Here is a 114,277-nt window from a genome sequence, read left to right as displayed (position 1 = left end):
CGCCCCGATGCGGGGTTCGCGATCACGCCGACGGTCACGGGCGTCGTCACGGGCTTGTCTCCATCCAGTGGACCGGCGCTCGCGCCGGCCCTGCATGTGTCGTCCGCCGTCATCGAGGGCAGCGGATCATCGCACCCGACGCGACCGCGCCGGGCTTGCCCATGACATCTGCAAGCGGCGTGCCACCGTGTGTGCGACGACCACGGAACCCGCGTGCGGACTGGCTCTGCGGGCATGCCGATCAGCGACATCTGCCGCCTTGACAGCCCGACGCTCCGCGAAACCGCCCGTGCGTCTCACGCGGTCGATGTCCCGGCGCACCGGTTTCTGCACCTTCATCCGGATTGCGCGTCGGCCGGCAAGCCACGCGTATCGCGGCGCGGCGCGCGACACCATGACGTGGGCCACCATCGCGCGCGGCATGCCCGCGCGTCTCAATCGCGCGAGACCGGCTGAGATGCCGCTGAGACGAACGTCTCACGCCGCGCGCGTGCTGCGATGCAATGTGATCCGCGCCGGCGGATGTGCTACAAGAACATCGAATTCCCCGTCGTACGGAACCGGAGCCGACCATGCCCTACGCCGTCCCCCAGGCCCAGCACGCCGACCGTGTGCTCGGCGCGCTCGCCGGACGCCTGCCCGCGCCTGCCGATTCCGCGCGTCTCGTGTCGTCGTGGCAGCGCTCGCTCGAGCGCTACGCGCTCGACCCCGCGTCGTCGATCGGCCCGCGCGTGCTGACCGCGGCCGAGCTGCGCGAGGTGCGCGACAAGGAGGAAGCCTTCCTGCGCGCGTCGGGCCAGTGCCTGACGCGCCTGCACGACATGATTCGCGTCGCCGATTACTGCGTGATGCTGACCGACGCGCACGGCGTGACGATCGATTACCGGATCGACCGCGAACGCCGCAACGACTTCCGTCATGCGGGGCTGCACATCGGTTCGTGCTGGTCGGAAAGCGAGGAAGGGACCTGCGGGGTCGCGAGCGTGCTGACCGATCTCGCGCCGATCACCGTGCACAAGACCGACCACTTCCGCGCGGCGTTCACCACCCTCACCTGCAGCGCGGCCCCGATCTTCGCGCCGGGCGGCGAACTGATCGGCGTGCTCGACGCGTCGGCCGTCCAGTCGCCGGACGGCCGCGACAGCCAGCGTCTCGTGTACCAGCTCGTGCGGCAGAGCGCGGCGCTGATCGAGGACGGCTATTTCGTGCACAGCACCGCGCAACACTGGATATTGTTCGGGCATCCGAATCGTCACTACGTCGAGGCGCAGCCCGAATGGCTGATCGCGTTCGACGAGTGCGGCAACATCGTCGCCGCGAACCGGCAGGCGCGCGACGCGCTGCCGGCGCTGCGCGAACCGCGCCATATCGACGAGATCTTCGACGCAACCGAGATGCCGCTGCGCGACGCCGCGCGGCTCGACACGATCGTCGCGCTGCGGCTGCGCGCGACGGGTGCCCCGCTCTATGCGCGGCTGCGCGCGCCGCTACGGCGCGCCGGCCGGGAAACCGGCACGGCATCGCGCCGCCCCGGCACCGCGCAGCGCCACGTCGGCGCCCTGACGCCGTTCCTGCACAGCAGCGACGCGCGCGTCGCGCAGCAGGCCGAACTCGCGCTGCGTGTCGCGAGCAAGCGGCTGCCGATTCTCGTACTCGGCGAAACCGGCGCAGGCAAGGAAGTATTCGCCCGCGCGATCCACGACGCCGGTGCGCGACGCGCACGGCCGTTCGTCGCGGTCAACTGCGGCGCGCTGCCCGAGGCGCTGATCGAAAGCGAGCTGTTCGGCTATGCGGCGGGTGCGTTCACCGGTGCGCGCAAGCACGGCGCGCGCGGCAAGATCGCGCTCGCCGACGGCGGCACGCTGTTCCTCGACGAAATCGGCGACATGCCGCTCACGCTGCAGACGCGCCTGCTGCGCGTGCTCGCCGACGGCGAGGTCGTGCCGCTCGGCAGCGATACGCCCGTGCGCGTCGATCTCGACGTGATCTGCGCGACGCACCGCGATCTCGCGCGCATGGTGGCCGACGGCACGTTCCGCGAGGATCTGTATTACCGGCTGAGCGGCGCGACGTTCGAACTGCCGCCGCTGCGCGAGCGCGCGGACGTGCGCGACGTGATCGCCGCGGTATTCGCCGAGGAAGCGCAGGCGACCGGCCACGTGCTCACGCTCGACACGTCGCTCGCCGAGCAACTCGCCGCGTATCCGTGGCCGGGCAACGTGCGGCAACTGCGCAACGTGCTGCGCTATGCCTGCGCGGTGTGCGATGCCGCACGCGTGACGCGGCGCGACCTGCCGGCCGATCTCGCCGCGCAGCTCGGCGCCGGCCCGTCCGGCGGCGCGCTGCCGGACGACGAACGCGGCCGCATCGTCGCGGCGCTCACCGCGCATCGCTGGCGGCCCGACGCAGCCGCGCAGGCGCTCGGCATCTCGCGCGCGACGCTTTACCGGCGGATCGCGAAACACCGGATCGTCGCGCCGCACCGCGCGTGACGAGCCGGCGCGACCGCCATCACGCGGCCTGCGCGGCCACTTCGCCTGCTTTCCCGCCCTCACACGCCGCTTCGTCGCGCCGCGCGAACACCTCGTGCGCGGCGAACAGCGCGTTCAGCGCGGCCGGGAAACCTGCGTAGACGGCCATCTGCATGAACACCTCGACGATCTCGTCGCGCGTGCAGCCCACGTTCAGTGCCGCCTCGACATGCACCTTCAGTTGCGGCTGCGCGTTGCCGAGCGCGGCCAGCGCCGCGATCGTCGCGATCTCGCGCGCCCTCAGGTCGAGCTGCGGCCGGCTGTAGATGTCGCCGAAGCCGAACTCGACGAGCAGCCGCCCGAAGTCCGGCGCGATCGGCGCAAGCGCCGCGATCACGCGTTCGCCCACTTCGCCGTCGATTTCCTTCAGCTTGTTCCAGCCGCGCGTGTAGCGATCTTCAACGAGTCGATCCATGGTGTCCGTCCTGTTCCAAGAGTGAATGAGTAGCGTTCGCCCGTCGTTCCGTCTCGCGCTCCTTGGCCTCGTAGTACGCGATCTTGTCGCCGATCGCGTCGAGGCTCGCCTGCAGTTCCGCGATATGCGCGCGCACCGCGTCCCGATGCGCGGCCAGCAAGCTGCGCCGCGCACCGAACGTCGACTCGCCTTGCGCACGCAGCGCCGCGAACTGCTGCATCTGCGCAATCGGCATGCCGGTCGCCTTCAGGCGCATCACGAAGGCAAGCCAGTCAAGGTCGGCCGGCGCATAGAGCCGGTGCCCCGCCGCCGTGCGTGAAATCGCGCGCAGCAGGCCGGCCTGCTCGTAATACCGCAGCGTATGCGTCGACACCCCGGTCAGTTCGGCGACTTGCCCGATCGTCAGTGGACCGGCGGCGGAAGGTCTGGATACGGTTTTCGACATGGCAGGATCAAGGTTAGGAGTTAGAGTTCACTCTAAGTCAAGCGTTGTCGAATGGCCAGCCACGACAATCCGAAATCACCGCCGCGAACACCGTAAAGAATGGTCAAAACCGCCGCCCGACGCGGCTTTCTGTCTTTACAGCGACGCAAGCCTTCAGCAAGATTCGGTCAGCCTGTCTTAAAAAGGGCACGCATTTGTCCTATGCTTAACGGCGACGCCCGGCCAGATCTCGCCCCGCCGTCCGTTGCAACAGCCATTCATCCGTCAGAACCAGGGAGCCTTTGCCATGCTGAAAAAGCTGCTGATGCTGTTCGTCGCGCTGTCGCTGTCGCTCGCCGCCGGCATCGCCGCGGCCGTCGAAGTCAACACGGCCGACCAGGCCGCGCTCGAATCGGTGAAGGGCCTCGGGCCCGTGAAGTCGAAGGCGATCATCGACGAACGCGCCAAGAACGGCCCGTTCAAGGACGCGGACGATCTCGCGAACCGCGTGAAGGGTCTCGGCACGAAGTCGGTCGGGCATCTCGAGGAAAACGGCCTGACGATCGGCGGCTCGTCGACGCCGCCTAAGGGCGTGAAGCTGTCGAAGCCGGCCGCGACGACGTCGGCGACCACGTCGGCCACGACGTCGACTACTGCAACGGCCGGCACGACGGCGACGGCCCCGGCCGCGAGCGCCCCCGAAGCAGCGACCAAGCCGGCCAAGAGCAAGCGCATGTCGAAGAAGGAAAAGGCAGCCGCAGCCGCAGCGGCATCCGCCGATGCGGGAGCGAGCGCGCCGGCCGCAGCGTCGTCCACGAAGGCGACGAAGGGCTCGAAGAAGAAGAGCAAGAAGGACAAGGCAGCCTCCGCCGCCGCGGCGTCGGGCGCCTGATATGCGCCACGCGCGCGATCGCGTGCGCGCGGCATTCGATCAACGGGCGCCGTCGTTGCGGCGCCCTTTTCAGTAAAGGTGAAGAACCATGGGTCTCCTCGACATCGTTGGCGGTCTGATCGGCGGCCAGGCCGGCGGCAACTCGCAAAGCGCACTCATCACGACGGCGCTCGAATTCATCAACAACCAGCCGGGCGGCCTGAACGGGCTGATCGAGAAGTTCAAGGCCGGCGGCGCCGGCGACATCATCGGCTCGTGGGTCGGTAACGGCGAAAACCAGCCGATCTCGGCCGACACGCTGCAGAACGTGCTCGGTTCCGACGTCGTCGGCTCGCTGGCGAGCAAGGTCGGCATCGATCCGTCTCAGGCATCGTCGATCCTCGCGCAGGTGCTGCCGCACGTCGTCAACGGCGCGACGCCGAACGGCGAAGTGCCGGCCGGCGGCCAGGTCGATACGTCGAACGTGCTCGGCACGCTCACGCAGCTCGCCGGCATGTTCGGCGGCAGCAAGCAGGCCTGAAGCCCGCAGCGCGCCGGCTGACCGCCTCGACGGCGGTTTCGGCCGCCCCATATGCAAACACCCCGCCTGAGCGGGGTGTTTGTTTTTGCGCGCCCGGCGCGAACCGGGCGCGCGGCCGATCACCGGCGATCAGTGCACGACGCGGTCGAACACGAACGTGCCGTCGCTGACGTCGACCGGGATCACGTCCTTCGGACCAAAGCGGCCCGCGAGGATCAGCTTCGCGACCGGGTTCTCGATCTCCTGCTGGATCGCGCGCTTCAGCGGCCGCGCGCCGAACAGCGGATCGTAGCCGACCTTCGCGATCTGTTCGAGCGCGGCGGGCGACACGTCGAGCGCCATGTCGAGCTTCGCGAGCCGGTCGTGCAGGCGCGCGAGCTGGATCTTCGCGATCGATTCGATGTTGCTGCGATCGAGCGCGTGGAACACGACGACGTCGTCGATCCGGTTCAGGAACTCGGGGCGGAAGTGCTGCTTCACTTCGAGCCACACGGCGTCCTTGATCTCTTCCTGCGGTGACCCCGTCATGGCCTGGATCACCTGCGAGCCGAGGTTCGACGTCATCACGATCACCGTGTTCTTGAAGTCGACCGTGCGCCCCTGCCCGTCGGTCATGCGGCCGTCGTCGAGCACCTGCAGCAGCACGTTGAACACGTCCGGGTGGGCCTTCTCGATCTCGTCGAGCAGGATCACGCTGTACGGCTTGCGGCGCACGGCTTCCGTCAGGTAGCCGCCTTCCTCGTAGCCGACATAGCCCGGCGGCGCGCCGATCAGCCGCGCGACGCTGTGCTTCTCCATGAACTCGCTCATGTCGATGCGGATCAGGTGCTCTTCCGAATCGAACAGGAACGACGCCAGCGCCTTGCACAGCTCGGTCTTGCCGACCCCCGTCGGGCCGAGGAACAGGAACGAGCCGTACGGGCGGTTCGGATCGGCGAGACCCGCGCGCGAACGACGGATCGCGTCCGCCACCGCGCTGATCGCCTCGTCCTGGCCGACCACGCGTTCGTGCAGCTTTTCCTCGATGTGCAGCAGCTTCTCGCGTTCGCCCTGCATCATCCGCGACACCGGAATCCCGGTTGCACGCGACACGACTTCCGCGATTTCTTCCGCGCCGACCTGCGTGCGCAGCAGACGCGGACGCGTCGGGTTGTGCTGCTCCTGCTCTTCGGCCTGCGTGACCTGCTTCAGTTGCGACTCGAGTTGCGGCAGCTTGCCGTACTGCAGCTCGGCGACCTTCTCGAGCTTGCCTTCACGCTGCAGGCGCGCGATGTCCGCCCGCACCTTCTCGATCTCTTCCTTGAGCTGCGCGCTGCCCTGCACCGCAGCCTTCTCGGCAGTCCAGATCTCTTCCAGGTCCGCATATTCGCGGCCGAGGCGTTCGATCTCTTCCTCGATCAGCTGCAAGCGCTTCTGCGACGCCTCGTCCTGCTCCTTCTTCACGGCCTCGCGCTCGATCTTCAGCTGGATCAGACGACGATCGAGCTTGTCCATCTCTTCGGGCTTCGAATCGATTTCCATCTTGATCTTCGACGCGGCCTCGTCGATCAGGTCGATCGCCTTGTCCGGCAGGAAGCGGTCGGTGATGTAGCGGTGCGACAGCTCGGCCGCGGCGACGATCGCCGGGTCGGTGATGTCGACACCGTGGTGCAGTTCGTACTTCTCCTGCAGCCCGCGCAGGATCGCAATCGTCGCCTCGACGCTCGGCTCGTCGACGAGCACCTTCTGGAAGCGGCGTTCGAGCGCGGCGTCCTTCTCGATGTACTTGCGGTATTCGTCGAGCGTGGTCGCGCCGATGCAGTGCAGTTCGCCGCGCGACAGCGCCGGCTTCAGCATGTTGCCTGCGTCCATCGCGCCTTCGGCCTTGCCGGCACCGACCATCGTATGGATCTCGTCGATGAACACGATCGTCCGGCCTTCGTCCTTGGCGATGTCGTTGAGCACGGCCTTCAGGCGCTCCTCGAACTCGCCGCGATACTTCGCGCCGGCGAGCAGCGCGGCCATGTCGAGCGACAGCACGCGCTTGCCCTTCAGCGTCTCGGGCACTTCGCCGTTGACGATGCGCTGCGCGAGCCCTTCGACGATCGCCGTCTTGCCGACACCCGGCTCGCCGATCAGCACCGGGTTGTTCTTGGTCCGGCGCTGCAGGATCTGGATCGAACGGCGGATTTCATCGTCGCGGCCGATCACCGGATCGAGCTTGCCCGCGCGGGCGCGCTCGGTCAGGTCGACCGTGTATTTCTTCAGCGCCTCGCGCTGGCTTTCGGCGTCCTGGCTGTGCACCTGCGAGCCGCCGCGCACCGCGGCGATCGCGGCTTCGAGCGCCTTGCGCGTGAGGCCGTGCTGGCGCGCGAGCTTGCCGGCTTCGCCCTTGTCGTCGGACACGGCGAGCAGGAACATCTCGCTCGCGATGAACGTGTCGTTGAGTTTCTGCGCCTCCCTGTCGGCCTGGTTCAGCAGCCCGGCCAACTCACGGCCGATCTGGATGTCGCCGCCCGTGCCCGTTACTTGCGGCAGGCGCGAGATGGCTTCGTTCAGCGCGCCTTGCAGCGCCTGCACGTGCACGCCCGCACGCGACATCAGCGAGCGGGCGGAGCCGTCCTGCTGAGCGACCAGCGCCGCCAGCACGTGAACGGGTTCGATGTATTGATTGTCGCGGCCTGCCGCGAGGCTTTGCGCGTCCGCGAGTGCTTCCTGGAACTTGGTGGTGAGCTTGTCGATTCTCATTTGGCGAGACCTCCAATTTTCGATTAACACCAAGATGAGGATGGTTATACGGGTTTCAAGCGAAATTCGGGTTGATTCAGCGCAAAAATCGCCGGGTGGCGATGGTACCGGCGTGTCAGCCGACCTTCGACGGCGATTCGGCGGACGCCGATGCGTCATCCCCGGACGGCTCGGCACGCACCAGCGCGATCGGACGAATGCCCAGCAGCGCGACGAGCGGCGACGCGGGCACGGTCAGCTCGCCGAGCGTGTGACGGTCGAGTTCGGCGAAGAATGCGTCGCGCGCGGCCGCCAGCACGCCCTTCAGGCGGCAATGCGGCTCGATCACGCAGTCGCGCGACGCGTCGCCGTCGGCCGCAAAGCAGCCGACCAGCGCGAAATCGTTCTCGGTCGCCCGCACCACCTGGCCGACCGTCAGCTTCAGCGATTCGGGGAACAGCCGCAGCCCGCCGTTGCGGCCGCGCACGGTATCGACCCAGCCGAGCTCGCCGAGCTGCTGCACGACCTTCATCAGATGGTTCTTCGAGATGCCGTAGGCGTCCGAGATCTCCTGGATCGTCGCGAGCCCCTCGCCGCGCACGGCGAGGTACAGCATGACGCGCAGCGAATAGTCGGTGTAGTCAGTGAGTCTCATGAGCGAATACGGAAAATGATCGATCGCGCCCCGATCAAGCGGGACGGATCAATCGGAACGCGCGCCGGGACGGTTCTCGAGGACGCTTGACGGCGCCGGGTTGCCGGGACGGCCTGCGCGCAATAATATTCATGAAATCTACGCATTTTTCAGGCATTGATGGACGCTATTTTGCGTCAAAATTCTGTCGGCGTCCTGCGCGTTGCCCACGCTGCCGTTCCGCGGGCACGACACCGACGCCCTGATTTTCCCGGCCCTTTTTTCCATGACCGCCCTGCCCGCCTCGCCCGATACCGCCCCGGCCCGCCCTCGCGACGCCGAGCCAACAGAAGACAATATCCGCGACCTCGTGTATGCGTTCTACGACCGCGTGCGCGCCGATCCGCTGCTCGGCCCCGTGTTTGACGCGAAGCTGGATGGTCGCTGGGACGACCATCTGCCGAAGATGGTGAGCTTCTGGTCGAGCCTCGTGCTCGGCACCAAGGGCTATCGCGGCAACGTGCAGCAGGCGCACCAGCCACTCGACGGGATCGAGCCCGCGCATTTCAGCCGCTGGCTGTCGCTGTTCCTGAAGACCGTCGAGGGGCGCTACACGCCGCCCGCGGCCATCCGCTTCATGGAGCCCGCGCTGCGCATCGCGCAGAGCCTGCAGTTGAGCCGCTTCGGCTGGGATTATCAGATTCCACCCGAGCAGCAGGCGCTGCTCGACGCGATCGCGCCACGCCGCCGCGACACGGGCGACGATCCGCATGCGCTGCCGTCACGCGCCCGCGGCGAGCCGTTTCCGACGAAGATCATCGGGCGCGGCACGGATCCGGACGCCTGACACCTCGATTCGCAGCGCCGTAGCGCTCGAGTGCCTGCGGCACATCGCCGCACGACACGAACGCCGCGCTCAACGCGGCGTGTTGCCCGATTCGACGCCCCAGCGCGCGAGCGCCGCATCGTCGGTGCTGCGAGCATCGACCCAGCGCTCGCCGTCGGGCGTCGTTTCCTTCTTCCAGAACGGCGCCTCGGTCTTCAGGTAGTCCATCACGAACTCGCACGACGCGAACGCATCGCCGCGATGCGATGCGACCGTCGCGACCATCACGATCTGGTCGAGCGGCAGCAGCCGGCCGACGCGATGCACGATCGCGACGTCGATCCCGGGCCAGCGCCGGCCAGCCTCGGCGGCGATCTTCTCGAGCGCCTTCTCGGTCATCCCCGGATAATGCTCGAGCTCCATCGCCGCGACCGAATCGCCTTCGTTCAGGTCGCGCACGGTGCCAACGAAGCAGGCGACCGCGCCGATCTTCGGGTTGCGCGCGCGTAGCGCCGCCACTTCGGCGTTCAGGTCGAAATCGTTGGCCTGCACTCGTACCGTAGCCATCGCCCGCCTCTCAACCGCCCGTCACAGGCGGAAAAAACGCGACCTCGCAACCGTCGGTGAGCCGCGTATCGGGGTCGGTCATCTCGTGATTGCATGCCATGCGCAACGCGCGCCCTTCGGCGAGCGTCTCGGCCCACGCGCCGCCGCGCAGGCGCAGCCATGCGCGCACGTCGCCAACGGTCGTCACGCCGTCCGGCACGTCGGCCTGCTCGTCGGACACGCCCAGTGCCTCGCGCACGCTTGCAAAGAATTTCAGTTGAATCTTCATGGGTCAGGAAGCCGTCGCGTTACGACAGTAGTTCGGAAAACGGAATGAAACGCACGGTCTCGCCTGCGCTGATCGCGTGCTGCGGCGGATTGTCGATCAGGCCGTCGCCCCAGACCGTCGACGTCAGCACCGCCGAGCTCTGGTTCGGGAACAGGTCGAGGCCGCCGGCCGCGTTGACGCGCGCGCGCAGGAATTCGTTGCGCCGGTCGCCCTTGCTTTGCGAGAAGTCCGCGCGCAGCGACAGCGCGCGCGGCGCGACGTCGCGCACGCCGGACAAGCGCAGCAGGAACGGCCGCACGAACAGCAGGAACGTGACGAAGCTCGACACGGGATTGCCCGGCAGCCCGATGAAGTGCGCGTCGGGATGCGCGTCGCCGCGGCGCACCGCGCCGAACGCGAGCGGCTTGCCCGGCTTCATCGCGATCTGCCACAGCGCGAGCCGACCTTCGGCTTCGACGGCCGGCTTCACGTGATCCTCGTCACCGACCGATACGCCGCCGCTCGTCAGGATCACGTCGTGATCGCGCGCGGCCTCACGCAGCGTGTCGCGCGTCGCGGCGAGCGAGTCGGGCACGATCCCGTAGTCGGTCACGTGGCAGCCGAGCCGCTCAAGCAGTCCGCGTAGCGTGAAGCGGTTCGAATTGTAGATCGCGCCGGGCTTCAGCGGCTCGCCCGGCATCGTCAGTTCGTCGCCGGTGAAGAACACCGCGACGCGAATCCGCCGCGCGACCGACAGCTGCGCGCAGCCGACCGACGCGGCCAGCCCGAGCGCCTGTGGCGTAAGCCGCGTACCGGCCGGCAGGATCACCGAACCCTGGTGGATGTCCGCGCCCTGAGCGGTGATCCATTCACCGGCCTTCGGCGTGTGGAGGATTTCGACCGCATCGCCGTCGGCCGACGCCTGCTCCTGCATCACGACGGCATCGGCGCCGGGCGGCACCGTGGCGCCGGTGAAGATCCGCGCGGCCGTGCCCGCCGCGAGCGGCGCGGCCGGATGACCCGCCGGAATCCGCTGCGACACCGGCAAGCGCCGCTCGCCGTGCAGCAGGTCGGCGACGCGCACCGCATAGCCGTCCATCGCGCTCGTATGCATCGGCGGCACGTCGAGCGGCGAGCTCACGTCGGCCGCCAGCACGCGGCCGAGCCCGTCGAGCGTGGCGACGGTTTCAGCGCCGGGCAGCGGCTTCGCGGCTTCGAGCAGCGCGGCGAGCGCTTCGGCGGTCGACAGCATCGGCGCGCGCGGCGCCGCGGGATTCGGGTTCGACATCGATGGAATCGGGGATCGTTGGAATCAATACGTCATTGTAGCGACGCCGTCGTGCCCACGTGCGATATGCCGGACATGCGACAACCGTGATCGGCGCGAACGCGCGGCACTGGCACTTGATTCGCGCGCCATCTGACAACGCCCCTGCGCGCGGCCGCCACCAAGCGAAACGGCCGGAACCCCGATCCGTGTGACGAATCGGCATTCCGGCCGTCCTGCGCCGCCGGGCTCGCGACCCCGCGGCCCGAGGCTACCCCGGTGCTACGTTACGCGCCCGTATGCGCGGCAATGAAGTCCTTCACCTGCTGCGCATCGGCCTTCACGACCTCGAAACGCTGCGGCAGCGCCTCGAGCCCGTCGAATGCCGCCGGCCGCTCGGCCTCGCGATCGAGCGCTTCGCGGATCGTCTCGCCGAACTTGATCGGCTGGGCCGTCTCGAGCACGACCATCGGCACGCCCGCGTCGAGGTGCTCGCGCGCGACCTTCACGCCGTCGGCCGTGTGCGTATCGATCATCGTGTCGTAGCGCGAGAACACGTCGCGGATCGTCGCGATGCGGTCCGCGTGGCTGCTACGACCCGACACGAAGCCGAACTCGGCCACGCGCGCGAAATCGCCGCTCGCCGCGAGATCGAAACCGCCCTTCTCCTCGACGTCGCGGAACAACTGCATCACGCGTGCCGGATCGCGGCCGAGCAGGTCGAACACGAAGCGTTCGAAGTTCGACGCCTTCGAGATATCCATGCTCGGGCTGCTCGTGTGGTACGTGTTTTCCGCGCTGCGCACGCGATATGCGCCGGTGCGGAAGAACTCGTCGAGCACGTCGTTCTCGTTGGTCGCGACCACGAGCTTGGCGATCGGCAGGCCCATCATCCGCGCGATGTGACCCGCGCAGACGTTGCCGAAGTTGCCCGACGGCACCGTGAACGACACGCGCTCGTCGTTGGACGTCGTCGCCGCGAAATAGCCCTTGAAGTAGTACACGACCTGCGCGACGACGCGCGCCCAGTTGATCGAGTTGACCGTGCCGATCTTGTGCCGTGCCTTGAACGTGTGATCGTTCGACACTGCCTTCACGATGTCCTGGCAGTCGTCGAATACGCCTTCGACCGCGAGGTTGAAGATGTTCGGATCCTGCAGGCTGAACATCTGGGCGGTCTGGAACGCACTCATCTTCTTGTGCGGCGACAGCATGAACACGCGCACGCCGGCCTTGCCGCGCATCGCGTATTCGGCCGCGCTGCCCGTGTCGCCGGACGTCGCGCCGAGGATGTTCAGCGCTTCGCCGTGCTTCGCGAGCGTGTACTCGAACAGGTTGCCGAGCAGCTGCATCGCCATGTCCTTGAACGCGAGCGTCGGGCCGTTCGACAGTTCGAGCAGCGAGATCGGCGCGCCGTTCTCGGTGCCGAGCGTCTTCAGCGGCGTGATGTCGGACGCGTTCTCGCCGTGGCGCGTGTTGCTGTACACGGCGGCCGTATACGTGCGGCGCGTGATCGCGCGCAGGTCGTCGGCCGGCACGTCGTCGCAGAACTTCGACAGGATCTCGAACGCGAGATCCGCATACGGCAGCGTGCGCCAGCGCGCCAGTTCGTCGGCCGACACCTTCGGGTACTCGGCCGGCAGGTATAGCCCGCCGTCCTTCGCGAGACCGCCGAGCAGGATGTCGGAGAACGTGTGGCGCTCGCCGATGCCGGCGCCGCGCGTGGAGATGTAGTTCATGTCGTTCCTGGTCCTCAGTTCAGCGCTTCCATGCGCAGCTTCGTCACCTTCGAGACCACCGTCGCGAGGCCTTCGATCTGCGCGATCGCCGCGTTCACGTGCTTCTCGAGCGTCTCGTGCGTGATCAGGATGATGTCGGTTTCGCCCTTCGCGTCGTCGACCTGCTCCGATTCCTTCTGCAGCAGCGCGTCGATCGAGATGCCCGATTCGGCGAGGATGCGCGTGATGTTGGCGAGCACGCCCGTCTGGTCGGCCACCCGCAGGCGCAGGTAGTAGCCGCTCGTGACTTCCTCGATCGGCAGGATCGGCGTGTTCGACAGGCTGTCCGGCTGGAACGCGAGGTGCGGCACGCGATGCTCGGGGTCGGCCGTGTGCAGGCGCGTGACGTCGACGAGATCCGCGACGACCGCCGATGCGGTCGGCTCAGCGCCCGCGCCCTTGCCGTAGTACAGCGTCGTGCCGACCGCGTCGCCGTGCACGACGACCGCGTTCATCGCGCCCTCGACGTTCGCGAGCAGGCGCTTCTCGGGAATCAGCGTCGGATGCACGCGCAACTCGATGCCGTTTTCGGCGCGGCGCGTGATGCCGAGCAGCTTGATCCGGTAGCCGAGCTCTTCCGCGTAGCGGATGTCGGTCGCGTCGAGCTTGCTGATCCCTTCGACGTACGCGCGGTCGAACTGGACCGGCACGCCGAACGCGATCGCGCTCATGATCGTCGCCTTGTGCGCGGCGTCGACGCCTTCGATGTCGAAGGTCGGATCGGCTTCCGCGTAGCCGAGTTCCTGTGCGGCCTTCAGCGCGGTCGCGAAGTCGAGGCCGCGGTCGCGCATTTCCGACAGGATGTAGTTCGTCGTGCCGTTGATGATGCCCGCGATGTACTGGATGCGGTTCGCGGTCAGGCCTTCGCGCAGCGCCTTGATGATCGGGATGCCGCCGGCGACGGCCGCCTCGAACGCGACCATCACGCCCTTTTCGCGCGCGGCCTCGAAGATCTCGGTGCCGTGCACCGCGAGCAGCGCCTTGTTCGCCGTCACGACGTGCTTGCCGTTCGCGATCGCGCGCAGCACGAGCTCGCGCGCGATGCCCGTGCCGCCGATCATCTCGGCAATGATCGAAATCGACGGATCGTCGACGACCGCGTTGAAATCGTCGGTGATCTGCGCGGCGCCGGCGTTACCGCCGAGCGCGGCCTGCGCCTTGGCCGGGTTGCGCACCGCGATGCGCGCGACCTCGATGCCGCGCCCCGCGCGTCGCTTGATTTCTTCCTGGTTGCGGTGCAGCACCGTGAAGGTGCCGCTGCCGACGGTGCCGAAGCCCAACAGGCCAACTTTGATCGGTTCCATGCTGCGTGTGATCGATGAGTAAGAGTGAATGAATGCCGGGGACGATGTCCGCTCAGACCGAATGGCGCTTGCGGTAGCCGTCGAGGAAGCGCGCGATCCGGTTGATCGAATCGGTCAGGTCGTCGAGGTTCGGCAGGAAGACCACGCGGAAGTGATCCGGCGCCGCCCAGTTGAAGCCCGTGCCCTGCACGAGCAGCACGCGTTCCTCGAGCAACAGGTCGAGGATGAACTGCTGGTCGTTCTGGATCGGATAGAGCTTCGGATCGAGGCGCGGGAACATGTACAGCGCGGCCTGCGGCTTCACGCAGGTCACGCCGGGAATCGACGTGAGCATGTCATACGCCAGTTCGCGCTGCTTGTACAGGCGCCCGCTCGGCACGATCAGCTCGTTGATGCTCTGGTAGCCGCCGAGCGCGGTCTGGATCGCGAACTGGCCGGGCACGTTGGCGCACAGGCGCATCGACGACAGGATCCCGAGCCCCTCGAGGTAATCCTTCGCGCGCCGGCGGTTGTCGCCGCCGAGGCCCGACACGGCCATCCAGCCCGCGCGGTAGCCGCATGAGCGATAGCTCTTCGACAGGCTGTTGAACGTGACGGTGATCACGTCTTCCGACAGCGAGCCCAGCGCCGTGTGCTCGAGCCCGTCGTAGACGATCTTGTCGTAGACCTCGTCGGCAAACACGATCAGCCCGTGCTGGCGCGCGATCTCGAGCAGATCGCGCAGCAATTCGTCGGAATAAAGCGCGCCGGTCGGGTTGTTCGGGTTGATCACGACGATCGCCTTGGTGTTCGGCGTGATCTTGCGGCGGATGTCGTCGAGGTCGGGCATCCACGCGTTCTGCTCGTCGCACACGTAATGCACGGGCGTGCCGCCCGACAGGCTCACGGCGGCCGTCCACAGCGGGTAGTCGGGCGCCGGCAGCAGCACTTCGTCGCCGTCGTTCAGGAGCGCCTGGGTCGCCATCACGATCAGCTCGGACGCGCCGTTGCCGATGTAGATGTCGTCGAGGCCGACGCCGACGACGCCCTTTTGCTGCGTGTAGTGCATCACGGCCTTGCGGGCCGAGAACACGCCCTTCGAATCCGAATAGCCGGACGACGCAGGCAGGTTGCGGATCATGTCCTGGATGATTTCGTCCGGCGCGTCGAAACCGAACGGCGCGAGGTTGCCAATGTTCAGCTTGATGATGCGGTGGCCTTCTTCCTCGAGGCGCTTCGCGTGCTCGAGCACCGGGCCACGGATGTCGTAGCAGACGTTGAGCAGCTTGTTCGACTTCTGAATCGGTTTCACGACGACACGGTTCCTGGGTTGGCCTTGCGGCCGGGGGACGGGATCAAAACTGGAGAGCGGCCGGTCTGTGCGCGCTGTCTAGACTGGGGAAAATGCGGGCGGTCGGACGCGGCTTGTGGCGACGCACGATGCAACTGGCGCCCGGGGGCAACCAAAAAGTTATAATTTAGCGGATTTTGGCCGACTTTCGCAATGCACCATGGCCGCTCCGGGCCCGCGCCGTCAGGCGTCCCGCGCGCGGCGGTCGCGAAACCGGCCGCCCGGGCCCGTGCGGCCCTTGCCAGACAATCCCTCCACGGAACCGCGGAATACCGATTTGAAACTGCACCAGGACGCGAGCGGCGCGCTCAACACCGTCACCGGCTACGGCCCCGATTATGTCGACGTCAACCTCCAACGCCACGAAGGAAGCGTCATCGTGCTGCCCGGCGCACCGGTGCGGGACTGGCCCGTGTCGTCGTTCGACGCGCTCGCGCCCGAGCATTTCGCGATGCTGCTCGACCCGGCACCCGAGCTCGTGATCTTCGGCAGCGGCGCGCGGCTGCGCTTCCCACACCCGCGCCTCGTGGCCATGCTCACGGCCAAGCGCATCGGCGTCGAGACGATGGATTTCCAGGCTGCCTGCCGTACCTACAACATCCTGATGGCCGAGGGCCGCAAGGTCGCCGCCGCGCTCTTAATTGAACGTTAATCACCGTTGCGGTAAAACTCGGGCCGGCACACCGGGTCGATCCCCGGATCGTCCTCCGGGTCGATGACCGGCACGCCGACCGCCCCCGGCGCAACCCGCCGGCGGCTCTTACAACAACCAACAGGCTGAAAATCCATGAACGATACGCCGCCGAGGCTACCGCTCAATCGCATCACGCTCGTCCTCCTGCTCGTCGCACTCGCGATCGTCTGGTTCGCGCCGCTCGGGCTGCGCCACCTGATCCCGAGCGACGAAGGCCGCTACGCCGAAATGGCGCGGGAAATGTTCGTCACCGGCGACTGGATCACACCGCGCTACAACGGCTACAAGTACTTCGAGAAGCCGCCGCTGCAGACCTGGCTGAACGCGCTGACGTTCGCGTGGTTCGGCATTGGCGAATGGCAGGCGCGCCTCTACACGGGCCTCGCCAGCTTCGCCGGCGTGCTGCTGGTCGGCTTCACGGGCGCGCGCCTGTTCAACCCGCTGTCCGGCTTCCTCGCGGCCGTCGTGCTCGCGTGCTCGCCGTACTGGAACCTGATGGGCCACTTCAACGCGCTCGACATGGGGCTCGCGTTCTGGATGACGCTGTCGCTCTGCTCGCTGCTGCTCGCGCAGCGGCCCGGGCTGCAGGCGGGCGCGGCGCGCGGCTGGATGTGGACGTGCTGGGGCGCAATGGCGTTCGCCGTGCTGTCCAAGGGCCTCGTCGGCCTGATCCTGCCCGGCGCCGTGCTGGTGCTCTATACGCTGATCGCCCGCGACTGGGCACTGTGGAAGCGGCTGTACCTGGTCAGCGGCCTCGTGATCTTCTTCGCGATCGTCACGCCGTGGTTCGTGCTCGTCCAGCAGCGCAACCCCGAGTTCTTCAACTTCTTCTTCATCGTCCAGCAGTTCCGCCGGTATCTGACCCCGGAACAGAACCGCCCGGGCCCGCTCTACTATTTCGTGCCGGTGCTGCTGGTCGGCTTCCTGCCGTGGCTGTCCGTCGCATGGCAGAGCATCCGCCATGCACTACGCATGCCGCGCCAGCCGAACGGTTTCTCTCCGATGCTCGTGCTGCTGATCTGGAGCGCGTTCATCTTCCTGTTCTTCAGCGCATCGCATTCGAAGCTGATCTCTTACGTGCTGCCGGTCGCGCCAGCGCTCGCGCTGATGATCGGCGCGTACCTGCCGCTGATGAGCGCCGACCGGTTCCGCCGTCACCTGCTCGGCTACCTCGTATTCTTAGTCGTCGCGGCGTTCGGGATCATCTTCCTCGCGTATCAGGGCGACGCCCGCACGCCGAACGCGCTGTACCGCGCGTTCCAGCTATGGCTGTACGCGGGCCTCGCGGTCGCGGGTGCGCTGACGCTCGCGGCCGCATGGCTGAACCGTCGCGTGGGTGTCGCGGCCGCGATCACCGCGTTCGGCGCCGCGTGGCTCGCGTTCGGCACGATCGGCGGCACCGGTCACGATGAATTCGGCCGCTACAGCTCGGGCGCGCTGCTCGCGCCCGCCGTGCGCGCCGAACTGGCGAAGCTGCCACCCGACACACCGTTCTATTCGATCGAGATGCTCGATCACACGTTCCCGTTCTATATGGGCCACACGACGATCATGGTCCAGCGCCAGGACGAACTCGCATTCGGGATCTCGGTCGAGCCGAACAAATGGATCCCGACCGTCGACCAATGGATCGAACGCTGGAAGCAGGACACCCATGCGCTCGCGATCATGCCGCCCGGCCAGTACGACACGCTGGTCAAGCAAGGCGTGGCGATGCGCGTGATCGCGCGCGACAACCGCCGCGTGATCGTCGAGAAACCGCAATCGTAAGGACGCCCGCCGCATGAATCCCGTTTCGTTCGTCTGCATCATCACCGGCGTGATGCTCAACGCCTGTGCGCAACTCCTGCTGAAAGCCGGTGTCAACGCCGTTGGACACTTCGAATTCAGCCGTGCGAACATCATCCCGGTCGGCCTGAAGATCGCGACCCAGCTGCCGATCATCGGCGGCCTCGGCTGCTACGTGCTGAGCGTGGTCGTCTGGATTCTCGGGCTGTCGCGAGTCGACGTATCGATCGCGTACCCGATGTTGTCGCTCGGCTACGTGGTCAACGCATTTGCCGCCTGGTACCTGTTCGGCGAGGTGCTGTCGGTCCAGCGGCTCGTCGGCATCGGCATCATCCTGATCGGCGTGCTCGTGCTCGCGCGCAGTTGAGCGCGCCCGGCCCGGCGGCATTAAGCGTCCGCCTACAAAAAATCACGGTACGAATCCGGCAACCGGTGTTTAATGCCGGTTTCGGGCCGGATCGCCCGACCCCTTTATTACCAGCCATTACAGGCCACAAGCGTTCATGAGCCAGACTACCGCTCCGTTCCTGCCGTTCACCCGCCCCGAGATCGACGAGGAAACCATCCAGGGCGTCGTCGAAGTGCTGCGCTCGGGCTGGATCACCACCGGCCCGCAAAGCCAGAAATTCGAGGCAGCGCTGTCCGAGTACTGCGGTGGCCGTCCGGTCCGCGCGTTCAATTCGGGCACCTGCACGCTCGAGATCGGCCTGCGCATCGCGGGCGTCGGCCCCGGCGACGAGGTGATCACGACGCCGGCGTCGTGGGTGTCGACCAGCAACGTGATCCTCGAGACGGGCGCGACGCCCGTATTCGCAGACATCGACCCCGTCACGCGCAACATCGACCTCGACAAGCTCGAGCAGGCGATCACGCCGCGCACGAAGGCGATCATCCCGGTCTACCTGGCCGGCCTGCCGGTCGACATGGACCGCCTCTACGCAATCGCGCGCGCGCACAACCTGCGCGTGATCGAGGACGCCGCGCAGGCGCTCGGCTCGACCTGGAAAGGCAAGCGCATCGGCGCGATCGGCGACATCGTTTCGTTCAGCTTCCACGCGAACAAGAACCTGACGACGATCGAAGGCGGTGCGCTCGTGCTGAACAACGAGGACGAGGCGACGCTCGCGCAGAAGTACCGGCTGCAGGGCATCACGCGCACCGGCTTCGACGGGATGGACTGCGACGTGCTCGGCGGCAAGTACAACCTGACCGACGTCGCCGCGCGCGTCGGCCTCGGCCAGCTGCCGCACCTCGAGCGCTTCACCGCGCAGCGCCGCGCTCTCGTGCGCGCGTACTTCGCCGCGCTCGACGGCGGCCCGGCCGTGAAGCTCGGGCTCGGGTTGCCCGTCGCCGATTTCGAGAACAGCAACTGGCACATGTTCCAGGTCACGCTGCCGCTCGACCGGCTGTCGATCTCGCGCGCCGATTTCATGGCGCAGATGAAGGAACGCGGGATCGGCACCGGCGTCCACTACCCGGCCATCCATCTTTTCACGCTGTATCGTGCACGCGGCTTCAAGGAGGGCATGTTCCCCCACGCCGAACGATACGGCGCATCGACCGTCACGCTGCCGCTCTTCACGCAGATGACGGAAGACGACGTGCGTCGCGTGGCCGACGCCGTCAACCAGATTTGCGAACAATACGGAAAATAAGCGTACATGAATCACCTTGAAGCACGCGCCGGGCATCCGGGCGCCGCGAACCCGGAGGTATCGGTCATCATCCCCGTGTACAACGAGGAAGACGGCCTGGCCGCGCTGTTCGCGCGCCTGTACCCGGCACTCGACGCACTCGGCACGTCGTACGAAGTGATCCTGATCAACGACGGCAGCCGCGACCGCTCGGCCGCGATGCTGGCGGACCAGTTCCACGTGCGCCCCGACACGACGCGCGTCGTGCTGCTCAACGGCAACTACGGCCAGCACATGGCGATCCTCGCCGGCTTCGCGCAGTCGCGCGGCGATATCGTCATCACGCTCGACGCCGACCTGCAGAACCCGCCCGAGGAAATCGGCAAGCTCATCGCGAAGATGCACGAGGGCTACGACTACGTCGGTTCGATCCGCAAGCAGCGTCAGGACAGCCTGTGGCGGCGCAAGGCATCGCAGATGATGAACCGGCTGCGCGAGCGCATCACGCGGATCAAGATGACCGACCAGGGCTGCATGCTGCGCGCGTACAGCCGCCGCATCATCGACACGATCAACGTGTGCGGCGAAGTCAACACGTTCATCCCCGCGCTGGCCTATACCTTCGCGCAGAACCCGACCGAAATCGAGGTCGCGCACGAAGAACGCTTCGCGGGCGAGTCGAAATACTCGCTGTACAGCCTGATCCGGCTGAACTTCGACCTCGTGACGGGCTTCTCGGTCGTGCCGCTGCAGTGGCTGTCGTTCATCGGCGTGATCCTGTCGCTCGGCTCCGCCGCGCTGTTCGTGCTGCTGCTCGTGCGCCGTTTCATCGTCGGCGCGGAAGTGCAAGGCGTGTTCACGCTGTTCGCGATCACGTTCTTCCTGCTCGGCGTGATCATCTTCGCGCTCGGCCTGCTCGGCGAATACGTCGGCCGCATCTACCAGCAAGTGCGTGCACGGCCACGCTACCTGATCCAGGCCGTGCTCGAACAGCATGACGGCATGCCGGCGGTGCCGGTCGGCACGAACCGCACGGGGGTGTCGCAATGAAGCCGCGCGCCGTCGTCTTCGCCTATCACAACGTCGGCGTGCGGTGCCTGCAGGTGCTGCTCGCGCGCGGCGTCGACGTCGCGCTCGTCGTCACGCACGAGGACAACCCGAACGAGAACATCTGGTTCGGCAGCGTCGCATCCGTCGCCGCCGAGCACGGGATCCCGGTCGTCACGCCGGCCGACCCCGCCGATCCGGCATTGCGCCGCGCGGTAGCCGACGCGCAGCCGGACTTCATCTTCTCGTTCTACTACCGCCACATGCTGCCGGTGGATCTGCTCGCGATCGCGCCACGCGGCGCGTACAACATGCACGGTTCGCTGCTGCCGAAATACCGGGGTCGGGTACCGACCAACTGGGCCGTGCTGAACGGCGAAACGGAAACCGGTGCGACGCTGCACGAGATGGCCGCGAAGCCCGACGCCGGCGCGATCATCGGCCAGACGGCGGTGCCGATCCTGCCGGACGACACGGCCACGCAGGTGTTCGACAAGGTGACGGTGGCCGCCGAGCAGACGCTCTGGCGCGTGCTGCCCGCGCTGCTCGCGGGCGATGCGCCACATCTGCCGAACGATCTCGCGAACGGCAGCTACTTCGGCGGACGCAAGCCGGAGGACGGCCGCGTCGACTGGTCGAAGCCGGCCGCGCAGGTCTACAACCTGGTTCGCGCGGTCGCACCCCCGTATCCGGGCGCGTTCACCGACGTCGGCAGCACGCGGTTCGTGATCGCCCGCGCGCGCCTCGCGGCGCCCGGCAGCGCGGTCGCCGCGGCCGCGGCGGATTTGCCGCCCGGCCTGCACGTAAGCGATAATGCGCTATTCGGCGTCTGCGGCGACAGCCGCGCCCTATCCATTCTCGAGCTGTGGCAGCAGCGCGACGGCAGCGAAACCGTCGTGACGCCCGCGGAATTCGCGCAGTTCATTCATTCTTCCCGTCATTCATGAAAGCAAAAAAAGTCCTGATCCTGGGTGTGAACGGCTTCATCGGCCATCACCTGTCGAAGCGCATTCTTGAAACCACCGATTGGGAAGTGTTCGGCATGGACATGCAGACCGATCGGCTGGGCGACCTCGTCAACCACGAGCGGATGCACTTCTTCGAAGGCGACATCACGATCAACAAGGAGTGGGTCGAGTATCACGTGAAGAAGTGCGACGTGATCCTGCCGCTCGTGGCGATCGCGACGCCCGCGACCTACGTCCAGCAGCCGCTGCGCGTGTTCGAGCTCGACTTCGAGGCGAACCTGCCGATCGTGCGTTCGGCCGTCAAGTACGGCAAGCACCTCGTGTTCCCGTCGACCTCCGAGGTCTACGGCATGTGCTCGGACGAGCAGTTCGACCCGGATGCATCGGCGCTCACCTACGGCCCGATCAACAAGCCGCGCTGGATCTACGCCTGCTCGAAGCAGCTGATGGACCGCGTGATCTGGGGCTATGGAATGGAAGGCCTGAACTTCACGCTGTTCCGTCCGTTCAACTGGATCGGCCCGGGCCTCGACTCGATCTACACGCCGAAGGAAGGCAGCTCGCGCGTCGTCACGCAGTTCCTCGGCCACATCGTGCGCGGCGAGAACATCAGCCTCGTGGACGGCGGCTCGCAGAAGCGCGCGTTCACCGATATCGACGACGGCATCAGCGCGCTGATGAAGATCATCGAGAACAAGAACGGCATCGCGTCGGGCAAGATCTACAACATCGGCAATCCGGAGAACAACTTCTCGGTTCGCGAGCTCGCGCACAAGATGCTCGAACTGGCCGCCGAATACCCGGAATACGCCGGCTCCGCGAAGCAGGTGCAGCTCGTCGAAACGACGTCGGGCGCCTATTACGGCAACGGCTACCAGGACGTGCAGAACCGCGTGCCGAAGATCGACAACACGATGCAGGAGCTCGCATGGGCACCGCAATCGACGTTCGACGATGCGCTGCGCAAGATCTTCGAAGCGTATCGCGGCCATGTCGCCGACGCGCGCGCGCTGGTCGAGCAGCAGAACTGACGGGACGCTCGCTTGGCTCGTATCGTCCTCAAGATCGACGTCGACACGCTGCGCGGCACGCGCGAAGGCGTGCCGAACCTCGCGCGCATCTTCGACCGCTTCAGTGCGCGCGCGACCTTCCTCTTCAGCCTCGGGCCCGATCACACGGGCTGGGCGCTGCGGCGCGTGTTCCGCCCCGGCTTCCTGAAGAAGGTGTCGCGCACGTCGGTGGTCGAGCATTACGGCGTGAAGCAGCTGATGTACGGCGTGCTGCTGCCGGGCCCCGACATCGGCCGCCGCGCGATCGCGGACATGCGCGCGATCCACGAGGCCGGCTTCGAATGCGGGATCCACACGTGGGATCACGTGTACTGGCAAGACAACGTGCGCGTGCGCGATCGCGACTGGACCGCGCGTGAAATGCAGAAGAGCCACGCGCGCTTCGTCGACGTCTTCGGCGCGCCGCCCGTCACGCACGGCGCGGCCGGCTGGCAGATGAACGACGCGGCGTTCGAGCAGATCGACGCATGGGGGATGCGCTACGCATCGGACGGTCGCGGCCATTCGCCGTACCTTCCCGTCGTCGGCGGCCGCACGCTGTCGCACGTGCAGATGCCGACCACGCTGCCGACGCTCGACGAAGTGCTCGGCATCGACGGCATCGACACGCACAACGTCGCCGCGCATATCCTGAAGTTCACGGAGACCAATCCGCACGACCAGGTGTTCACGCTGCATGCGGAACTGGAAGGCCAGAAGCTCGCGCCGGTGTTCGAGCAGTTGCTCGCGGGGTGGCGCGCACAGGGCCATACGTTTGCGACGATGGGCGACTACCACGCGACGCTGGACCGCGACTCGCTGCCATCGTACCCTGTCACGTGGGGCGAGATTCCCGGCCGCTCCGGCGAACTGATCGTCCAGCCCGACTGAGTTCGCGCGCGCCGGCGCCGCCGGCCCTGCCCTCGCGGCGTGCCGCCGCGACGTCCCGCCGTACCGCGCCGCCCGAGCGGCGCCTTTCCATAACAACAGGAGAAACACGTGTCCGTCGAAGTTGACCGCCAAGTTCCCGATTTCACCGCACCGGCTACGGGCGGCGACATTTCGCTGTCCGACCTGAAGGGCAAGAAGCTCGTCCTGTATTTCTATCCGAAAGACAACACGCCGGGCTGCACGACCGAAGGCCTGCAGTTCCGCGATCTCTATCCGAAGTTCAAGAAGGCGGGCGCCGAAGTCATCGGCGTGTCGCGCGACAGCCTGCGCTCTCATGACAACTTCAAGGCAAAGCTCGAACTGCCGTTCCCGTTGATCTCCGATGCCGACGAAGCGCTGTGCACGCTGTTCGATGTCATCAAGATGAAGAAAATGTATGGCAAGGAAGTGCGCGGAATCGAGCGTTCGACGTTCCTGATCGACGCCGACGGCGTGCTTCGCCAGGCATGGCGCGGCATCAAGGTGCCCGGTCACGTGGACGACGTGCTAAGGGCTGTACAAGCGCTTTGAGCCGCGTTATATTGGGCCGCAATGAATGCCAGTTCGCCCCATATTTCTCGTAGCTGCACCGGTGCCCGATGCGATGCTTCCCGGCACCTGACGCGCATTACGACGGTATCAGCCGAGCCGCATGTCCCTGTCGACGGGGCAGCGGCTTTTTTTATGGACTGCGCGCCGGCCCTCGGTCCGGCCCTCACCCCGTCAAGGAGCTGATCGACACTTAGGCGAACCGGCTAGACGAAATTCCTGTGCGCCACCGCGCGCAAACTGCATGCGTGTACGTCACGCAGGATGCGATCAGCGGCGCACTTCATGCGACACGATTCCTCCCGAGGGACACCATGCCTTTGCCTACCCCCCCCAGCAAGCTCGGCAGCCTGCTGCCGCCCGACGAATACAAGGCGAAAGCGCGACCCGCGAAAGCCGCGAAGAAATCCGCCGAAGGGGACGCATCCACTGCCGGTGACTATGGCCCGGCCAGCGTGGCCCAACCGATGACCGAAGCCGCGAACACGGCCGCGCCGCTGCGCGCCGTCGCGTCGTCGGCGCAAGAATCCGCGAGCACACCTGCACGCGGCCGCAGGACCAAACAGACCGCGGCGCTGCTGCAGCCGATCCAGGCGCCGGTCGAAGCAGCACCCGCCGCGCCGGTCGAGGCACGCCACGACAAGCCCGCCGCCGCGAAACCGGCCGCGGCGCCCGCTCGCGATGCCGGCGCCGCGACGAAGTCGCGCAACCGCAAGGCCGCCGAAGCCGAACTGCAGAAGCTGTTCGTGCTCGACACCAACGTGCTGATGCACGATCCGAGCAGCCTCTTCCGCTTCGAGGAACACGACGTCTATCTGCCGATGATGACGCTCGAGGAACTCGACAACCACAAGAAGGGGATGTCGGAAGTCGCGCGCAACGCACGCCAGGTGAGCCGCACGCTCGACGCACTGGTCGCCGACGCGGGCCCGATCACGAACGGCATTCCGCTGTCGCGCCTCGGCAGCCGCGAGGCGCTCGGCCGCCTGTACTTCCAGACGACGCTCACCAACATTCCGCCCGTCGAAGGCCTACCGGCAGGCAAGGCCGACAACCAGATCCTCGGCGTCGTGCGCGCGCTGCAGCGCGACCGGCCGGACCGCCAGGTCGTGCTGGTGTCGAAAGACATCAACATGCGGATCAAGGCGCATGCGCTCGGCCTGCCCGCGGAAGACTACTTCAACGACCAGGTGCTCGAGGACTCGGATCTCCTGTACAACGGCGTGCGCGAACTGCCGCAGGATTTCTGGACCAGGCATGCGAAGGGCATGGAGAGCTGGCAGGACACGAAGACGGGCACCACGTACTACCGCGTGACGGGCCCGCTCGTCGCGTCGATGCTCGTCAACGAGTTCGTCTATCTCGAACCGCAGAACGGCGAACCGACGTTCCATGCGATCGTCCGTGAGCTGAACGGGAAGACGGCGCTGCTGCAGACGCTGCGCGACTACAGCCACCACAAGAACAACGTGTGGGGCATCACCGCGCGCAACCGCGAGCAGAACTTCGCGCTGAACCTGCTGATGAACCCCGAGATCGACTTCGTCACGCTGCTCGGCCAGGCCGGCACCGGCAAGACGCTCGTCGCGCTCGCGGCCGGCCTCGCGCAGGTGCTCGACGACAAGCGCTACAACGAGATCATCGTGACGCGCGCGACCGTGCCTGTCGGCGAGGACATCGGTTTCCTGCCCGGTACCGAGGAAGAGAAGATGCAGCCGTGGATGGGCGCATTCGACGACAACCTCGAAGTGCTGCAGAAGACCGACGACGCAGCCGGCGAATGGGGCCGCGCGGCGACGCAGGAGCTGATCCGTTCGCGCCTGAAGGTGAAGAGCATGAACTTCATGCGCGGCCGCACGTTCGTCGACAAATACCTGATCATCGACGAAGCGCAGAACCTCACGCCGAAACAGATGAAGACGCTCGTCACGCGCGCGGGCCCCGGCACGAAGATCGTGTGCCTCGGCAACATCGCACAGATCGACACGCCTTACCTGACCGAAGGCAGCTCGGGCCTGACCTACGTCGTCGACCGCTTCAAGGGTTGGGGGCACAGCGGCCACGTGACACTCGCGCGCGGCGAACGCTCGCGGCTCGCCGACTACGCGTCGGACATCCTGTAACGCGCGACCGGCTGCCCGCCGGCCGTCGACGCCATGCGGCGCTCCGTTTCCGGAGCGCCGTTTTTATTTTTGGGGTCGGAAACGTTGGGCATGATTCGTTACGAAACGGCCTCACTTACGCGCGAAACTTCAAGTAAATTCTCAGGAATGGTTGCCTAAGCCCCGCCGGAACGTCTACCATCGGGTCTGTCTGTTGTCATACGATTGGCGAGCGCCCTGCGCTCGTCCGCCATGTCATGCTTCGAATCTGGGTTCCCGTCGCCGTCGCTTCACTGCTCGCGGCCTGCTCCAGCGTGCCGCAGCAGTCGGCTTCGCGCGCCTCGGGCATGAGGATCACGACGCCGCGCGCGTTCCCGGCGCCTGCCAATTTCCCGAAATTCGTCGACCACAGCGTCGGCCAGGAAGAGATCTCGATCCAGGCGATGAGCCTCGTCGGCGTGCCGTACCGCTGGGGCGGCAACACGCCGACGAGCGGCTTCGACTGCAGCGGGCTCGTGCGGTACGTGATCGGCCGCGCGGCCGACGTGAACCTGCCGCGCACGACCGCCGACATGAGCAGCCGCGGCGTGTCGATCGACCCCGAACAGGTCGCGCCGGGCGACCTGATCTTCTTCAATACGACCGGACGCCCGCATTCGCACGTCGGCATCTACGTCGGCAAGCTGCGCTTTGTCAACGCGCCGTCGACCGGCGGCACCGTGCGGCTCGACTACCTGACGAACCCGTACTGGGCCAAGCGCTTCGACGGCATTCGCCGTGTCGCGCCGCCGCGCGGTACGCCAGCACCGTTCGATGCGCCGACCTACGAGGCACGGCGCGATGCGCCGACGGCCGCACCGGCCCCGGTCGTCGCAGCCGCCGCGCCGCGGCAGCCGACCTACGCTTCGTCACAAGCCGGCGCAACACCGTCGCCGGCTCCGGTCATGCTGGCGGCACCGGTCGTATCGACCGCAGCGGTCTCCCCGGCAGCCGCCCCGTCCGTCGATCCTTACGAACCGCCGCCGCCGCGCATGCCGGCAGCCCAGCAGCAGGCGGCATCCGCGAATGGCGACATGACCGCGATGACGGCGAACGCAGTCCCGACGGAGACCGGCACGCAGATTCCGACGACGGCACTGACGGCCGCCCAGGCTGCCGCGTTCGATACGGAGCCGCCGCCTGCGGCCGCCGCGCCGTCGCCGCGCGACATCGAGCCCGTGCAGGTGCTGCGTGCTTCGACGCAATCCGCGCCGCGCGGCCCGCGCACCGGCACCGCGGACGATCCGATCGCCCGCTTCGCGAACGGCAGTTACTGACCCGTCCCATCCCGGCGGCAACCCCGCCAGTCCCGCCCCTTTCCCGACCACCAAAGAAAATGCGCCGCAACCTTTCGGTTTGCGGCGCATGTCGCGTCGTCCGGCAGCGTCGGAATCAGAAGATCTGATGCCCGATCCACCATCCGCCCGCGGCGATCAGCGCAGACGCCGGAATCGTCAGCACCCAGGCCCACACGATGTTGCCGGCAACGCCCCAACGCACGGCCGACAGCTTCTGCGTCGCGCCGACGCCGACAATCGCACCGGTAATCGTGTGCGTGGTCGACACCGGAATGCCGAGGAACGACGCGATGAACAGCGTGATCGCCCCGCCGCTTTCGGCACAGAAACCGCCGACCGGCTTGAGCTTCGTGATCTTCTGGCCCATCGTGCGGACGATGCGCCAGCCGCCGAACAGCGTGCCGAGACCCATCGACAGGTAGCACGCGCCGATCACCCACGCGGGCGGTGCATCGGAGGTCGCCGACGCATAGCCCGACGCGATCAGCAGCATCCAGATGATGCCGATCGTCTTCTGCGCGTCGTTGCCGCCGTGGCCCAGGCTGTACAGACCGGCCGACAGCAGCTGGAGCCGGCGGAAGCGCCGGTCGACCTTGCTGGGCGCGGTGCGGAAGTACAGCCACGACACGCCGAGCATGAACAGCGAACCGAGGATGAAGCCGAGCAGCGGCGAGATGAAGATGAACGCGACGGTCTTCATCAGGCCGTCGATGTTCAGCGAGCTCCAGCCCGACTTCGCGAGCGCCGAGCCGACGAGGCCGCCGATCAGCGCGTGCGACGAGCTCGACGGAATCCCGTAATACCACGTGATCACGTTCCAGCCGATCGCACCGACCAGCGCACCGAACACGACATAGTGGTCGACGATCTCGGGGTCGATCGTGCCTTTACCGACCGTCTGCGCAACTTTCAGGTGGAAGATGAAATACGCGATGACGTTGAACGCGGCTGCGAACACCACGGCTTGCTGGGGTTTCAGCACCCCGGTCGACACGACGGTGGCGATCGAGTTCGCCGCGTCGTGGAAGCCATTCATGAAGTCGAATACGAGCGCGACGAGTACGAGCGTCGCGACCATCCATAGGGCGAGTTGTATCGAATGCATCGTGGTCCGCTCAGGCGTTTTCCAACACGATGCCTTCGATGATGTTCGCGACGTCCTCGCACTTGTCGGTGATCTCCTCGAGCAACTCGTAGATCGCCTTCAGCTTGATGAGCGTCTTCACGTCGTCTTCCTCGCGGAACAGCTTCGACATCGCCGCGCGCAGCACGCGATCGGCTTCCGACTCCCAGCGGTCGATCTCCTCGCACTGCTTGAGGATCTGCGCCGACTGCTTCATGTCCGACAGCAATCCGACGGCCTGCTGCACGTGCTGGGCCGATTGCGTGACGATGTGCGCGAGCTGGCTCGCCTCGGACGTGACGGACTGCACGTCGTACAGCGACACGGCCGTCGCGACGTCTTCCATCAGGTCGAGGATGTCGTCCATCGTCGTGATCAGCTTGTGGATCTCGTCGCGATCGAGCGGCGTGATGAAGGTCTTGTGCAGCAGATCGATCGCTTCATGCGTCAGCTTGTCAGCGGCCTTCTCGGCGGTCTGCACGTTTTGCTTGTGAATCTCGGCGTCGGCGAGATTGTCGATCAGCAGTTCGAGCTCGCGGCCACCGGAAACGATGTGCTTCGCGTGCGCGTTGAAGAGTTCAAAGAACTTGCCCTCGGTGGGCATGAATCGACCGAACATGGGATTCCTGAGAGATTGTCAAACGACTGTCACGAAAACGGGCGATATTGTACCGTTTTCGGTTGCGACGCGACGCGCGCATCTGCGCGCACCGGGATTGGATACAACGCTTGGTGAAATAACGGTTTACATCTGGCGAAGAAGTGTTACTCGCCGTAGAAGGTCTGCGCTCCCGCAAAGTTGTCGAACTTCGTGTATTGACCCAGGAACGTGAGCCGAACGGGCCCGATCGGACCGTTACGCTGCTTGCCGATGATGATTTCGGCCGTGCCCTTGTCCGGGCTGTCCGGGTTGTAGACCTCGTCACGATAGATGAACAGGATCACGTCCGCGTCTTGTTCGATTGCGCCCGATTCACGCAAATCGGACATCACCGGACGCTTGTTCGGACGCTGCTCCAGCCCGCGGTTCAGCTGCGACAGCGCGATCACCGGCACGTCCAGTTCCTTGGCCAGACTCTTCAGCGATCGCGAGATTTCCGAGATTTCGGTCGCGCGGTTCTCGCCCTGCGACGAGCCCGACATCAGCTGCAGGTAGTCGACGATGATCAGGCCGAGCTTGCCGCACTGGCGGGCCAGACGCCGCGCGCGCGAGCGCAATTCCATCGGGTTCAGGCCGCCTGTCTCGTCGATGAAGAGCTGCGCCTCGCTCATCTTCTGCACCGCGTGCGTCAGCTTCGGCCAGTCCTCGTCCGTCAGCCGGCCGGTACGCATCCGATGCTGGTCGAGGCGGCCGATCGAGCCGAGCATACGCATCACGAGCTGGGTGCCCGGCATTTCCATCGAAAACACCGCCACCGGCAGCCCGTACTCGACCGCGACGTATTCGCCGATGTTCATCGAAAATGCGGTCTTACCCATCGACGGCCGACCCGCGACGATGATCAGTTCGCCGCCATGCATCCCGGACGTCATCCGGTCGAGGTCGACGAAGCCCGTCGGCGTGCCCGTGACGTCGCTCGGGTTCGCGGTGTGATACAGCGTGTCGATGCGCTCGACGACCTGCGTGAGCAGCGGACCGATCTCGAGGAAGCCCTGGTTGCCGCGCGCGCCTTCTTCGGCGATCGAGAACACCTTCGACTCGGCCTCGTCGAGCAGCTGGCGAACTTCCTTGCCCTGCGGATTGAACGCGTCGGCCGAGATTTCGTCGGCGACCGACACGAGCCGGCGCAGCACCGCGCGGTCACGCACGATTTCCGCGTAGCGGCGGATGTTCGCGGCGCTCGGCGTATTCTGCGCGAGTGCGTTCAGGTAGGCGAGGCCGCCGACGTCGTCGGCCTTGCCGGACGTGGTCAGCGCTTCGTACACGGTCACGACGTCGGCCGGGCGCGTCGACGCGATCAGCCGGCCGATGTGCTCGTAGATGATCCGATGGTCGTAGCGATAAAAGTCGCCCTGCGACAGGAAGTCGGCAATCCGGTCCCATGCCGCGTTGTCGAGCAACAGGCCGCCGAGCACCGACTGCTCGGCTTCGACCGAATGTGGCGGGACTTTCAGCGATTCGATTTGAGGATCTTGCGGCGCGTTCATGGGTTGGGATTATCGCGAATTGATCGCGGCAGCGCTACCGCTCCGGCGATCGGACAATAAAAAAGGCAGGCCCCGGTTGCCCGGGCGCCTGCCCTTGTCCGGTCGACGGAAGCCGCCCGGAAAGCCTGCGTACGCTTACGCGTGGTCGCCGATCACGTTGATCGTGACGTCGACGATGACGTCCGTGTGCAGCGCGATCTGAACGACGTGCTCGCCGATCATCTTCAGCGGGCCTTCCGGCATGCGAACTTGCAGCTTCTCGACTTCGAAACCTGCCTTCTTCAGCAGTTCCGCGACGTCGCCGTTCGTGACCGAGCCGAACAGACGGCCGTCAACGCCCGACTTCTGCGTGATTTCGAACGACTGGCCGTTCAGCTTCTCGCCGACTGCCTGCGATGCCGCCAGCTTTTCAGCGGCGATCTTTTCGAGTTCAGCGCGGCGAACTTCGAATTCGGCGATCGCTTCCTTCGTTGCACGGCGAGCCTTGCGGTTCGGGATCAGGAAGTTGCGAGCGTAACCGTCCTTGACCTTGACGATATCGCCGAGGTTGCCCAGATTGGCGACTTTTTCCAACAGAATGATTTGCATTCGAATTCTCCTTATTGCGTCGCCTGATTACGCCTTGTGCTGATCGGTGTACGGCAGCAGCGCGAGGAAACGCGCACGCTTGATTGCCGTGTCCAGCTGACGCTGATAGTGCGCCTTCGTACCCGTCAGACGAGCCGGCGTGATCTTGCCGTTTTCGCCGATGAAGTCCTTCAGCGTTTCCGTGTCCTTGTAGTCGATCTGCTCGACGCCGGCAGCCGTGAAACGGCAGAACTTCTTGCGCTTGAAGAGCGGGTTTTGTTGCTGACGACGCTTGTCGAATTTCTTACCAGTCGGGCGGGCCATGATTTCAGTCCTTTCCTATGTCCTGCAATGCAGTGATGTGAAACACCAAGGTTCTCGCGTTGCGGCTTTTCTTTGCCAGGAAGCCCGTGAACAGCGTCTCGACGCCCATTTCACGGCTTTCCAGCTTGCCGCTCGCCTCACCGGCCGCCACCGCCTCGATCGTCATTTCGACCTGACGGGGAATGCCTGCTTCAACGACTTCCGTGCGGTGATGCAACGTGGCGCTTGCGATCGGAACACCTGCCGGCGTATATCGCACCGGTGCGCGTTCGACGACGCTCGCCGTCAATTGCAACCTGTTCACGTGAGTGGCGCGCTCCTTGATGGCTTAATGAGTGACGAACTTAAGCCTGCGCTTCGGTCGGCTGAGCTGCAGCCGCCTTCTTGGCTTCTTCGCGCTGAACTTCCTTCATCATCGGCGACGGGCCGGTCTCGGCCTTCTTCATCTTGACGATGAGGTGACGCAGCACGGCGTCGTTGAACTTGAACGCGTGTTCGAGTTCGTCGAGCGTCGTCTGGTCGCACTCGATGTTCATGCAGACGTAGTGAGCCTTCGCGAGTTTCTCGATCATGTAGGCCAGCTGGCGACGGCCCCAGTCTTCGACACGGTGGATTTGGCCGCCGTGCGTCGTGATCGTGGTCTTGTAACGCTCGATCATCGCGGGCACTTGCTCGCTCTGATCGGGGTGCACGATGAATACGATTTCGTAATGACGCATTACACACTCCTTGTGGATTGAAGCCACCCGGGCGTCTGAACCGGTGTGGCAAGTGAGAAGCCGAAGATTCTAACCCGGATACAGGGAGCATGCAACACCGATCGATGATTTCCGACCGGATTCGGCCATGTTTTCAAAGACTTGAACGGTGCCGACAATTCAAAAGGCTGTCGGTGCGCCAGCTCAGGAATCGGGGACGGAGCGTCGCGCGCAGGAAGACGGGCCGGTGGCGCGACCTGCCGTCACTCGCTGCGCGCCCCGCCCAGCCGCGCGTCGAGCGCCGTCCTGAACTCGGCCAGCGCCGACGGCTCGGCGTCCGTCACGGCCCACCACGTCATCCCGGCCGCATCCCAGCGGTCGAGCGCGTAACCCTGCGACACGGTCGCGTACGGCGCACCCTGCCGCCCAACGCCGACCGGCCACACGTACACGTCGATCACGTGCTGCCGGTACCGGTAGACGAGCACTGCGACGCGGCGCCGCCCGACGTAGTCGAGCCGGCCGCCGGCCAGCGGGAAACCGCTCGCCGACAGGTCCTCGACCGGCGGCGCAAAGTCGAGTCGGCCGTTGAACCACGGCTTGACCGTATGCCGGTCGGTCGAGATCACGTCGATGTCGCGCGCCGACAGGCCGGCTCGCACGTGGCTCGCGACCAGTTCGTCGACCGTCTGGCCGGTTTCGGCGTGGCGCGCGGACACCACCATTCCGGCGGCCGCGGCCAGCGCGATCACCAGCGCCACGCCCCACCCAAGCCCGGGCAGCGCCGGGACACGCGGCCCCGGCCCGGCAGGCACCGGGCGAGCCGGCTCGCCGCGCCCGGTCGGCCACGAGAACCAGCGGCGACCGTTCGGTCGAGGTCGCGGCCGCGCCGCTGCGTCAGGCTCCGATTCCGCGCGGGCTTGCCTGCGCGCCCCCGCGCCGCCCGCCGCCGGTAGCCCCGCGAGGATGCTCGCCCGCAGCGCGTCCGGCGCGCGATGATAGTCGGCCTGCCGCACGATCCGCCCCAGCGCGACGATTCGTTCGCGTTCGCGGCGGCACGCGTCGCACCCTTCGACATGCCGCTGGATGCGCAATGCATCGGGCGCCGACAGCTCGCGGTCGACGTCCGCGTCCAGCAACGCTCGCGCTTCGTTACAGTCCATCGATCGCCTCCGATGCGGTTCCGCTTGCCGACGCACGTCCCGGCGCGGGTTTGGACGTCGACGCCGGCGCCGCCGCGTCGCCCAGCAGCGCGACGAGCCTGCGCCGGCCGCGTGCAAGCCGCGACATCACGGTGCCGACGGGCACGTCGGCGATCGCCGCGATCTCGCGGTAACTCAAATCCTCCATCTCGCGCAATACCAGCACCTCGCGATATTCGGGCGGCAGCTTCGCGAGCGCCGCGTTCACCAGCCGCACGTTTTCGCCGCGCAGCAACTGCGCGAGCGGATCCTCGGTCGCCGGCTGCCAGTCGTCGGGCACTTCCGTGTCGTCGAGCGTGTCGGGCAATGCAACCTCGTGCGCGTGGGTGCGGCGGCGCCACTCGGTGTACCAGGTGTGGCGCACGATCGTCAGCAGCCAAGGTCGCGCGTTGTCGCCACGGCACGAGTCGACGAAGCGCAGCGCGCGCATGCACGCGTCCTGGACGACGTCGTCCGCGTCGCCCGCATTGCCGCTCAGCCAGCGCGCGAGGTTGTACGCAGCGTCGAGGTGCGGCAACACGAGCGCGCGAAACCGCTCGCCACGCGCGACCGCGTCGTCCTCCGTCCGTTCGTCGACCGCCTGTCCGGCTTGCCCCACATGGCCTCCCTGGTCCCGGCGGCGGAAGCCGCGCCCGTTCCGCGCCCGGTGCCCGGACAGACCGGCAGCGTGCGCACTCGATGACCTTACCGCCGCTGCGTCGAGTTTATTCCCGCATGAAGCCGATGATGCGCAAAAAAATGCCGGAACCTGCCGCGCCCGTTACGGCGTGCTGCTCCAGTAGCCGGGGCGCGCATACGCTTCGCGCAGGTAGTCGATGAAGTAGCGCACGCGCGCGGGCACGTAGCGCTGCTGCGGATAGACCGCGAGGATGTCGTAGTCGGGCAGCGCATATTCGTCGAGCACCGTCTCGAGTTCGCCCGTCTCGAGCTGTGCGGCGATTTCCCAGGTCGAGCGCCAGCCGAGCCCGAGGCTTTCCGCTACCCAGCGATGCAGCAGCTCGCCGTCGTTGCAGTCGAGATTGCCGGCCACCCGCATCGTCACGATCTTGCCGTGGCGCTGGAAATACCAGCCGCGGTTCTGCCCCCCCTGCAGGTTGAACGCGAGACAGTTGTGCCTGAGCAGGTCGTCGAGCGACTTCGGCCGGCCGTGGCGGCGGAAATAGTCAGGCGTGCCGCACACGACGCGCCGGTTCGACGCGAGCTTTACCGCGACGAAGTTCGGGTCGACCGAGCCACCGATCCGGATCGACAGGTCGTAGCCTTCGCGCACGAGATCGACGACACGATCGGTCAAGTTGAACGACAGCTGCATTTCCGGCTTGTCGGCGAGGAAACCGGGCGCGTGCGGCGCCACGTGCTTGCGGCCGAACGCGGCTGGCGCGGACACGATCAGGTGCCCGCTGACCGCGCGGCGGCCGGCGGCCAGTTCGTTCTCGGCCTGGTCCCATTCGGACAACAGCCCGCGGCAACGCTCGAGGAACGCGGCGCCCTCCTCGCTGACCACCAGCCGCCGCGTCGAGCGGTACATCAGCTTCACGCCGAGGCGCTTCTCCAGCGCGTCGATGCGCCGCCCCAGCACCACCGGCGACACGCCCTCCTCGAGCGCGGCCGCCGCGAGGCTGCCCGCGTCCGCGACTCGCACGAACGTCTCGATCTGCTTGAAACGATCCATCTCCCGTCTCCATCCCGGCGCCGACACCGGCGGGGAAACCCCGTCCGGCCGTCATTCCATACTTTTAGTTTCGAAATAAACGACTTCGGCTGATCTTATCAAACCTTTCTTGCATCCCTAAAGTGTTCCCAACAGACCGATTCGCAAGATCCGCACATTCAAGGAGACATTCATGGCCAAGATGAGAGCCGTCGACGCAGCCGTACTCGTGCTCGAAAAGGAAGGCATCCAGACCGCGTTCGGCGTGCCGGGCGCAGCAATCAACCCGTTCTATTCCGCGATGCGCAAGTCGGGCGGCATCAGCCATGTGCTGGCCCGCCACGTCGAAGGTGCGTCGCACATGGCCGAAGGCTTCACGCGCGCCGCGCCGGGCAACATCGGCGTGTGCATCGGCACGTCGGGCCCCGCCGGCACCGACATGATCACCGGCCTGTACTCCGCGTCGGCCGACTCGATTCCGATCCTCGCGATCACGGGCCAGGCACCGCGTGCGCGCCTGTACAAGGAAGACTTCCAGGCCGTCGACATCGAGTCGATCGCGAAGCCCGTCACCAAGTGGGCCGTCACGGTGCGCGAGCCGGCGCTGGTGCCGCGCGTGTTCCAGCAGGCGTTCCATCTGATGCGCTCGGGCCGCCCGGGCCCGGTGCTGGTCGATCTGCCGATCGACGTGCAGCTCGCCGAGATCGAATTCGACATCGACACGTATGAACCGCTGCCGGTCTACAAGCCCGCGGCAACCCGCACGCAGATCGAGAAGGCGCTCGCGATGCTCAACGACGCGGACAAGCCGCTGATCGTGTCGGGCGGCGGCGTGCTCAACGCGGCGGCCGAAGACCTGCTCGTCCAGTTCGCCGAAACGATCGGCGTGCCCGTGATCCCGACGCTGATGTCGTGGGGCGCGATTGCCGACGACCACCCGCTGATGGCCGGCATGGTCGGCCTGCAGACGTCGCACCGCTACGGCAACGCGACGATGCTCGCGTCCGACTTCGTGCTCGGCATCGGCAACCGCTGGGCGAACCGCCACACGGGCAGCGTCGAGGTCTATACGAAGGGCCGCAAGTTCGTGCACGTCGACATCGAGCCGACCCAGATCGGCCGCGTGTTCGGCCCGGATCTCGGCATCGTGTCGGACGCGAAGGCCGCGCTGGAACTGTTCGTCGCCGTCGCGCAGGAATGGAAGGCCGCCGGCAAGCTGAAGGATCGCAGCGCATGGGTGTCCGAGTGCCAGGAACGCAAGCGCACGCTGCAGCGCAAGACCCACTTCGACAACGTGCCGGTCAAGCCGCAACGCGTGTACGAAGAGATGAACAAGGTGTTCGGCCGCGACACGTGCTACGTCAGCACGATCGGCCTGTCGCAGATCGCCGCCGCGCAGTTCCTGCATGTGTTCAAGGCGCGCAACTGGATCAACTGCGGCCAGGCCGGCCCGCTCGGCTGGACGATCCCCGCCGCGCTCGGCGTGCGTGCGGCCGACCCGCGCCGTCCGATCGTCGCACTGTCCGGCGACTACGACTTCCAGTTCATGATCGAGGAACTGGCCGCCGGCGCGCAATTCAAGCTGCCGTACGTGCACGTCGTCGTGAACAACTCGTACCTCGGCCTGATCCGCCAGGCGCAGCGTGCGTTCGACATGGACTACTGCGTGCAGCTCGCGTTCGACAACGTCAACGCACCGGAGCTGAACGGCTACGGCGTCGACCACGTGGCGGTCGCGGAAGGCCTCGGCTGCAAGGCGCTGCGCGTGTTCAAGCCGGAAGAGATCGAGCCGGCGCTGCGTCAGGCGCAAACGCTCGCGGAAGAATTCAGCGTGCCGGTCGTCGTCGAAGTGATCCTCGAGCGCGTGACGAACATCTCGATGGGCACCGAAATCGACGCGATCAACGAGTTCGAGGAACTTGCCGAGAAGGCCGAACACGCGCCGACCGCGATCTCGATGCTCGACTGACCCGCACGACATTTTTTGACTGACCGACCGAAGAGGCTTAGCTCATGCCGAAGTTTGCTGCAAACCTGACCATGCTGTTCAACGAAGTGCCGTTCCTCGACCGCTTCAAGGCGGCCGCCGACGCAGGCTTCGACGCCGTCGAGTTCCTGTTCCCGTATCCGTACGCGAAAGAGGAACTCGCCGAGCGGCTCGAGACGCATCGCCTGCGCCTCGTGCTGCACAACCTGCCCGCGGGCAACTGGGATCAGGGCGAGCGCGGCATCGCGTGCCTGCCCGATCGCGTCGGCGAGTTCCAGGAAGGGGTCGGACGTGCCATCGAGTACGCGAAGGCGCTGAAGGTGCCGCAGCTGAACTGCCTCGTCGGCATCCCGTCGGCGAGCACGGCGCGCGACAAGACGTTCGTCACGATCGTCGACAACCTGCGCTTCGCCGCCGACGCGCTCAAGCGCGAAGGCATCCGCCTGCTCGTCGAGCCGTGCAACAGCTTCGATATCCCGGGCTTCGCGCTGAACCGCTCGTCCGAAGGGCTCGACGTGATCCGCGCGGTCGGCTCGGACAACCTGTTCCTGCAGTACGACATCTATCACATGCAACGCATGGAAGGCGAACTGGCCGCGACGATCGAACGCAACCTCGCATCGATCGGCCACGTCCAGCTCGCGGACAACCCGGGCCGCAACGAGCCGGGTACGGGCGAGATCAATTACGCGTTCCTGTTCGCGCTGCTTGACCGGCTCGGCTACGCCGGCTACGTCGGCTGCGAATACAAGCCCCGCACCACCACGACGGAAGGCCTCGGCTGGCTGCAAAGCGTCGCCGGCTGCGCATCGGGCTCGGCGCGTCGCGCAGCCTGAGGCCCGCCCTTCCAGCGGCATTCCCACATACGCCCCTATAGGAGACTTTCACATGGCAACCATCGGTTTCATCGGCCTCGGCATCATGGGCGCGCACATGGCGCGCAACCTGCTCAAGGGCGATCATCAGCTCGTCGTGAACGGTGCGTTCCCGGTTCCCGACGACCTGCGCGCCAGCGCGAAGGTCGTCGCAAACTCGACCGAAGTCGCGCAGAACGCCGACGTCATCATCTCGATGGTGCCGGACACGCCCGACGTGCGTAACGTGCTGTTCGCCGACGACGGCGTCGCGAAGGGCCTCTCGGCCGGCAAGCTCGTGATCGACATGAGCTCGATCTCGCCGCTCGATACGCAGGAATTCGCGAAACAGGTCAACGCGCTCGGCTGCGACTACCTCGACGCGCCGGTGTCCGGCGGCGAAGTCGGCGCCCGCGAAGCGACGCTGACGATCATGGTCGGCGGCCCGGAGAAGGCCTTCGAGCGCGCGAAGCCGCTGTTCGAGAAGATGGGCAAGAACATCACGCTCGTCGGCGACAACGGCGCGGGCCAGACCTGCAAGGTGGCAAACCAGATCATCGTCGCGCTGAACATCGAAGCGGTCGGCGAAGCGCTGCTGTTTGCCGCACGCTCGGGCGCCGATCCCGAGCGCGTGCGCCAGGCGCTGATGGGCGGCTTCGCCGCGTCGCGCATCCTCGAAGTGCACGGCGCGCGCATGACGAAGCGCACGTTCGATCCGGGCTTCCGCATCGAGCTGCATCAGAAGGACCTGAACCTCGCGCTCGACGGTGCACGCAAGCTCGGCCTCGCACTGCCGCACACGGCGAGCGCGCAGCAGCTGTTCAGCGTGTGTGCATCGCATGGCGGCAAGGCGTGGGATCACTCGGCACTCGTGCGTGCGCTCGAGATCATGTCGAACTTCGAGATCGGCCAGACGCCGGCCGCGTAACGCCGACGCAACGACGCGCGTTTCGCTGCAACGGCGAACGCGCGACGCACACACGCGACCCGGCCACGGCCGGTCGCATCGATGCATGCCTGCGCGTGCATCACGATGGGGCGCCCCGCCGCGTATTGCTGAAATGCGTGCGCGGCGGGGCGAAAAACGCCGCTCTGGGCTGAGAGCGGCGTGGTGGGGTCCGCAGCGGCACCCGGCGACGCCGGGGAAGCCTTGGTCGGTCAGACGTCGTCGTCGGGTGTCCGCCTGTCGGATTTCGCGTATTACATTTCTTTACGTTCGGGCGTGCGATTTTTCATGCAATCGTCGCGATGAACGCCTACACTTTCGCCACGCCTTTCGAGAAATCCGCCGCGCTTGCGCTCACGCCCGTGATCGCGCCCAGCGCGGTGTTTTTTTCGCCACTTCACGGCGCGTTTTCTTTTCAACCACCTAGGGAGTGCAACGATGGGTCTTCTTTCGTTTATCAAAGAGGCGGGTGAAAAACTGCTGGGTCACGCCGATGCGCAAGCAGCGGAAGATCCGAATGCCGCGAACCAGACCGCGGCCGATGCGATCAAGAACTACATCAACACGCAAGGTCTCGACACGTCGAACCTGACCGTGGCGTTCGACGGCGCATCGCGCACCGTCACGCTGTCGGGCAGCGTCGCCGACCTCGACACGAAGGCGAAGGTCAAGGTCGCGGCCGGCAACGTGCAAGGCGTCGCGGGCGTCAACGACGACGATCTGCAGCCGGACGATCCGGAAGTTCAGTACCACGATGTGAAGCCGGGCGACACGCTGTCGGCGATCGCCAAGGAAGTGTACGGCGACGCGAACAAGTACCCGGCGATCTTCGAGGCGAACAAGCCGATGCTGTCGAGCCCGGACCGCATCTATCCGGGTCAGAAGCTCGTGATTCCGCCGCAGTCCTGAGCATTCGCGCAGTACTGACGCAAAAAAGGCAGGCCGATGGCCTGCCTTTTCTTCATGCGCGCCGCCCGATCGGCGGACAGCGGTTACAGCGTGTCGAATGCGCGTTGCAGGGCGTCGCGTCCGTGCATGCCGTTCGCGAGCGCAAGCATCAGCAGCACGCGTGCCTTGAACGGGCTCAGCGACCCGGCGCTCACGAAACCAAGCACGTCGTCGTTCGCGGCGCCGTTGCGCATCACGTGCCCCGAGCCGACGCGCGACGCACGCACCACGGCGACACCCGCTTTCACCGCATCGGCGAGCGCCGCCTGCAGCGTCGCGTGGATCGACCCGTTGCCGGTGCCCGCCACGACGAGGCCGCGCACGCCGGCCGCCACGAGCGCGTCGACGGCCGTGCGCGTCACGCCCGCATAGCTCGCGACGACTTCGACCGGCGGCCACGTGGCAGCAATCGCCAGGTGCGCATCGCGCGAGCGCGTCACGCGGCGCGCGAATTCGACGCGGCCGTCCTGCACCCAGCCGAGCGCGCCCAGTTCCGGCGACTGGAATGCGTCGACCGCGTACGTGCTCGTCTTCACGACGTCGCGCGCGCCGTGGATCCGGTTGTTGAACGCAACGAGCACGCCCTGCCCGCGCGCGGCCGGGTGAGCGGCGACCGTCACCGCGTTCAGCAGGTTCAGCGGCCCGTCGGACGACAGCGCGGTGGCCGGCCGCATCGCGGCCGTCAGCACGACCGGCTTGTCGCCGGTCACGACCAGATGCAGCGCGTACGCGGTTTCCTCGAGCGTGTCGGTACCGTGGGTGATCACGATGCCGTCGATCGCCGGATCGGCCATCAGCGCGTCGATGCGCGCGGCGAGCGTATTCCAGAGCGGCAGCGCGAGATCCTTGCTGTCGATGCTGGCGACCTGCTCGGCATCGATGCGCGCGACCGACCCGAGCGCCGGCACCGCGTCGAGCAGGAAATTGACGCCGAGCGCGCCGGCCTGATAGCCGGCCGTGCTGGCGGCGTCCGGCGCGGCGCCGGCGATCGTGCCACCGGTGGCGAGTACTGCGATGCGCGGCAGCGCCGGCACGGACGAAGGAGTTGCGGTGTTCGGAATATTCATGGCCGCGATTGTAATCGCTCGCGGCCGGCATCCGGTAGGTCACGTGCGCGCGCCCGGAGCCGAACGCGTCGCATCATGGTTTGTCCCGATCGCCGGCATGCGCGCGCCGTCAACGGCCGCGTTGCCCGCCGCGTTATAGGTATGCCGTTTTGGTGTTTTCACATTGATTTGCCATAATCGGAGCGCGCGGCGCGATGTGACCCTGTTCCCGTTGCGCCGGGCTTCGTGACGGCGTCGATATAAAACGCAATTCACCCCATGGGAGTGTCGAAATGAAAATCCAATCGCTCGTAGCCGCAGTCCTTCTCGGCGGCATGCTGGCTTCCCCCGCTTTCGCGGCGAACAGCCAGCAGGACAAGATGAAGGCCTGTAACACCCAGGCCGCCGGCAAGACGGGCGACGAACGCAAGGCGTTCATGAAGGACTGCCTGTCGGCCAAGCCCGCGAAGAAGATGTCGCAGCAGGAAAAGATGAAGGCCTGCAACACCCAGGCCGCCGACAAGAAGGGCGACGACCGTAAGGCGTTCATGAAGAGTTGCCTGAGCAGCCAGCCGGCCGCCTGAGTTCCGGCGCTCCCGCGCGAATGCCGCGCACCGCTTCGGCGGGCGCGGCATTTTTGTTTTCGTTGCACGCGCATCGACGCGCGCGACGACGCCGGATGCGTCACCGCGCTGTCCGGCCAACGGCATCGTCGCCGTTGCGACATGCTCCACCACCCTCCCACCCCGCTTCCCTCCGCGCGCCGTACGAATGCCGCCACATGGTGCGGCAATTCGCCGCGATTTCTTCTATGATGGCTGCAACGCGGCCCATCCAAGTACAAGAAGCGCCATCGGGCCGCCCTCGAGACGGACGCGCACACCGCGTCAAACGGAGGCATGGATGGCATGGAGACAACACCGCTGGTTCCGCCGCTGGCTGATCGTGATCGTGTTCTGGGCCGTGCCCGTCGCGATCGTCGCCGTGCGCGAGATCCGCGAGGAAATGGCATACAACAAGGCTGACCTGCAGCTCGCGCTGACCACCTGGCAGCTCACCGATGCGCAGCAGGCGGCAGGCGCCGCCGCGAAGTGCTACGGCGATCCTGACGCGGCGCGCGCCGCCGGCTGCCCGGCCGACGTGCTGGCCGCCAACGCGGCACGTCAGCAGGCAGCCCGGGACGAATACGTGGTGCGCCGCAATACGCTCGCCGGTTATCTGTGGCATGCATTCGTCGGCTATTGGGTCGTGCCGGCCGCGTTCCTGTTCGCGTGCGGGGTTGTGATCGCGCTGATCCGCCGCGCGCTGCGCCGCCCGCCGATCAAACCGCCCGCCCCGCCGGCACCGCCCGTCACGCCGCACTGACGCGCAGCAACCGCTTCCCTTTCCCCTTTCCTGCCGGCCGCGCGACGTATGGCCGTACGCGCGCCGGACCGTCCGTTGGCGCGCCGCGACACCCCAAAACGATTTGACGCTTTTTCACGCACGAACGAAAAGGGATTGTAATCCGCTGTGATATAACTGCCGACGTGATCCGCTCCTTGAGCGAGACTCACTCCGAACGTCATCCGATGGAGAAGAACGATGCAAAAACGGAATCTTGTGCTGAAAGCCGCCGCTGCGCTTGTCGTCGGTAGCCTTGCGCTCACCGGTTGCACCACCACCCCCGACAAGCCCGACAATGCCGCGACCAACGCGTCGAAGCGTCAGGCGATCGATTCGAGCGTCGACGCAACGCTGTCGCGCATGTATTCCACGGTCAAGGGTTCGCGCGAACTCGTCGCGAAGTCGCGCGGCGTGCTCGTGTTCCCGGACGTGATCCAGGCAGGCTTCATCGTCGGCGGCCAGTCGGGCAACGGCGCACTGCGCGTCGGTGGCAGCACGGTCGGGTACTACAACACGTCGTCGCTGTCGGTCGGCCTGCAGGCCGGCGCGCAGTCGAAGGCGATTGTGTTCCTGTTCATGACGCAGGAAGCGCTCAACGAATTCCGCGGCTCGGACGGCTGGGCAGCCGGCGCCGGTGCATCGGTCGCGCTCGTGAAGATGGGCGCGAACGGCGCGGTCGACACGACCACGGCCACCGCGCCGGTCCAGGTCGTCGTGCTGACCAATGCCGGCCTGATGGGCGACGTGTCGATCAACGGCACGAAGGTCACGAAGCTGAAGATCTGACGCCGAGGCGTCCTCGCCCGTGCGCACCGCGCGCGGGCAACGTGCAAACGGCGATGTCCTTGCGGGCATCGCCGTTTTTTTATCCGCGCGCATGGCGCGTCAGGTCGTCGAATCGATCACCTTGAAGCGCGAACGCTTCTGCGCGCGAATCAGCGACTGGTACACGTCGACGTATTGCTGCGCCATCCGCCGCGCCGTGAAGCGCTCCTCGAAGCGCTGCCGCACGCGTGCGCGCGGCAGCAGGTGCAGCCGGTTCACGGCGGCCACCGCGCTGATCTCGTCCTCGACGATGAAGCCCGACACACCCTCGTCCAGCACCTCCGGCACCGCGCCGCGATTGAACGCGATCACCGGCGTGCCGCACGACATCGCCTCGATCATCACCAGCCCGAACGGTTCCGGCCAATCGATCGGAAACAGCAGCGCATGCGCGCCCGACAGGAATTCGGCCTTCTGGTGGTCGGCGATCTCGCCGATGTATTCGACGTGCGGGAGGGCGAACAGCGGCTTGATCTCGCGTTCGAAGTATTCCTGGTCCGCCGCGTCGATCTTCGCCGCGATCCGGATCGGCAGCCCGCACTGGCGTGCGATGCGGATCGCCGTGTCGACCCGCTTCTCCGGCGAGATGCGGCCGAGGAACGCGAGATAGCGCGGCTCGACCGGCTGCGGCAGGTACAGTGCGTCGGGCAGGCCGTGGTACACGGTCGTCAGCCATTTCGCCTGCGGCAGCGGCTGGCGCTGCGAATTCGAGATCGAGATCACCGGCGCGGTGTTGAACGTGTCGAACACCGGTTGCTGCTCGGGCAGATCCAGCCGGCCGTGCAGCGTCGTCACGTACGGCGTGTCCTGCCGGTTGAAAACCGAAAACGAGTAGTAGTCCATGTGAAAATGGAGCACGTCGAAATCCTTCGCGCGGCGCGCGACCGTCTCCATCAGCAGCATGTGCGGGGCGACGCGATCGCGGATCGACGAGTCGAGCCGCAACGCGCGTGGCCACACCGGTTCGAGCCTGGCCCGGGTCGTCGAATCGCCGCTGGCGAACAGCGTCACGTCATGGCCGAGGTCGACGAGCGCCTCGGTGATGTAGGACACGACGCGCTCCGTGCCGCCGTATAGCTTCGGCGGCACGGATTCGGTCAGCGGGGCGATCTGGGCAATTCTCATGGTCCACGTCTCCTGTGTCCTCGGTCAGCCGCCACGGGGGCTGGTGCACGCCGCGCTCCGTGCGGCATGCGGCCGGCATCGCGCCGGCCAAATATCTCATTATTATTCGCGATCCCGATGCCCGGAAGCACCGGACTTTCATTTTATGGGCGTTGTTACAGACAGGATACATTCGCCCGCGGGCCGCCCTTACCAGCTTCGAGGCGGCCGGACCGGCGCGACGGGCATCCGAGGGCGAGCGACCGACGGCCCGCCGCTGACGAGCCACGCGCGCACCGCCCCGCCCGTCAGCGCAACGGCCACTTCCACGGCGGCAGGTCGCGCGTATCCGCGTCGACGAGCACGGTCGCGCCGAGCTGCTTGTCGAGCACCAGCGACTCGCAGCCGGCCTCGCGTTCGAGCGTCGCGATGAGCCGCGCCGCGTGCGACACGACCAGCACCTGCGAACGCTGCGCGGCCTGTGCGATCAGGCGGCCGAGCGCCGGCAGCAGATCGGGATGCAGGCTCGTTTCCGGCTCGTTCAGCACCATCAGCGCGGGCGGCCGCGGCGTCAGCAACGCGGCCGCGAGCAGCAGATAGCGCAGCGTGCCGTCCGACAGCTCGGCGGCCGACAACGGCCGCAGCAGCCCCGGCTGGCGCATCAGTACGTCGAAGCGGCCGCGGCCGCCCGGATTGTCGATGTCGATCGATGCGCCGGGGAACGCGTCATCGATCGCCGCGTCGAGCGCGGCGGCATCTCCGATTTCGCGAATCGTCTGCAGCGCGGCGGCCAGGTCGGCGCCGTCGTCCGCGAGCACCGGCGTGTGGGTGCCGATGTGCGACTGCCGGGCCGGCGCCTGCGCATCGGTGCGGAAATGGTCGTAGAAGCGCCACGATCGGATCCGCTCGCGCACCGCGATCATCTCTGGCGCGCCGACCGGATCGGCGAACTCGGTCATCATGCTGTCGAAGCTCGCGACCGGCTGCGGCACCGTGTGCCAGTCGCCCGACCCGGTGCGCGCGCGAATCTGCGCGCCCTGCCGGTCGACCAGCAGCGTCGACGGGCGCAACAGCGCGCCACCCCAGATGCATTCTCGCTTCACGACGGGATCGAGCGCGAACTGCGAACGGCTCGGGACCGGCAGGCCGAGATCGATCGCATAACCGAAATCGTCGCTCGCGAAACCGAGCTTGAGGCTCACCGGTCCATTGCGCACCGTACCGGTCACCGGCGTCTCGCCGCTCAGCATCGCGCGCGAAAAGCGCTCGGGGCCGGCCCACAGCGTCGAGGGCAGCCCGCCTTCGCGCGCGAGCGACGGAATCACGCGCCCCTGCGCCGTATCGGCGAGCAGCCGCAGCGCGCGGTAAACGCTCGACTTGCCGCTGCCGTTCGGCCCCGTGACGACGGTGAGCGCCGCGAGCGGCACGATCAGCTCGCGCAGCGAGCGGTAGTTGGCGATGGCGAGCGTGTTCAGCGCGGTCATGGAAAGAAAATGGCGGCGGATACCGGCACGCGTTCAGCGGCCTTCGGTGGCCTTCGGATCGGCCGCGGTGTTGGCTGCCGTGCTGGCGGCGGGCGGCCGCGCATGCGGCCGTTCGGGGCTCGGCTCGTCCAGCGCCGAATCGTGCGGATACAGTTCCATCCGGCTGCGCGGCAGACATTGCGGAAAACGCGCCTGCAGGTAGGCGATCAAGCCCTCGCGCACGCGGCAGCGCAGATCCCAGCACGCCGACGAGTCGGCCGCGCTGACGAGCGCGCGCAACTGCATCGTGCGTTCGGTCGCGTCGGTCACCTGCAGCACCTGCACGCGGCCGTCCCACTCGGGCGCCGCATGGACGAGCCGCGCGAGTTCCTCGCGCAGCGGCGCGAGTGGCGTGCGATAGTCGACCGACAGGTACACCGTGCCGATGATCTCCGAGCTGCTGCGCGTCCAGTTCGTGAACGGGTTTTCGATGATCCATTGCAGCGGAACGACGAGCCGGCGCTGATCCCACAGCCGCACCGACACGAACGAGCCGGTGATTTCCTCGATGCGGCCCCACTCGCCCTGGATCACGACGACGTCGTCGAGCCGGATCGGCTGGGTGAGCGCGATCTGCAGCCCGGCGATCAGGTTGCCGAGCACCGGCCGCGCGGCGATGCCGGCAACCAGCCCCGCGACGCCGGCCGACGCCAGCAGGCTCGCGCCGACCTGGCGCACGTTCGGGAACGTCATCAGCGCGGCGCCGGTGCCGATGATCACGATCAGCACCATGACGGTCCGCACGAGCACCTTGGCCTGCGTGTGGACGCGCCGTGCGTGGAGATTGTCGGCCGCATCCATCGGATGGGCCTGGATGATCGCGTCGCCGACGCCGGCCACGAGCCGCACCAGCAGCCAGGTCAGCGACACGATGGAGCCGACCGCGGCCGCGGTGCGCATCCCGCCCACGAACGACATGCCCTCGTCGGCCTGGATCCACAGGAACTCGAGCGCGAGCAGCGCGAGCGTGACGAGCGAAGGTTTGTCGATGTAACGCAGGATCACGCTCATCAACGGATACGGCTGCGCGATGCGCTTGACGATGCGTGCGCCGACACGGTGCACGATCACGACGACGAGCACGACGATGACCGACACGCCCAGCGTGCCGAGCCACGCATGCAACGGCGCATCGGCGATGCGCTGCAATTCCTCGATTGAAATCATCGGCGCCCGGGAATGCTTCGGTTATGAGGCGCGGCGGCCTCGCCCTGGATGCGTCGGCGACGTCCGGGCAACGCGCGCGCCCGGCCCCGGCGTCAGATCAGCTGCCGCCCCTGCAGGGGAACGCCTTGCCGAGACCGAGCGACACCGCGGTGCTCGCGTTGTAGTCGGCCAGCCTCGGGTTCTCCGCGATGTACTTGCGCACCGCGTCGGTCATCTGCTGCGCCCGGATGTCGGGCGGCAGGCAGAAATACTGCCCGACGCGCGGCCCCGTGGTACCGCCGATCGCGTCGATCGTGTTGTAGACGCCATCGGCGGCGCCTTCGATGTAGGCGGCGCACGACGCCCGCGACTTGACGTCCGTCTTCGCGCACAGCCGGTCGAGATCCGCGCCCGTGAAAGCCGCCGCCGACAACGGCACGGCGAACGCCGCGGCACAAAACATAGCCCGCAACATGGTGTTCCTTATGTCAATGCGGCCCCGGGCCGCTTGCTGCGCTGACCGGCGCGGCAGCCGGACGCCGCGGCCGGCCGCGTTCCGGACGGCCGGGCGCTGCGCCACCGCGCCGAAACCGTCATTTTGCACTCTTTTGGGCATCTGCCGGCGCCGACGCACCGACGCGCACCGTCCGCTTGCTCAGGATGTCGATTGCGTCCGGTGCCTTGTAGTGCTTCGCGAACTCGAGCGCGGTGATACCGAGCTGGTTCTTCACCTGCGGATCGGCACCCTGGTCGAGCAGCAGGTTGACGGTCGTCGCGTGGTTGCCGCGCGCGGCCATCATCAGCGGCGTCGTGCCGTTCGGCGATGCGGTGTCGATATACGCGTCGTGGTCGAGCAGGATCTTGACGACCTCGTCCTGGCCGTTGGTCGCCGCGTAGTGCAGCGGCGCCCAGCCCTTCTTGCTGACTTCCGCGCCCTTGTCGATCAGCAGCTTGACGAGCCCGACGTCGCCGTTCAGCGACGCGAGCATCAGCGCGTTCTCGCCGGCCTTGTCTTCCTTCTCGAGGTCGACGTTCGGCGTCGTGGCGATCGCGGCGGCAACCTTGTCGGACTTCTCGCGCGCGGCGATCACGAGGATCGGGTCGCCGTTCGGCGCGAGCGTGTTCGGATCGAGCTTGCCGCTCTTGAGCTGCTTGCCGATGTCGGCGATATCGTCGAACTTGACCGCCTTGACGATCGCGTCGAGCGACTCGGCATGCGCGCCGGCGGCGGCAAAGAGGCCGCTCGCGACGAGCGCGGCGGCGATGAGTGCGCGCTTGGGCAGGTATGTGGTCGGCTTCGTCATTGTTGTGGGCTCCTTCCCTGGGTTGTCGGCTGGCCGCGCGCCGTTAGCGGGCGATCTTGAACAGCCGGAAAAAGTTCTGTGTCGTCGCATCGGCGAGCGCCTCGACGGCGATCCCGCGCTCGGATGCGATAAAGCGTCCGACATGGCTGACGTACGCAGGTTCATTCGGCTTGCCGCGATATGGCACCGGCGCGAGGTAGGGCGAGTCGGTTTCGATCAGCAGCCGGTCGAGCGGCACGCGCCGCGCGACGTCCTGCACGTCGGTCGCGTTCTTGAACGTGACGATCCCCGACAGCGAGATATGGAAGTTCTGCGCGAGCGCCTGCTCGGCAACGGGCCACGGCTCGGTGAAGCAGTGCATCACGCCGCCCGGCACGTCCGCGCGCTCCTCGGCCATGATTCGCAGCGTGTCTTCCGACGACGAGCGCGTATGGATGATCAGCGGCTTCATCGTCGCGGTCGCCGCGCGGATGTGCGTGCGAAAGCGTTCGCGCTGCCACTCCATGTCGGCGATCGAGCGGCCTTCGAGGCGATAGTAATCGAGGCCCGTCTCGCCAATCGCGACGACCTTCGGATGCGCGGCCAGCTCGATCAGTTCCGCGAGCGTCGGCTCCCGTGCGTCCTCGTGATCCGGGTGCACGCCGACCGACGCGTACACGTTGTCGTGCGCCTGCGCGATCGCGAGCACGTCGGGCAGTGTCTCGAAGTCGACCGACACGCACAGTGCGTGCGTGACGTCGTGCTCGCGCATGTTCTCCAGCACGGCAGGCAGGCGGTCGGCGAGACCCTTGAAATTGATGTGGCAGTGAGAATCGACGAACATCGTGGTTCCTGAATACGGTTGGCGGGCGCTCATGCACTCGCCGGCAATCGTTTCCTCGCCCGAAGGAAACAATACTCGATCACGCGAACATTTCCCGATAACCGAGAAACAGTTCCTCGAATACGAGCCGGGCATTGAGCGGATGGTTCTCGACCGTCCGCTGGCGCGTCACGGCCTTCATGAAGCGCGCGAACGCATTCGCGTCGACCGCCTCCGCGCACCGCGCGAGCGCGGCCGCCTGCATCGGGAAGTAGCGCGGCGCGCCCGCCATCCGCTGCGCGAGCAGATCGTACAGCCAGCGCTGCAGCCAGCCGAGCACCAGCGGCACCGGCAGCTTCTGCAGCGTCTCGCCGCACGCGAACGGATCGCACGCGGCGCCGGCCGCGAGCTGGCCGAGCGTGAAATCGCGCAGCGGGCGGTTCTCGTCGCTCGCGAGCGCCAGCGCGGCGAGCGGCGCGCCGCCGGCTTCGGCGAGCAGCGCGCGCGCATCGTCGATACCCTGCGCCGCGAGCCATGCCGTGGCCGCGTCGGGCGCCGGCACGGTCATCGGCCACTGCCGGCAGCGGCTGATGATGGTCGGCAGCAGCCGGTCGATGCGGGCCGACACCAGCAGGAACACGACGCCGGACGGCGGCTCCTCGAGCGTCTTCAGCAGCGCGTTCGACGCGGCGACGTTCAGCGCCTCGGCCGGGTACAGCACGACGACGCGCGCGCCGCCGCGGTGCGAACCGACCCCGCAGAAGTCGAGCAACGCACGCACCTGCTCGATCTTGATTTCCTTGCTCGGCGCGCGCGTCTTCTTGCCGCCCTCGTCCGCGTCGGCCGACTTGGCGTCGTCGGTGGCGCCCGGCGCCTCGCCCGCGAGCGCCTCGGGCAGCACGATCCGGTAGTCCGGATGGTTGCCCTGCACGAACCACGTGCAGGCCGCACAGGTGCCGCAAGGCTCGCCGTTCGGCTGTGGCGCCTCGCACAGAAAGCCCTGCGCGAGATGCTGCGCGAACTGCAGCTTGCCGATCCCGGCCTGGCCGTGCAGCAGCAGCGCATGCGGCCACTGCGCACGCAGTTGCTGCAGGCGGTTCCAGTCGTCGGTCTGCCACGGATAGATCATGTAGTGCGTTCCTTCGTGTTACAGCGCGGCGAGCACGCGTTCGAGCTGCTGGCGGATGTCGGGAATCGTCTGCGTCGCGTCGACGATCGCGAAGCGGTGCGGCGCCTCTTCCGCGCGCCGCAGGTATTCGGCGCGAGTGCGCGAGAAGAATGCGTCCGACTCGCTTTCGAACTTGTCGGGCATGCGCGCGGCGCCGCGGCGCTCGCTCGCCACCTGCGGCGCGACGTCGAACAGCACCGTCAGGTCGGGCTGGAAGCCGCCCTGCACCCAGCGCTCGAGCGTCTCGAGCTTGTCGCGCGGCAGCCCGCGGCCGCCGCCCTGGTACGCGAACGTGGCATCGGTGAAGCGATCCGACACGACCCAGTCGCCGCGCGCGAGCGCAGGCTCGATCACGAGCGCGAGGTGCTCGCGGCGCGCGGCGAACATCAGCAGCGCTTCGGTCTCGAGATCCATCGGCTGGTTCAGCAGGATCTCGCGCAGCTTCTCGCCGAGCTGCGTGCCACCCGGCTCGCGGGTGACGACGACCTGCCGGCCGCTCGCGGCCAGCCTGGCCTGGAGGCGTTCACAGAACCATTGCAGGTGGGTGGTCTTCCCCGCCCCGTCGATGCCTTCGAACGTGATGAATTTACCGCTCGCCATTATTGACCTCGTATGTACTTGTCCACGGCCTTGTTGTGGTCGCCGAGCGTGTCCGAGAACACGCTCGTGCCGTCGCCCTTCGCGACGAAATAGAGCGCGCTCGTCTGGGCCGGATTGATCGCCGCCTGCAGTGCGGCGACGCCCGGCAGGGCGATCGGCGTCGGGGGCAGCCCGCGGCGCGTGTAGGTATTGTAGGGAGTGTCGGCCTGCAGGTCGCGCTTGCGCAGGCGGCCGTCGTACGCGTCTCCCAGGCCGTAGATCACCGACGGATCGGTCTGCAGCGGCATCCCGATCCGCAGCCGGTTCGCGAACACGGCGGCGACGAACGCGCGATCGGCCGCGTGGCCCGTTTCCTTTTCGACGATCGACGCGATCGTCAGCGCTTCGTAAGGCGTCTTGTACGGCAGTCCCGGTACGCGCGCGGCCCACGCTTCGTCGAGACGCGTCTGCATCAGATGGTACGCACGCCGGTAGATGTTCAGATCGCTCGTGCCCTTGTCGAACAGGTAGGTGTCCGGGAAGAACAGCCCCTCGCCGCTGCCGCGCTGAATCGCGTTGTCCGACGCACCGATCGCGCGCAGCAGTTCCGCGTCGCTCATGCCGGCCGTCGCGTGCGCGAGATCGGGATTGCCGTCGAGTTCCGCGCGCATCCGCTTGAAGGTCCAGCCTTCGATCACCGTCGCGACGTACTCGTTCACGTCGCCCCGCGCGATCTTCTGCAGCACGTCGTACGCCGTGATGCCGGTCTTGAATTCGTAGTTGCCGGACTTGAGCCGGCTCGACAGCCCGAGCAGGCGCGTCATCGCGACGAAGCCGAGCGGCTCGACCGGCACGCCGCCGCGCCTGAGCTGCAGCGCGACGCTCTTGACGCTGCTGCCCGGCTTGATCGTGACGTCGAGCGACGCAGCACCCAGCAGCAGCGGCCGGGTCGCCCAGTAATATCCGCCGCCCGCGCCGGCAGCGGCCACAACGACGGCCAGCGCCACGACAGTCGCGGCGCATTTCTTCAGTAGGGACATGGAAACGAGACTCAGGTAAGACCCATATAATACTTGCTCGCCTTCGTCAAAGTCAGGGTTGACTGTTCCCTCATTCCATGAGCACACCGTTCGCTTCACCGGCTGCACAGCCCGCATCCGTCTCGCTCCCCGTTTTCCCCCGCCCGTCAGCCGCCGATTTCGACGCGCCGGGCGCCTGCATGCCGCTTGCGCAGTTCGGCGTGATCGACGTGGCCGGCGACGACGCCGCGACGTTCCTGCACAGCCAGCTCACCAACGACATCGAGCATCTCGATGCCGCGAGCGCGCGCCTGTCCGGCTATTGCTCGCCGAAGGGCCGCCTGCTCGCGTCGTTCCTCGCGTGGCGCGCCGGTCACGGCGTGCGCCTGCTTGTCTCGAAGGACGTTCAGGCCGCCGTGCAGAAACGGCTGTCGATGTTCGTGCTGCGTGCAAAGGCGAAACTGACGGACGCGAGCGACGCGCTCGCGGTCGTCGGCTTCGCGGGCGACGTGCGCGACGTGCTGTCGGGCATCTTCGACGCGCTGCCCGACGGCGTGCACGTGAAGGTCGACGGCCCGGCCGGGGCGCTGATCCGCGTGCCGGACGCGGCCGGCCGCAAGCGCTACCTGTGGATCGGGCCCCGCGCGGAAGTCGACGCGCGTCTCACCGCGCTCGCCGGCACGCTGCCGGTCGTGTCGCCGGCCGTCTGGGACTGGCTCGACGTGCGCGCGGGCGAGCCGCGCGTTACGCAGCCGGCCGTCGAACAGTTCGTGCCGCAGATGGTCAACTTCGACGTGATCGGCGCCGTTAACTTCCGCAAGGGGTGCTACCCGGGCCAGGAAATCGTCGCGCGCAGCCAGTACCGCGGCACGATCAAGCGCCGTACCGCGCTCGCGCACGTCGCCGGCGAGACCGACACCGTGCATGCCGGCGTCGAGCTGTTCCACAGCGACGACCCGGGCCAGCCGTGCGGGATGATCGTCAACGCGGCGGCCGCGCCCGCGGGCGGCGTCGACGCGCTCGTCGAGATCAAGCTGGCCGCGCTAGACAACGGCACGGTGCACCTTGGTTCGGCCGACGGCCCGGCGCTCGCGTTCGACGCGCTGCCGTACGCGTGGCCGACGGAAGCGTGACGCACTGACAACCCGTTCGCACGCCGGCTCGCAGATCGCGGCCGGCGCCCGAAGTTTCCTGCGAGAGATTCGCCCGATGTGTCTGATTGCCTTCGACTGGCAGCCTGATGCCGCCGCCGGTCCCGTCTTTACCCTGACCGCCAACCGCGACGAATTCTTTCGCCGTACCAGTGCGCCGCTTTCGTGGTGGGAGGACGTGCCGGGCTTGCTCGCCGGCCGCGATCTGGAAGCGGGTGGCACGTGGCTCGGCGTGTCGCGCGACGGCCGGTTCGCGGCGCTGACGAATTACCGCGCGCCGTTCGACATTCGCGCGGGCGCGCCGACCCGCGGCAAGCTCGTGTCCGATTTCCTCCGCGGCCCGTCCGTCGCGCCGCTCGATTACCTCGGCGAGCTGGCCGAGCACGCGGCCGTGTACAACGGCTTCAACCTGCTGGTCGGCGACTGGAAGCGGCGCGAACTCGCGTGGTTCTGCAATCGTGCGGCCGAAGGCGAAACCGGCGTTGCGTCGCCGGTCGCGATCGGCGCCGGCGTGCACGCGCTGTCGAACGCCCGGCTCGATACGCCCTGGCCGAAAGTCGTGCGCAAGCGCGCGGAACTCGGCACGCTGCTGACCGACAATCCGACCCCGTCGCTCGACGAGTTGATCGAGCTGATGCGCGATCCGCACGTCGCGGACGACGACGCGCTGCCGCACACCGGCATTCCGATCGAGCGCGAGCGGGCGCTGTCGGCCGCGTTCATCGAGACGCCCGAATACGGCACGCGCGGCACGACCGCGCTGCGCGTGACGATGAAGGAAGGCGTGCGGCTGACGGTCGACATCAAGGAACGCTGCGACGACGACGGCTCGCACCGCACCGTTCGGCCGGGCAGTTTCGAGCGCGCGTTCACATTCGACATCGACGCGACGCAACCGCGCTGAGCCTGCCGCGCGCGGCACTAGGGCGTGCGCGCCATCTCGACGTGCGGCACGCCGATTTCGACGAACGGTTCGCCGATTGCCGCGAAGCCGTGCCGCACGTAGAACGACACCGCGGCATCCTGCGCGTAGAGCCGCACGATCGGCTCGCCGCGATGCCGCGCCGCGTCCAGCAGCGCATGCAGCACGGCCGATCCCGCGCCCTGCCCGCGTGCGTCGGCCAACACCGCGACGCGGCCGATCGTGGCGGTGCGCAGCAGCCGTCCCGTCGCGACCGCGCGGCGCGCGCCGGTCGCCGCATCGACACGGTAGGCCACCGCGTGCAGCGACAGCGGATCCTCGTCGTCGAGTTCCCATTCCGGCGGAATCCGCTGCTCGCGCACGAACACCGCATCGCGAATACGTGCGGCATCGCCGCCCAGCACGGCCCAGTCGCCCGTTTCCACCCAGCCGTCGGTCATCGCTTCCTCCGCGCGGCGCCGGGCGCCGCCGCCATCAAACATCATCGAATGCGGCCTTGAGCGCCGCCACCGCGTCGGCATGCGCGGCCCGCACCTCCGGCACGTAGCCGCCCATCTTGAAGAACTCGTGGATCATCCCCGGATAGCAGACCAGCGTAACCCTATTGCCAGCCGCGCGCAGCTTGTCCGCGTACGCGGCGCCCTCGTCGCTCAGCGGATCGTATTCGGCCGTCGCGATCCAGGCCGGGGCCACACCGGCGAACGACGGCGCGCCGCGCGTGCCGTCGAGCGGCGCGAAGCGCCAGTCGTCGCGGTCGGATCGATCCCGCACGTATTGCGTGAAGAACCACTGGATCGTGTCCTGCGTCAGCAGGTAGCCGTTCGCGAGCCGTCCGTGCGATTCAGTGTCCTGGTAGCCCGTCACGCCCGGATAGATCAGCAACTGCAGCGCAAGATCGATGCCCGCGTCGCGCGCGAGCACCGCGCAGACGGTCGCGAGCGTACCGCCCGCGCTGTCGCCGCCAACCGCGAGCCGCGTCGCATCGATGCCGAATGCGGCAGCCTCGCGATGCAGCCAGCGCAATGCGTCGTCGGCGTCGTTCACGGCGGTCGGGAACCGGTGTTCGGGCGCGAGCCGGTAGTCGACCGACAGCACCGCGCACTGCGCGTCACGCGCGAACATGCGACACAGCGCGTCGTGCGTATCGACGCTGCCGACCGTGAAGCCGCCACCGTGGTAATAGACGAGCGCCGGCAGCGGTTCGGCGAGGCTCGGCTCGACCGGCAGAAAGAGCCGCGCGCCGATCGTGCGGCCATCGCGCGTCGGCACGACGCAGGCCTCGACCGAATGCATCGGCGCGGGCGCGACATCGAGGATCGGCGCACTCTTCTCGTACGCGGCGCGCGCCTGCTGTGGCGTCTGGTGGTGATAGGACGGGCGCTTTGCGCGCTCGACCATGTCGAGTATCTGGGCGACCTTCGGATTCAGCGGCATCGGTGAGGACGGCGCATGCGGCGCCGTGAACGGAGAAGCGTCACATGATGCCACGCGCGGATCAGACGAGTTGCATGAGCTGCTTACCGAAATTGCGGCCCCTTAGGAGCCCGGGGAACGCGTCCGGCGCCCGCTCGAGTCCGTATGCGATCGTCGCGACGAGTTCGCCGAGCTCGGCCAGCGCGGGCGGCCATGCGTCGGGGTGTTCGAATACGATGAAGCCCTGCATCGTCAGCGGCGAGCGCAGGATCAGGCCCGGATTCGCGAGCGGCACGGGCGGCGTTTCGACGAGCCGGAAGTTGTCGGCGCTCGCGGCGCCTTGCGGGCGCGACACGAGCAGGATCTAGCGGCTGATCGTGTTGATGGCTGTCTCCCTGGATTCGTTCGCAGCGTCACGCCGTCCCGTTGCGAATCCGTGCCGCAAAACAAAACGGCCCCGCCTGTGACCAGGCAGGGCCGCGCGTCCCGGCGCTTACGCGTCGCTCGGGCCGGGCTGGGCGTCCGGCGCCGTACGCGTGCGTTGCCGCTTGATGTCGCGACCCACCGCGAGCCGCCGCATATACTTGAACGTGCCGAGCGCCTTCGCGACGAAGTTGCCGTCGCTGTCGCGCACTTCACCTTCGCAGTACGCCATCGTCGTCGAACGATGCATCACGCGTCCATATGCGCGCAACTCGCCGCGCCCGGGCTGCATGAAATTCACCTTCATCTCGACCGTGACGACGCCGACGCCGTCGTCGGTCAGGCTCCGGGCGGCCATCGCGAGCGCGATGTCCGATAGCGTCATCGTCACGCCGCCGTGCGCGATGCTCCACGTGTTCATGTGCCGCTCGTCGAGCGGCAGCACGATCTCGCTCGCGCCATCCTTCGCAGACACGAGCCGCACGCCGAGCAGATCGACGAACGGGCTTTCGATCGACGGGCCATCCGTCGGGGATGCCGCGTCGCTCATCGCGCTGCGCTTTCGGACAGGTAGTCGACACACTGGCGCGATTCCGCCACCGCAACGACGAATTTCTTCACTTCCTGGTGGACCGGATGCACCTGGTACGCATCGAGCGCGGCCTTGTCCGTGAAATCGGACACGAGCACGACGTCCGATGTGGCTTCGAGGCCCGGCGTCGCGATGCCGACGTCGAGTTGCAGGATGCCCGGCACGAGGTCGCGGCAGCCTTCGAGCTTTTCCTTCAGCTTCAGCGCGTTCTGCGCACGCGTGCCGCCTTCCGCCGATTCTTTCAGCTTCCACATCACGATATGTCTGATCACTTCCGTTGCTCCTGTTCGTTGGCGTGCGCGCTGCCGGCGCGCCGCAAGGGCGGCGGGCGACGCACGCCGTCTGTTGTCGGTCTGCGCTGTTTACCCTCGGGCGCGGGCGGCTCGGAACGAAACGAGTCGAAGATCGACCGTCGTCCAGTCGTTCCGACGACGATACGCGATTTTTCACCGCATCGATATTCGACGACGAGATCCGGGAAACGGCAGCAGGCACCAAGCCTACCAAACTTGACGATCGCGATGGGGTAATCATGCAGCGGGCAGCCCGCATCAGTTGTCCTGCGGCGGCAATGGCATCCGTCTCCAGCCGAATGGCGGGAACGCGTATTGCCCGACCGCTCCCGATCGCTCAATTCCAATCCGGCATCAATCACCGGATCGCCGGATCGCCGGATTCCAGCGCCATTGCCAACCATTTGATCGATAGTTATCAGGATTAGTCATTCATATTTTCATAACCGCACTTTTTACTGATTAACCGAGTAACAATTACGATTTAACCGGCAATTAAATATCCGAAAAAAAGCCACCAAACATCATTGACTTTGACTTTCGTCGAAATTTAGAATCCCATACAACATCTTTCGTCTGATTTTTCAGCACAGCACGAACGTTGCCCTTCGCCTGCGCGAAGGCGTGCTCCAGTGACTACACCCGCATCAGAACGGGCGGCGCGTCTTTTTGCCTTCACTTTTCGGCATTGATCGTCCATTCGATTAAAGCCGTTCAATTCGCCCCCCGAGCATCACGCCACGATTAATCCCGGGCATTTTCAGAATACCCGAGACGCAGCACAAAGCGGATCAAGCCGCCCGCGCATTCAAGCATTCCGATAAAAATCACATGCATCAGGAGGGTCGTCATGAACATGCACCGCTTCACGAAATCGCTGTGTCTCGGATTCGTCTGCGCCGGCCTGCTCGCGGCCTGCAACGACGACGACGTCCAGTCCAGCGGTACGTCGTCGAACAGCGCCGCACTGTCGTTCCGCATGGACACCGGCGGGCAGATCAATGCGTTCTACCGGCAGGACAAAGTCGCCGCGCACCTGCTGGTGCGCTCGTCGACGAAACCGCGTCTGCTCGTGGTGTTTCCGGCCGGCAACAGCGGCACCGGGCTGTGGTTCGACGACACTGCCCAGCCGGTGAGCTGGAGCCTCGACACGCCGCCATCTGCGCTGTCGGCACCCGACACGCACGGTCGCCCGCTGTACGGCATCGGCGCCGACGTATCGGTCGACACCGACACGCTGACGATCCGCCAGGGGCTGCTCGGCAACATGCGATTCCTGCGCGACTTCAACGGCGGCGCGACGATACCGCCGGAGATCGTCACCGCCCCGACGATCCAGAGGAGCGTCGCGCAATGGCAGCGCGACCGGATCGACGGCGCGCCCGGCCAGATGCTGCGCATCACGCTGCGCGACGGCGGCAGCATCGCGACGGCCGCGGGCGGCAAGCTCGTGCTGCGCGCGGCGGCCGGCGCTCGTACGCTGAAACTGCACGTCGATGCGCTGTCGGGCGAGACGCCGTTGTCGCCGATCCTGCGTGCAGACCTGCTCGCGCCGTCCGCGAATCCCGACCCGGTCAGCCAGAACGTGCTCGAATTCCTGAGCTTCCACGACAAGCTGCTGGCCGGCTCGTGGCAATACGACACCTACTTCGGCCGCGACACGCTGATCTCGGTGCGCATGCTGATGCCGGTGCTCGAGCCTGCGGCGATCGAGGCCGGGCTGACGTCGGTGCTGAGTCGCCTGTCGAACGACGGCAAGGTCGCGCACGAGGAAGGCATCGGCGAATTCGCGCTGGTCGACAACGCGAAGCACGGCCGGCCGAACGATGCAACGCCGACCTACGATTACAAGATGATCGACAGCGACTACCTGCTCGCGCCGATCGCGGCGGCCTGGCTGATCGACGACACGCGCGGCCAGGCGCGCGCGGCCGCCTATCTCGCGCAACGCGGCAGCGACGGTCAGACGAACGGCAGCCGGCTCGTCGTCAACCTGCTGCACGTCGCGGCGACCGCGCAGCCGTTCGCACAGCAGCCGTCGGTCGCGAACCTGATCCGCCTGCGGCCTGGCGAGATCGTCGGCAACTGGCGCGACAGCACCGACGGGCTCGGCGGCGGCGTCTATCCCTACGACGTGAACGCGGTGCTCGTGCCGGCCGCGCTGCGCGCGGCGAATGCGTTCCTCGCGCGCGGCCTGCTCGATCCTTACCTGGACGCCGGGCAACGTGCGACGCTCGCGAACACGGCGACCGAAGCGGCTACCTGGGAGCAGCAGGCGCCGCCGCTATTCCAGGTGAGCGTGCCGGCCGCGCAGGCGGCGACCGAAGTATCGGCCTATGCGTCGTCCGCCGGTGTGCCGGCCGGTACCGCGCCGGGCGCGCCGCTGACTTTCTACGCGCTGTCGCTCGACCAGCAAGGCACGCCGATCCCGGTGATGAATTCCGACGGCGGCTTCGCGCTGCTGTTCGGCACGCCGGCGGACGACCAGCTCCAGCGGATCGTCACCGACGTCACGCGGCCGTTCCCGACCGGGCTCGTCACCGATGTCGGGATGCTGATCGCGAACCCCGCGTATGCGAATCAGGCGCTGTGGCCCAAATTCACGAGTTCGGCGTATCACGGCACGGTGATCTGGTCGTGGCAGCAGGCGATGTGGGTCGCCGGGCTCGACCGCCAGCTCGCGCGCCAGGATCTGTCGGATACGACGCGCACGCTGCTGACGCAGGCTCGGCAGACGATCTGGCAGGTGATCTCGAACGGACGCGACATGCGCACGTCGGAAATGTGGACCTGGTCGTATGTGAACGGTCGGTACCAGACCGATGCATTCGGCACGCGCAGCGCGGATGCGACCGAGGCCAACGCGGCGCAGCTGTGGAGCACGACGTATCTCGCGATCCGCGATCCGCAACTGCGCGCGGGCAAGTACTGGTGGCAGGCGTCGCAGCGGATGCAGGACGCGCAGCCGGAGCGTGCGGCGGCCATCGCGTCGCGATAGCCGATGCGTCATTGAAACGAAAGCCCCACATGCTCGTGCGCGTGTGGGGCTTCATTCAGGGTGCATGCGAAACGGACCTGCCTCGCGTCGCGCCATTGCGTTGCGGCCGCGCGCGCCACGTCGCCGAATGCGCGGCCGCCGCTCGTCAGTGCGCGACCACGCGATTGCGCCCGTCGCGCTTCGCCTGGTACAGCCGTTCATCGACCGCCCGCAGCAACGCATCGACCGTGCTCCCGTCGACGCCGTACTGCGCGACGCCGACGCTGACCGTCACCTGCACGCGCTTGAAATCCAGCCCGAACGGTGAACTCGCGATCGACGAACGCACGCGCTCGGCCGTCATGCGCGCGCCTTCGAGCGGCATCTCGGGCAACAGCGCCATGAACTCCTCGCCGCCGACCCGCGCGAGCGCACCGGCCGGACGAATCGCCTCGAGAGACTGGCGCACGACGCCGCGCAGCACCTCGTCGCCGATCTGGTGCCCGTACGCGTCGTTGATGTTCTTGAAGTTGTCGAGATCGAGCGCGAGCAGGCAAAACGGCGTGCCGTCGCGCTCCGCGCGCACGATCTCGCGCTCGACCTGCGCGATGAACTGGCGGCGGTTCGACGCGCCCGTCATCGGATCGGTCGCGGCCATGTATTCGAGCTTCTGGTTCGTGCGCCGCAACTCCTGCAGCGCACTCTCGGTGCGCGCCATCGATTCCGACAGCCGGCTCATCAGGTCTTCCTGGCTGTAGATCGCCGAGAACGAGCGCGTCGTCTGCAGCGCCTGCACGACGCCGTAGCTGAGCAGGAAGAACCCGCCCGCGAAGATCGCATGCGCGAGCCACCACATGTGGTTCCAGGGCTTGCCGAGGATGAACGCGAGCGACGACAGCGCGAACGCCATGATCGACATGCCGTAGATCACCATCAGCGGCGAACGGATGCGCCGCGCGAGCAGCATGCCGACGTTGAGCAGCGAAAACACCAGCGCGCCGCCTTCCATCGACAGTCGCGTGCCCAGCGCGCCCGCGACCGGCGAATACGCGATGTATGCAACCGCCACGTTGATGACCAGGAACAACACGATCCACGGCAGCCACGTTCGCGCGCGCGCCCGCTTCTCGACCCGATCGGGCGGCTGCGAATACGACAGCAGGCCCGTCAGCAGCAGGATCGACATCACGAGGCGCGATGCGGGCCCGTACAGCAGGAACAACCAGATGTTGTGATGCGCCATCCCGGTGAACAGGCCGTGCAACGCGTAGATCATCGCGAAGCCCAGAAAGCCGAGTGTCAGCCAGCGCAGGAGCGGCTCTCCGGACGACCGGTAGCACACCCACGTCACATAGGTGACGAATGCACCCTCGAGGGTCGCCGCCGCGATTGCGATTTCATGGAAGGCATGGCTCTCGAACACGACGTGCGGGTCGCTGAAGAACCACAGATAGGCGATCAGATAGGCTGGCAGCAATGCGAAGCCGACCAGCAGGCATTTCGCATAGAGCCTCGCGGCCGCGCTGACGACGCGCGGCGGTTCCCCGGCTGCATAGGTCGTGCTCAATTCGGTCCCCGTTCGGTCTGCTGCGTGGTTCGAACGTTCACGGTGCCGGACACCCGCGATGCATCGACTGCGCCGGCTACCGGAAACGCATCACGTGCGTCGGTGCGATGCACGCGTTGCCCCATCCCGCCGAAAGGCAAATGTCAGAGCAAGTATAGGTGCGGCAATTCGTTTGACAAGTAAGGGGAAACGGCAGCATCGAACCGGCACCGTTTGCTTCCCGATCCTTTCGAATCGCATGCGACGGCCGCGGCTTGCGTCAACGCAGGCGGCGGCCGTCGGCCGACAAGCAAAAAATCAGACGATTTCGAACAGGCCGGCGGCGCCCTGCCCGCCGCCGATGCACATCGTGACGACGACGTATTTCACGCCGCGCCGCTTGCCTTCGATCAGCGCATGGCCCGTCAGGCGCGCCCCCGACACGCCGTACGGATGGCCGACCGCGATCGCGCCGCCGTTCACGTTCAGGCGGTCGTCAGGAATCCCGAGCGTATCGCGGCAGTACAGCACCTGCACCGCGAACGCTTCGTTCAGTTCCCACAGGCCGATGTCGTCGACCTTCAGCCCCGCCTGCTTCAGCAGCTTCGGCACCGCGAACACCGGGCCGATGCCCATTTCGTCCGGCTCGCAACCGGCGACCGCGAAACCGCGAAACACGCCGAGCGGCTGCAGCCCTTCGCGCTGTGCGACATCCGCGTTCATCACCACGCACGCCGATGCGCCGTCCGAGAACTGGCTCGCGTTGCCCGCGGTGATCACACCGCCCGGCACGGCCGAACGGATCTTCGACACGCCTTCGAGCGTCGTGTCGGGCCGGATGCCTTCGTCGGCCGACACGGTAACGTCCTGCGTGAACAGCCGGCCCGTCGCCTTGTCGGCGATGCCCGCGCGTACGGTGATCGGCACGATCTCGTCGTTGAAGCGCCCGGCTTCCTGCGCGGCCGCGGCACGCAGTTGCGACCGCACGCCGTACTCGTCCTGCCGCTCCTTCGCGATCCCGTAGCGCTTCGCGACGTTTTCCGCCGTCTGAAGCATGTTCCAGTAGATCTCGGGCTTGTGCTCGACGAGCCAGCCGTCCTGGATCATGTGCCGGTTCATCTCGTTCTGCACGCAGGAGATCGATTCGACGCCGCCCGCGACATACACGTCGCCTTCGCCAGCGATGATCCGTTGCGCGGCGAGCGCGATGGTCTGCAGCCCTGACGAGCAGAAACGGTTCACCGTCATCCCCGGCACGCTCACCGGCAGCCCGGCGCGCAGCGCGATCTGCCGCGCGATGTTCGCGCCGGTCGCGCCCTCGGGGTTCGCGCAGCCCATGATCACGTCCTCGATGCGCGCGGGGTCGAGCTTCGCGCGTTCGAGCGCGGCCGCGACCACGTGGCCGCCGAGCGTCGCGCCGTGCGTCATGTTGAATGCGCCACGCCACGATTTCGCGAGCGGCGTGCGTGCGGTCGATACGATTACGGCTTCGGTCATGCGAGTCTCCTTCGGTCCTGCTTCATGTCCTGAATCGGATGGGAATGCGCTACGCCGTCGGGCGCGCGCCCGCGGACGTCACGTGTGCGACGCCCGCCGCCTGCATCTTTTGCCATGCGTGCGCGAGCGACCCGTTCAGGTCGATCGCACGGCACGCATCGTTGATCACGGCGGCCTCGAAGCCGGCCGCGCGCGCATCGAGCGCGGACCACGCGACGCAATAGTCGGTCGCGAGTCCGCAACACCACACGCGTTTCGCGCCGAGCTCGCGCAGATAGCCGGCGAGCCCCGTGCGCGTCGTGCGGTCGGCTTCGACGAATGCGGAGTAGCTGTCGACCTGCGCGTCGCCGCCCTTGCGGATCACGAGCCTCGCATGCGGGATGTCGAGGTCGCGATGCAGCGCCGCGCCTTCCGTGTCCTGCACGCAATGCACGGGCCACAGCACCTGCTCGCCGTACGGCAGCGCGAGCGTCGAGAACGGCTCGCGCCCCGGGTGATTCGCCGCGAACGACACGTGTTCGCGCGGGTGCCAGTCCTGCGTCAGCACGACCTGGTCGAAGCGTCGCGCGAGCGCGTTGATCACCGGCACGACCGCGTCGCCGTCCGGCACCGCGAGTGCGCCACCCGGCATGAAGTCGTACTGCACGTCGATCACGAGCAACACGTCGTCAGTGCGTTTCATTGCGTTTCTCCTTGCAAGACGGGTCGCGCCGTCGCGCACGGCGTCAGCCGTTGAACCCGCGTCCGGCCTTTGCCAGTTCGACGATCGACGGCGCGAGCTGCCACGCGTCGCCGTTCGGGGCGGCCGCATAGCGGCGGATCGCGCGCTCGACGTTGTAGAGGCCGACCATGTCCGCATACAGCATCGGGCCGCCACGCCACAGCGGGAAGCCATAGCCGGTCAGGTAGACCATGTCGATGTCGGACGCCTTCGACGCGATCTTCTCCTCGAGAATCTTCGCGCCTTCGTTGACGAGCGCGAACACGAGCCGCTCGACGATCTCGTCGTCGCCGATCTTGCGCCGCTCCACGCCGCGCTCCTTCGAATACGCGACGACCATCTCGTCGACGAGCGCCGAAGGCTTCGCCTTGCGCTCGCCCGGCACGTAGTCGTACCAGCCGCCGCCAGTCTTCTGGCCGAAGCGGCCCTCCTCGCACAGGCGGTCGGCGATCTTCGAGTAATGCAGATCGGGCTGCTCGACATAGCGGCGCTTGCGGATCGCCCAGCCGATGTCGTTGCCGGCGAGATCGCTCATCCGGAACGGGCCCATCGCGAAACCGAACTTCTCGATCGCGCGATCGACCTGTGCGGGCAGCGCGCCTTCCTCGAGCATGAAGAGTGCCTGGCGGATGTACTGCTCGATCATCCGGTTGCCGATGAAGCCGTCGCACACGCCCGACACGACCGCCGTCTTGCGGATCTTCTTCGCGACCGCCATCACGGTGGCGAGCACGTCCTTCGCGGTCTGCGCGCCGCGCACGACTTCGAGCAGCTTCATCACGTTCGCCGGGCTGAAGAAGTGCATGCCGACCACGTCCTGCGGCCGCTTCGTGAACGCGGCGATCTTGTCGACGTCGAGCGTCGACGTGTTCGACGCGAGGATCGCACCCGGTTTCGCGACTTCGTCGAGCTTCCTGAACACCTGCTCCTTCACGCCGAGTTCCTCGAACACGGCCTCGACGATCAGGTCCGCATCCTTCAGGTCGTCGTAGGACAGCGTCGGCGTGATCAGCTCCATGCGTGCGTCGAGCTTCTCCTGCGTGAGCTTGCCCTTCTTCACCTGCGCGTCGTAGTTCTTGCGGATCGTCGCGACGCCGCGCTCGAGCGCTTCCTGTTTCGTCTCGAGCAGCGTGACGGGCAGGCCCGCGTTGACGAAGTTCATCGCGATCCCGCCGCCCATCGTGCCCGCGCCGATCACGCCGACGCGGCGGATCTCGCGCAGCGGCGTATCGGCCGGCACGTCGGGAATCTTGCTCGCCGCGCGCTCGCCGAAGAACGCATGACGCAGCGCGCGGCTTTCCGGCGTCATCATCAGCGCGACGAAACCCTCGCGCTCGGCGATGCTGCCCTTGTCGAAGCCGTTCAGCACGCCGGCCTCGATCGCGTCGATGCACTTGTGCGGCGCGGGGAAATTCGGCGCGGCGGCCCGCGCGGAATTACGCGCGAACTGTAGGAAGCCCGCCGCGTTCTCGTGGACGATCTTGCGATCGCGCACGCGCGGATGCGGCCCCTGCCGCGCGCCGACCTTGCGCGCGAACGCGACGGCCGCGTCGAGCAGGTCGCCGTCGGCCATCTCGTCGAACAGCCCGCTCTTCGAAAGCTGCTCCGACGGCACCGGCGCGCCCGACACGATCATGTTCAGCGCGGTTTCGAGGCCCACCGCACGCGGCAGCCGTTGCGTGCCGCCCGCGCCCGGCAGCAGGCCGAGCTTCACTTCGGGCAGCGCGACCTGCGCACCGGGCGCCGCGACGCGATAGTGCGCGCCGAGCGCGAGCTCCAGGCCGCCGCCCATCACGACGCTGTGCAGCGCGGCGACGACCGGTTTCGCGCTTGCCTCCACCGCGCGGATCACGGTGTGCAGCGTCGGCTCCTGCAGGGCCTTCGGGGTATTGAATTCGGTGATGTCGGCGCCGCCCGAGAACGCGCGGCCCGCGCCGGTCAGCACGATCGCCGTGACCGACGGATCCTGCGCGGCGCGATCGAGCGCGTCCATGACGCCCTGGCGTGTCGACAGGCCGAGCCCGTTGACGGGCGGATTGTTGAGCGTGATGACGGCCACGCCGTCGCGAGTCGAGTAATCCACTGCCATCTGCCTGCCTCCATGCATCGCGCGCCGGGGTGGCTGCGCTTCATTGTGCGCGGTCGAACGGCCGCATGTCCGGATCGAACGGAGGCAGCATACAACGAAAAAGCACGGTCGTTCAATTTGAATTTTTCCCGATCCGGCGCCGGATCGGGAGACCGCGCGGCGGGCCGTCGCCGGCCGCGGCTTACGGCTCGCCGACCGCCGTCGGCAGCACGTAGTCGCGGAACGTCTCGCGCAGCTTCAGCTTCTGCAGCTTGCCGGTCGCGGTGTGCGGCAGCGATTCGACGAACACGACGTCGTCGGGCACCCACCACTTCGCGACCTTGCCCTCGTAAAACGCGAGCAGCGCGTCACGCGTCAGGTTCGCCCCTTCGCGCGGTACCACGACCAGCAGTGGACGCTCGGTCCATTTCGGGTGCGCGCACGCGATGCACGCGGCTTCGGCCACGCCCGGGTGCGCGATCGCGACGTTCTCGATGTCGATCGAGCTGATCCACTCGCCGCCGGACTTGATCACGTCCTTGCTGCGGTCGGTGATCTGCAGGAAGCCGTCGGGGTCGATCGTCGCGACATCGCCGGTCGGGAACCAGCCGCCCGACAGCGGCGACGTATCGCTCCTGAAGTAGCGATCGATCACCCACGGCCCGCGCACCTGCAGTTCGCCGAACGCGACGCCGTCCCACGGCAATTCGTGGCCGTCGTCGCCGACGATCCGCATGTCGACACCGCAGATCACGCGCCCCTGCTTCTCCAGCAACCGGCGCTGCGCGTCGAGCGGCCGCTGCGACTGCGCCCAGTTCAGCGTCGCGAGCGTGCCGAGCGGCGACAGCTCGGTCATCCCCCACGCGTGGATCACGCGCACGCCGTATTCGTCCTCGAACGTGCGCAGCATCGCGGGCGGGCACGCGGAGCCGCCGATCACCGTGCGGTTCAGCGTCGAGAAACGCACGCCGGCCTCGCGCATGTAGTTCAGCAGCCCGAGCCACACGGTCGGCACGCCCGCGGAAAACGTCACGCGTTCGGCCTCCATCAGTTCGTACAGCGACCTGCCGTCGAGATCCTTGCCGGGCAGCACGAGCTTGCCGCCCGTGAGCGGCACCGCATACGGCAGGCCCCACGCGTTCACATGAAACATCGGCACGACGGGCAGCACGGCGTCGAGCGCCGACAGGTTCATCGCGTCGGGCAGCGCTGCGCCGTACGCGTGCAGCACCGTCGAGCGATGCGAGTACAGCACGCCCTTCGGGTTGCCGGTCGTGCCCGACGTGTAGCACAGCCCGGACGCCTGCAACTCGTCGAGACGCGGCCAGTCGTAGCGGCCGTCCTCGGCGTCGACGAGCGTTTCGTAGCACAGGAACGGCGTCGCGCCCGACGGCAGGTGCGCGGCGTCGGTCATCGCGATCCAGCCTTTCACGTGCGGACACTGAGGCGCGATCGCGTCGACCAGCGGCGCGAAATTGATGTCGAAGCAGACGTAGCGGTCTTCCGCGTGATTGACGATGTAGGCGATCTGCTCGGGAAAGAGGCGCGGGTTGATCGTGTGGCACACGGCGCCCATCCCGCCGATCCCGTAGTACGCCTCCAGATGCCGGTAGCCGTTCCAGGCCAGCGTGCCGACGCGGTCGCCCGATTCGACGCCGAGCCGCGCGAGCGCCTGCGCGAGCCGCTTCGCGCGCTGCTCGCAGTCGCGGTACGTGTAGCGATGCAGGTCGCCTTCCACGCGCCTCGACACGATCTCCGTGTCGCCCGCGTAACGCGCGGCGTGCGCGATCAGCGACGACACCAGCAACGGCATGTCCATCATCTGGCCCAGCAACGGCTTACCCATCGTCTTGTTCTCCCGGAAGGACGCGAATCGGTGACCAGCCTCGAAGCGGTGCGCCGGCTTGCGGCCCGGACAGGCCTGGCGCAAGGCGCGCGGGCCGCCATGCGGGCGGCGCGGCGCCGCCTTACAATATCGGCTTACCCAGAGGCGCTCAACATGTCGTTTTCCCGAAGCGCAGCCGATACGGCTGACACTCTTCCCGACCTCGCCGCAACGCTCGGTGCGCCGGCCGCCGGCGCGTTCGTCACGCTCGGCGATGCGTTTCATACGCGGCTGCCGGCCGCACCGCTGCCCGCGCCGTACGTCGTCGGCTTTTCCGGCGAAGTCGCGCACCTGCTCGGCCTGCCGGTGTCGATTGGCCAGCAGCCCGGGTTCGCCGAGCTCTTCGCCGGCAACCCGACGCGCGACTGGCCCGCGAGCGCGATGCCGTATGCGTCGGTGTATTCCGGCCACCAGTTCGGCGTGTGGGCCGGCCAGCTCGGCGACGGCCGCGCGCTGACGATCGGCGAACTCCCCGGCACGAACGGCCAGCGCTACGAACTGCAGATCAAGGGCGGCGGCCGCACGCCGTATTCGCGGATGGGCGACGGCCGCGCGGTGCTGCGCTCGTCGATCCGCGAATTCCTGTGTTCGGAAGCCATGCATCACCTCGGCATCCCGACCACCCGCGCGCTCACGGTGATCGGCTCCGACCAGCCGGTGGTGCGCGAGGAGATCGAGACGTCAGCGGTCGTCACACGCGTATCGGAGAGCTTCGTGCGCTTCGGCCACTTCGAGCATTTCTTCTCGAACGATCGTCCGGACCTGCTGCGCCAGCTCGCCGATCACGTGATCGATCGCTTCTATCCGGCATGCCGCGACGCCGACGATCCGTACCTCGCGCTGCTCGAAGCCGCGACGCTGCGCACGGCCGACCTCGTCGCGCAGTGGCAAGCGGTCGGCTTCTGCCACGGCGTGATGAACACCGACAACATGTCGATCCTCGGCATGACGATCGACTACGGTCCATTCGGCTTCGTCGACGCGTTCGACGCGAACCACATCTGCAACCACTCCGACACGAGCGGCCGCTACGCGTACCGGATGCAGCCGCGCATCGCGCACTGGAACTGCTACTGCCTCGCGCAGGCGCTGCTGCCGCTGATCGGGCTGCAGCACGGGATCGCCGACGACGATGCGCGCGCCGAGCGCGCGGTCGACGACGCGCAGGCCGTGCTCGCGAAATTTCCCGAACGCTTCGGCCCCGCGCTCGAACGCGCGATGCGCGCGAAGCTCGGCCTCGAACTCGAGCGCGAGAACGACGCCGAGCTCGCGAACAAGCTGCTCGAAACGATGCACTCGAGCCATGCGGACTTCACGCTGACGTTCCGCCGGCTCGCGCAGCTGTCGAAGCACGACGCGAGCCGCGACGCGCCGGTGCGCGACCTGTTCATCGATCGCGACGCATTCGACGCGTGGGCGAACCTCTATCGCGCCCGGCTGTCCGAGGAAACGCGCGACGACGCGGCCCGCGCGGCCGCGATGAATCGCGTGAATCCGAAATACGTGCTGCGCAACCATTTGGCCGAAGTCGCGATCCGGCGTGCGAAGGAAAAGGATTTTTCCGAAGTCGAGCGGCTCGCGCAGGTGCTGCGCCGGCCATTCGACGAACAACCGGAACACGAAGCGTATGCGGCATTGCCGCCAGACTGGGCCGGGTCGCTCGAAGTGAGCTGCTCGTCGTGACCCGCACGACCCGACCGATCGATCAGGAGAACACCCACATGTCACACGATTCCGACGACAAGACCTTCCCGTACCAGAAGGACGACGCCGAATTGCGCCGCCGGCTCACGCCGATGCAGTACGAGGTCACGCAGCATGCGGCGACCGAGCGGGCCTTCACCGGCGAATACACCGATACCGAGGACGCCGGCATCTACAAATGCGTCGTCTGCAGCACGCCGCTGTTCGAATCCGGCGCCAAATTCCATTCGGGCTGCGGCTGGCCCAGCTACTTCAAGCCGCTCAACGGCAAGGTGATCGACGAGAAGATCGACCGCTCGCACGGCATGGTGCGCGTCGAGGTCCGCTGCAACCATTGCGGCGCGCATCTCGGCCACGTGTTCGAGGACGGCCCGCGCGACAAGACCGGTTTGCGGTACTGCATCAATTCGGCTGCGTTAAACTTCGAGTCCCGACCCGAAAACGAATGAGCGGCACCGGACGAATCGGTCGGACAGCCTTCCCGGCTGCCCCGATCCCGGACGGTGACGCCTGGCGGGTCCCCACAACGGTGAAAGGCCGCGCGATGCGGCCTTTCACGCAGCTGCGAGCGCCATGAAATTCCTGTTCGATCTGTTTCCGATCATCCTGTTTTTCGCCGCCTTCAAGGTCTGGGGCATCTTCACCGCCACCGCCGTCGCGATCGTCGCGACACTGGCCCAGGTCGCGTGGGTAGCCTTCCGGCACCGGAAGGTCGACACGATGCTGTGGGTCAGTCTCGGCGTGATCGTCGTCTTCGGTGGCGCCACCCTCGTCCTGCATGACGAGAAATTCATCCAATGGAAACCGACTGTGCTGTACTGGCTGTTTGCGATCGGGCTGCTCGCCGCACGCTATGCGTTCGGCAACAACCTGATCGAGAAGATGATGGGCAAGCAGCTCACGCTGCCGCACCCCGTGTGGGACAAGCTGAACGTCGCGTGGGCGCTGTTCTTCGCGGTGCTCGGCGTCGCGAACCTGTACGTGGTGCACAACTACACCGAATCGCAGTGGGTGAACTTCAAGCTGTTCGGCACGACGGGCGCGATGGTCGTGTTCATCATCCTGCAGAGCCTGTGGCTCACGAAGTACATGAAGGACGAGTGACATGAACGACGCCTTTCTCCAAGCATCGCCCGACGAACGCATCGCGCTGATCGAAGCGCGCCTGACCGCATCGCTCGCGCCGCTGTCGCTCGCGGTGCGCGACGACAGCGCGCAGCATGCGGGCCACGCCGGCGCGGCCGCCGGCGGCCACTACACGGTGACGATCGTGTCGGCCGCCTTCGCGGGCAAGCCGCGCGTCGCGCGGCACCGGCTGGTGTATGATGCGCTCGCTGATGCGATGCAGCGCGGCATTCATGCGCTCGCGATCGTGGCTTATACGCCCGAAGAATTCAACGAATCTTCAATCTAGTCTCAACAGGAATTCCCGATGATCCTGAAATCCCCCCGCCTGTGGGTCGCGGCGGCTGCATTTGCAGCGGCACCGGCATTCGCCCAGAACATCGCCGTCGTCAACGGCTCGCCGATTCCGAAGTCGCGCGCCGACGCGATGGTCGCGCAACTCGTCCAGCAAGGCCAGACCGACAGCCCGCAGCTGCAGCAGGCCGTGCGCCAGGAACTCGTGAACCGCGAAATCCTGATGCAGGAAGCGATCCGCGAAGGCATCCCGAACCGTCCGGACGTGAAGGCACAGGTCGCCGTCGCGCAGCAGACGGTGGTGCTGCGCTCGATGATCGAGAGCTTCCTGAAGAAGAACCAGCCGACGGACGCGGAAGTGAAGGCGCGCTATGACGATCTCGTGAAGGGCGCCGGCGGCAACCGCGAGTATCACCTGCACCACATCCTCGTCGACAGCGAGCAACAGGCGAAGGACCTGATCGCGAAGATCAAGGCCGGCGCGAAGTTCGAGGATCTGGCCAAGCAGTACTCGAAGGACCCGGGCTCGGGCAAGAACGGCGGCGACCTCGACTGGTCCGATCCGAAGGCGTACGTGCCGGAATTCGCGGCCGCCGCGCAGAAGCTCCAGAAAGGCCAGATGACCGACGCGCCGGTGAAGACGCAGTTCGGCTGGCACATCATCCGTGTCGACGACATACGCGACATCGCCCCGCCGCCGTTCGACCAGGTGAAGGCGCAGATCGCGCAGCAGCTCGTGCAGCAGAAGCTGCAGGCGTTCGAGGAAGGCCTGCGCCAGCAGGCGAAGATCCAGTAACGTCGGCGACGCTCGCCCACGCAAAGGCCGCTCCCCGGAGCGGCCTTTTTCTTTTTCACGCATGCTTGTGGTGGGCCGGCCCACGCGGCGGCCGCACAAGGAAAAAGCCGCTTCGAGGCGGCTTTTCAGGACTGCGGAATCGCGGACGGGCAGCGCGGCGAACCGCTATGCCGGATAGAACACATCGTGGTAGCGGACCTCGCCCGACGGCCGCGGCGCGGCTTCGTCGAACGACAGCGCGAGAAAATACTCGGGCGGCGCATCCGGGAACACCAGATCGCCGGACCGCACAAAGTCGAAACGCGCGTAATACACGGGATCGCCGAGCACGACGCAGCCGCGCGCACCGAGCCGGCGCAACGCGTCAAGCCCCGTGCGCACGAGCCCCGCGCCGATGCTCCGCCGCTGGCATTCAGGCAGCACCGCGAGCGGCGCGAGTCCGTACCACTGCTGGTTGCCGGCCGGCTCGCCGCCGATCGACACCGGCGAAAACGCGACGTGACCGATCACGCGCTCGTCGCGCTCCGCAACGAGCGACACGCTGAGCACACCCTCCGCGCGCAGCGCATCGACGATCTGCCGTTCGAATCGACCCTGCTGAGGCTCGTCCGCGAACGCGGCCACGATCACGCGACCGATCGCATCGACATCGCTCGCGCGTTCGTCGCGCAGCGTGACGATCTCGACCGGTGCGTGCGGATCGAACATCAGCCGATCCAGCGGCGTGCGTTACGGAACACGCGCATCCAGGGGCTCGCTTCACCCCAGCCTTCCGGATGCCAGCTCATCGTGACCGTGCGGTGCACGCGCTCCATGTGCGGCATCAGCACCGAGAAGCGGCCGTCGGCCGTCGTGACCGACGTGATGCCGGCAGGCGAGCCGTTCGGGTTGAACGGATAACGTTCGGTCGCCTCGCCACGGTGGTCGACGTAGCGCATCGCGACCGCGACGCGATCGATGTCGCCCTGCTGCGAGAAGTCCGCATAGCCTTCGCCGTGCGCGACCGCCACCGGAATCCGCGAGCCTTCCATCCCCGCGAAGAAGATCGACGGCGACTTCTCCACTTCGACGAACGAGAAGCGCGCCTCGAACTGCTCGGACTTGTTGCGCGTGAACTTCGGCCATGCCTCCGCGCCCGGAATCATCGACGCAAGGCTCGACAGCATCTGGCAACCGTTGCAGATGCCGAGCGCGAACGTGTCGGGACGCGCGAAGAAGGCCGAGAACATGTCGGCGAGCTGCGCGTTGAAGCGGATCGTCTTCGCCCAGCCCTCGCCCGCACCCAGCACGTCGCCGTACGAGAAGCCGCCGCATGCCACCGCGCCCGCGAAATCTGCGAGCGTCGCGCGGCCGGCCAGCAGGTCGCTCATGTGCACGTCGTGCGCGTCGAAGCCCGCGCGGTCGAACGCATATGCCGTTTCCAGATGCGAATTCACGCCCTGCTCGCGCAGGATCGCGACACGCGGGCGCGCGCCCGTCGCGATGAACGGTGCGGCGATGTCGTCGGCCGGATCGAAGCTCAGCACCGGCGAGATGCCCGGGTCGGCCGCGTCGAGCAGCGCGTCGTATTCCGCGTCCGCGCAGGCGGGATTGTCGCGCAGGCGCGCGATGCGCCAGCTCACTTCGCCCCACGCGCGATGCAGTTCAGCGCGCGGCGCGTCGAACACCTTCTTCGCGTCGCGGTACACCTCGATCACGTCGCGCTCGTTGACCGTGCCGATCACGTGCGAGCAGGCCGACAGGCCGAACTCGCGCAGCGCGCCGAGCACCGCGTCGCGATCGGCCGCGCGCACCTGCACGACGGCGCCGAGTTCTTCCGAGAACAGCGCGCGCAGCGTGCGATCCTCGCGACGACCGCTCGTCTGCTTCGCCCAGTCCTTCGCGTCGCCGTAGTCGGATTCGTGATTCGGGTCGAGCGTCAGCATATCGACGTTCAGCGACACGCCCGCGTGACCCGCGAACGCCATTTCGCACACCGTCGCCCACAGGCCGCCGTCCGAGCGGTCGTGATACGCGAGCAGCTTGTCTTGCGCATTGAGCGACTGGATCGCGTTGAAGAAGCGCTTGAGGTCTTCCGGATCGTCGACGTCCGGCGTCGTGTCGCCGACCTGCTGCGTGACCTGCGCGAAGATGCTGCCACCCATCCGGTTCTTGCCGCGGCCAAGATCGATCGCGATCAGCACGCTGTCGCCCGCGTCGGCGACGCGGCGCAATTGCGGCGTCAGATGACGGCGCACATCCTCGACCGGCGCGAACGCGGAGATGATCAGCGACACCGGCGACACCACTTCCTTCGCGACGCCCTGCTCGTCCCACTTGGTTTTCATCGACAGCGAATCCTTGCCGACCGGGATGCCGATCCCGAGCGCCGGGCACAGCTCCATGCCGATCGCCTTGACCGTGTCGAACAGCGCGGCATCCTCGCCGGCCGTGCCGCACGCGGCCATCCAGTTCGCCGACAGCTTCAGCTTGTCGAGCGACGCGATCGGCGCGCTCGCGATGTTCGTGATCGCCTCGCCGACGGCCATGCGGCCCGATGCCGGCGCGTCGATCACCGCGAGCGGCGTGCGCTCGGCCATCGTCATCGCCTCGCCCTTGAAGCCCGCGTAGTCGAGCGCGGTCACCGCGCAGTCGGCCACCGGCACCTGCCACGGGCCGACCATCTGGTCGCGCACCGACGTGCCGCCGACCGAACGGTCGCCGATCGTGATCAGGAACGACTTGCTGCCGACCGTCGGGTGCTTCAGCACGTCGACGGCGACTTCCGACAGCGCGATGCCCGTCACGTCGACCGGCGCGCGCTCCGTCGCCACACGCGTGACGTCGCGATGCATGCGCGGCGGCTTGCCGAGCAGCACTTCCATCGGCATGTCGACCGGGAATTCCTCGACGCCCGTCGCTTCGTCGTCGACGAGCTTCAGCTGGCGTTCGTCGGTCGCGACGCCGACCACCGCGAACGGGCAGCGCTCGCGTGCGCAGATCGCCTCGAAGCGCGGCAGGTCGGCCGGCGCGATGGCGAGCACGTAACGCTCCTGCGCTTCGTTCGACCAGATTTCACGCGGCGACAGGCCCGATTCCTCGAGCGCGACCTTGCGCAGTTCGAAGCGCGCGCCCTTGCCCGCGCCGTCGACGATTTCTGGGAACGCGTTCGACAGGCCGCCCGCGCCGACGTCGTGGATGCTCAGGATCGGGTTTTCCGCGCCGAGCTGCCAGCAGCCGTTGATCACTTCCTGCGCGCGCCGCTCGATTTCCGGGTTGCCGCGCTGCACCGAGTCGAAGTCGAGTTCGGCCGTGTTCGCGCCGGTCGCCATCGAGCTCGCCGCGCCGCCGCCCATGCCGATCCGCATGCCCGGGCCGCCGATCTGGATCAGCAGGGAACCTGCCGGCACGTCGTGCTTGTGCGTGTGTTGATCCGCGATGTTGCCGAGGCCGCCCGCGATCATGATCGGCTTGTGATAGCCGCGCACCTGGCCACCGACGTTCTGCTCGTACACGCGGAAGTAGCCGCCGAGGTTCGGACGGCCGAATTCGTTGTTGAACGCGGCGCCGCCGAGCGGGCCGTCGATCATGATCTGCAGCGGCGACGCGATGCGGTCCGGGCGGCCGTATGGGCCGTGCGCATCGTTCGGATTGCGCTCGCCGACCGGCTGGGCAGCGTCGCGTGCGTTTTCCCACGACTGGCGTGCGTCCGGCAGATCGAGGTTCGACACGGTGAAGCCCGTGAGGCCGGCCTTCGGACGCGCACCGCGGCCCGTCGCGCCTTCGTCGCGGATCTCGCCGCCCGCGCCGGTCGCCGCGCCCGGGAACGGCGAGATCGCCGTCGGGTGATTGTGCGTCTCGACCTTCATCAGCGTGTGGGTGAGCTCGGTGTGACGACCGTAGCGTTCGCCCGGCTCGCCGGCCGCGCCCGCGTTGCGCGGGAACCAGCGCTCGGCTTCGGCGCCGACCATGATCGACGAGTTGTCCGAATACGCGACGATCGTGCCTTGCGGGCTCAGCTTCTCGGTGTTGCGGATCATCGCGAACAGCGACATGTCCTGCGCTTCACCGTCGATCGTCCACTGCGCGTTGAAGATCTTGTGGCGGCAATGCTCACTGTTCGCCTGCGCGAACATCATCAGTTCGACGTCGGTCGGGTTTCGTTCGAGCTTGCGGAAGGCGTCGACCAGGTAGTCGATCTCGTCGTCGGCGAGCGCGAGGCCCAGCTCGACGTTCGCGCGCTCGAGCGCGCCACGGCCGACGCCCAGCACGTCGACGATCTCGAGCGGCTTGGCCGGCAGTTCGTCGAACAGGTGCTTCGCGTCGTCGCGCGTGGCGACCACGCTTTCGGTCATCCGGTCATGCAGCGCGGCCGCGACGGCTGCGCGCGCGTCGTCGGACAGCGCCTTCTTGCCGCCGAGCAGGCCCGACTTCAGCGTGACCGTGAATTCGACGCCGCGCTCGATGCGGCGCACTTGCGTGAGGCCGCAGTGCTGCGCGATGTCGGTCGCCTTGCTCGCCCACGGCGAAACCGTGCCGAAGCGCGGCAGCACGACGAAGGTCTCGGCCGTGCCCTTCTCGGCCGCCGGCTCGAACGGTGCGCCGTAGTGCATCAGCGCGTCGATGCGTGCGCTGTCGTCGGCCGACAGCGGCTCGGCCGCATTGACGAAGTGCAGGAACTGGCCGCGCACCGCGACGATGTTGGCGTCGATTTGCCTGAGCGTGTCGAGCAGACGGGTTTGACGGAAATCGGAGAGGGCCGAAGCGCCGGGAAAACACGAGAAGTGAGCCATGGGCTGGACTGACGTCGATGAGTCGCGCGAGGTGGCGACGTGGGGCGAAAGGAAGGCCGTAATTATACCCGGAAGTCGGCCATCCCAGACCGGCTGATCGGCACCCGTCACGCACCGCGACGGTGCGCCGGCATCCGCCGCACGCAGCGGCCCGCCAAGCCGGCATGCGCGGCCGCGGTGGCCGGCAACCACCCGGCGGCGGAATCGGACGAGGTCGCGCGCGCCCGGTTCGCGCGATTTTGGCGCTATCATTCCTGGTTCACCGGGCCGGGAGCCCGTCAGCAAATCCTCACCGGGCGGCATGCACGCCGCCCGTCATCGAAGCAATTCATGGATGTCATTGTCATCGGCGGCGGAATCAGCGGCGTCGCCACCGCCTACCAGCTGCGCGCGGCCGGCCATCGCGTATGCATGGTCGAACGCCACGCGACCGTCGCGCAGGGCGCGACCTACGGCGACGGCGGCACGCTGCTGCCGAGCCCGCTCGACGTCTGGTTCGGCCCGACCTTCATGCGCCAGCGCCAGCCGCGCGACACCGGCATCGTCTACAAGCCGGGCTTCAACGGCGGCGTGCGCCGCTTCGTCAAGCAGCTCGCCGCGCTGCGCGAGCCCGACGCATTCGCCGCGCAGTACGCGCGGCTGCGCCCGCTGATCGACGCGTCGCGCGAATCGCTCGCCGACATCGAGGCGCGCTTCCAGCTCGAATTCGAGCAGAAACCCGGGATCCTGCACGTCGTGCGCGACCCGCGCGACTGGGAAGCGCTGCAACCGGCACTCGACCTGTTGCGTGCGCTCGACCAGCCGTACCGGGTGCTCACGGCCGACGAATGCGCGGCGCTCGAGCCTTCGGTGCCGGCCGAGCCCGGCTTTGCCGGCGGCGTGCTGCTCGAGACCGAACGCACCGGAAACTGCCCGCTGTTCGCAAAACTGGTCAAGCAGACGCTCGACGAGCACGGCGTGCAGTTCCGCTTCGGCGCGGACGTCGCCGCGATCCGCGTCGACTCCGGCCGGGCCGCGGTCGAGCTCGCGCCGGCCGGCGGCCGGCACGCGACGAAGGCGCACGAGGTCGACGTGATGTCGGCCGACGCGATCGTGGTCGCCGCGGGTGCCGGCAGCCTGCCGCTGCTCGAGCGGCTCGGCTGGCGGCTGCCGCTGCATCCGGTGCGCGCGCATACGCTGACCGCCCCCGTCGCGTACGAAGAACATGCGCCGCACCTGAGCGTCGTCGATTCGATCAAGCGGATCTCCATCACGCGCACCCACCAGCGGCTGCGCATCGGCGGCGGCGCCGTGCTGCAGAGCCTCGCCGACACCGCGAAGCCGCTCCCCGAGCCGCTGTCCGAGGCCGCGCTCGCGCTGCTCGGCCAGGCCGTCCACGACTGGGTGCCGGGCGCCGCGAAGATTTCCGCCGCCCTGTCGTGGCAGGGCACGCAACTGCTGTCGCCGGACGGCCTGCCAGTCGTCGGTCCGACCCCGCATCCGCGCGTATTCGTCAATTTCGGGCACGGCCCGGCCGGTTGGGGCCTCGCGTGCGGGTCTGCTAAAGTGGTGACCGACTGTCTGAGCGGCGACACGCAGCAGTGGCCCGCCGACACGCTCGCCGCGCTGAGCGCCACGCGCTTCGCGACCTGACCGCCACGGGCCCGTCCCGGGGCGGCCTCCTCCTGCCGCCATGACCCCGCGATGACGAATCCCCGCCCGCTTCCCGACCCCGCCCCGCTCGCGCTGCTGCGCGTCGCCGACCTGCGCGCGGCCGAGGCCGCCGCGACCGCCGAACTGCCGCCGCACACGCTGATGGGCCGCGCGGGCGCCGCCGCCGCGCGCTGGCTGTCCGAACGGGTGGCCGGCGACGACCGCCCGGTCTGGTTCGCGGTCGGCCCCGGCAACAACGGCGGCGACGCGCTGGTGGCCGCCGCGCAATTGCAGCAGCTCGGCGTCGCGACGCAGGCCTGGATGCCCGTGCCGGTCAAGCCGGACGATGCGCAATGGGCGCTCGGTCTCGCGCGTGCGGCCGGCGTGCCGCTGTCGGCCGAGCCGCCCGCCTCGCTCGACGACTACGCGTGGGTCGTCGACGGGTTGTTCGGCATCGGCCTCGCTCGCGCACTCGACGGACCGTTCGCTGCCCAGGCCACGCGTATCGCCGCACATGCCCGAAGCGGCGGCCGCGTGCTCGCGCTCGACGTACCGAGCGGGCTCGACAGCGACACGGGCCGGATCGTCGGCGCCGGCGCCGCCGTCACCGCGACGCACACGCTCACCTTCATCGGCGCGAAGCCCGGCCTTTATACCGGCGACGGCCGCGACCTCGCCGGCGAGATCGACGTCGCGTCGCTCGACGTCGCACCGCCCGCCGCGCCAGCCGTCGTGCTGAACGCACCGGCACGGTTCGCCGCCGCGCTGCCCGCCCGCGCGTTCGCTTCGCACAAGGGCACGTTCGGCAGCCTGGCGGTGCTCGGCGGCGACACCGGCATGTGCGGCGCGCCGATCCTCGCCGCGCGTGCCGCGCTGTTCGCGGGCGCCGGCAAGGTGCATGTGGGCTTTCTCGGCACCGGCGCACCGCCGTACGACCCGCCGTTTCCCGAACTGATGCTGCATCCCGCGGACAACCTCGACCTCGATGCGATGTCCGCGATCGCTGCAGGCTGCGGCCTCGGCGCGCGCGAGGCCGCGTCCACCCTCGTGCGCGACGTACTCGCGCACGACGCCGCGACGCTGCTCGACGCCGACGCGCTGAACCTCATCGCGACGCACGCCGACCTCGCGGCCGCCGTTGTTGCCCGCGGCACCCGGGGCAACGCGTGCGTGCTGACACCGCATCCGCTCGAGGCAGCGCGGCTGCTCGGCAGCGACACCACGACGGTGCAGCACGACCGGTTGGCCGCAGCCCAGGCGCTGGCCGCGCGCTACGCGAGCATCGTCGTGCTGAAGGGTTCGGGCACGGTGATTGCGGCGCCCGACGGCCGCCTGACGATCAATCCGACCGGCAATGCAGCGCTCGCCACCGGCGGCACCGGCGACGTGCTCGGCGGCCTGATCGGCGCGTTGCTCGCGCAGCGCGTCGCGCCGTACGAAGCCGCGCTTGCGGGCGTATACCTGCATGGCCTCGCGGCCGACACGCTGACCGCGAACGGCACGGGTCCGGCCGGCCTCACCGCGGGCGAACTCGCGCCGATGGTGCGCACGCTGATCAATCGCCTTTTTTACCCGTCGGCGCGCGCCGACATATAACGCCGCTATACTGGGTGCCCCGCCGCACGGCGGGCCCGCTCGTCCGCCGGCGTTCCGATCCCGATGCGCCGGCGCGGCATTCCTCCCGATTCACGCTTCACTCGAACCGCCATGACGCTGAATTCGCTCCCCGCCTGGACTGCCCTTCAATCCCACTTCGAACAGATCCGCCACGCGCGGCTGCGCGACTGGTTCGCGCCGGAAAACGACCGCGCGCCGACCCGTGCCGAACGCTTCACGATCCCCGGCGGCGGCCTTGCGGCCGACTTCTCGAAGAACCGCATCAACGACGACACGTTGCGCCTGCTCGTGCAGCTGGCCCGCGAAGCGGGCGTCGAGGCGCGCCGCGACGCGATGTTCGCCGGCGAGATCGTCAACCCGACCGAAGGCCGCGCCGCGCTGCACACGGCATTGCGCGCGACCGACCCGCACGCGCCGTTCCATGCGCAGGTCAGCGCCGAGCGCGCGAAGATGGCGACCTTCGCACGCGCCGTGCGCAGCGGCGCATGGACCGGCTATACCGGCAAGCGCATCCGCCACGTGATCAACATCGGCATCGGCGGCTCGGATCTCGGACCGAAGATGGTCACGCACGCGCTGCACCACGTCGCGACGCCGGACATTTCGACCCACTTCGTGTCGAACGTCGACGGCGCCGATCTCGCGCGCGTGCTCGAACAGGTCGATCCTGAGGAAACGCTCGCGATCATCGTGTCGAAGACCTTCACGACACTCGAGACGATGACGAACGCACGCTCGCTGCGCGACTGGTTCGTCGCGCGCGGCTGCCCGGAAGACGCGCTCGCGAAGCACTTCGTCGGCGTGTCGGCGAACCCGGCCGAGGTCGTGAAGTTCGGCATCTCCGCCGACAACGTGTTCGAAATGTGGGACTGGGTCGGCGGCCGCTATTCGCTGTGGTCGGCGGTCGGCCTGTCGATCATGATCGCGATCGGACCCGAGCAGTTCGACGAACTGCTCGCCGGCGCGAACGACATGGACCGCCATTTCCGCGAAGCGCCGCTCGAGCGCAACCTGCCGGTGTTGCTCGGCCTGATCGGCATCTGGTACCGCAACTTCTTCGGCTCGCAGAGCTATCTCGTCGCGCCGTATTCGGAAGCGCTGCACTACCTGCCGTCGTACCTGCAGCAGCTCGAAATGGAAAGCAACGGCAAGTCCGCGCGCCTGGACGGCACGTTCGTCGACTACCCGACGTCGGCCGTCACGTGGGGCGAGCCGGGCACCAACGGCCAGCACGCGTTTTTCCAGATGCTGCACCAGGGCCCGACGATCGTGCCGATCGACTTCATCGCCGTGCTGACGCCCGAGCATCCGCTCGCGAGCCATCACCCGAAGCTGCTCGCGAACTGCTTCGCGCAGAGTGAAGCGCTGATGCTCGGTCGCACGCTCGACGAAGCGCGCGAGGTCGCCGGCCCCGGCAAGGAAGCGCTCGCGCCGCACCTGACGTTCCCCGGCAACCGCCCGACGACGACGCTGCTGGTGGATGCGCTGACGCCGCGCACGCTCGGCGCGCTGATCGCGCTCTACGAGCACAAGGTGCTGGTGCAGGCAACGGTGTGGGACATCAATCCGTTCGACCAGTGGGGCGTCGAGCTCGGCAAGATTCTCGGCAAGGTCGTCGAAGCCGACCTGTCGGCCGAATCGATCGATCCCGCGAAGCACGATTCGTCGACGACCGCGCTGATCGAGCGCGCGCGCGCGGCACTCAAGCGCTGACGCGACAACGTCCAACGCATGCCGGCCGCACCGGGCGATCCAGCCGGTGCGGCCAACGAGCAATTCGGTCTCGCGCTATGCCGCGTGCGGCGCGACGATGCGGCCGGCGTCGATGGTGACCGTCGTCGCGCAGCGCCGCGCGAGCTCGGCATCGTGCGTCACGAGCACGAGCGTCGCGCCGTGCGTGCGGTTCAGTTCGAACATCAGGTCGATGACGGCGTGGCCCGTGGCTGCATCGAGACTGCCGGTCGGTTCGTCGGCGAACAGGATTGCGGGATGCGTGACGAACGCGCGCGCAAGCGCGACGCGTTGTTGCTCGCCACCGGACAGCAGCTTCGGATAATGCGCGGTGCGCTCGCCGAGACCGACCTGCACGAGCAACGCGCGCGCCCGATCGGCCGCGTCGCGCGCGTTGATGCCGCCCTGCAGTTCGAGCGGAAGCATCACGTTCTCGAGTGCCGTCAGGTGCGGCATCAACTGAAACGACTGGAACACGAACCCGACCGCGCCGTTGCGCAGCGCGGCGCGCTCGTCCTCGTCGAGCTGGTCGAGCGCGCGACCGAGCAGGCGAACCGTGCCGCTCGTTGCGCTGTCCAACCCCGCAAGCAGGCCGAGCAGCGTCGACTTGCCCGACCCAGATGCGCCGACGATCGCGAGGCTGCTGCCGGGCCGCACGGCGAACGTGATGCCGTCGAGGATCGTCAGCTCGCCCGTTGCGTCGGCGACCCGCTTGCACACGTCATGGACTTCGATGATCGGATCGGTAATCTTGAACATGGACACGACATTCCGCTTGAAAAGACGCGCGGCGCTCGCCGCGCTGCTGGGTACCCTGCTCGCAGCAAACGTGCCCGCACGCGCTGCGACGACGGCGGCCCCGACATCGGGCCACCCCGCGCTCGTCGTGCTCGGCGACAGCCTGTCGGCCGAATACGGGTTGCCGCGCGACACCGGCTGGGTTGCGTTGCTGCGGCAACGGCTCGCAACCGAGCGGATCGATTATAGCGTCGCGAACGCAAGCGTCAGCGGCGACACCACGAGCGGTGGCCGTGCGCGACTACCTGCGGTGCTGCAACGGCTGAAGCCGTCGATCGTCGTCGTCGAGCTCGGCTCGAACGACGCGCTGCGCGGCGTGCCGCTCGCGACGACCGAACAGAACCTGCGCGACATCATCACCGATGCGCGACAAGCGCGCGCGAAGGTCGTGCTGGTCGGCATGTACGTGCCGCCCAACTACGGGCCCGACTACACGCAGAAATTCCATGCGGTCTACACGCGCCTGTCGAAGGAGTTCGGCGTACCGCTCGTGCCGTTCCTGCTGGCCGGCATCGAGAACAAGCCGGAGATGTTCCAGGCGGACCAGATGCATCCCGCGCAACAGGCACAGGGCATCCTGCTCGACAACGTCTGGCCGGCGCTGAAGCCGCTGCTCGGCAAGCCGCGCGGTTGACCTCGCGGCGCGCCACCGCCGGAAAGCAAAAAGCCCCGTTTCGAACGGGGCTTTTTGTTGCTGCACACGAAACCGTGAACGGCGCTTCGCTTGGTTGTCGCTTGATCGCGGCTTAGTTGCCGCCGTCCTGCGCCTGGCTCTGCGTGGTGCCGTACAGCTTCACCTTCGACCGGTCGCGCAGTGCGGCGAGATACGCCTCGCCTTCGCTTTGCGCTTCGACCTGCGCCATCTGCTGCTGCGCGGCCGCGAGTTGCTGCGGATCGACGGCCGTGCCCGGGATCACCGCATTCACGCGATAGATCGCGTAGCCGTCCGCGCCAAGATCGACACCGACGTATGCCGGCAGCGTCTTCGCATCGATCTTGTAGACGGCGCTCAGTGCCGCCGGCGTCAGGCCCTGCGACTGCGTGCGCGACACCTTCTGCGCAGCCGTGAAGCCATCGGCCGACTTCGACTTCTGCAGTTCGGCCAGCTTCGCCGCGCCGTCCTTCTTCGCAAGTTCCGCGGCCTGCTCGGCGATGACCTTCTGACGCACCGCATCCTTGATCGCGTCGAGCGCCGGCACGGCAGCCGGCTTGTAGTCGGTCACGCGCGCCGAGATCAGCGTGTTGTTGCCCACATCGATCGCCTGCGTGTTGTTCTGGTTCTTCACCGAGTCGTTCGCGAACACAGCGGCAAGGAACTTCGGGTTGTTCAGCGGGCTCGTCGCCGGCAGTTGCGGATTCGGCGTCGGCGTGACGGTGGCCGTCTGGATCGTCAGCTTGTACTTGTCGGCGGCCGGCTGCAGTGTCTTCGCCTTTTCATAGACGGTCGACGTGAAGCCTTCCGCGTTGTCCGAGAACGCCTTCGCCGCGTATTGCTGCTTCAGGTCGACTGCGATCTGGTCCTTCACGTCCGCGAACGGCTTGACCACCGACGGCTTCACTTCCGTCGCCTTCAGGATGTGAAAACCGAGGTCCGATTGCACGATACCGCTCACGTCGCCCTGCTTGAGCGCGAACGCGGCATCGTCGAACGCCTTGCCGCCCGCCGTCGAGCCTCGCGTGATGAAGCCCAGATCGCCACCCTTCGCCGCCGACGGCGCGTCCTGCGAGCTCTTCTGCGCGATCTGCGCGAACTGGTCCGGATGCGCCTTCACGTCGGCCAGCAGCTGCTCGGCCTTCGCCTTCGCGGCCGCCTTGTCGGCCGCGCTTGCGTCGCTCGCCGCGGCGATGAAGATGTGGCTCACGCGCACCTGCGCTTCCGAGCGGAAGTGCGTCGGGTTGTCGTCATAGAACTTCTTGATGTCGGCATCGGTCGGCTGCGCGCTCGCGGCGGCCGCTGCCGGCGAATAGACGAGATACTGGATCGTCGCGGTTTCCGGCGTCGCGAAGCCTTGCTTGTGCGCGTCGTAGTACGCCGTGAGCTGCGCGTCGGTCGGCTGCACCTTCGCCGCGTAGTCGCTCGTCTTCAGCACGAGCGCCTGCACTTCGCGCTGCTGCGCCGCCAGTTCCGACAGCCGTTGCGCCGGCCCCTTCGGCGTGAATGCGCTCGCCACGATGCTCGCCGGAATCTGCTGCAGCGCAAGGCTGTAACGCACGCGTTCCTGATACTGCTCGGGCGTCATCCCCTGGAACGACAACAGTTGCGCGTAGCGCTGGACGTCGATCGTACCGTCGGGTTTCTTCAGCGACGCGATCATCGGGTCGCTCATCAATGCGTCGCGCACGGCGTTGTCGGATGCGGTCAGGTGCAGGCGCTGCGTCTCGTCGGCCAGCACGCGTTGCTGGATCAGGCCATCGAGCACTTGCTTGCGATGTTCGGGCGTGTCGAACGCCTTGATGTCGAACTGCCCGCCGAGCGCCTGGCGCGCCTGGTCGATCTGCTGGCGAAACGCGCCGTCGAATTCGACCCGCGTGATCTTGTGCCCGTTGACCGCCGCGACGTTCGCGCTGTCGTCGAAGAAGCCGCGGAAACCTTGGATCCCGACGAAACCCAGCCCCGGCAACACGATCAGGAGCAGGAGCGCCATCATCAGGCGCTGGTGATTACGGAAGAAATCGAGCATGCGTGACGGGAAAATTGGACAAAACGTCCGATATTACAACATACGGGGTGGCACGGGAAAAAAGCAGGTGCGCAACGAACGGGCGCAACCGACGACGCAAATGAAAAAGCCCGCACGAGGCGGGCTTTTGCATTTTCTGGCGGAGCGGACGGGACTCGAACCCGCGACCCCCGGCGTGACAGGCCGGTATTCTAACCGACTGAACTACCGCTCCTTGGTCTGGCTGAATCAGGAAACTGGTGGGTGCTGAGGGGTTCGAACCCCCGACCTACGCCTTGTAAGGGCGCCGCTCTACCAGCTGAGCTAAGCACCCGTTTCCGATTCGTTCTGGCTGCGATCTGCGTTTCGGCATCAACAACCAGCGAGCCCGCAAGTTTAATTCATCCCCGATCATTTTGCCAAGCCCGTGCGCAAAAAATTTTAACGCCCCCCCTGCTCAACACACACGATGCCGACGCACATAAAAAAACCCGCGGACACGCCGCGGGTTTCGTGAACAACCGTCAGGGACGGCGCTCAGGTTTTCAGTGCTTGACGACTTCCGTCGAGCCGGCATCCGTCGCCGCCTCGCCGACCGGTGCCGCAGCCTTCGCCTCTTCTTCCGGCGGCAGCGGGGTCGGCGTACGCTCGAGCGCGAGTTCGAGCACCTTGTCGATCCAGCGGACCGGCACGATCTCGATCGCGTTCTTCACGTTGTCCGGAATGTCCGCGAGATCCTTCACGTTCTCTTCCGGGATCAGCACGAGCTTGATGCCGCCGCGATGCGCAGCCAGCAGCTTTTCCTTCAGCCCGCCGATCGGCAGCACTTCGCCACGCAGCGTGATCTCGCCCGTCATCGCGACATCGGCACGCACGGGGATCCCCGTCAGCACCGACACCAGCGCGGTCGTCATCGCACCGCCGGCGGACGGACCGTCCTTCGGCGTCGCGCCTTCCGGCACGTGGATGTGGATGTCCTGCTTCTCGAACGCTTCGTCCTTGATGCCCAGACGGCGCGAACGCGAGCGCACGACCGAACGTGCAGCCTCGACCGACTCCTTCATCACGTCGCCGAGCGAACCCGTGCGGATCACGTTGCCCTTGCCCGGCATCACCGCGGCTTCGATCGTCAGCAGGTCGCCGCCGACTTCCGTCCACGCGAGGCCCGTCACCTGACCGACCTGGTTTTCCTTCGCCGCGAGGCCGAAGTCGTACTTGCGCACGCCGAGGAACGTATCGAGGTTCTCGCCATCGACCTTGATCGCGCCCGATGCCTTCTTCAGCAACAGCATCTTCACGACCTTGCGGCAGATCTTCGACACTTCCCGCTCGAGCGAACGCACACCGGCTTCGCGCGTGTAGTAGCGGATGATGTCGCGGATCGCCTGCTCGGCGACTTCGATCTCGCCTTCCTTCAGGCCGTTGTTCTTCTTCTGCTTCGGCAGCAGGTAACGCTGCGCGATGCTGACCTTCTCGTCTTCCGTGTAACCCGACAGACGAATCACTTCCATCCGGTCGAGCAGCGGCGGCGGGATGTTCAGCGAGTTCGACGTCGCGACGAACATCACGTCCGACAGGTCGAAGTCGACTTCGATGTAGTGATCGGCGAACGTGTGGTTCTGTTCCGGATCGAGCACTTCGAGCAGCGCCGACGACGGATCGCCGCGGAAATCCATGCCCATCTTGTCGACTTCGTCGAGCAGGAAGAGCGGATTGCGCACGCCGACTTTCGCCAGGCTCTGCAGGATCTTGCCCGGCATCGAGCCGATGTACGTGCGGCGGTGGCCGCGAATCTCGGCTTCGTCACGCACGCCGCCGAGCGCCATCCGGACGAACTTGCGGTTCGTCGCGCGAGCGATCGACTGGCCGAGCGAGGTCTTGCCGACGCCCGGAGGCCCGACGAGGCACAGGATCGGCGCCTTCACCTTGTCGACGCGCTGCTGCACCGCGAGATACTCGAGGATGCGTTCCTTCACCTTCTCGAGGCCGAAGTGATCCTCGTCGAGCACCTGCTCGGCGTTCGACAGGTCGTTGTTGACCTTGCTCTTCTTGCGCCACGGCAGGCCGATCAGCGTGTCGATGTAGTTGCGCACGACGGTCGCTTCCGCCGACATCGGCGACATCAGCTTCAGCTTCTTGAGCTCGGCATCGGCCTTCTTCTTCGCTTCCTTCGGCATGCGCGCGGCGTTGATGCGCTTCTCGAGTTCCTCGAGGTCCGCACCCTCTTCGCCTTCGCCCAGTTCCTTCTGGATCGCCTTGACCTGTTCGTTCAGGTAGTACTCGCGCTGGCTCTTTTCCATCTGGCGCTTCACGCGCCCGCGGATGCGCTTTTCGACCTGCAGGATGTCGATCTCGGCTTCGAGCTGCGCGAGCAGGTGCTCGAGGCGCTCGATGACCGGGAACATCTCGAGGATGTGCTGCTTCTGGTCGAGCTTCAGCGGCAGACGCTCGGCGATCATGTCCGCGAGGCGGCCTGCTTCATCGATGCCCGACAGCGACGTGAGAATTTCCGGCGGGATCTTCTTGTTCAGCTTCACGTACTGGTCGAACTGCGACACGATCGCGCGGCGCAGCGCTTCCGTTTCCGCGCTGTCGGCGTGATCGGGCTCGAGCGGCATGACTTCACAGGAGAACTGCGTCTCCTGCTCTTCGATCGACAACGCCTTCGCACGCTGCAGGCCCTCGACGAGCACCTTCACGGTGCCGTCCGGCAGCTTCAGCATCTGCAGGATGTTGGCGATACAACCGACCTCGTACATGTCCTTTTCGGTCGGTTCGTCCTTGGCCGCGGTCTTCTGGGCGACGAGCATGATGTGCTTGCCGCCTTCCATCGCTGCTTCGAGGGCCTTGATCGATTTCGGCCGGCCCACGAAGAGCGGAATCACCATGTGCGGGAAAACGACGACATCCCGCAGCGGCAGCAGCGGGAGCGTAATGCGTTCCGGCGGGAGAAGTTGGGTGCCTGACATTTCATTTCCCCATGAGTGGAATCAATTGTTCGGTAATTGAGGCCGCCACAACGAATTGCAAGCCTTCAAGTGCGGGAAATATTCGGTAAGAAAGTAACCACCGCGTGTCGAGTCAGAGTTACCCACAAGATAAACGAAAAAAAGCCGCCCACGGTCTCATGAACGGCCTTTTTCGCAGAACATCGTCGGCAAGCCGGTCAGTTCGAACCCGCCACCTTCGGCGTGTCCTCATAGATCAGCAGGGGCTTGCCGTCGCCATCGATGACGTTCTCGTCGATGATGACCTTGCTGACCCCTTTCATCGCCGGCAGTTCATACATCACGTCGAGCAATGCCTGTTCGATGATCGAACGCAAACCGCGCGCGCCGGTCTTGCGGCGGATCGCCTTGCGTGCGACTGCCTGCAGCGCGCCCGGCCGGATTTCCAGCTCGACGCGCTCCATCGCGAACAGCTTGTGATACTGCTTGACGAGCGCATTCTTCGGCTCGACGAGGATCTTCATCAGCGCGGCTTCGTCGAGCTTGCCGAGCGTCGCGACCACCGGCAGACGGCCGATCAGTTCGGGGATCAGACCGAATTTGATCAGGTCTTCCGGTTCCGTTTCGCGCAGCACTTCGCCCGCGTCGCGTTCCTGCTTGCTCTTGACCGTCGCGCCGAAGCCGATGCCCGTCTTTTCGGTGCGATCGGTGATCACCTTCTCGAGCCCGTCGAACGCGCCGCCGCAGATGAACAGGATGTTGGTCGTGTCGACCTGGATGAAATCCTGGTTCGGGTGCTTGCGGCCGCCCTGCGGCGGCACCGACGCCATCGTGCCCTCGACGAGCTTCAGCAGCGCCTGCTGGACGCCCTCGCCCGACACGTCGCGCGTGATCGACGGGTTGTCCGACTTGCGGCTGATCTTGTCGATTTCGTCGATATAGACGATCCCGCGCTGGGCCTTGTCGACCTCGTAGTTGCAGTTCTGCAACAGCTTCTGGATGATGTTCTCGACGTCCTCGCCGACGTAGCCGGCTTCGGTCAGCGTCGTCGCATCGGCGATCACGAACGGCACGTTCAGCAACCGCGCGAGCGTCTGCGCGAGCAGCGTCTTGCCGGAGCCCGTCGGGCCGATCAGCAGGATGTTGCTCTTCGACAGCTCGACATCGTCCTTCTTGTCGAGGTGCTTCAGGCGCTTGTAGTGGTTGTAGACGGCCACCGCGAGGATCTTCTTCGCGCGCTCCTGGCCGATCACGTACTGATCGAGGATGTCGCGAATTTCCTGCGGGCTCGGCAGATCCGACCGGGACAGGCTGGCCTCGACGCCGGCGGCAGCCGCCTCGTCGCGAATGATCTCGTTGCAGAGGTCGATGCATTCATCGCAGATGAATACCGACGGGCCCGCGATGAGTTTCTTCACCTCATGCTGGCTCTTGCCGCAAAACGAACAATACAACAGCTTCTCGCTGTTCGAACCTTTTTTGTCCGCCATGAATGTAGAGCCTCCGGACAGGTAAATGACATGATACGCCGAATGCTCCGGACGCCGCGCCTAGGGCGCGACCGGAGCCGGCTGGATGCGCTTGCCGCAGATGCTCAGGGCACTCGGGACATTGCGGGGGCACCGACCGAATCGGGGCGGCACCCTACTTAAGCTCACGGGCGCTTCAGCAGCACCTGATCGATCAGCCCGTACGCCTTTGCATCTTCGCTCGACATGAAGTTATCACGGTCGGTGTCGCGGGCGATGCGCTCGACGTCCTGGCCCGTATGCTGCGCGAGCAGGTTATTCAGCCGCTCCTTCAGGTAGAGGATTTCGCGTGCCTGGATCTCGATGTCGGACGCCTGGCCGCGCGCGCCGCCGAGCGGCTGGTGAATCATCACGCGCGAGTTCGGCAGCGCGAAACGCTTGCCCTTCGCGCCCGACGCGAGCAGGAACGCGCCCATGCTGGCCGCGAGGCCCATGCAGAGGGTCGACACGTCCGGCTTGATGAACTGCATCGTGTCGTAGATCGCCATGCCGGCCGATACCGAGCCGCCCGGGCTGTTGATGTAGAGGCTGATGTCCTTGTCGGGATTCTCGCTCTCGAGGAACAGCAATTGCGCGACCACGAGGTTGGCGGTCTGGTCGTTCACTTCGCCGACCATGAACACCAGGCGCTCCTTCAGGAGACGCGAATAGATATCGTACGAACGCTCGCCGCGGCCGCTCGTTTCGACGACGATCGGCACCAGCCCCAGCGCTTGCGCCTCGAAACCCTGCGGCGCGTTCGACGCAAGCATGTCCAGCAATTCAGCGCGAGTGATCATTCAATAAGCCTTGTTCGAATGGAAAATTGAACGGAGGGAAGCCGCCCGCTCAATCGCCATATTAATGGCAACCGTGCGCTTGACGTAGAAACGGCGTGCGGGCCGTCGCTCCGACAGCCGGCACGCCGCTAGAGCGACACTTACGCTTGCGCCGATGCGCTCGCGAGTGCCTCGAAGCTCACTTCCTTGTCCGTCACCTTTGCCTTGCCCAGCACGAAGTCGACGACGTTGCTTTCAACGACGAACGCTTCCATCTCGGCGAGGCGCTGCTGGTTCGAATAATACCAGCGGACCACTTCCTTCGGGTCTTCGTAGCTCTTCGCGAACTCGTCGACTTCCGCGCGGATCTGCTCCGGCTTCGCTTCGAGGCCGTTCGACTTCACGAGCTCGGCCAGCACGAGGCCCAGCTTCACGCGACGCTCTGCCTGCTCGGCGAACATCTCGGCCGGGATCGGTGCGTCCTTCGCGTTCGGCACGCCGCGCTGCGCCAGATCCTGGCGAGCCATTTCGACGAGGCGTTGCTGGTCCTGCTCGATCAGCGCCTTCGGCACGTCGAGTTCGGAAATCTTCAGCAGTGCGTCCATCACCTGGTTCTTGACGATCGACTGCGTGCGGCGCTTCGCTTCGCGCTCGAGGTTTTCCTTGATTTCGGCGCGCATCTTCGTCAGGTCGCCGTCTTCGATGCCGAGCGACTTCGCGAATTCGCCGTCGATTTCCGGCAGGTGCGGCCACTCGATCTTCTTCATCGTGACCGTGAATTGCGCCGTCTTGCCCGCCACGTCCTTGCCGTGGTAGTCGTCCGGGAACTTCAGGTCGAACGTGCGCGCCTCGCCGACCTTCAGGCCCAGCGCCGCCGTTTCGAATTCCGGCAGCATGCGGCCTTCGCCGAGCACGAACGGGAAGTCTTCGGCCGTGCCGCCCTGGAACGCGACGTCGTCGATCTTGCCGACGAAGTCGACCGTCACGCGGTCGCCGTTCTTCGCTGCGGTGTCCGCACCGCCGTCACCGTGCTCGCCGGCTTCGCCGCGAGCGTGGAAGTGCACGCGCTGCTTGCGCAGGATATCCAGCGTGCGGTCGATTTCAGCGTCGCCGATCGACGTCGTCGAGCGTTCGACTTCAGCCGTCGCCAGATCGCCGATCTTCACTTCCGGGTAAACCTCGAACGTCGCGTCGAACGCATATGCATCCTCAGCCTGCTCCGGCTTCGGCTCGAAGCTCGGCTGGCCGGCCACGCGCAGGTTTTCCGCACGGCTGATCGTGAAGAATTCCTGGCCGATCTTGTCGCTCAGCACTTCCGCCTCGACCTGGCCCGAGTACTGCTGTGCGACCATCTTGAGCGGCACCTTGCCCGGGCGGAAACCCGGCATGCGAACGTTCTTCGCGAGTTTCTGGATACGGGCGTCGATTTCCTTCTGCACGGTGTCCTTCGGCAGGGAAATCGTCACGCGGCGTTCAAGCTTGCCGAGGTTCTCAACAACGTTAGCCATGGCTTCAATCGTCCTAAAATTATTCGAGCGAATCGGGTTTTCCTTGCCGTGCCTGCCTGCGGCGTGAGGTGCATCGCATGCACACGCCGCGCCGGAGCGCCACGCCATCCCTGCACGCGCCGGATGGCTAGCGCAAGCGGCTCGGAGCACGGCTTTGGCCGGAAGAATCGACTATTCTAGCAAACAATTTTCCTCGTACCGCCAGAACGGCACGACAACGATGCAGAGCGGTCGCGCCGTCCGCTTCCGTCGACGGCAATGCGCGCGGATCGCCGCTATGCCGAACGGCGTATCCACCGCCGGGCCGCCATCCTGTAAGCTCCGATTGAGCATGCGCCGCGGTCGCGGCCGCCATTCTTCACATCAAACATGCCTTCCGGAGACACCATGCCGCAACACCCGTCCGCGCCTGTCGTCGTCATCGCGCCCGATTCGTTCAAAGGCTCGCTTTCCGCCGAGCAGGTCGCGGACGCGATCGCCACCGGCATCCGCCGCGCCCGTCCCGACGCGATCGTGCGCTGCTGCCCGATGGCCGACGGCGGCGAAGGCACGCTCGACGCGATGCTGGCGGGCGGCGGCACGCGGCGCGCGCTGCGGGTGGCCGGCGCGTCGCTCGCGGCACGCGACGCGGCCGTCGGCGTGATCGACGCGCACACCGCGATCGTCGAGACGGCCGAGGTCGTCGGGATCACCGACGCGATCGGCATGAGCGTGCCCGTTGACGCGCGCAGCACGCGCGGCATGGGCGAAGCGATCCGCATGCTGCTCGACGAGGGCGTGCGCCGCTTCTTCGTCGCGCTCGGCGGCAGCAGCACCAACGACGCGGGCGCGGGATTGCTCGCGGGCCTCGGCCTGCAATGCTTCGATGCGGCGGGCCAGCCGGTCGAACCGGTCCCGGCGCGGCTCGCCGATATCGCGCGGATCGACGCGTCGGGGCTCGATCCGCGCCTGAAGGAAGCGGAATTCATCGGCATGTCCGACGTCGACAACCCGCTGACGGGCGCGCACGGCGCGACCGCGGTGTTCGGTCCGCAAAAGGGCGTGACGTCCGAGCAGGTTGCGACCCTCGACACCGCGCTCGGCCGTTTCGCCGACCTGCTCGAGACCGCGCTCGACCGGCGCGCCCGCGACCTGCCAGGCGCCGGCGCGGCGGGCGGTCTCGGATTCGCGCTGCACATGCTGGGCGCACAGTTCGAAGCCGGCGCGGAAGTGGTCGCACGGCAAATCGGGCTCGATGCCGCGCTCGCCGGCGCCGACTGGCTGATTACCGGCGAAGGCCGCTCCGACGTGCAGACGCTGCACGGCAAGGCACCGTTCATCGCCTGCCGTCATGCGCGGGCCGCGGGCGTGCCCGCGTCGCTGCTGTCGGGCGCAGTCGACCCGGCCGCGCTGCCGCGCCTGTCCGAACACTTTTCCGGCTGCTTCTCGCCCGCACCCGGCCCGATCACGCTCGACGTCGCGATCCGCGACGCGGCGAACCTGCTCGCGAACGAAGCCGAACAGTTGACACGGCTGAAGTACGGCGCACACTGACCGTTGACCCGAGCGCGCGATACAGGAACAATCGGGCCCGCCCTTTTTCTTCAGGATTCGACATGAAAGGCCGCCAAGCCGGGCTCGATCAGTTTCTGACCTATCGCCTCCATGCGCTCACGAAGCGATCCGACCGCGGGATCGCCGAGGTGTACCGGCACAAGCTGGACATCTCGCTTCCCGAGGCGCGGGTGATCGTCGCCGTCGGCGCCTTTGGTCCGTTTTCGATCATGGATCTCGCCCGCCATACCAATCTCGACAAAAGCCAGGCGAGCCGCGCGGCGGAAGCGCTGCTGCGCCAGGGGCTGCTCCAGCGCAGCGCGAGCAAGGAAGACGGCCGGATCGTGCTGATCGCGCTGACCGCCGACGGCCGTGCGCTGCATCGCAAGATCATGCCGATCGTGCGCAAGTGGAATGACGGCTTGCTCGCGTGCCTGTCCGATGGCGAGCGCCAGACGTTCGAGCGACTGCTCGACAAGGTCGTCGCGAACGCGGTCGAACGCGACGACTGAGTCGCAATACGGGGGCAATCGGTGCCGCACCCGCGTGGCGAAGGTGCGGCATGCACCGGGATCGCCTCAGCGGCCCCGCACGCGCCTCAAGCGGACCCCAGCGCCCGCCGCGTTATTTCAGATGAATCCTGCGGGCCTTCCAGTCGCGCAGGCGCACGGGCAGCGTGCCCGGCTTCCCCTGCCGCGGCTACCGGACGCCTACCCGGCGCCTCGCAGCCTTCTCCGCGTACCGGGCAGGCGCCGCGCCCCCCCTCGGCTATAGCCCGCTGTTCGCCGCCCGCTGACGCAGCAATCCCAGCACCGCGTCGCAATACGGCGTCGGCACGTTGAGCTTGCGTCCCAGTTCCGGAAACACGCCGAGGATCGGTCCGATCTCCAGTGCTCGCCCGGCCTCGAAATCCTGCAGCATCGACGTCTTGAACGCGCCGAGCTTGCGCGTCACGGCAATCCGCTCCGGCCCGCTCATTCCCGTATCGAGACCAAGCTTCGCGCCGATCGCGGCCGCCTCCTCCATCATCCGCAACGCGAGTTCCTGCGTGAACGGATCGTCGAGCAGTTGCGAGGCAGTCGAACCCGTCAGCGCGCTCAACGGGTTCATGTTCATGTTGCCCCACAGTTTTGCCCAGATCTCGGTGCGGATCGCCGGGGTCGACTCGACGTCGAAACCGCCCGCGGCGAGCGCCGCCGCGAATCGCGCGGTCGCCGCATCGAGTTGCGGATCGGGCGAGCCGACGATCAGACGGTTGCCGCGGCCGCGGCGCACGATACCCGGCGCGTCGGTGCTGGACGACAGATGCACGACGCAGCCGATCGCCTGCGCAGGCGGCAGCGCTGCCGAGACCGCACCCGCCGGGTCGACCGCATCGAGCGGCACGCCGTCGAGTGGGCCCGCGAACCCGTGCGTGAACCACCACGGCAGCCCGTTCATCGCGGCGACAATCACCGTGCGGGGCCCGACCAGCGGCGCAACGCGCGCGGCCAGCGCCGGCAACGCCTGCGCTTTCAGCGCGATCACCACGTAGTCCTGCACGCCGAGCGCGGACGCGTCGTCGCTCGCGCGCACCGGGACCGACGACTCGGTCCCCGCCTCGTCGATCACGCGCACGCCGTGCGCGTTCAGCGCATCGAGCGTCGCGCCGCGCGCGAATGCGCTCACCGTCATGCCGGCCCGCGACAGTGCTGCCGCGAGCAACCCGCCGATCGCGCCGACCCCGACCACCGCAGCGCGCACCGACCCTGAATTCGTGTCGTTCATGATGAAAATCCGTCTACCCGGAGCGGACGAGCATAGCGCCCAATGGTTGCGGATACAACCATTTACGCAAGCATCCGCGCGGCCGTGTTCGCATGAGCGGTTCAGCGCGGTGCGATGACCGCCTCCGCAGGCTCGTCGTCGGTCGTGCCCCCCGTCGCGCCGAGCACGCCGGCGATCTGGCTCTTGTCGTGCATGCCGAGCTTGCGGTACGCGCAGCGCAGATAGTGACGCACCGTCGTCGGCGAAATCGCCATCTGCTGCGCGACCTCCTTGTGCGAACGGCCGGCACCGTAATAGCGAATCGCCGCGAGCTCGCGCGGGCTCAGCCTGTCGAGCAGCGAGCGCGGCCGCGCCTCGATCTGGAACAGTCCCGCGATGGGCACGCACTGGATGCGCAGCGCGTCGCCGATGTACGGCTGGCCCGATTGGCGGCGCACATGTGCGACCAGCGGCTCCGGCACGCGCGGGCCCGTCCACGCCGGCCATTCAGTCCGCAGCACGTCGTCGAAGCCGTGATCAGCGTGATGCAGCACGCCGAAGTTGTCGCACAGCGCGCGCGCCGCCGGCGCCACCGCATCGGCACGCTCGCGCGTGAGCTGCGCCGCGCGATTGATCGTCAGCGCGGCCGCCAGATGCGGAATCACTTCCTCGAAGCGACTCGCTTCGTCGTCGTTGAACGGACGATTCAGGCCCTGGCGATAGATCGACATGAACGTCGTCAGCCCGAAGCGGCGATCGAGCGTACACACGCACATCAGTTGCGCCAGCCCGTACTTCACGCACCAGTCGCGAAACCGCGCATCGAACCCGGGCTCGACGACCGACAGACGCACCGCGCGACCGTGCGCGCCGAGCAGCGTGCGTTGCGCGAGCGGATCGCAATCGCGCACGCGTTTCCAGTCGCTGAAGAACGCGTGCGGAAGACGGTACAGGAAACTGTTGTGCATCACGGGGCCGGTCGGCGTGTGCGTCGCGACGCCGGTCCACGCGGCGTCGAACGGGATGAGCCCCTGCAGCAGCGAAAAGAAGCGGCACTCGAATTCGCCGATGCTCGACTGCGCGGCGACCGCATACAGGTCGAGCAGCATCAGGCCGAGTTCGCGTCGCGCCGCGTCGCCGCGCGTCACGCCGTCGAAATCGGCGCGGCGGGACGGCAGCGGCGGCCATGCGGATTCGTCGAGCACGATCGCGGCCGGCACGTCGCGCAGCGCATCGGGATCCTGTCCGATATCCGTGGTGATCCTCACCTTCCGCTCCCCTGCCCGATCGGGCCGCTGATGCACGCAACGCAGACCGGCCGATTATAGCGACCGGTATTTTTGACGGGCTCCGTCGCCGGAACATGCCGCAACCCCATCCATTTGAACGGTGCGCCGCCCGTTGCTGCTGCGCAGCACGCCGCGTCGCGGTGTCGCGGCACGTCCACCCCGTGCACCGCGGGTTTTCCACACCGTTCATCTGCACGACTGTTCAGCGATTTTCCCGCTGCCGACACTGCGTCGCGACAACGCCAACAACAAACGATGCAGGAAGGTATGGAGAACCCCACGTGATGACATCCCGCTTCATCCGCACGGCGACCGCCGCGGCGCTCGCCGCGTGCAGCCTTGCCGCGCACGCGCAATCGACCCTCACGCTGTATGGCGCGCTCGACGCCGGCGTGCAGTACCTGACGCATGCCGACGGACGGCACGCGGCCGTGCAGTTGCAGAACTACGGCATCCTGCCGTCGCAGGTCGGGCTGAAGGGCACCGAGGATCTCGGCGGCGGCTGGCGCGCCCTGTTCAAGCTCGAACAGGGCCTCAACATCAACGACGGCACCTCGACCGTGCCGGGCTACGCGTTCTTCCGCGGCGCGTACGTCGGCATCGCGGGGCCCGTCGGCACCGTGACGCTCGGCCGGCAGTTCAGCGTGCTGTTCGACAAGACGCTGTTCTACGACCCGCTGTGGTACGCGTCGTACAGCGGCCAGGGCGTGCTCGTGCCGGTGACCGCGAACTTCATCGACCACTCGATGAAGTACCAGTCTCCGACGTTCGCCGGCTTCGATGTCGAAGCCCTCGTCGCCACCGCCGGCGTCGCGGGCAATACGCGCGCAGGACGCGTGCTCGAGCTCGGCGGTCAGTACGCCAGCAACGGGCTGTCGATCAGCGCGGTGCTGCATCAGGCGCACGGCGACGCGTCGGCCGCGGACGACGCCTCCGCGCGCCGCCGCGAACTCGGCACGCTCGCCGCGCGTTACGCGTTCGCGACGCTGCCGCTCACGCTCTACGCGGGCATCGAACGCCTGACTGGCGACCTCGATGCGGCGCGCACGATCGTCTGGGGCGGCGCCCGTTATCTGACGTCGGGTGGAATCGGGCTGAACGCGGGCGTCTATCACACCGATTCGCACACGCCGGCGATCGGCCACCCGACGCTGTTCATCGCGAGCACCACCTACGCGCTGTCGAAACGCACCGTCGCCTACGTGAACCTCGGTTATGCGCGCAACAGCGGCCAGAGTTCGCAGACCGTCTACGAATACGACCCGACACTGCTCGCCGGCGCATCGCAGTTCGGCGCGATGGTCGGCATGTATCACCTGTTCTGATTCCGTCCAGCGAGATCCCGCCATGAAAACCCTTTGCTCCGATGCCGCGCTGCCGTCCGACGGCCGCGCGTCCCCTTTCGCGCGCTCGACGCTCGTCGCACTCGTCGTGTTCGCGGCCATCACGCCGCTGCTGCTGCTCGTCGCGCCGGCCGTCGCCGGTCAGCTCGCGACGCAGCTCGGGCTGTCCGCGTCGCAGATCGGCACCTACTTCTTCGTCGAACTCGGCACGTTCAGCCTCGCGACCTTGCCGTCGTACCTGTGGCTCGGCCGCGTCGATGCGCGCCGCGTCGCTGCGTGCGCGATCGCGCTGTTCGGCGCGGGCAATCTCCTGACCGCGTTGTGGATGCCCGGCTTCGTCGCGCTGCTCGCGCTGCGAGCCGTCACCGCGCTCGGCGGCGGCTCGCTGATGGTGCTCTGCATGACCAGCGCAGCCACGAGCGAGAACAGCGATCGCGTGTACGGGCTGTGGGTCGTCGGCCAGTTGATCGCCGGCGCGATCGGCCTGTTCGTGCTGCCGCACGTGTTCGCCGCGTTCGGGCTGCGCGCGCTGTACGTCGCGCTGGCCGCGCTCGCGCTGCTTGCCGCACCGCTGTCGCGCGGCTTTCCGGCGACGCTCGGTGCGCGGACCGCGTCGGTCCGGGCCGCGCGCGGCGCGGCGACGGATGCGTCACGGCGCTTCGTCGTGCTCGCGATCGGTGCGGTACTGAGCTTCTATCTGGCGATCGGCAGCGTGTGGACGTTCGCGAGCCGCGCGGCGGCGGAGGCCGGACTCGACCCGCGGTCGATCGGCAACGTGCTCGCGATCGCGAGCGTGATGGGAATTGCCGGCGCGGCGCTCGCATCCTGCGCGGGCGGCCGGCTTGCGCGGCGCACGATGCTCGCCGCCGGTTACGCGCTGCTCGCGGCGTCGCTCATTGCACTCGCCGCGCTGCCGCATGCGGGCGGCTACAGCGCCGCGATCTTCGCGTTCAAGTTTGCGTGGACATTCGTACTGCCGTTCATTCTCGCGACTGTCGCGCAGATCGATACGTCCGGGCGGCTCGTCGCGACGCTCAATTTCGTGATCGGCGCGGGCCTCGCGGCCGGCCCGCTCCTCGCCGGCCTTCTGCTCGACGCAGGCGGCACGATGCACGCGCTGTTCGCGGCCGCGACGGCCGTCGCGATCGCGTCGTTTGCCGCGCTGCGCCATATCGATCGGCGCGCGCGGACTTCCGTGACTTCCGCTTCCTCCCAACCGTGACAGGTCAAAACCATCCATGAATCGCACTGCCTTCTTCACCGACGAACGCACCTTCTGGCACACCGGCGGCACGCACGCGCTGTTCTTCCCGGTCGGCGGCTGGGTCCAGCCGCCGTCGAGCGCCGGCTACGCGGAATCGCCCGATTCGAAGCGCCGCCTCCTGTCGCTCGTGCAGGCTTCGGGCCTGGCCGACCACCTCGACATGCGCGGTGCCGCGCCGGCCACCACCGGCGATCTGTTGCGCATCCATCCGGCAAGCTATCTCGACGCGTTCCGCGCGCTCAGCGATGCGAAGGGCGGCGACCTCGGCGATCTCGCGCCCTTCGGCAAGGGTAGCTACGAGATCGCCGCACTGTCGGCGGGTCTAGCGATCGCGGCGGTCGACACCGTCGTCGCCGAGCGTGCGGCCAACGCGTTCTCGCTGTCGCGGCCGCCCGGCCATCACTGCCTGCGCGACCGCCCGATGGGCTTCTGCCTGCTCGCGAACATCCCGATCGCGATCGAGGCCGCACGCGCGAAGCATGGCATCGACCGCGTCGCGGTGATCGACTGGGACGTGCATCACGGCAACGGCACGCAGTCGATCTACTACGACGATCCGGACACGCTGACGATCTCGCTGCACCAGGACCGCTGCTTTCCGCCCGGCTACAGCGGCGGCGACGAGCGCGGCGCAGGCGCGGGCGTCGGCGCGAACCTGAACGTGCCGTTGCTCGCGGGTAGCGGCGACGACGCGTATCGCCATGCGTTCGAGCGGATCGTGCTGCCGGCGCTGGAGCGGTTCCGGCCGGAGCTGATCGTCGTCGCGAGCGGCCTCGATGCGAACGCGGTCGATCCGCTCGCGCGCATGCAATTGCATACAGAAAGTTACCGGTACATGACGCGCTCGGTGAAGGAGGCGGCGCAGCGCCACTGCGGCGGACGGCTCGTGATCGTCCACGAGGGCGGCTATTCGGAGGCGTACGTGCCGTTCTGCGGACTCGCGATCGTCGAGGAGCTGGCCGGCATCCGCACCGATGTCGCCGATCCGATGCTCGATCTCGCGATCGCGCAGCAGCCGGGCGAGCGGTTCGTCATGTTCCAGCGCGAACTGCTCGACGAACTTGCCGTGTCGTTCGGCTTGTAACGCGCGCTCACCAACGATGCGGGGCCGGGCCTTGCGCGATCGGTACGGATAGGGTTTCCTGTGTCTTTACACCTGCCAGGTCCGGCCCCCTCTTCAGATGAATTCGTCTTCGCGCGATCCCGACACCAACGACAAACCGTGCCGCCAGCCGTCGAAGCTCGCACTGAATATCGCCGCCGTGCTGGTCGGCCTCGTCACGTTCGCGATCGGCGCGGCGTGGTTGATCTATAGCTGGATCGTCGATCGCGAAGCGCAGTATTTCGCGATTCCGCTGGTGTTCTCGGTGCCGGTGATCGTGGCGGTCGCGGTGCGGAGTTTTTGGGACTAGGCACGCTCGAAACGACAAAGCGCCGCGGTGGGTGGACGCGCGGCGCTTTCTTTCATCAGGTGCAGGCAGGTATCTGCGACGGGCAGCAAGCCTCTCCGTTCGGCCTGGAACCGTTCACAGGGCCGCGTGTGCGGACGGATTCGCGATCGGCCCCTGATAGCCGTGGATGGCGCTCAGCGCGGAACCCACCAGCACCGTGCCGACCGATTTCAGGACGGCTTCCGTCGTCGGCGGCTCACCGCTCGAGATGGGCCGCCCCGAGTAGGCAGAGGTGGCCGCGCAAAATCGGACAGCGGGATAAGTGGAACGGCCGGGGCCTGAGCCAGCGATAATGCAGGCAAAGGAACCGAGGAAATGACGAAACGAACCCGACGCACGCACTCAGCGGCGTTCAAAGCGAAAGTGGCCCTGGCGGCTGTCAAGGGCGAGCGCACGCTGGCCGAACTGGCGCAGCAGTTCGATGTGCATCCGAACCAGATCACAGAATGGAAACGGCAGTTGCAGGAGCGCGCGGCCGACGTGTTCGGTGCGGCTGGCCCGGTGTCTAGCGAGCCACCGGTAGACGTGAAGACCCTGCACGCCAAGATCGGCCAACTCAGCCTGGAAAATGATTTTTTAAGCGGCGCGCTCACCAAGGCGGGATTGCTGAGCGCAAAGCGATGATTGACCGTGGCCATGCGTTGCCGGTTTCGCAGCAAGTCCGGCTGGTTGGTATCGCGAGATCGAGCGCGTATTACCGGGCGCGGCCTGTGGGCGAAGTCGATCAACGGCTGATGCGCCGGATCGACGAACTGCATCTGGAGTTCCCGTTTGCCGGTGCCCGGATGCTGGCGCGCTTGCTGCGCCGGGAAGGCTACGAGGTCGGCCGGCGCCGCGTACGCACGCAAATGAAGCGCATGGGCGTGGAGGCGCTGTACTGCAAGCCGAACACGAGTCGGCGCAACGCGCAGCACAAGGTCTGGCCGTATCTGCTGAGCGGCATGAAGATCGAGCGGGCCAACCAGGTCTGGGCACTCGACACGACCTACGTTCCCATGGCGCGAGGCTTCGTGTATCTGACGGCGGTGGTGGACTGGGCCAGTCGCAAGATCCTCGCGCACCGCGTGGCGATCACGCTGGAGGCCGTGCATGCCGTTGAAGCGCTGGAAGAAGCGTTCGCCCGCCATGGGCACCCCGACATCGTGAACACCGATCAGGGCAGCCAGTTCACGGCGGGAACATTCACCGAGGCGGTGCTGGGCCGAGGCATTCGACTGTCGATGGACGGCAAAGGTGCTTGGCGCGACAACGTGTTCGTCGAGCGCGTGTGGCGCAGCATCAAGTACGAAGAAATTTATTTGCGAGCCTACGAGTCGGTAAGCCATGCCCGGCGCTCCATTGGCCAATACATTGAGCTGTACAACCGCAAACGGCCTCATTCGAGCCTGGCGGATCAGACGCCCGATGAGGCATACTTCGCGACGCTGCCTGCGATCAAATCGGCAGCATGATCGCCCTGGACGCTCCACTTAAAACTCTCAGAAAACTGTCCGAACGAGCGAGGCCACCTCTGGCCATGCACTCCGGGGACGGCGCGATCGCCTGCACGGGCCGTGCGCTCCATGCGACGTTGTCGGCAGGCGTGGCAGCAAACGCCGGTATTGCCAGCGTGAGGGGAAGAACGGAAATCAGCATGCGTGCTGCGTTGAGCATCGATGGTCCCCGGTGGGACAACCCACGTGAATGAATGGCGTTGCTCATAGCGCAGCCGGTTTTCCGTGCCTGCGAAAGCGTGTGCACTCCATGCGGCGCCGCACCAACAAAAAAGCGCTGCCGGTCAGCCGACCGGCAGCGCTTTCTCGGAACGGCCCTTAGCGGGGCACGTTCGACTTCGTGGTGCGTGAGGCCGGACTCGAACCGGCACACCCTTGCGGGCGTCAGGACCTAAACCTGGTGCGTCTACCAATTTCGCCACTCACGCAAATATCCGCCGCCTCCGCGCATGGCACGCAAGATGCGTTCTCTCCACGCGCCCGGGACTTGCCGGGGCTTCGTGTCGGCACGAAAACCGGCACGCCCGATCAGGCGAGCGCGAGATTCTACCCGATCTGTGCAGCATTGTCTCGCCCTACCGGCGCCCGTCGAAGAGCGGTGCTAGAATGCCGCGCTCGAGTGCCGGCCATGCGCCGGCGCGCGTCCCCGAATCCGCCTCCGCCACGATCTCACCCGTGAACTTCGACGACTACTGTCAGCAAAAGGCCGCCCCCGCGGGCTCCAGCGTCTACTACGCGCTGCGCCAGGCGCCGCTCGCCGCCGAACCGCGCCTGACGGCCCTGTTCGCGCTGCGCTGCGAACTCGAGGAAACCGTCAAGGAAACCAGCGATCCGACCGTCGGACACACGAAGCTCGCATGGTGGCACAAGGAACTCGCGGCGCTCGCCGCCGGCGAACCGTCGCATCCGGTCACGAAGGCGCTCGCGCAACACCACCCGGCGATCGGGGCCGAATCCGACGCGCTGCGCACGCTCGTCAGCGGTTACGGGATGGATCTCGAACAGGCGCGCTACCTGGATTTCGCGAACCTGGAGCGCTACATCGCGCAGGTCGGCGGCACCTTCGCGTCGCTGGTCGCGCGCGCAAGCGCCGCGAATCCGGCCGACCCGCAACCGTGGGCCGCGGATGCCGGCCGCGCGCTGATGCTCGCGCAGTTCGTGCAGGAACTCGGCAACGATGCGCGCCACGGCCGCATCTATCTGCCAATCGACGAACTGCAACGCTACAACGTGACCGCTGCCGACCTGCTGAACCGCCGCTACAGTCCGGCCTTCACCGAGTTGCTGCAGTTTCAGACGGGCCGCGCGCGCGAAGCGCTGGCCGCCGCCGACGCAGCGGTCCCCGCATCCGAACGCCGCGCGCAACGCACGCTGCGCGCGCAGATTGCACTGGCCGGTGCACTGCTCGACGAAATCGAGCGCGACGGCTACCAGGTGCTGCACCAGCGCATCGCGCTGACACCGATCCGCAAGCTGTGGATCGCGTGGCGCGCCGCGCGCCGCCGCTGATCCGCGCCGTCACCCTCCCAAGCGTCACACCTTCAGCAGCGGCAGCGTATCGAAGCGTTGCTGCAGTACGTGCGTTGCATCGAGCCCCCACCACGGCCCGAGCACGGTCGCATACAACTGGCGGAAATCGACCGCGACCGGCAGGTTGCCGTTGCCGTCGAGATGCCCGAGTGCCGGCGCCGCGCCGTACAGCCCGCCGGCCACGCGGCCGCCCATCACGAAATGCGGCGCAGCGGTACCGTGATCGGTGCCGTTGGTCTGGTTCTCGCGCACGCGCCGTCCGAATTCCGCATACGTCATCACGAGCGTCTGGTTCCAGCGCCCGAGTTCGATCAACGCGCCGCGCATCGCACTCATCCCTTCCGCAAACTGCTTGAGCAGCGCTGCCTGCTGCCCCGGCTGGTTCTGGTGCGTATCGAAACCGTTGAGCGTGAGCCGCAACACCGCGACGCCGTCCTGCGCGCCGGGCCCCGACGCCTCGCATGCCGCGAGCACCTGCATCGCGGTCTTCACCGACGTACCGAACGTGCCGGCCGGAAAAGCCGTCTTGAACTCGCGCATCCCGCCGCGCGGGCGCAGCCGGTCGGCCGCCTTCACGATATCGTTCTCGACGTCGATGATGTGCGCGAGCGCCGGGTTCCGCTCGCGCAGCGACGACGGTTCGGCCAACCTCGCCGCGCGGACGAACTGCGCAGGGTTGACGAGCGCGATCGCGCGCGCGCCGTTCGCGAGCGGCCCCATCTCCGCGCTGCCGAGCACGACGCCGTCGGCAGCGAAGCCGGGCGGCACCGGCGCCTGCGCGAACGTGCGCGTGAGCCAGCCTTCGTGCAGGTACTGGTCCGAGCGCGACGCGGTATCCCAGATCTCGATCGAGCGGAAATGCGACAGGTTCGGCTGCGGGTAGCCGACGCCCTGCACGACAGCGACCTGCCCGTCGCGCCACAGCGGCATCAACGGCGCGAGCGACGGGTGCAGCCCCGTATGCGCATCGAGCTGCAGCACATGGTCGCGCGCGATGCCGATGCTGCGGCGGAACTGGTAGTAGAGCGGATCGGCATACGGCACCACCGTGTTGAGGCCGTCGTTGCCGCCCTTCAGCTCGACGAGGATCAGCACGTTCGCGTAGCCGGCCGCCGGCTGCCGCCCCGCCGCGGCCATCGATGTCGCCGCCTGCGCGGGCGACTGCCACAGTGACACGCCCGCCGCGGCCGCGGCGCCCGTCAGCGTCAGAAAATCACGTCGGTTCATCGTGCATCCTTCGGTTCGCCGCGCGGCGCGGCCATCGCGGCAGCGCGCCGGTTCATCGTCGTTTCGGTCATTTCAGTTGGTAGGCCGGATCCATCAGCAGCGCCTCGAGATACGCGCTGCCGGTCGAGTCCGTATCGATTGCCGCGACCGGCGACAGCGGCAGCACCGCGTGCTGCAGTTGAAGCTCGGTCGACAATCCGGCAATCGCCTGCGGCCGCGCACGATACTGCGCAAGCCAGCGTTCGAGGTCGAATCGCAGGCCGCCGCGCGCGGGCCTCGCCGGCGCGTCGCGCATGTCGGCAACCGGTATCGTTTGCGCACGCGCATTCGGCGACGGTGTCGCCATCGCACGCGCGGGCGCCCGCATGCCGACGGTCTCGGTTGCGCGGAACAACTGCTCGACGAACTGCTTGCGCGCGAGCAGCGTCGTGCTGTTGATCCACATCGCACCACCCGGCCAACCCTTCACGTTCGGCGGATAGAACAGGTTCTGCCCGAGCGTGCGCACGGTGTTCGCGAGCATTTGCGGATCGCCATACGCGACGTCGAACAACCGCATCGATCCGACGACGAACTCGGCCGGCGACTTCACGAGCACGCCGCGATTGCGCGGATCCCAGAATTCGTCGGTCGACCAGAGCGCTGCGAGCGCCGCGCGTATGTCGTAGCCGCTCGCGCGAAATCGTTCGGCGACGACATCGAGCGCGCCGGCATCGGGCGCATCGGACACGAACTCGCGCCACAGCTTGCCGGCGATGAAGCGAGCGGTGTCGGGCCGCTTCAACAGGATGTCGAGAAAGCCGTCGCCGTCGAGCGCACCGGTCTCGCCGAGTATCGTCTTGTCGCCCGTGTCGTGCCACTCGGGCCGCGCCGCGAAGCGCAACGTATCGGGATCGACGCTCCAGCCGGTCATCGCGCGCGCGGCTTCGGTCACGTCATGCTGGGTGTAGCGCCCTTCGCCGAGCGTGAACAGCTCCATCACCTCGCGCGCGAAATTCTCGTTCGGGCGTCCCTTGCGGTTGCTCGCGCCGTCGAGATACTGGAGCATCGCCGGATCCTTCGCGACCGCGTGCAACAGCGTACCGAAGTTGCCGAGCGCCTCGCGGCGAAACAGCGCATTTTGCGCGGCCATCGTCTGCGGGTACGGGACCTTGTCCTGCCCGGACGTGAAGTGCCCGTGCCAGAACAGCGTCATGCGCTCGGTGAGCGGCGTCGGCGTCACGACCATCTCGTTGACCCACGCCACCCGCAACGCATCGTAGCGGCGATTGCGTTCGCGCTGCGCGTCGCGCCGCATGTCGGAGGTCAGCGCCTGTCGCTGTGCGCGGGTCGGCGGCAGCTCGGCGAGCCAGTCGGGCCAGGTCGTCACGGGGTCGCGGCGCACGTTGCCGAGCGTATCGGCCACGACCTGCGCGCGCGTCATCCCGACGATGCGGGCGACCTCGGCCGGTGCGGGAGAAAAGCCGGTGCGGCTCAGGAAGAACAGCGCATCGTCGGCGTCGAGCGGCGCCTGCATCGCGGGCGATGCCGGGGCGGCAGCGTTCGCTTTCATCGTCGTGGGCTCCCGGAACGCACCGGCGGTGCGGATGCCGGTACAACGGCAGCAGGCATCTGAAAGTTGACGGGAAAATTGCTACGGAATCGTTCCGCGCCGTGCTGGATCGCGTGGGTGTCAGCGCTTGTACAGCTCGCGGACGGCGTCCTCGATGTGCTGGCGCAACAGGTGGCGCTCCTCGGGCGTCATGTGCCCGTCGCGGCGGCGCTGTTCGAGATCGGGAGGCACGGCAGAACGGACCGCCGTGTCGGCGGCACGGTCGGGCTGCGGCGCTTTGCCGCGCTGCAGCTTGCGCGACGAGGCGCCCTGCTCGGGGCGCTGCGCATACGCGAAGTTCGACGCATATGGACCGGCAAGTGCGATCGTCAGCATCAGTGCAATCCGGGCAGATCGCATGACCGTCCTCGCTTCTCTGGTCGATTTGTTCCCTTCGTCACGCGGCAACCGGTTACCTCTGGTACTTGAAAAACCCTGCGGAATTCGGGCGTACAAAGATGAAAGATGGAGTGCAGGGGAGTATCTACCGAATTTCGGCTTCGAGTAAAGGAATCTCTATAGCCTGCCTTTACTCCGCGCGACACTACGGGTAAATTTTGTAACGGACTGTAACGCGCGAAAATGCGCAGCCGTGCGTGATTTCCCATTCGCGATAAGATGCCGCTCATGGAAACGAAAAACCCCTCCAAGATTCTCGTCGTCGACGACGACCCGCGCCTGCGCGATCTGCTGCGCCGCTATCTCGGCGAGCAGGGTTTCAACGTGTACGTCGCGGAAAACGCGACCGCGATGAACAAGCTCTGGGTGCGCGAGCGCTTCGACCTGCTCGTGCTCGACCTGATGCTGCCGGGCGAGGACGGCCTGTCGATCTGCCGCCGCCTGCGCGGCAGCAACGACCGCACGCCGATCATCATGCTCACCGCGAAGGGCGAGGACGTCGACCGCATCGTCGGCCTCGAGATGGGCGCCGACGACTACCTGCCGAAGCCGTTCAATCCGCGCGAGCTCGTCGCGCGCATTCACGCGGTGCTGCGCCGCCAGGCGCCGGCCGAACTGCCGGGCGCGCCGTCGGAAACCACCGAGGTGTTCGAGTTCGGCGAGTTCTCGCTGAACCTAGCCACGCGCACGCTGACGAAGTCGGGCCAGGAAATTCCGCTGACGACCGGCGAATTCTCGGTGCTGAAAGTGTTCGCGCGCCATCCGCGCCAGCCGCTGTCGCGCGAAAAGCTGATGGAGCTTGCGCGCGGCCGTGAATACGAAGTGTTCGACCGAAGCCTCGACGTGCAGATCTCGCGCCTGCGCAAGCTGATCGAACCGGATCCGGGCAGCCCGCGCTTCATCCAGACCGTCTGGGGCCTCGGCTACGTGTTCATTCCGGACGGCGCCGCCTGATCTTTTTCCTTTCCGGTTTCGCCCGTCCACGGCCCGTCCCATGCGTATCGACCGGCGCCTCCTGCAGCTCGCGTTCGGCGGGCTGTTCTGGCGCACCTTCCTGCTGATCGCGCTGCTGATCTCGGTCAGTCTCGCCGCGTGGTTCCAGAGCTTTCGCGTCATCGAGCGGGAGCCGCGCGCGCAGCGCGTCGCGCTCCAGCTCGTCGCGATCGTGAAGCTCACGCGCACCGCCCTGCTCTATTCCGATCCCGATTTGCGGCGTGCGCTGCTGCAGGATCTCGAGAGCAACGAGGGCGTGCGCGTGTACCCGCGCGAAAAGACCGACAAGTTCAAGCTGCAGCCCGACGAATCGCTGAACCGCCTGATCGAACACGACATCCGCAGCCGTCTCGGCGACGATACCGTGATCGCGCAGTCGGTCAACGACATCCCGGGCGTGTGGATCAGTTTCAAGATCGACGACGACGACTACTGGGTCGCGCTCGACCGCGACCAGCTCGACAGCGTCACGGGCCTGCAGTGGGCCGGCTGGGGCCTGTTCGCGCTCGCGCTGTCGCTGTTCGGCTCCGCGTTCATCACGAGCCTCGTCAACCGGCCGTTCTCGCGGCTGGCGCTCGCCGCGCGCCAGGTCGGTTCCGGCCAGGCGCCCGATCCGCTGCCCGATCGCGGGATGGGCGTCGCGGCCGAGACCAACCGCAGCTTCAACCAGATGGTGCGCGATCTCGAACAGCTCGAGGCCGACCGCGCGCTGATGCTCGCGGGCATCTCGCATGACCTGCGCACGCCGCTCGCGCGGCTGCGCCTCGAGACCGAGATGAGCCCGTCCGACCAGGCGACCAAGGACGCGATGGTCGACGACATCGAGCAGATGGACCGTATCATCGCGGCCTTCATCGATTACGCGCGCCCGTCGCAGCGCAAGCCCGAGCCCGTCGACCTGTCGTCGATCGTGCAGGAAGTCGCGGCGCGCGTGTCGGGCGAAGACGGCGTCGAGATCCGCACACGGCTCGCGGCGACCGCCGTGATCGAAGCCGACGAGACCGACATGCGCCGCGTCATCGGCAACCTCGTCGAGAACGCGCGCAAATACGGCCAGAGCCGCGACGACGGCGTGTCGCGCATCACGCTCGAGACGCGCGTGACGCACGCGCGCGTCGAATTGTCGGTGAGCGACGAGGGCCCCGGCATCCCCGAAGACCAGCTGCCGCTCGTGATGCGGCCGTTCTACCGCGTCGACACGGCGCGCACCAAGGCGGACGGCACGGGGCTCGGCATGGCGATCGTGCTGCGCCTCGTCGGCCGCTATCGCGGCGCGCTGCGCCTGCGCAACCGCAGCCCCGAAGCGGGCCTCGAAGTCATCCTCGAATTCCCCGGCGCCGGCAAGACGCGTGCGACGGCGTGACGCGTTCGCGCACGCTTCTTGCGCGTCACACTATCGGCGCGGTTGAAAAAAACTATGGGGATCGTTAGTCAAAATCTATTGAAGCACTTTGTTAATAGTGTTATAGTCCCGCTCATGCTGTCACACCAACGTTGCAGCACCGAGGTAGCTTGACTCAGTCTTCTTCCCAACTCATACAGGAGTATCCGCATGAAAACCGTGGGCGATAAACTCGAAGCATTCACCGTCGTAGCCGCGAAGCCGGGCTTCAACAATCACGAGGAAAACGGCCAGTCGGCATTCGAGACCATCACCGAAGCGTCGTTCCCGGGCAAGTGGAAGATCATCTACTTCTATCCGAAGGATTTCACGTTCGTGTGCCCGACGGAAATCGTCGAGTTCGCGAAGCTGACGAAGCAGTTCGAAGAGCGCGACGCCGTCCTGCTCGGCGGCAGCTCGGACAACGAGTTCGTGAAGCTCGCATGGCGCCGTGAGCACAAGGACCTGAACAAGCTGAACCACTACTCGTTCGGCGACGTCAAGGGCGAGCTGATCGACCAGCTCGGCGTGCGCGACAAGGAAGCCGGCGTGGCCCTGCGCGCAACGTTCATCGTCGATCCGGACAACACGATCCAGCACGTTTCGGTGAACAACCTGAACGTCGGCCGTAGCCCGGAAGAAGTCCTGCGCATTCTGGACGGCCTGCAAACGGACGAACTGTGCCCGTGCAACCGTGCAGTCGGCGGCGCAACGCTGTAAGCGCATCGATGCACGAAGCCCGCGGAGCACGTCCTGCCTGCGGGCTTTTTTAACGGCCAACCCATAGGAGATATCAATGGAATTCATCGACTCGATTAAGGCACGCATCCCCGACTACGCGAAGGACATTCGCCTGAACCTCGACGGCACGATCTCGCGCTCGTCGCTCGAAGGCACCGATGCAGTCGGCGTCGCGCTGGCGGCGGCGGTCGCGGCGAAGAGCACCGTGCTCGTGAAGACGATCCGCGAAGCCGGCGTGCTGTCGCCCGAAGAGACGAACGCCGTGCTGACGGCGGCCGCGCTGATGGGGATGAACAACACCTGGTATCCGTATGTCGAGATGGCCGACGACGCCGACCTGAAGACGCAGCGTGCCGAGCTGCGGATGGGCGCGTATGCGTCGCACGGCGGCGTCGACAAGCGCAGGTTCGAGATGTACGCGCTCGCCGCATCGATCGTCGGCAAGTGCCACTTCTGCGTGAAGTCGCACTATGCGCTGCTGAAGAACGAGCAAGGAATGACGACGACGCAACTGCGCGACGTCGGCCGCATCGCGTCGGTGATCAACGCCGCCGCGCAGGTGATCGCCGCCGAAGGCGAATAAGCCGTCGCGCAAGCGGCAACGCGGTGCAATGCAGCGGCCATGCGCGCCGAACCGCGCCGCAAATGAAAAATGCCACGCAAGCGCGTGGCATTTTTCGTTCCGGCGGCGCAACCGGCGCGCCGCTTCGGACCGGCTTCAGGCGCTCACGCGCCCTGCTTCACCAGGAGTGCAGCGGCCTGCGCCTCGATGCCCTCGCCACGGCCGAGATAGCCGAGCTTCTCGTTGGTCTTCGCCTTCACGTTCACGCGCTCGAGCGGCAGCCCGAGATCGGCCGCGATGTTCGCGCGCATCCCGTCGATGTGCGGCGCGAGCTTGGGCGCCTGCGCGATCACCGTGCTGTCGACATTCTGGATCGTGAAGCCGGCCGCCTTCACGCGGGCGACGCACTCGCGCAACAGCACGCGGCTGTCCGCGCCCTTGAACGCCGCGTCGGTGTCCGAGAAATGGCGGCCGATGTCGCCCAGCGCCGCCGCACCGAACAGCGCGTCGGTGATCGCGTGCAGCAGCACGTCCGCGTCCGAATGACCGAGCAGGCCGCGCTCGTAAGGAATCGTCACGCCGCCGATGATGAGGGGGCGCCCAGGGACGAGCTGGTGCACGTCGTAGCCTTGTCCGATTCTGAAATCCATGCGTATTCCGGTTGAGATGAGGTGAAAGTCAGGAAGCGTTCGCGGGGCGCGCGAGGATCGCTTCCGCAAGCGCGAAATCTTCCGGGTACGTGACCTTGAAGTTGCGCAGGCTGCCCTGCACGACGCGTGGCGTATGGCCGGCCCATTCGATCGCGCTGGCCTCGTCGGTCAGGTCGTGCCCTTCGCGCTGCGCGCGCAGGATCGCGTCGCGCAGCATGCCGATGCGGAACATCTGCGGCGTCTGCGCCTGCCACAGCGCGTCGCGCGATTCGGTGCGCGCGATCGCGTCGCCGCCAGCCGGCACGCGCTTGAGCGTATCGGCCACCGGCAGCGCGACGATGCCGCCGACCGGGTCGTCCTTCAGCGTCGCGACGAGCGTGCGGATCAGCTCCGGCGTGATGCCCGGGCGCGCAGCGTCGTGCACCAGCACCCAGTCCTGGTCGCTCGCGCCGAATTCGGCCAGCTCGAGTAGCCCGTTGAGCACCGACGCCTGCCGCGAGCCGCCGCCGCAGCGGCGCACCGCGAAACGCAGGCCCGCGAAGCGGCGCGCGTCGAAATGCGTGTCGTCGGGCGCGAGGACGACGAGCGTCTGCGCGAATTCACTGCACGCGTCGAACGCGGCAAGCGTGTAATGCAGGAGCGCGCGGCCGGCCAGCGTGCGGTATTGCTTCGGCACGGCCGAACCGGAACGGCTGCCCGTGCCGGCGCAAGGAATCAGGGCGAAAAGTCGGGGAGTCACGAAGGGGAAACGCCGGAAAGATGAAATCGAGAAGCGGATTTTATAATAGGTCTTTCGTCTCGACCGGCGCGCCGCGATGCGCCCGTGCCCGCCACCCCTGCCGTCCCTATGCCAGACAACGCTTCCACCCCGTTCGCTTCGCCCGTCGCCCGCGTCAAACCGGGCCAGCGGTTCGCCTTCGACGGCGCGCACGGCTCCGCCGACGCACTCGCCATCGCCCGCTATCTCGCCGACAACCGCGACGCGGTCCCGCTCCTCGCGGTGATCTGCGCGAACGCGGTCGACGCGCAGCGGCTGTCGCAGGAAATCCGCTACTTCTCGCCCGATGCGCGCGTGCGCCTGCTGCCGGACTGGGAAACGCTGCCGTACGACACGTTCTCGCCGCACCAGGATCTCGTCTCCGAGCGCCTCGCGACGCTGCACGACCTCGGCGAGGGCCGCTGCGACATCCTGCTGGTGCCCGCGACCACGGCGCTGTACCGGATGCCGCCCGCGTCGTTCATGGCCGCGTACACGTTCGCGTTCGCGCAGGGCGAGCGGCTCGACGAGGCGAAGCTGAAGGCGCAACTCACGCTGGCCGGCTACGAGCACGTGAGCCAGGTCGTGCGACCCGGCGAATACTGCGTGCGCGGCTCGCTGATCGACCTGTACCCGATGGGCTCGCCGCTGCCGTACCGGATCGACCTGTTCGACGACCAGGTCGACTCGATCCGTGCGTTCGATCCCGATACGCAGCGCAGCCTCTACCCGGTGCGCGACGTGCGCCTCCTGCCCGGCCGCGAGTTTCCGTTCGACGAAGCCGCGCGCACGGCCTTCCGCAGCCGCTGGCGCGAAACCTTCGAAGGCGACCCGAGCCGCGCGCCGATCTACAAGGACATCGGCAACGGCGTGCCGTCGGCCGGCATCGAGTATTACCTGCCCCTCTTCTTCGACGAGACGGCCACGCTGTTCCACTACCTGCCGCCGGATGCGCACCTCGTGTTCACCGGCGACCTCGAAGCGTCGATCCGCCGCTTCACGGCCGATACGAAGCAGCGTCACGCGTTCCTCGCGCACGATCGCGAGCGGCCGATCCTCGAGCCGCAGCGCCTGTTCCTGTCCGACGAGGATTTCTTCGCGTTCGCGAAGCCGTTCGCGCGCGTCGTGCTGCCCGCGCAGCCGGCCGGCGGCTGGGCGACCGGCCTGCCCGAGCTCACCGTCGACCGCCATGCGGACGATCCGCTCGCCGCGCTACGCACGTACGTCGAATCGTCGGGCAAGCGCGTGCTGCTGACGGTCGAATCGGCCGGCCGCCGCGAAACGATCCTGCAACTGCTCGCCGAGCATCACCTGCGCCCCGCGTCGAACGACCACTTCGCAGGCTGGCTCGAAAGCGACGCGCCCTTCGCGCTCGGCGTCGCGCCGCTCGCGAGCGGCTTCGCGGTGCCGGGCGAAGGCTACGCGATCGTCACCGAAACCGAGTTGTACGGTGCGCTCGGCCGCCGCGCCGGGCGCCGCCGCCAGGAACAGGCGAGCAACGTCGACGCGATGGTGCGCGACCTGTCGGAGCTGAAGGTCGGCGATCCGGTGGTGCATGCGCAGCACGGCATCGGCCGCTACATGGGCCTCGTGTCGATGGATCTCGGCGAAGGCGAGACCGAGTTCCTGCATCTCGAATACGCGGGCGACAGCAAGCTCTACGTGCCGGTCGCGCAACTGCACGTGATCTCGCGTTACAGCGGCGCCGATCCCGACAGCGCGCCACTGCACGCGCTCGGCTCGGGCCAGTGGGAGCGCGCGAAGCGCAAGGCCGCGCAGCAAATTCGCGACACGGCCGCCGAGCTGCTGAACCTGTATGCGCGCCGCGCGGCCCGCGAAGGCCACGCGTTCGCGCTCGACCCGCGCGACTACGTGAAGTTCGCGGAAAGCTTCGGCTTCGAGGAGACGCCCGACCAGGCCGCGGCGATCGCGGCCGTGATCGGCGACATGACGAGCGGCAAGCCGATGGACCGCCTCGTGTGCGGCGACGTCGGCTTCGGCAAGACCGAGGTCGCGCTGCGCGCCGCGTTCATCGCGGTGATGGGCGGCAAGCAGGTCGCGCTGCTGTCGCCGACCACGCTGCTCGCCGAGCAGCACACGCAGACCTTCGTGGACCGCTTCGCGGACTGGCCGGTGCGCATCGTCGAGCTGTCGCGCTTCAAGACCGCGAAGGAAGTGAACACGGCGATCGCGCAGATCAACGAAGGCAGCGTCGACATCGTCATCGGCACGCACAAGCTGCTGTCGTCGGACGTGCAGTTCAAGCGCCTCGGCCTCGTCATCATCGACGAGGAACACCGCTTCGGCGTGCGCCAGAAGGAAGCGCTGAAGGCGCTGCGCGCGGAAGTCGACGTGCTGACGCTCACCGCGACGCCGATCCCGCGCACGCTCGGGATGGCGCTCGAGGGGCTGCGCGATTTCTCGGTGATCGCGACCGCGCCGCAGAAGCGGCTCGCGATCAAGACCTTCGTGCGGCGCGAGGAGGAAAGCGTGATCCGCGAGGCGATGCTGCGCGAGCTGAAGCGCGGCGGCCAGGTGTATTTCCTGCACAACGAGGTCGAGACGATCGAGAACCGCAAGGCGATGCTCGAGGAACTCGTGCCCGAGGCGCGCATCGTGATCGCGCACGGCCAGATGCACGAGCGCGAACTCGAACGCGTGATGCGCGATTTCGTCGCGCAGCGCGCGAACGTGCTGTTGTGCACGACCATCATCGAAACCGGCATCGACGTGCCGAGCGCGAACACGATCATCATGCATCGCTCGGACAAGTTCGGCCTCGCGCAGCTGCACCAGTTGCGCGGCCGCGTCGGCCGTTCGCACCACCAGGCGTATGCGTACCTGCTGGTCCACGACCCGCAGTCGCTGACCAAGCAGGCGCAGCGCCGGCTCGAGGCGATCCAGCAAATGGAGGAACTCGGTTCGGGCTTCTATCTCGCGATGCACGACCTCGAGATCCGCGGCACCGGCGAGGTGCTCGGCGACAAGCAGTCGGGCGAGATCCACGAGATCGGCTTCCAGCTTTACACCGACATGCTGAACGACGCGGTGAAGGCGCTGAAGAACGGCAAGGAGCCC

104 protein-coding genes, 3 tRNA genes and 1 pseudogene (2 of these 108 running past the window's edge) are annotated in these 114,277 nt (G+C 66.9%); 48 read left to right on the top strand and 60 right to left on the bottom strand.

Going from position 1 to position 114,277, the window contains the following annotated elements; all coding sequences use genetic code 11:
- A protein-coding gene (locus tag WS66_RS20225) for an ATP-NAD kinase family protein (protein ID WP_059604320.1) crosses the window boundary here: on the bottom strand, positions 1-50 show its 5' end (the start). It extends 1,009 nt beyond the left edge of the window; only the first 50 of its 1,059 coding nucleotides appear in the window; it begins with the start codon at positions 48-50; its stop codon lies off the left edge, out of view.
- Positions 51-572: 522 nt separating this feature from the next.
- Between WS66_RS20225 and WS66_RS20220 the strand changes: the two genes are divergently transcribed.
- Positions 573-2,492, top strand: coding sequence for a sigma-54-dependent Fis family transcriptional regulator (locus WS66_RS20220; protein WP_059604317.1), 1,920 nt, complete (start codon positions 573-575; stop codon positions 2,490-2,492).
- A gap of 19 nt (positions 2,493-2,511) precedes the next feature.
- Here the strand turns inward: WS66_RS20220 and WS66_RS20215 are convergent, their stop codons facing one another.
- A complete protein-coding gene (locus tag WS66_RS20215; RefSeq protein ID WP_059604315.1) occupies positions 2,512-2,946 on the bottom strand; it encodes a carboxymuconolactone decarboxylase family protein in 435 nt (144 codons plus the stop codon).
- Positions 2,930-3,391: a MerR family transcriptional regulator gene (locus WS66_RS20210; RefSeq protein WP_059604310.1), complete on the bottom strand. Its 462-nt coding sequence runs from the start codon at positions 3,389-3,391 to the stop codon at positions 2,930-2,932. Before WS66_RS20210 ends, WS66_RS20215 begins: the two co-directional genes overlap by 17 nt.
- Before the next feature lie 286 nt (positions 3,392-3,677).
- Here WS66_RS20210 and WS66_RS20205 point away from each other — a divergent pair, with 286 nt between their 5' ends.
- On the top strand, positions 3,678-4,262 hold the full coding sequence (locus WS66_RS20205; RefSeq protein WP_059604308.1) for a ComEA family DNA-binding protein: 585 nt from the start codon (positions 3,678-3,680) through the stop codon (positions 4,260-4,262).
- Between the two features lie 88 nt (positions 4,263-4,350).
- A complete protein-coding gene (locus WS66_RS20200; RefSeq protein WP_059604306.1) occupies positions 4,351-4,782 on the top strand; it encodes a YidB family protein in 432 nt (143 codons plus the stop codon).
- 129 nt (positions 4,783-4,911) lie between these two features.
- Here the strand turns inward: WS66_RS20200 and clpB are convergent, their stop codons facing one another.
- Both clpB and WS66_RS20190 read right to left on the bottom strand, forming a co-directional pair.
- Complete coding sequence (gene clpB / locus WS66_RS20195) at positions 4,912-7,509, bottom strand: ATP-dependent chaperone ClpB (protein WP_059604303.1); 2,598 nt, start codon at positions 7,507-7,509, stop codon at positions 4,912-4,914.
- A 115-nt stretch (positions 7,510-7,624) separates the two neighbouring features.
- The gene (locus tag WS66_RS20190; RefSeq protein ID WP_059604300.1) at positions 7,625-8,143 is read right to left on the bottom strand and encodes an Rrf2 family transcriptional regulator; all 519 of its coding nucleotides are present in this window, start codon (positions 8,141-8,143) and stop codon (positions 7,625-7,627) included.
- A gap of 265 nt (positions 8,144-8,408) precedes the next feature.
- Between WS66_RS20190 and WS66_RS20185 the strand changes: the two genes are divergently transcribed.
- Positions 8,409-8,969, top strand: a complete 561-nt coding sequence (locus tag WS66_RS20185) for a group III truncated hemoglobin (RefSeq protein WP_059604299.1) — start codon at positions 8,409-8,411, stop codon at positions 8,967-8,969.
- Positions 8,970-9,038: 69 nt separating this feature from the next.
- Here the strand turns inward: WS66_RS20185 and WS66_RS20180 are convergent, their stop codons facing one another.
- The 6 genes from WS66_RS20180 to WS66_RS20155 form a co-directional block, all read right to left on the bottom strand.
- Positions 9,039-9,515, bottom strand: coding sequence for a molybdenum cofactor biosynthesis protein MoaE (locus WS66_RS20180; protein ID WP_059604296.1), 477 nt, complete (start codon positions 9,513-9,515; stop codon positions 9,039-9,041).
- A 10-nt stretch (positions 9,516-9,525) separates the two neighbouring features.
- Entirely contained in the window at positions 9,526-9,783 is a 258-nt protein-coding gene (gene moaD, locus WS66_RS20175; RefSeq protein WP_006758354.1) for a molybdopterin converting factor subunit 1, read from the bottom strand.
- A gap of 19 nt (positions 9,784-9,802) precedes the next feature.
- Entirely contained in the window at positions 9,803-11,050 is a 1,248-nt protein-coding gene (locus WS66_RS20170) for a molybdopterin molybdotransferase MoeA (RefSeq protein ID WP_059604292.1), read from the bottom strand.
- Positions 11,051-11,316: 266 nt separating this feature from the next.
- The gene (gene thrC / locus WS66_RS20165) at positions 11,317-12,768 is read right to left on the bottom strand and encodes a threonine synthase (protein ID WP_059604289.1); all 1,452 of its coding nucleotides are present in this window, start codon (positions 12,766-12,768) and stop codon (positions 11,317-11,319) included.
- 14 nt (positions 12,769-12,782) lie between these two features.
- A complete protein-coding gene (locus WS66_RS20160; protein WP_059604286.1) occupies positions 12,783-14,111 on the bottom strand; it encodes a homoserine dehydrogenase in 1,329 nt (442 codons plus the stop codon).
- Positions 14,112-14,163: 52 nt separating this feature from the next.
- A complete protein-coding gene (locus tag WS66_RS20155; RefSeq protein ID WP_059604283.1) occupies positions 14,164-15,402 on the bottom strand; it encodes a pyridoxal phosphate-dependent aminotransferase in 1,239 nt (412 codons plus the stop codon).
- 316 nt (positions 15,403-15,718) lie between these two features.
- On the opposite strand from WS66_RS20155, the gene WS66_RS20150 reads away from it, so the two are divergent.
- Positions 15,719-16,093 carry an Mth938-like domain-containing protein gene (locus WS66_RS20150; protein ID WP_059604281.1) on the top strand — a complete coding sequence of 125 codons (375 nt, stop codon included), beginning with the start codon at positions 15,719-15,721 and terminating at the stop codon, positions 16,091-16,093.
- Here the strand turns inward: WS66_RS20150 and WS66_RS33730 are convergent.
- Complete coding sequence (locus tag WS66_RS33730) at positions 16,090-16,230, bottom strand: hypothetical protein (RefSeq protein WP_159086561.1); 141 nt, start codon at positions 16,228-16,230, stop codon at positions 16,090-16,092. The two genes, WS66_RS20150 and WS66_RS33730, sit on opposite strands and share 4 nt — an antisense overlap.
- On the opposite strand from WS66_RS33730, the gene WS66_RS20145 reads away from it, so the two are divergent.
- From WS66_RS20145 to WS66_RS20095, 10 genes are all read left to right on the top strand, one after another.
- Positions 16,229-17,905: a glycosyltransferase family 39 protein gene (locus WS66_RS20145; protein WP_059604278.1), complete on the top strand. Its 1,677-nt coding sequence runs from the start codon at positions 16,229-16,231 to the stop codon at positions 17,903-17,905. The genes WS66_RS33730 and WS66_RS20145 overlap by 2 nt on opposite strands.
- A 13-nt stretch (positions 17,906-17,918) precedes the next feature.
- Positions 17,919-18,290, top strand: coding sequence for an EamA family transporter (locus WS66_RS20140; protein ID WP_014896865.1), 372 nt, complete (start codon positions 17,919-17,921; stop codon positions 18,288-18,290).
- Positions 18,291-18,426: 136 nt separating this feature from the next.
- Positions 18,427-19,578 (top strand): DegT/DnrJ/EryC1/StrS family aminotransferase, encoded by a 1,152-nt coding sequence (locus tag WS66_RS20135; protein ID WP_059604275.1) that lies wholly within the window; start codon positions 18,427-18,429, stop codon positions 19,576-19,578.
- Positions 19,579-19,584: 6 nt separating this feature from the next.
- The gene (locus tag WS66_RS20130) at positions 19,585-20,607 is read left to right on the top strand and encodes a glycosyltransferase (protein ID WP_059604272.1); all 1,023 of its coding nucleotides are present in this window, start codon (positions 19,585-19,587) and stop codon (positions 20,605-20,607) included.
- Positions 20,604-21,551: a formyltransferase gene (locus tag WS66_RS20125; protein WP_059604269.1), complete on the top strand. Its 948-nt coding sequence runs from the start codon at positions 20,604-20,606 to the stop codon at positions 21,549-21,551. Before WS66_RS20130 ends, WS66_RS20125 begins: the two co-directional genes overlap by 4 nt.
- Positions 21,548-22,603, top strand: a complete 1,056-nt coding sequence (locus WS66_RS20120; protein WP_059604266.1) for a bifunctional UDP-4-keto-pentose/UDP-xylose synthase — start codon at positions 21,548-21,550, stop codon at positions 22,601-22,603. The genes WS66_RS20125 and WS66_RS20120 overlap by 4 nt, the downstream gene beginning before the upstream one ends.
- Before the next feature lie 12 nt (positions 22,604-22,615).
- Positions 22,616-23,512, top strand: a complete 897-nt coding sequence (locus tag WS66_RS20115) for a polysaccharide deacetylase family protein (RefSeq protein ID WP_059529808.1) — start codon at positions 22,616-22,618, stop codon at positions 23,510-23,512.
- A gap of 108 nt (positions 23,513-23,620) precedes the next feature.
- The gene (locus WS66_RS20110) at positions 23,621-24,082 is read left to right on the top strand and encodes a peroxiredoxin (protein WP_059604264.1); all 462 of its coding nucleotides are present in this window, start codon (positions 23,621-23,623) and stop codon (positions 24,080-24,082) included.
- Positions 24,083-24,414: 332 nt separating this feature from the next.
- Positions 24,415-26,223, top strand: a complete 1,809-nt coding sequence (locus WS66_RS20100) for a PhoH family protein (RefSeq protein WP_059604261.1) — start codon at positions 24,415-24,417, stop codon at positions 26,221-26,223.
- 236 nt (positions 26,224-26,459) lie between these two features.
- The gene (locus WS66_RS20095) at positions 26,460-27,518 is read left to right on the top strand and encodes a C40 family peptidase (protein WP_059604258.1); all 1,059 of its coding nucleotides are present in this window, start codon (positions 26,460-26,462) and stop codon (positions 27,516-27,518) included.
- Between the two features lie 115 nt (positions 27,519-27,633).
- On the opposite strand, the gene WS66_RS20090 is transcribed toward WS66_RS20095, so the two are convergent.
- The 10 genes from WS66_RS20090 to WS66_RS20045 form a co-directional block, all read right to left on the bottom strand.
- The gene (locus WS66_RS20090; RefSeq protein WP_059604254.1) at positions 27,634-28,644 is read right to left on the bottom strand and encodes an inorganic phosphate transporter; all 1,011 of its coding nucleotides are present in this window, start codon (positions 28,642-28,644) and stop codon (positions 27,634-27,636) included.
- A gap of 10 nt (positions 28,645-28,654) precedes the next feature.
- On the bottom strand, positions 28,655-29,281 hold the full coding sequence (locus WS66_RS20085) for a DUF47 domain-containing protein (protein WP_044847234.1): 627 nt from the start codon (positions 29,279-29,281) through the stop codon (positions 28,655-28,657).
- Between the two features lie 146 nt (positions 29,282-29,427).
- The gene (locus tag WS66_RS20080; protein ID WP_006486249.1) at positions 29,428-30,810 is read right to left on the bottom strand and encodes a replicative DNA helicase; all 1,383 of its coding nucleotides are present in this window, start codon (positions 30,808-30,810) and stop codon (positions 29,428-29,430) included.
- A gap of 135 nt (positions 30,811-30,945) precedes the next feature.
- A complete protein-coding gene (gene rplI, locus WS66_RS20075) occupies positions 30,946-31,398 on the bottom strand; it encodes a 50S ribosomal protein L9 (RefSeq protein WP_059604251.1) in 453 nt (150 codons plus the stop codon).
- A gap of 27 nt (positions 31,399-31,425) precedes the next feature.
- Positions 31,426-31,701 carry a 30S ribosomal protein S18 gene (gene rpsR / locus WS66_RS20070; protein WP_004193360.1) on the bottom strand — a complete coding sequence of 92 codons (276 nt, stop codon included), beginning with the start codon at positions 31,699-31,701 and terminating at the stop codon, positions 31,426-31,428.
- Between the two features lie 4 nt (positions 31,702-31,705).
- Positions 31,706-32,005, bottom strand: coding sequence for a primosomal replication protein N (priB, locus tag WS66_RS20065; protein ID WP_006486250.1), 300 nt, complete (start codon positions 32,003-32,005; stop codon positions 31,706-31,708).
- 40 nt (positions 32,006-32,045) lie between these two features.
- A complete protein-coding gene (rpsF, locus tag WS66_RS20060) occupies positions 32,046-32,420 on the bottom strand; it encodes a 30S ribosomal protein S6 (RefSeq protein WP_006755436.1) in 375 nt (124 codons plus the stop codon).
- A gap of 242 nt (positions 32,421-32,662) precedes the next feature.
- Positions 32,663-33,562 carry an anti-sigma factor family protein gene (locus WS66_RS20055; RefSeq protein ID WP_059604248.1) on the bottom strand — a complete coding sequence of 300 codons (900 nt, stop codon included), beginning with the start codon at positions 33,560-33,562 and terminating at the stop codon, positions 32,663-32,665.
- The gene (locus WS66_RS20050; RefSeq protein ID WP_059604245.1) at positions 33,552-34,199 is read right to left on the bottom strand and encodes an RNA polymerase sigma factor; all 648 of its coding nucleotides are present in this window, start codon (positions 34,197-34,199) and stop codon (positions 33,552-33,554) included. Before WS66_RS20050 ends, WS66_RS20055 begins: the two co-directional genes overlap by 11 nt.
- A gap of 162 nt (positions 34,200-34,361) precedes the next feature.
- On the bottom strand, positions 34,362-35,273 hold the full coding sequence (locus WS66_RS20045) for a LysR family transcriptional regulator (protein WP_059604243.1): 912 nt from the start codon (positions 35,271-35,273) through the stop codon (positions 34,362-34,364).
- Positions 35,274-35,445: 172 nt separating this feature from the next.
- Here WS66_RS20045 and gcl point away from each other — a divergent pair, with 172 nt between their 5' ends.
- The 4 genes from gcl (at position 35,446) to lysM (ending at position 39,948) form a co-directional block, all read left to right on the top strand.
- The gene (gene gcl / locus WS66_RS20040; protein ID WP_059604240.1) at positions 35,446-37,221 is read left to right on the top strand and encodes a glyoxylate carboligase; all 1,776 of its coding nucleotides are present in this window, start codon (positions 35,446-35,448) and stop codon (positions 37,219-37,221) included.
- 44 nt (positions 37,222-37,265) lie between these two features.
- A complete protein-coding gene (gene hyi, locus WS66_RS20035) occupies positions 37,266-38,075 on the top strand; it encodes a hydroxypyruvate isomerase (RefSeq protein WP_059604237.1) in 810 nt (269 codons plus the stop codon).
- A gap of 52 nt (positions 38,076-38,127) precedes the next feature.
- A complete protein-coding gene (locus WS66_RS20030; RefSeq protein ID WP_059604233.1) occupies positions 38,128-39,021 on the top strand; it encodes a 2-hydroxy-3-oxopropionate reductase in 894 nt (297 codons plus the stop codon).
- A gap of 456 nt (positions 39,022-39,477) precedes the next feature.
- Complete coding sequence (gene lysM / locus WS66_RS20025; protein WP_021162125.1) at positions 39,478-39,948, top strand: peptidoglycan-binding protein LysM; 471 nt, start codon at positions 39,478-39,480, stop codon at positions 39,946-39,948.
- A gap of 83 nt (positions 39,949-40,031) precedes the next feature.
- Here the strand turns inward: lysM and WS66_RS20020 are convergent, their stop codons facing one another.
- On the bottom strand, positions 40,032-41,054 hold the full coding sequence (locus tag WS66_RS20020) for an asparaginase (RefSeq protein ID WP_059604230.1): 1,023 nt from the start codon (positions 41,052-41,054) through the stop codon (positions 40,032-40,034).
- Between the two features lie 272 nt (positions 41,055-41,326).
- On the opposite strand from WS66_RS20020, the gene WS66_RS20015 reads away from it, so the two are divergent.
- The 3 genes from WS66_RS20015 to WS66_RS20005 all read left to right on the top strand — a co-directional run bounded on the left by WS66_RS20015 (position 41,327) and on the right by WS66_RS20005 (position 43,205).
- Complete coding sequence (locus tag WS66_RS20015; protein ID WP_044843641.1) at positions 41,327-41,617, top strand: PsiF family protein; 291 nt, start codon at positions 41,327-41,329, stop codon at positions 41,615-41,617.
- Positions 41,618-41,936: 319 nt separating this feature from the next.
- Positions 41,937-42,398, top strand: a complete 462-nt coding sequence (locus WS66_RS20010) for a hypothetical protein (protein ID WP_059604227.1) — start codon at positions 41,937-41,939, stop codon at positions 42,396-42,398.
- A 219-nt stretch (positions 42,399-42,617) separates the two neighbouring features.
- Positions 42,618-43,205: a BPSL1445 family SYLF domain-containing lipoprotein gene (locus WS66_RS20005; protein WP_059604224.1), complete on the top strand. Its 588-nt coding sequence runs from the start codon at positions 42,618-42,620 to the stop codon at positions 43,203-43,205.
- A 99-nt stretch (positions 43,206-43,304) separates the two neighbouring features.
- Here the strand turns inward: WS66_RS20005 and WS66_RS20000 are convergent, their stop codons facing one another.
- The 9 genes from WS66_RS20000 to mltG form a co-directional block, all read right to left on the bottom strand.
- The gene (locus WS66_RS20000) at positions 43,305-44,369 is read right to left on the bottom strand and encodes a glycosyltransferase family 4 protein (RefSeq protein WP_059604220.1); all 1,065 of its coding nucleotides are present in this window, start codon (positions 44,367-44,369) and stop codon (positions 43,305-43,307) included.
- 287 nt (positions 44,370-44,656) lie between these two features.
- A complete protein-coding gene (locus tag WS66_RS19995; RefSeq protein WP_059604218.1) occupies positions 44,657-45,832 on the bottom strand; it encodes an AAA family ATPase in 1,176 nt (391 codons plus the stop codon).
- A 33-nt stretch (positions 45,833-45,865) separates the two neighbouring features.
- Complete coding sequence (locus WS66_RS19990; RefSeq protein ID WP_059604216.1) at positions 45,866-47,038, bottom strand: mechanosensitive ion channel family protein; 1,173 nt, start codon at positions 47,036-47,038, stop codon at positions 45,866-45,868.
- A gap of 97 nt (positions 47,039-47,135) precedes the next feature.
- Positions 47,136-47,492, bottom strand: a complete 357-nt coding sequence (locus tag WS66_RS19985) for a Rap1a/Tai family immunity protein (protein ID WP_059449926.1) — start codon at positions 47,490-47,492, stop codon at positions 47,136-47,138.
- Positions 47,493-47,610: 118 nt separating this feature from the next.
- Positions 47,611-48,321, bottom strand: a complete 711-nt coding sequence (locus WS66_RS19980; protein WP_059604214.1) for an ankyrin repeat domain-containing protein — start codon at positions 48,319-48,321, stop codon at positions 47,611-47,613.
- A gap of 43 nt (positions 48,322-48,364) precedes the next feature.
- Positions 48,365-49,144, bottom strand: coding sequence for a TatD family hydrolase (locus WS66_RS19975; protein WP_059538079.1), 780 nt, complete (start codon positions 49,142-49,144; stop codon positions 48,365-48,367).
- A 79-nt stretch (positions 49,145-49,223) separates the two neighbouring features.
- Positions 49,224-50,252 (bottom strand): DNA polymerase III subunit delta', encoded by a 1,029-nt coding sequence (locus WS66_RS19970; RefSeq protein WP_059604211.1) that lies wholly within the window; start codon positions 50,250-50,252, stop codon positions 49,224-49,226.
- 18 nt (positions 50,253-50,270) lie between these two features.
- Positions 50,271-50,891: a dTMP kinase gene (tmk, locus tag WS66_RS19965; RefSeq protein ID WP_059604208.1), complete on the bottom strand. Its 621-nt coding sequence runs from the start codon at positions 50,889-50,891 to the stop codon at positions 50,271-50,273.
- Positions 50,891-51,910, bottom strand: coding sequence for an endolytic transglycosylase MltG (gene mltG / locus WS66_RS19960; RefSeq protein WP_059604205.1), 1,020 nt, complete (start codon positions 51,908-51,910; stop codon positions 50,891-50,893). The genes tmk and mltG overlap by 1 nt, the downstream gene beginning before the upstream one ends.
- A gap of 77 nt (positions 51,911-51,987) precedes the next feature.
- Between mltG and ygfZ the strand changes: the two genes are divergently transcribed.
- Together ygfZ and WS66_RS19950 are read left to right on the top strand one after the other, a co-directional pair.
- Positions 51,988-53,022, top strand: a complete 1,035-nt coding sequence (gene ygfZ / locus WS66_RS19955; protein ID WP_059604202.1) for a CAF17-like 4Fe-4S cluster assembly/insertion protein YgfZ — start codon at positions 51,988-51,990, stop codon at positions 53,020-53,022.
- Between the two features lie 76 nt (positions 53,023-53,098).
- Positions 53,099-53,944 (top strand): NRDE family protein, encoded by an 846-nt coding sequence (locus tag WS66_RS19950; RefSeq protein WP_059604199.1) that lies wholly within the window; start codon positions 53,099-53,101, stop codon positions 53,942-53,944.
- A gap of 17 nt (positions 53,945-53,961) precedes the next feature.
- Here WS66_RS19950 and WS66_RS19945 read toward each other — a convergent pair whose 3' ends face one another.
- The 5 genes and pseudogenes from WS66_RS19945 to WS66_RS19925 form a co-directional block, all read right to left on the bottom strand.
- Positions 53,962-54,402, bottom strand: coding sequence for a GNAT family N-acetyltransferase (locus WS66_RS19945; RefSeq protein ID WP_059604434.1), 441 nt, complete (start codon positions 54,400-54,402; stop codon positions 53,962-53,964).
- Between the two features lie 34 nt (positions 54,403-54,436).
- Positions 54,437-55,396: an alpha/beta hydrolase gene (locus WS66_RS19940; RefSeq protein ID WP_059604196.1), complete on the bottom strand. Its 960-nt coding sequence runs from the start codon at positions 55,394-55,396 to the stop codon at positions 54,437-54,439.
- Between the two features lie 61 nt (positions 55,397-55,457).
- Positions 55,458-55,673: pseudogene (locus WS66_RS19935) on the bottom strand (NADP-dependent oxidoreductase); the annotation flags it as partial.
- Positions 55,674-55,868: 195 nt separating this feature from the next.
- The gene (locus WS66_RS19930; protein WP_006753420.1) at positions 55,869-56,348 is read right to left on the bottom strand and encodes a PaaI family thioesterase; all 480 of its coding nucleotides are present in this window, start codon (positions 56,346-56,348) and stop codon (positions 55,869-55,871) included.
- Positions 56,345-56,662 carry a Dabb family protein gene (locus WS66_RS19925; protein WP_059604189.1) on the bottom strand — a complete coding sequence of 106 codons (318 nt, stop codon included), beginning with the start codon at positions 56,660-56,662 and terminating at the stop codon, positions 56,345-56,347. Before WS66_RS19925 ends, WS66_RS19930 begins: the two co-directional genes overlap by 4 nt.
- A 5-nt stretch (positions 56,663-56,667) precedes the next feature.
- Here WS66_RS19925 and WS66_RS33725 point away from each other — a divergent pair, with 5 nt between their 5' ends.
- Together WS66_RS33725 and WS66_RS19920 are read left to right on the top strand one after the other, a co-directional pair.
- The gene (locus WS66_RS33725; RefSeq protein WP_159086560.1) at positions 56,668-57,111 is read left to right on the top strand and encodes a hypothetical protein; all 444 of its coding nucleotides are present in this window, start codon (positions 56,668-56,670) and stop codon (positions 57,109-57,111) included.
- Positions 57,112-57,539: 428 nt separating this feature from the next.
- The gene (locus WS66_RS19920; protein ID WP_059604432.1) at positions 57,540-59,681 is read left to right on the top strand and encodes a hypothetical protein; all 2,142 of its coding nucleotides are present in this window, start codon (positions 57,540-57,542) and stop codon (positions 59,679-59,681) included.
- A gap of 145 nt (positions 59,682-59,826) precedes the next feature.
- Here WS66_RS19920 and WS66_RS19915 read toward each other — a convergent pair whose 3' ends face one another.
- The 5 genes from WS66_RS19915 to WS66_RS19895 form a co-directional block, all read right to left on the bottom strand.
- Positions 59,827-61,227: a sensor domain-containing diguanylate cyclase gene (locus WS66_RS19915; RefSeq protein WP_059604186.1), complete on the bottom strand. Its 1,401-nt coding sequence runs from the start codon at positions 61,225-61,227 to the stop codon at positions 59,827-59,829.
- 297 nt (positions 61,228-61,524) lie between these two features.
- Positions 61,525-62,703: an acetyl-CoA C-acyltransferase gene (locus tag WS66_RS19910; protein ID WP_059604183.1), complete on the bottom strand. Its 1,179-nt coding sequence runs from the start codon at positions 62,701-62,703 to the stop codon at positions 61,525-61,527.
- Positions 62,704-62,752: 49 nt separating this feature from the next.
- Complete coding sequence (pncA, locus tag WS66_RS19905; protein WP_059604180.1) at positions 62,753-63,385, bottom strand: bifunctional nicotinamidase/pyrazinamidase; 633 nt, start codon at positions 63,383-63,385, stop codon at positions 62,753-62,755.
- Positions 63,386-63,428: 43 nt separating this feature from the next.
- Positions 63,429-65,513 (bottom strand): 3-hydroxyacyl-CoA dehydrogenase NAD-binding domain-containing protein, encoded by a 2,085-nt coding sequence (locus tag WS66_RS19900; RefSeq protein WP_059604178.1) that lies wholly within the window; start codon positions 65,511-65,513, stop codon positions 63,429-63,431.
- Between the two features lie 181 nt (positions 65,514-65,694).
- Positions 65,695-67,338, bottom strand: a complete 1,644-nt coding sequence (locus WS66_RS19895) for a 3-(methylthio)propionyl-CoA ligase (RefSeq protein ID WP_059604175.1) — start codon at positions 67,336-67,338, stop codon at positions 65,695-65,697.
- A gap of 153 nt (positions 67,339-67,491) precedes the next feature.
- Here WS66_RS19895 and WS66_RS19890 point away from each other — a divergent pair, with 153 nt between their 5' ends.
- From WS66_RS19890 to WS66_RS19870, 5 genes are all read left to right on the top strand, one after another.
- A complete protein-coding gene (locus WS66_RS19890) occupies positions 67,492-69,060 on the top strand; it encodes a protein adenylyltransferase SelO (protein WP_059604172.1) in 1,569 nt (522 codons plus the stop codon).
- Between the two features lie 38 nt (positions 69,061-69,098).
- A complete protein-coding gene (gene msrB / locus WS66_RS19885; RefSeq protein WP_059604170.1) occupies positions 69,099-69,530 on the top strand; it encodes a peptide-methionine (R)-S-oxide reductase MsrB in 432 nt (143 codons plus the stop codon).
- Between the two features lie 124 nt (positions 69,531-69,654).
- A complete protein-coding gene (locus tag WS66_RS19880; protein ID WP_059604168.1) occupies positions 69,655-70,185 on the top strand; it encodes a septation protein A in 531 nt (176 codons plus the stop codon).
- 1 nt (position 70,186) lies between these two features.
- Positions 70,187-70,495 (top strand): BolA family protein, encoded by a 309-nt coding sequence (locus tag WS66_RS19875; RefSeq protein WP_059604165.1) that lies wholly within the window; start codon positions 70,187-70,189, stop codon positions 70,493-70,495.
- 18 nt (positions 70,496-70,513) lie between these two features.
- The gene (locus WS66_RS19870) at positions 70,514-71,296 is read left to right on the top strand and encodes a peptidylprolyl isomerase (RefSeq protein WP_059604162.1); all 783 of its coding nucleotides are present in this window, start codon (positions 70,514-70,516) and stop codon (positions 71,294-71,296) included.
- A gap of 165 nt (positions 71,297-71,461) precedes the next feature.
- Here WS66_RS19870 and WS66_RS19865 read toward each other — a convergent pair whose 3' ends face one another.
- Both WS66_RS19865 and purL read right to left on the bottom strand, forming a co-directional pair.
- Positions 71,462-72,004: a GNAT family N-acetyltransferase gene (locus WS66_RS19865; protein WP_059604159.1), complete on the bottom strand. Its 543-nt coding sequence runs from the start codon at positions 72,002-72,004 to the stop codon at positions 71,462-71,464.
- The gene (purL, locus tag WS66_RS19860; protein ID WP_059604156.1) at positions 72,004-76,068 is read right to left on the bottom strand and encodes a phosphoribosylformylglycinamidine synthase; all 4,065 of its coding nucleotides are present in this window, start codon (positions 76,066-76,068) and stop codon (positions 72,004-72,006) included. Before purL ends, WS66_RS19865 begins: the two co-directional genes overlap by 1 nt.
- 330 nt (positions 76,069-76,398) lie before the next feature.
- Here purL and WS66_RS19855 point away from each other — a divergent pair, with 330 nt between their 5' ends.
- The 3 genes from WS66_RS19855 (at position 76,399) to pgi (ending at position 81,030) form a co-directional block, all read left to right on the top strand.
- Positions 76,399-77,700, top strand: coding sequence for an FAD-dependent oxidoreductase (locus WS66_RS19855; protein ID WP_059604153.1), 1,302 nt, complete (start codon positions 76,399-76,401; stop codon positions 77,698-77,700).
- 51 nt (positions 77,701-77,751) lie between these two features.
- Positions 77,752-79,296: an NAD(P)H-hydrate dehydratase gene (locus WS66_RS19850; protein ID WP_059604150.1), complete on the top strand. Its 1,545-nt coding sequence runs from the start codon at positions 77,752-77,754 to the stop codon at positions 79,294-79,296.
- A 111-nt stretch (positions 79,297-79,407) separates the two neighbouring features.
- A complete protein-coding gene (gene pgi, locus WS66_RS19845; protein WP_059604147.1) occupies positions 79,408-81,030 on the top strand; it encodes a glucose-6-phosphate isomerase in 1,623 nt (540 codons plus the stop codon).
- Positions 81,031-81,105: 75 nt separating this feature from the next.
- Here pgi and WS66_RS19840 read toward each other — a convergent pair whose 3' ends face one another.
- A complete protein-coding gene (locus WS66_RS19840; protein WP_059449953.1) occupies positions 81,106-81,807 on the bottom strand; it encodes an ABC transporter ATP-binding protein in 702 nt (233 codons plus the stop codon).
- Between WS66_RS19840 and WS66_RS19835 the strand changes: the two genes are divergently transcribed.
- The gene (locus WS66_RS19835) at positions 81,806-82,480 is read left to right on the top strand and encodes an arylesterase (RefSeq protein WP_059604143.1); all 675 of its coding nucleotides are present in this window, start codon (positions 81,806-81,808) and stop codon (positions 82,478-82,480) included. The two genes, WS66_RS19840 and WS66_RS19835, sit on opposite strands and share 2 nt — an antisense overlap.
- A 112-nt stretch (positions 82,481-82,592) precedes the next feature.
- On the opposite strand, the gene WS66_RS19830 is transcribed toward WS66_RS19835, so the two are convergent.
- The 7 genes from WS66_RS19830 to tig all read right to left on the bottom strand — a co-directional run bounded on the left by WS66_RS19830 (position 82,593) and on the right by tig (position 91,249).
- On the bottom strand, positions 82,593-84,527 hold the full coding sequence (locus WS66_RS19830; RefSeq protein ID WP_059604139.1) for a SurA N-terminal domain-containing protein: 1,935 nt from the start codon (positions 84,525-84,527) through the stop codon (positions 82,593-82,595).
- 137 nt (positions 84,528-84,664) lie between these two features.
- A tRNA-Asp gene (locus WS66_RS19825) sits at positions 84,665-84,741 on the bottom strand.
- Positions 84,742-84,764: 23 nt separating this feature from the next.
- Positions 84,765-84,840 (bottom strand) — tRNA-Val (locus tag WS66_RS19820).
- Positions 84,841-85,051: 211 nt separating this feature from the next.
- Entirely contained in the window at positions 85,052-87,475 is a 2,424-nt protein-coding gene (gene lon / locus WS66_RS19815) for an endopeptidase La (protein WP_059604136.1), read from the bottom strand.
- 197 nt (positions 87,476-87,672) lie between these two features.
- Positions 87,673-88,944 (bottom strand): ATP-dependent Clp protease ATP-binding subunit ClpX, encoded by a 1,272-nt coding sequence (clpX, locus tag WS66_RS19810; protein ID WP_006754177.1) that lies wholly within the window; start codon positions 88,942-88,944, stop codon positions 87,673-87,675.
- Between the two features lie 164 nt (positions 88,945-89,108).
- Positions 89,109-89,762, bottom strand: coding sequence for an ATP-dependent Clp endopeptidase proteolytic subunit ClpP (gene clpP / locus WS66_RS19805; RefSeq protein WP_006496351.1), 654 nt, complete (start codon positions 89,760-89,762; stop codon positions 89,109-89,111).
- 140 nt (positions 89,763-89,902) lie between these two features.
- Positions 89,903-91,249, bottom strand: a complete 1,347-nt coding sequence (gene tig / locus WS66_RS19800; protein WP_059604133.1) for a trigger factor — start codon at positions 91,247-91,249, stop codon at positions 89,903-89,905.
- A 387-nt stretch (positions 91,250-91,636) separates the two neighbouring features.
- Here tig and WS66_RS19795 point away from each other — a divergent pair, with 387 nt between their 5' ends.
- Together WS66_RS19795 and WS66_RS19790 are read left to right on the top strand one after the other, a co-directional pair.
- Positions 91,637-92,782, top strand: coding sequence for a glycerate kinase (locus WS66_RS19795; RefSeq protein ID WP_059604130.1), 1,146 nt, complete (start codon positions 91,637-91,639; stop codon positions 92,780-92,782).
- A 62-nt stretch (positions 92,783-92,844) separates the two neighbouring features.
- On the top strand, positions 92,845-93,294 hold the full coding sequence (locus WS66_RS19790; RefSeq protein ID WP_059604126.1) for a MarR family winged helix-turn-helix transcriptional regulator: 450 nt from the start codon (positions 92,845-92,847) through the stop codon (positions 93,292-93,294).
- Positions 93,295-93,550: 256 nt separating this feature from the next.
- Here the strand turns inward: WS66_RS19790 and WS66_RS19785 are convergent, their stop codons facing one another.
- Positions 93,551-94,549: a 2-dehydropantoate 2-reductase gene (locus tag WS66_RS19785; RefSeq protein WP_059604123.1), complete on the bottom strand. Its 999-nt coding sequence runs from the start codon at positions 94,547-94,549 to the stop codon at positions 93,551-93,553.
- 101 nt (positions 94,550-94,650) lie between these two features.
- On the bottom strand, positions 94,651-95,796 hold the full coding sequence (locus WS66_RS19780) for a helix-turn-helix transcriptional regulator (RefSeq protein ID WP_059604120.1): 1,146 nt from the start codon (positions 95,794-95,796) through the stop codon (positions 94,651-94,653).
- Between the two features lie 302 nt (positions 95,797-96,098).
- On the opposite strand from WS66_RS19780, the gene WS66_RS19770 reads away from it, so the two are divergent.
- The 5 genes from WS66_RS19770 (at position 96,099) to WS66_RS19745 (ending at position 101,326) form a co-directional block, all read left to right on the top strand.
- Positions 96,099-97,142: a porin gene (locus tag WS66_RS19770; RefSeq protein WP_059604118.1), complete on the top strand. Its 1,044-nt coding sequence runs from the start codon at positions 96,099-96,101 to the stop codon at positions 97,140-97,142.
- A gap of 22 nt (positions 97,143-97,164) precedes the next feature.
- Positions 97,165-98,382, top strand: coding sequence for an MFS transporter (locus WS66_RS19765; protein WP_059604115.1), 1,218 nt, complete (start codon positions 97,165-97,167; stop codon positions 98,380-98,382).
- 16 nt (positions 98,383-98,398) lie between these two features.
- A complete protein-coding gene (locus tag WS66_RS19760) occupies positions 98,399-99,508 on the top strand; it encodes a class II histone deacetylase (RefSeq protein ID WP_059604110.1) in 1,110 nt (369 codons plus the stop codon).
- Positions 99,509-99,605: 97 nt separating this feature from the next.
- Positions 99,606-99,836, top strand: coding sequence for a hypothetical protein (locus tag WS66_RS19755; protein WP_059604107.1), 231 nt, complete (start codon positions 99,606-99,608; stop codon positions 99,834-99,836).
- A gap of 354 nt (positions 99,837-100,190) precedes the next feature.
- A protein-coding gene (locus WS66_RS19745) for an IS3 family transposase (protein WP_442859285.1) occupies positions 100,191-101,326 on the top strand; the annotation gives its coding sequence in 2 pieces (ribosomal slippage) (positions 100,191-100,455 and positions 100,455-101,326; 1,137 coding nt in all).
- Positions 101,327-101,709: 383 nt separating this feature from the next.
- Here the strand turns inward: WS66_RS19745 and WS66_RS19735 are convergent.
- Positions 101,710-101,796: transfer RNA gene (locus WS66_RS19735), tRNA-Leu, on the bottom strand.
- Positions 101,797-102,043: 247 nt separating this feature from the next.
- On the opposite strand from WS66_RS19735, the gene hpnD reads away from it, so the two are divergent.
- Positions 102,044-102,877, top strand: coding sequence for a presqualene diphosphate synthase HpnD (hpnD, locus tag WS66_RS19730; protein ID WP_059599977.1), 834 nt, complete (start codon positions 102,044-102,046; stop codon positions 102,875-102,877).
- A gap of 24 nt (positions 102,878-102,901) precedes the next feature.
- Here the strand turns inward: hpnD and WS66_RS19725 are convergent, their stop codons facing one another.
- The 3 genes from WS66_RS19725 to WS66_RS19715 form a co-directional block, all read right to left on the bottom strand.
- The gene (locus WS66_RS19725; protein WP_059599974.1) at positions 102,902-104,125 is read right to left on the bottom strand and encodes a DUF1501 domain-containing protein; all 1,224 of its coding nucleotides are present in this window, start codon (positions 104,123-104,125) and stop codon (positions 102,902-102,904) included.
- 67 nt (positions 104,126-104,192) lie between these two features.
- The gene (locus WS66_RS19720; RefSeq protein ID WP_059599973.1) at positions 104,193-105,677 is read right to left on the bottom strand and encodes a DUF1800 domain-containing protein; all 1,485 of its coding nucleotides are present in this window, start codon (positions 105,675-105,677) and stop codon (positions 104,193-104,195) included.
- A 120-nt stretch (positions 105,678-105,797) separates the two neighbouring features.
- Entirely contained in the window at positions 105,798-106,076 is a 279-nt protein-coding gene (locus WS66_RS19715) for a hypothetical protein (protein WP_059599972.1), read from the bottom strand.
- A gap of 258 nt (positions 106,077-106,334) precedes the next feature.
- On the opposite strand from WS66_RS19715, the gene ompR reads away from it, so the two are divergent.
- The 4 genes from ompR (at position 106,335) to WS66_RS19690 (ending at position 109,813) form a co-directional block, all read left to right on the top strand.
- Positions 106,335-107,069: an osmolarity response regulator transcription factor OmpR gene (ompR, locus tag WS66_RS19705; protein WP_004192636.1), complete on the top strand. Its 735-nt coding sequence runs from the start codon at positions 106,335-106,337 to the stop codon at positions 107,067-107,069.
- 40 nt (positions 107,070-107,109) lie between these two features.
- On the top strand, positions 107,110-108,471 hold the full coding sequence (locus tag WS66_RS19700; protein WP_059599971.1) for an ATP-binding protein: 1,362 nt from the start codon (positions 107,110-107,112) through the stop codon (positions 108,469-108,471).
- 189 nt (positions 108,472-108,660) lie between these two features.
- Positions 108,661-109,209, top strand: coding sequence for a peroxiredoxin (locus WS66_RS19695; protein ID WP_059599970.1), 549 nt, complete (start codon positions 108,661-108,663; stop codon positions 109,207-109,209).
- Positions 109,210-109,285: 76 nt separating this feature from the next.
- Positions 109,286-109,813 carry a carboxymuconolactone decarboxylase family protein gene (locus tag WS66_RS19690; RefSeq protein ID WP_044843722.1) on the top strand — a complete coding sequence of 176 codons (528 nt, stop codon included), beginning with the start codon at positions 109,286-109,288 and terminating at the stop codon, positions 109,811-109,813.
- A gap of 143 nt (positions 109,814-109,956) precedes the next feature.
- Here the strand turns inward: WS66_RS19690 and ispF are convergent, their stop codons facing one another.
- Together ispF and ispD are read right to left on the bottom strand one after the other, a co-directional pair.
- Positions 109,957-110,442, bottom strand: a complete 486-nt coding sequence (gene ispF / locus WS66_RS19685; protein ID WP_057925367.1) for a 2-C-methyl-D-erythritol 2,4-cyclodiphosphate synthase — start codon at positions 110,440-110,442, stop codon at positions 109,957-109,959.
- A 28-nt stretch (positions 110,443-110,470) separates the two neighbouring features.
- Positions 110,471-111,181, bottom strand: coding sequence for a 2-C-methyl-D-erythritol 4-phosphate cytidylyltransferase (ispD, locus tag WS66_RS19680; protein ID WP_059599969.1), 711 nt, complete (start codon positions 111,179-111,181; stop codon positions 110,471-110,473).
- Between the two features lie 108 nt (positions 111,182-111,289).
- On the opposite strand from ispD, the gene mfd reads away from it, so the two are divergent.
- On the top strand, positions 111,290-114,277 hold the 5' portion of the coding sequence (gene mfd, locus WS66_RS19675) for a transcription-repair coupling factor (RefSeq protein WP_059599968.1). The gene runs 483 nt beyond the window's last position; only the first 2,988 of its 3,471 coding nucleotides appear in the window; it begins with the start codon at positions 111,290-111,292; the stop codon falls past the right edge of the window.

Source organism: Burkholderia sp. LA-2-3-30-S1-D2 (assembly GCF_001523915.2).
Taxonomy (GTDB): domain Bacteria; phylum Pseudomonadota; class Gammaproteobacteria; order Burkholderiales; family Burkholderiaceae; genus Burkholderia; species Burkholderia diffusa.
The sequence above is the reverse complement of the archived record's forward strand: the minus strand, read 5'-3'. Positions and strand labels throughout refer to the sequence as shown.

What these genes read in the sequence shown, in the direction of transcription:
- WS66_RS20190 (WP_059604300.1), bottom strand. Translation starts at nt 8,143, where the DNA reads ATGAGACTCACTGACTACACCGACTATTCGCTGCGCGTCATGCTGTAC.
- WS66_RS19690 (WP_044843722.1), top strand. Translation starts at nt 109,286, where the DNA reads ATGGAATTCATCGACTCGATTAAGGCACGCATCCCCGACTACGCGAAG.
- WS66_RS20125 (WP_059604269.1), top strand. Translation starts at nt 20,604, where the DNA reads ATGAAGCCGCGCGCCGTCGTCTTCGCCTATCACAACGTCGGCGTGCGG.
- WS66_RS33730 (WP_159086561.1), bottom strand. Translation starts at nt 16,230, where the DNA reads ATGGATTTTCAGCCTGTTGGTTGTTGTAAGAGCCGCCGGCGGGTTGCG.
- WS66_RS20020 (WP_059604230.1), bottom strand. Translation starts at nt 41,054, where the DNA reads ATGAATATTCCGAACACCGCAACTCCTTCGTCCGTGCCGGCGCTGCCG.
- WS66_RS20180 (WP_059604296.1), bottom strand. Translation starts at nt 9,515, where the DNA reads ATGGCTACGGTACGAGTGCAGGCCAACGATTTCGACCTGAACGCCGAA.
- WS66_RS20085 (WP_044847234.1), bottom strand. Translation starts at nt 29,281, where the DNA reads ATGTTCGGTCGATTCATGCCCACCGAGGGCAAGTTCTTTGAACTCTTC.
- WS66_RS19715 (WP_059599972.1), bottom strand. Translation starts at nt 106,076, where the DNA reads ATGCGATCTGCCCGGATTGCACTGATGCTGACGATCGCACTTGCCGGT.
- WS66_RS19840 (WP_059449953.1), bottom strand. Translation starts at nt 81,807, where the DNA reads ATGTTCAAGATTACCGATCCGATCATCGAAGTCCATGACGTGTGCAAG.
- ompR (WP_004192636.1), top strand. Translation starts at nt 106,335, where the DNA reads ATGCCGCTCATGGAAACGAAAAACCCCTCCAAGATTCTCGTCGTCGAC.
- WS66_RS19990 (WP_059604216.1), bottom strand. Translation starts at nt 47,038, where the DNA reads ATGATTTCAATCGAGGAATTGCAGCGCATCGCCGATGCGCCGTTGCAT.
- thrC (WP_059604289.1), bottom strand. Translation starts at nt 12,768, where the DNA reads ATGAACTACATCTCCACGCGCGGCGCCGGCATCGGCGAGCGCCACACG.
- lysM (WP_021162125.1), top strand. Translation starts at nt 39,478, where the DNA reads ATGGGTCTTCTTTCGTTTATCAAAGAGGCGGGTGAAAAACTGCTGGGT.
- WS66_RS19995 (WP_059604218.1), bottom strand. Translation starts at nt 45,832, where the DNA reads ATGACCGCGCTGAACACGCTCGCCATCGCCAACTACCGCTCGCTGCGC.
- WS66_RS19980 (WP_059604214.1), bottom strand. Translation starts at nt 48,321, where the DNA reads ATGACGAAGCCGACCACATACCTGCCCAAGCGCGCACTCATCGCCGCC.
- rpsR (WP_004193360.1), bottom strand. Translation starts at nt 31,701, where the DNA reads ATGGCCCGCCCGACTGGTAAGAAATTCGACAAGCGTCGTCAGCAACAA.
- WS66_RS20200 (WP_059604306.1), top strand. Translation starts at nt 4,351, where the DNA reads ATGGGTCTCCTCGACATCGTTGGCGGTCTGATCGGCGGCCAGGCCGGC.
- WS66_RS19975 (WP_059538079.1), bottom strand. Translation starts at nt 49,144, where the DNA reads ATGTTCGTCGATTCTCACTGCCACATCAATTTCAAGGGTCTCGCCGAC.
- WS66_RS19830 (WP_059604139.1), bottom strand. Translation starts at nt 84,527, where the DNA reads ATGCTCGATTTCTTCCGTAATCACCAGCGCCTGATGATGGCGCTCCTG.
- rplI (WP_059604251.1), bottom strand. Translation starts at nt 31,398, where the DNA reads ATGCAAATCATTCTGTTGGAAAAAGTCGCCAATCTGGGCAACCTCGGC.
- WS66_RS20160 (WP_059604286.1), bottom strand. Translation starts at nt 14,111, where the DNA reads ATGGAACCGATCAAAGTTGGCCTGTTGGGCTTCGGCACCGTCGGCAGC.
- clpP (WP_006496351.1), bottom strand. Translation starts at nt 89,762, where the DNA reads ATGATCACTCGCGCTGAATTGCTGGACATGCTTGCGTCGAACGCGCCG.
- WS66_RS19725 (WP_059599974.1), bottom strand. Translation starts at nt 104,125, where the DNA reads ATGAACCGACGTGATTTTCTGACGCTGACGGGCGCCGCGGCCGCGGCG.
- WS66_RS20170 (WP_059604292.1), bottom strand. Translation starts at nt 11,050, where the DNA reads ATGTCGAACCCGAATCCCGCGGCGCCGCGCGCGCCGATGCTGTCGACC.
- ygfZ (WP_059604202.1), top strand. Translation starts at nt 51,988, where the DNA reads ATGAGCACACCGTTCGCTTCACCGGCTGCACAGCCCGCATCCGTCTCG.
- WS66_RS20135 (WP_059604275.1), top strand. Translation starts at nt 18,427, where the DNA reads ATGAGCCAGACTACCGCTCCGTTCCTGCCGTTCACCCGCCCCGAGATC.
- WS66_RS19945 (WP_059604434.1), bottom strand. Translation starts at nt 54,402, where the DNA reads ATGACCGACGGCTGGGTGGAAACGGGCGACTGGGCCGTGCTGGGCGGC.
- WS66_RS19795 (WP_059604130.1), top strand. Translation starts at nt 91,637, where the DNA reads ATGCCGCAACACCCGTCCGCGCCTGTCGTCGTCATCGCGCCCGATTCG.
- WS66_RS20090 (WP_059604254.1), bottom strand. Translation starts at nt 28,644, where the DNA reads ATGCATTCGATACAACTCGCCCTATGGATGGTCGCGACGCTCGTACTC.
- WS66_RS20140 (WP_014896865.1), top strand. Translation starts at nt 17,919, where the DNA reads ATGAATCCCGTTTCGTTCGTCTGCATCATCACCGGCGTGATGCTCAAC.
- tmk (WP_059604208.1), bottom strand. Translation starts at nt 50,891, where the DNA reads ATGGCGAGCGGTAAATTCATCACGTTCGAAGGCATCGACGGGGCGGGG.
- WS66_RS20010 (WP_059604227.1), top strand. Translation starts at nt 41,937, where the DNA reads ATGGCATGGAGACAACACCGCTGGTTCCGCCGCTGGCTGATCGTGATC.
- hyi (WP_059604237.1), top strand. Translation starts at nt 37,266, where the DNA reads ATGCCGAAGTTTGCTGCAAACCTGACCATGCTGTTCAACGAAGTGCCG.
- WS66_RS20130 (WP_059604272.1), top strand. Translation starts at nt 19,585, where the DNA reads ATGAATCACCTTGAAGCACGCGCCGGGCATCCGGGCGCCGCGAACCCG.
- WS66_RS19920 (WP_059604432.1), top strand. Translation starts at nt 57,540, where the DNA reads ATGCACCGCTTCACGAAATCGCTGTGTCTCGGATTCGTCTGCGCCGGC.
- WS66_RS20205 (WP_059604308.1), top strand. Translation starts at nt 3,678, where the DNA reads ATGCTGAAAAAGCTGCTGATGCTGTTCGTCGCGCTGTCGCTGTCGCTC.
- WS66_RS20045 (WP_059604243.1), bottom strand. Translation starts at nt 35,273, where the DNA reads ATGGATCGTTTCAAGCAGATCGAGACGTTCGTGCGAGTCGCGGACGCG.
- WS66_RS19930 (WP_006753420.1), bottom strand. Translation starts at nt 56,348, where the DNA reads ATGAGCGACGCGGCATCCCCGACGGATGGCCCGTCGATCGAAAGCCCG.
- WS66_RS19855 (WP_059604153.1), top strand. Translation starts at nt 76,399, where the DNA reads ATGGATGTCATTGTCATCGGCGGCGGAATCAGCGGCGTCGCCACCGCC.
- gcl (WP_059604240.1), top strand. Translation starts at nt 35,446, where the DNA reads ATGGCCAAGATGAGAGCCGTCGACGCAGCCGTACTCGTGCTCGAAAAG.
- pgi (WP_059604147.1), top strand. Translation starts at nt 79,408, where the DNA reads ATGACGCTGAATTCGCTCCCCGCCTGGACTGCCCTTCAATCCCACTTC.
- WS66_RS20005 (WP_059604224.1), top strand. Translation starts at nt 42,618, where the DNA reads ATGCAAAAACGGAATCTTGTGCTGAAAGCCGCCGCTGCGCTTGTCGTC.
- WS66_RS19865 (WP_059604159.1), bottom strand. Translation starts at nt 72,004, where the DNA reads ATGTTCGATCCGCACGCACCGGTCGAGATCGTCACGCTGCGCGACGAA.
- WS66_RS20080 (WP_006486249.1), bottom strand. Translation starts at nt 30,810, where the DNA reads ATGAACGCGCCGCAAGATCCTCAAATCGAATCGCTGAAAGTCCCGCCA.
- WS66_RS19790 (WP_059604126.1), top strand. Translation starts at nt 92,845, where the DNA reads ATGAAAGGCCGCCAAGCCGGGCTCGATCAGTTTCTGACCTATCGCCTC.
- purL (WP_059604156.1), bottom strand. Translation starts at nt 76,068, where the DNA reads ATGGCTCACTTCTCGTGTTTTCCCGGCGCTTCGGCCCTCTCCGATTTC.
- WS66_RS19720 (WP_059599973.1), bottom strand. Translation starts at nt 105,677, where the DNA reads ATGAAAGCGAACGCTGCCGCCCCGGCATCGCCCGCGATGCAGGCGCCG.
- clpX (WP_006754177.1), bottom strand. Translation starts at nt 88,944, where the DNA reads ATGGCGGACAAAAAAGGTTCGAACAGCGAGAAGCTGTTGTATTGTTCG.
- ispF (WP_057925367.1), bottom strand. Translation starts at nt 110,442, where the DNA reads ATGGATTTCAGAATCGGACAAGGCTACGACGTGCACCAGCTCGTCCCT.
- mltG (WP_059604205.1), bottom strand. Translation starts at nt 51,910, where the DNA reads ATGTCCCTACTGAAGAAATGCGCCGCGACTGTCGTGGCGCTGGCCGTC.
- WS66_RS20185 (WP_059604299.1), top strand. Translation starts at nt 8,409, where the DNA reads ATGACCGCCCTGCCCGCCTCGCCCGATACCGCCCCGGCCCGCCCTCGC.
- WS66_RS19875 (WP_059604165.1), top strand. Translation starts at nt 70,187, where the DNA reads ATGAACGACGCCTTTCTCCAAGCATCGCCCGACGAACGCATCGCGCTG.
- WS66_RS20000 (WP_059604220.1), bottom strand. Translation starts at nt 44,369, where the DNA reads ATGAGAATTGCCCAGATCGCCCCGCTGACCGAATCCGTGCCGCCGAAG.
- WS66_RS20145 (WP_059604278.1), top strand. Translation starts at nt 16,229, where the DNA reads ATGAACGATACGCCGCCGAGGCTACCGCTCAATCGCATCACGCTCGTC.
- WS66_RS19970 (WP_059604211.1), bottom strand. Translation starts at nt 50,252, where the DNA reads ATGATCTATCCGTGGCAGACCGACGACTGGAACCGCCTGCAGCAACTG.
- WS66_RS19870 (WP_059604162.1), top strand. Translation starts at nt 70,514, where the DNA reads ATGATCCTGAAATCCCCCCGCCTGTGGGTCGCGGCGGCTGCATTTGCA.
- WS66_RS19900 (WP_059604178.1), bottom strand. Translation starts at nt 65,513, where the DNA reads ATGGCAGTGGATTACTCGACTCGCGACGGCGTGGCCGTCATCACGCTC.
- WS66_RS19755 (WP_059604107.1), top strand. Translation starts at nt 99,606, where the DNA reads ATGAATTCGTCTTCGCGCGATCCCGACACCAACGACAAACCGTGCCGC.
- WS66_RS19940 (WP_059604196.1), bottom strand. Translation starts at nt 55,396, where the DNA reads ATGCCGCTGAATCCGAAGGTCGCCCAGATACTCGACATGGTCGAGCGC.
- WS66_RS19835 (WP_059604143.1), top strand. Translation starts at nt 81,806, where the DNA reads ATGGACACGACATTCCGCTTGAAAAGACGCGCGGCGCTCGCCGCGCTG.
- WS66_RS20015 (WP_044843641.1), top strand. Translation starts at nt 41,327, where the DNA reads ATGAAAATCCAATCGCTCGTAGCCGCAGTCCTTCTCGGCGGCATGCTG.
- lon (WP_059604136.1), bottom strand. Translation starts at nt 87,475, where the DNA reads ATGTCAGGCACCCAACTTCTCCCGCCGGAACGCATTACGCTCCCGCTG.
- rpsF (WP_006755436.1), bottom strand. Translation starts at nt 32,420, where the DNA reads ATGCGTCATTACGAAATCGTATTCATCGTGCACCCCGATCAGAGCGAG.
- WS66_RS19895 (WP_059604175.1), bottom strand. Translation starts at nt 67,338, where the DNA reads ATGGGTAAGCCGTTGCTGGGCCAGATGATGGACATGCCGTTGCTGGTG.
- WS66_RS20095 (WP_059604258.1), top strand. Translation starts at nt 26,460, where the DNA reads ATGCTTCGAATCTGGGTTCCCGTCGCCGTCGCTTCACTGCTCGCGGCC.
- WS66_RS19985 (WP_059449926.1), bottom strand. Translation starts at nt 47,492, where the DNA reads ATGTTGCGGGCTATGTTTTGTGCCGCGGCGTTCGCCGTGCCGTTGTCG.
- WS66_RS20055 (WP_059604248.1), bottom strand. Translation starts at nt 33,562, where the DNA reads ATGGACTGTAACGAAGCGCGAGCGTTGCTGGACGCGGACGTCGACCGC.
- pncA (WP_059604180.1), bottom strand. Translation starts at nt 63,385, where the DNA reads ATGAAACGCACTGACGACGTGTTGCTCGTGATCGACGTGCAGTACGAC.
- clpB (WP_059604303.1), bottom strand. Translation starts at nt 7,509, where the DNA reads ATGAGAATCGACAAGCTCACCACCAAGTTCCAGGAAGCACTCGCGGAC.
- WS66_RS19950 (WP_059604199.1), top strand. Translation starts at nt 53,099, where the DNA reads ATGTGTCTGATTGCCTTCGACTGGCAGCCTGATGCCGCCGCCGGTCCC.
- WS66_RS20100 (WP_059604261.1), top strand. Translation starts at nt 24,415, where the DNA reads ATGCCTTTGCCTACCCCCCCCAGCAAGCTCGGCAGCCTGCTGCCGCCC.
- WS66_RS20210 (WP_059604310.1), bottom strand. Translation starts at nt 3,391, where the DNA reads ATGTCGAAAACCGTATCCAGACCTTCCGCCGCCGGTCCACTGACGATC.
- WS66_RS19850 (WP_059604150.1), top strand. Translation starts at nt 77,752, where the DNA reads ATGACGAATCCCCGCCCGCTTCCCGACCCCGCCCCGCTCGCGCTGCTG.
- msrB (WP_059604170.1), top strand. Translation starts at nt 69,099, where the DNA reads ATGTCACACGATTCCGACGACAAGACCTTCCCGTACCAGAAGGACGAC.
- WS66_RS20030 (WP_059604233.1), top strand. Translation starts at nt 38,128, where the DNA reads ATGGCAACCATCGGTTTCATCGGCCTCGGCATCATGGGCGCGCACATG.
- WS66_RS20215 (WP_059604315.1), bottom strand. Translation starts at nt 2,946, where the DNA reads ATGGATCGACTCGTTGAAGATCGCTACACGCGCGGCTGGAACAAGCTG.
- WS66_RS20120 (WP_059604266.1), top strand. Translation starts at nt 21,548, where the DNA reads ATGAAAGCAAAAAAAGTCCTGATCCTGGGTGTGAACGGCTTCATCGGC.
- WS66_RS19785 (WP_059604123.1), bottom strand. Translation starts at nt 94,549, where the DNA reads ATGAACGACACGAATTCAGGGTCGGTGCGCGCTGCGGTGGTCGGGGTC.
- WS66_RS20220 (WP_059604317.1), top strand. Translation starts at nt 573, where the DNA reads ATGCCCTACGCCGTCCCCCAGGCCCAGCACGCCGACCGTGTGCTCGGC.
- WS66_RS19760 (WP_059604110.1), top strand. Translation starts at nt 98,399, where the DNA reads ATGAATCGCACTGCCTTCTTCACCGACGAACGCACCTTCTGGCACACC.
- moaD (WP_006758354.1), bottom strand. Translation starts at nt 9,783, where the DNA reads ATGAAGATTCAACTGAAATTCTTTGCAAGCGTGCGCGAGGCACTGGGC.
- WS66_RS19765 (WP_059604115.1), top strand. Translation starts at nt 97,165, where the DNA reads ATGAAAACCCTTTGCTCCGATGCCGCGCTGCCGTCCGACGGCCGCGCG.
- WS66_RS19890 (WP_059604172.1), top strand. Translation starts at nt 67,492, where the DNA reads ATGTCGTTTTCCCGAAGCGCAGCCGATACGGCTGACACTCTTCCCGAC.
- WS66_RS19880 (WP_059604168.1), top strand. Translation starts at nt 69,655, where the DNA reads ATGAAATTCCTGTTCGATCTGTTTCCGATCATCCTGTTTTTCGCCGCC.
- WS66_RS19695 (WP_059599970.1), top strand. Translation starts at nt 108,661, where the DNA reads ATGAAAACCGTGGGCGATAAACTCGAAGCATTCACCGTCGTAGCCGCG.
- WS66_RS19910 (WP_059604183.1), bottom strand. Translation starts at nt 62,703, where the DNA reads ATGACCGAAGCCGTAATCGTATCGACCGCACGCACGCCGCTCGCGAAA.
- WS66_RS19700 (WP_059599971.1), top strand. Translation starts at nt 107,110, where the DNA reads ATGCGTATCGACCGGCGCCTCCTGCAGCTCGCGTTCGGCGGGCTGTTC.
- tig (WP_059604133.1), bottom strand. Translation starts at nt 91,249, where the DNA reads ATGGCTAACGTTGTTGAGAACCTCGGCAAGCTTGAACGCCGCGTGACG.